Raw genomic sequence first — 104,148 nt, 5'->3', positions numbered from 1 at the left:
GGTTCCAACAGTTTCAGGGAAACTTCCGGGCCCCCGCCGCTGCCTCCGTCTAACTTAGCCTCCGGCAGTTTTACCTTCACCGGTTCCGGTATAAACGCTTCGTTCAGGCGGGACGACAAAAGGTGGCGGGTCATCACGCTCCGCTGGGCCAGCGCCATGCTTTTCGGCGACGCGTTGGAAGAAATCGCGGAAAACGCTTTCTTTGTCTCCCCAGGCGTCAGGGTGAACAGGGGACGCATTTCATTGCGGCGGGCGTCGCCCTTCGCAGTCAGGTTGTTGTACATGGACATCATAGCGTCGTATGTTTCTGCCTGTACCGCATCGGTTTTTCCCAAATTGTTTGCCGCTTTACCGGTCACTACCGCCGTATTCCCTTCCACGGCGCCGGTTTCATCCAGCATACCGAACTTATACGGCGAGTCTTCCGTATTCGTTACGGAACCGCTGACAGAACCGGCCTGCAATACGGTAAATTTTTCATCCGGCAGCAAGTTTTTAGCGATGACCTGCGAACCGTCGATGCTGGCATCACCGCTTACCCTGACTGTTCCGGCGCTGCCGCCCGCCACGCCCTGCAAGATGCCGTCAGAGAGCAGATTGCCGGTGATATTCATTGCCGTGTCTGCGGATGCGGCGCCGACGGTACCGTTGTTTATGAAGTTACCCTTGTCGATATCTCCCAACCGCGACACTACGTCCGATGGCGTGTACATGGTCATGTCGTGAACCTTGTAACTGCCGCCAAGCAGGCTGGCATTTTCAGCAACCCGCACGCCCACTACGTCAGCCTTGCCTCCGTAGGTCAGCGTACCGCCTGCCACGTTCAGTTTCATATTGTCCGGGCCGTAGATGTTGCCATTATACGTCAGCGTCGCCGCAAAATTCAGGTTCGTCGCCAATTCGGGAATATAAGAGTCATACGTATAGTAGCTCCCGTTATATTGGAGACACAGCGGCTGACTGCTTTCCTCCCCCGGAACCTCATCATAGCTGCCGTCTGTGTTGAAATACCTCCAGTCAGAAGTAATATTGCCGCGAATGGAAGCACCATCCTTCACATTGATATTCTCTACAAAAGCGTTCCTGCCGATATAAATCGCGTTTTTAGCTCCAGACAGGGTTCCGGCCAGATTATATTCCTTAACCATCGGCCCGTCCAGTTCCGGAACTGTCTTATCTATCCTGTTATTGACGGAACTTGTTATACTTCCGTCTTTTGCATCCACATCACGGGTAAACCGGATAAACGACCCCCTGTATTCATTGTCTGCCCCCAGCATATTACTGCCAAAGTCAAACTGCACCCCGTTGCCGCCTTTTCCATCCGCCGTAATGGTCCCTTCCTGGTTTAACGTCTGGTTCCGGCCATAACTGATCAGGGCGCCGATCCCATTTGTGCCGTCTGCATGAACTTTATATTTCCGAGCAAGGGTAACAGTATTCTCCGAACCGTCAATACGTATGCCTGCAGCGCCAAACCCTTTTGTCAGGATATCCGCTGCCTGGGTAACGTTATTCCGGGAACCGAACACATGAAGTCCTATACCGTAGGGAACTTCACTGTATTTTCCGGCAATGTAGGCAGTCCCTGCCGCGTTCCTGGCCGAATAGCCCCGGGTATTGGTAAGGGTCAGCCCGTCATTATAAACCGATCTTCCATAATAGGCCTTACGGTCAAACTGATAGCCTATATCCTGCATGGCCGCCAGTTCCACTTCGGTAAAAACTGTGTAGTTCCGGTAATCAGCGTGACTCATCAGCCCGCCGGTTTCCAGATGGGCCAGGTCCAGATTACTTCCTTCCCAGCCCGTGACAGGCAGGCCGTCCACACCGTCAAACCGTTTCCCGTCCAGCACCTCACTCACTTTATCGCCGACAAAGTAGGCTTTTGTGGATCGCGGCACGTCTGTTTTCTTCTTATCGATAATGAAAAAATCCGCTTCCGACAGGGACGCGTCCTTTTTCTTCCGTCTGGCAAATTCACGGGAAGAAATGATTAGTTTTTCTTTTGCCGCAGGATTCAGATTCTGATCCCGCAAATGATAAATCCAGGCATTTGGTTCAGTTAGGGAATCCGGGAATTTGAGAAGCGGAAGGCCATCCTTATCTTCCATTTCCTCCCCGCTGGCATCCAGAACCGCAATGGTTTGGCTCGTAAAGCCAAGTGCATGGGCCATTTCATGCCGCATGGTGGCTGTCAGGTTTGCTGCCTGCTCATTGTCCGCCAGCACATTCCCGGACTTAGTCCACCAGCCATCTGCAGCCCCACTGCGTTTCGCACCCATAAACTGTCCCGCTGTGATTATTGCATAGGCAGCATTATCCAGCTTTTTCCCTTTGTAAATGATAGATTCATCATCATCTGAACCTACAATCTTCAGTCTGGTAAAATCATCAATGCGGTCCACTTCTTTCCCCTGTTGCAGGGATGTACGCCAATACTGGGCCAGGCTTGGTTCCCCCCGGTCTACCGAGACAGAAGCGGCGTCCGCATTTTGATGCTGCGCCCGGCCTCTGACAAAAATACGCGCCGGCAGGGCATTTCTGGTTTTGGCGCCCAGAATATCCGCCCAGTACTGCACCCCTTTTAAAATACCGTCCTGTGTCTGTGACGGATGGTTGTAAGGTTTTGCTTTTTTTGCATCAGGATTCGCAAAATCCCAAAAAAGAACTCCGGCAGCCTCTTTATTTTTATCTGTGATTGTCAAATAACGTACCTCAAACACATCACGGCCGCCTCCGGACACAATGACCGGGGCCGCTTCCGCCGCGACTGTTGCAGAAGTACCGTACAGTCCAAGCAGGACTGCAGCCGTTAACGCGGTAAGTTTGTTTTTGGAAAACAGATTTCGTTTCACTCTTTTCATTATTACCCTTTAACGCTATTTTACATCTCCAGCCACTTTTTAATGTCTTCGTCAGTCATGGAGTCAAGCTTGTTGGCATCCAGGCAGTCCTTTACATCCGCCTTGGGGACGGTGCTGCGGATAGCGTCCGCGCTGCTTTTGGGACCGCTGGTCTTGCTGGTGCAGAAAGGATATACCTTCTTCCCTTCCAGATTCACTTTTTCCAGGAATGAATGAATAATGTTGGGGCAGCTGAACCACCAGATGGGGAAGCCGATGGCAATCTTCTCATAGCGGCTGCAGTCCGGCAGGGAGCCTTTCAGCTCCGGACGGGCGCCGGATGCTTTTTCCATGCCTGCCTTGGCCACGCACAGGCCGTACATGGACGGATAAGCTTTCACCGGCAGGATGCGGTAAGTATTGCCTTTCGCCACGGAAGCAATCTTCTGGGCCGCCTTTTCCGTTACGCCGGACCAGGAATAATACGCTACCAGCAGTCTGCCTGCCATCTGGGGCTTCCGGTTTTCAAAGCGCGCTCTGAAGGGACGGTTGCCCGGTCTGTTGCCGCCACGGTTTGCCGGAGCATCACCTTTGCCTTCCGGCCGGTTGCCCCGTGCCGCGTTGCTTTCCCGGTCAGCGTCCTTACCGCCTGCGTTATGTTCTTTATTGCCGTCCCAGTTGTTCTTCCGGAACTTACGGGGCGGTTTGCCGCCGGGCTTGCCTGCAGTTCCCTGACCTGGTTTGCCACCCTGGCCGCCATTGGGTTTTCCTTCATACTTCTTATTTACATTTTCCCCGCCGGCAGCAGCATTCTGTTCCGGCGCGTCCTGTCCTGCAGGCGCATTGGTGTTCTTTTTATAAAAGCGTTTTCCTTTAGCCATATCGTCACACTCTTTCCGTTAATTTTGAAAGGGCGTTTCAGCCCGTTTTGCGCTTACATCTGTCTTTGCGACAGCATCAAAGTCTTTTCGCCAGTTTCAGGAAGGCTTCATAGCCCCGTCTTGCTTCGTAAATATCTGCTTTGCTGGTTGCTTCCCAGGGAGCGTGCATGCTCAGTACCGGCACGCCGCTGTCGATGACGTTCATACCGTACAGCGCCATAATGTAGGCAATAGTACCGCCGCCGCCCAGGTCAACCTTGCCCAGCTCAGACATCTGGAAGTTGATCTTTTCTCTGGCAAAGATGCTGCGGATGTGAGCAATGTACTCCGCGTTGGCATCGTTGGAACCGGATTTTCCCCGGGCGCCTGTGAACTTATTCAGCACCAGGCCCTTGCCAAAGTATGCTACGTTCTTCTTGTCGAAGGCAGAGGCGTACAGCGGATCAAAGGCACTGCTCACGTCGCTGGACAGCATGGTGCTGTTAGCCAGCGTCCGCCGCAAAGCCAGGGTCGTACCCTCTCCCAGCAATTCCAGCAATTCCGCCACGGTGTTCTCAAAGAACAGACTCTGCATGCCGGTGGCGCCTACGCTGCCGATTTCTTCCTTGTCTACCAGCAGGCAGCAGGTGGTACGGCTCACGTCTGTCACATCCAGCATAGCCTTGTAGGAACCGTACGCGCAGACCCGGTCATCCTGCCCGTAGGAAAGCACCATGCTCCGGTCAAAGCCGGCTTCCCTCGCGCGGCCTGCAGGCACCACTTCCAGCTCCGCGGACAGGAAATCTTCTTCTTCCACGCCGAACTGCTTCTTCAGGATCGCCAGCACGCCTTTCTTCACGGCTTCCTTGCCGGCAGACTTTTTGTCCTCTTCCTTCGCGTTACGTCCCACCTTGATGGGCTGGTTGCCCACAATCACATCCAGGGCTTCCCCTTCCACTACCGTGGCCGCTTTTTTCGTCATCTGCTCCTGGGCCAGATGGATCAGCAGATCGGAAACGAAGAACACCGGATCTTCCGGCTTCTCGCCTACAGCCACCTTCACCACAGTACCGTCCTTTTTCACGATGACGCCGTGGATCGCCAGAGGGATCGTCACCCACTGGTACTTTTTGATGCCGCCGTAGTAATGGGTATCCAGCAGGGCGAAACCGCCGTCTTCATACAACGGGTTCTGCTTCACATCCATGCGGGGGGAATCGATGTGAGCCCCTAAAATATTCATGCCGTTCTCAATGGGCTCTTTGCCGATATTGAACATGGCGATGCCCTTTTTCATATTGATGCGGTACACCTTATCCCCGGCCTTCAGCTTTTTACCCTGGCCAATCAGCCCGTCCAGGTCTTTGTAACCGGCAGCTTTCATTTCATCAAGGATGATTTCCACACATTCCCGCTCGGTTTTGCCGTTGCTGAGGAAATCCAGATAACCCTTGCAGAATTCATGGCAGGCCTTAACCTGCGCGGCAGAATACTTTTCCCACGTGCTTTTGTTTTCCAATCTGTGTCGTCCTTTCTGTTTACTAGTTTTCTCTCTCAGCGCTTCCGTCTGAACTGCGGCTCATATCCCCGGCTTTGGATAAAGGCCAGGGTGTCCCCGGTAAAAATCAGCGGTACCTGCTGCAGTTCACGGACAGTACGGCTGCCCGTCAGCACCATGATGTCCTTCAGGTCGGCAATCACATCCTGCAGATATGCAACAGCTGCCTCTTCCCCCTGTTGCAGCAGCACAGCCAGGATGTTGCCACTCATGCCCACTGCGTCAGCGCCCAATGCAATAGCCTGCGCCGCCTGCCAGCCGCTGCGGATGCCGCCGGAAGCGATCACTGTGTCCCAGGGCCGCGCCGTATGGGCTGCATCGATGAGGCTCCAGGCCGTGGGGATCCCCCAGTCCGCAAACTTCTCATAGCGCTTTACTTTGCCCCGGGCTGCTTCAATCGCCGCGAAGCTGGTACCGCCGCAGCCCGCCACATTGAAACAGGTAAAGCCCCTTGCCTGCAGTTCCCGGATCTGTTCCGCCGCCATGCCGCAGCCGGTCTCCTTGATGATTACGGGAACCGGCACACAGTCCTGCAGACGGGACAGGTTCTCAAGAATCAGGGAAAAGGTTTTGTCCCCCTCGGGCATGATCAGCTCCTGGGCCACGTTCAGGTGGATCTCCAGCGCATCGGCGGCGATCATATCCACGGCGGCTCTGGCTTCATCCGGAGATACAAGGGCGCTCACATTGGCAAAAAAGATGCCCTCCGGATTCTCCTTCCGGATCACCCTGTAGGTGTCCGCGTGCTTCCCTTCTTTCACCGCGCCGTACTGGGAACCGACAGCCATGGCTGCACCGGCGTCTCTGGCCACCGCCGCCAGCCTGCGGTTAATTTCCTTTACCTCCGGGGCGCCGCCGGTAATGGCATCCATAAACACCGGCACCGGCAGTTTCAGGCTGCCAATCCTTGTGCTGATATCCACTTTGTCCGGATCCACAGGGGTCAGACAATTATGCAGGAACTGGATATCTTCCAGCCCGGTTCGCCGGTTCCCGTCGCCTGATTCCATTGCGTAACGGATATGATCTAACTTACGTTGCTCCCGTGTCATACAAGATCCTCTGAACAAATAAAACTACTGCAGCTTTTCGCAATTCATCAACAAATACACTATCAATCGCAAATCATTTAAAACCGTGCTGCAGCCACGGTTTTAAACAACATGCCACAAAACCAAAAAAGAGGACGGAATAAACTCCGTCCTCTGTAATGCGGTATTATTTCTTGAGACCTTCCAGCTGTTCAGCCATAGCATTATTGGAGAAGTTATCTTCAGTATTGCCATCCATATAAGCTTTCATTTCCGCTTTTTCTTCGTCTTTCTTAGCGCGGGTCAGGGACAGGCCGATCTTGCGTTTTGCCTGGTCGATCTTAATGATCATCGGGGTAACGACCTGACCGATCTTCAGCACGTCTTCCGGTTTTTCCACGCGGGTGTCAGCCAGTTCGGAAACATGGATCATGCCTTCTACTTTATCATTCAGGCGTACCAGCGCGCCAAAGGGCAGGAAACGTTCTACGGTGCCTTCTACCGTGTCGCCTACCTGGAATCCGGCAGCAGCAGCAACCCACGGATCTTCCTGGGTAGCTTTGATGGACAGGGAAACGCGGTGGTTTTCTTTGTCAACTTTCTTGACAAATACTTTTACCATGTCGCCTTCCTTGGCAACGTCTTCCGCTTTCACGCTGCGGTCATAGGACAATTCGGTGTTGTGGACCAGGCCTACCAGACCTTCAATTACTTCTACGAACAGACCGAATTCGGCAACTTTTACAACCTTGCCTTCGTAAGTCTCGCCTTCCACGATTTCTTCGTAAGCAGCAGCTTCGCGGGCAGCGCGGGCTTCACGGGCAGCGGCGATACGGGCTTCCCGGTTCGCCAGCCATTCCTGATGCTTCTGGGCTTTTTCAGCCTTCAGCAGGTCGCGGCGGGAAACGACGATGCGTTTCTTTTCCGCGTTTACTTCGATGATTTCAGCTTCCAGTTCTTTACCAACATACGGGGTAAAGTCGTCAATGTGACGCAGTTCTACGTGGGAAGCAGGCATAAAGCCTTCCACGCCTTCCACCGCAACGGCCAGACCTACGACCTGTTTCGGTTTATCGGAATCTTTGTCGCGGCCGCGGGCTTTAATCACGCGCAGCACCGTAACGGTAGCCGGGCGTTTTTCGCCTTCCGCCAGCGGTTCAACAGTCTTCCAGGCAGCTTCTTTTTCCGCGCGGATCTTGGACAGGCGGATAAAATCTTCGGAAGTGGAGCCCGGTACTACGACCGCTTCCACTTCATCCCCAACTTTAACGGTGTTAACCAGTTCGTCCGGGTTAGCGTCCGCGGCCCAGTCAGCCCAGGCGATCAACCCTTCACGTCTATAGCCAAAAGAAATATAAACGCCTTCTTTATCTACCTGAATTACTTTGCCGGTAACGAGTTTGCCAGGGTGTACACCGTAGCCTTCCATGCTTTCATCGAGCATGGCCTCAAATTCGTTACCCTCTACTTTGTTGATTTCCATGTTTTCCATCGCTTTGACAGCCTCCTTAATTATACGTTCCGGAGTGGATGCTCCGGCCGAGATACCTGCTTTTCTGCACCCCTGGAACATTTCCGGGGAAAGTTCTCCGGCGGTTTCAATCTGGAAGCACCGGGGGCAGAGGGCGCTTACCAGCTCGGTCAGGTGCCTGGTGTTGGCACTGTTCCTGCCGCCTATTACGATAAAGGCATCTACCTCGACAGCCAGCTTTGCCGCGGCTTCCTGCCGCTGTCTGGTGGCCAGGCAGATCGTCCGCTCCACCCGGTATTCGCCGGGCCTTGCAGCCTGCAGCGCCTGCAGTATTTCCTCAAATTTCGCCAGTTCAAATGTAGTCTGGATAATGACGCAATATTTGGAAACAAAAGGCACTTCGCCAATATCTTCTTTGCGTTCAATTATTATAGCATTATTTCCTGCAAATGCCAATATGCTTTTTACTTCCGGATGATTTTTTTCTCCCACGATAATCGGCAGGTAACCATCCTCAAATGCCTGCCGTGCCTTGCGTTGACTGGTTTTTACATTAGGACAGGTGGCATCTAAAATTTTCAATTTTTTTTCAATTGCCTGCTCATATATTTCCGGACCCACCCCGTGGGAACGGAAAATGACCGTTTCACCCGGCGCAAAATCGTCCAGGGAGTCTTTACAGCCTACCCCTTTGGCCGCCAGTTCTTCCGTAAACTGGGGATTGTGGATCAGGGGTCCCAGGGTTGCGGCAGGCAGGCTGTTCACAGCGCCCTCCGCGATCTCCACGGCCCGTTTTACGCCGTAGCAGAAACCGCAGGGATCAGCTACTATGACTTTCATCTTCCAACGCCACCGCCTTCCTTAAAATCAATACTTCTTCCCGCCAGCGGGCGCCCAGTTCGTCCAGACTTTCCCGCCCGGTCCCCATATTGGGATCGTATTCCATGGGTTTGCCGAAGATGACCCGCACTTTGGGCCAGCCCTTATGCCTGCTGAAGTCTGTACCGTATATATAAGCGGGAACGATCTGCGCCTTCCGTTTGATGCCCATCATGAAAGCGCCGCCGCCGGCCCGGCCCAGCTCCCCGGTTTTGCTGCGGGTGCCTTCCGGGAATACGGCCAGCACTTTATTTTCTTTCAGAAGCGTCAGCCCGGTCTTGATGGCTTCCCGGTCCATCTCGCCCCGTTTTACGGGAAAGGCCCCCAGTTTGCGGATCAGGGCGCCGAACCAGGCCGGTTTGAACAGCTCTGATTTCGCCATGAAATGCACTTTCCGGGTAGCCGACGCGCCCAGTACGGGCGGGTCCAGCAGGCTCAGATGGTTGCTGGCGATGACCACGGGGCCTTCTTCCGGTATGTTTTCCCTGCCGTAGATTTCCAGGCGGAGAAAGAGTTTGAAGAGCGGAGGCCAGGTCAGATAACAGAAGTCGTATAAGGTCATTGTTAAAATCCTTTATGAAACAATGCTGTCAGGAAAAGACTTCGCATTATTACCATTAATTAATATTACTGCTTTTCTTTTACCAATTCTAATACTTTATCTGTCACCTGTTCGATGTTCATGGCAGATGTGTCCAGATAAATGGCGTCTTCCGCCTGGCGCAGGGGGGATACTTCCCGCTCGCTGTCCTGTTTGTCGCGGAAGGCGATGTCTTCCTGCAGTTTTTTGTAGTCTACTTTCTCCCCTTTGGCTTCCAGCTCGAGTCCGCGGCGGCGGGCCCGTTCTTCTACGGTTGCGGTAAGGAAGATTTTGCACTGGGCATCGGGGAATACGACGGTGCCGATGTCACGGCCGTCCATGACGATGCCCCCTTCGGCGCCCATGCGGCGCTGCTGGTCTACCATGGCGGTACGGACTTCCGGCACGGCGGCTACTTTGGAAACCAGTCCGGTCACTTCGGCGGTGCGGATGGCGTCCGTTACTTCCGTTCCGTCTACGAAGACGCGGTTGATGGCATTCTCCGGACGGAAGGTGATGCGGATCTCATTGGCCAGTTTGCCGGCCAGTTCCGGGGAAAAGGGTTCTCCTGTCTGCAGGAGTTTCCAGGTTACCGCGCGGTACATGGCGCCTGTATCAATGTAGGCAAAACCGAGTTTGCCGGCTGCCAGTTTGGCGATGGTGCTTTTGCCTGCGCCTGCAGGGCCGTCGATGGCGAGTACAAATCCTTTTTTCATAGTAAATCACCTTTTTGATATATTAATTGTAAGTAAAAGGATTCGCAAAACCGTTCCTCTTTGCTATTTCATGGACTCATGTGCCTGTGGCTTCGAAACTCGGGCTTCGCCCTCAGACAGTCTCGCCACAACGGCACATTTCATCTCATGAAATTACGCAAAGACTCACGATGTTTTGCTCATTCCTTTCCCTTACCAATTGTTATAATAAAAACTTATTTATTATTCAAAACCATTTGCGACGCATGTAGTCCTGCAACATAGCCGCTGCTGAAGGCGGCCTGCAGGTTGAAGCCGCCGGTGTAACCGTCTACGTCCATGACTTCGCCGGCAAACCAGAGTCCGCCAATGCGTTTGGCTTTCATGGTTTTGGGATCAATCTCTTTCAGCGCGATGCCGCCGGCTGTGACGATGGCTTCCCGCAAGGGTCTTGTTCCCACAATGGGAATGGTAAAATGCTTCACGGCCTGTACGAGGGCCAGGCGTTCCTCTTTGGAAATCTGGATTACCGGTTTGCTGCCGTCGAGAAACGCCGCATCCAGAACCGGCGCTACCAGAGGCTGGGGCAGCAGCTTGCGCAGGACTTCGGCCAGCCGCAGTTTGCTGAATTCCTGAAAGTCCCGCATGAGCCTGGCGTCCAGCTTGTCTTCGGACAAAGCCGGTTTCAGGTCGATGGAAAGTTCCAGTTCCGGCTGGTTGTAGTGTTCCAGCCGCGCTACTTTCCGGCTCATGGTGAGGCAGATGGGTCCGGCGATGCCGCCCCGTATAAACTGCAGCTCGCCGAATTCTTTTGCAGCGACCTTGCCGTCCGCCAGCACGGAAGCTTCTACATTCTTAAGGGAAAGTCCTTCCAGGTCTTCGATAAAACCTTCTTCCGGTTCCAGCGGAACCAGCGCCGGAAGCAGGGGTTCCACGGATATTCCCAGTTTCTCCAGCACCGGCACGAAGTTTCCGTCCGAGCCGGTTCCGGGATAGGAGGCTCCCCCGGTGCAGACGATCACCGCCCCTGCGTCCAGGGTGTGTTCCGGTCCCAGCTTCACCTTCCCTTTGGTATTGCTGCGAAAGTCCTGCCCTTCCCTGCGCCCGTCGTTTTCCACATTACGGTAGCGGACACCGGTCACCTGGCCGGGCTTTACGACAAAGCCGGAAACCTGCACGCCGGTCACCAGACGGCCGCCTGCCTGTTGCAGCGCAGCCGTCAGGACTTCGATCACATCTTTCGCTTTCCCGGAAGCGGGAAAAACACGGCCGCCCCGTTCCGCAACGGTCTCCAGACCGCGCTCGTGAAAGAAACGCAGCAAATCTTCATTGGAAAACTGCTGCAGCGCGCTGAAAAGGAACTTGCCGTTGCCCGGCAGGTTGGGAATGAATTCCTCCACCGGACAGGCATTGGTGAAGTTACACCGGCCCTTGCCTGTGATCATCATCTTTTTGCCCGGCTCTTTCATGCGCTCCAGCACTACGACGGAAGCGCCCTGCTGCGCGGCAGTGATGCCTGCCATGAGGCCGGCCGCCCCGCCGCCGATTACAACAATATCTGGCATATTATACCTTCTTTATACGTTTCGGCTTACCGCTTTGCTCTCGTTTAACCGGTTTTTCTTCCGATTTAATACGTGGCCTTGCGGGCTTTCGCCCTTCCGGTTTCGCTTCTGCTGCCGGTTTGACTTTCTTTTCCGGATCCCGTTTCAAACCGCAGGCCGCCCGCAGTTCTTCAATTTCTTCATTGAACAGCTCGCGGCAGTCGCCCCGCCGCAGCCCGGTCAGGGTCAAAGGACCCATCATCACGCGCCGCAGATACCGCACCGGGAAGCCGATGTAATCACACATCCGGCGCACCTGGCGGTTGCGTCCCTCATGGATCGTCACCGTAAAACGGGTCAGGTTCTTATCATAATCATAGCCCATCAGGTTTACCAGGGCAGGGGCGGTCATGCCGTCTTCCAGCTTCACGCCGATGCGCAGCAGGTCCAGCTTGTCCTGGGGCACGATGCCGGGCACCGTCACTTCATAGGTCTTATTCACCTCATGGCTGGGATGGGTCATGGCTTGGGCCAGCTCTCCGTCGTTGGTGAGAAGCAGCAGGCCTTCCGTATTGTAATCCAGCCGCCCTACCGGATATACGCGCTGGGGAATATCCTTGACAAAATCCGCAATGGATTTGCGGCCTTCCGGGTCTTTCATGGTAGTCACCACGCCCCGGGGCTTGTAAAACAGCAAGTACGTCTTGCGTTCCCGGTGCACGGGATGCCCGTCTACCGTGATGAACGCGTTGGGCCCAACCTTGGTGCCCAGTTCTTTCACTACCTTGCCGTTCACCTTTACGCGCCCGGCCGTAATATATTCTTCCGCTTCCCGGCGGGAAGCCACGCCGGCCGCAGCCAGCACTTTCTGTAATCTCTCTTCCATGGGTTATTTATCCTCTTTTATATTCTCTTCGCTCAACAGTGAATTTTAATCCGCACTGGGCGTATCGGTCTCAGCAGCGGGAACCGCATCGGTCTCCGCATCAGTTTCCGCGCCGGGCATTGAGCCGGCATTTCCTGCCTCATCCATTTCCAGCAGCGACAACTGCTGGGGATGTTTCGCCGCGTCCTCCGCCAGGATGTCCGGCATGGCAGGCAGGTCTTTCAACGCCTTCAGGCCGAACACCTCCAGAAACCGGTCGGTGGTTTTGTACAAAATCGGACGGCCCGCCGTGTCCTTGCGCCCGGCCTCCGCGATCAGTTCCCATTCCAGCAGCGTGTTTACCACGCCGTCCACACTGACCCCGCGGATCGCTTCCATTTCGGTCCGTGTCACAGGCTGGCGGTACGCGATGATCGCCAGGGTCTCCATAGCCGCGTTGGACAGCTTCAGTTCCTGGGTGCCGGCCAGCTGCAGGATCATCTCGTGATGGCAGGCCTTGGTGCAAAGCTGCCAGCCTTCCGCCACTTCCCGCAGTTCCAGTCCCCGTTTTTCCGATTTATATTCTTCCTGAAGCAGGCCCAGAAGCTCCCAGGTCTGCGGTTTGTTCAATCCCAAAAGTTCCGCCAGCTGCGGCACGCCGAGAGGTTCCCCCGCCGCAAAGAGCAGCGCTTCCAGCCGGCCCATATTATCCTGCTGCATCCGGTTCCCCTCCTATCAGTACCGGCTCGTGGACGGTACGTAAAAATATGTAGATCGGCGCAAAGGCCATGCTCTGGCTGATGCGCACCACCTGTAACCGAAGCAGTTCAAGCACTGCCAGAAACGACGCCACCATCTCGCCGGAACTGCCCGATTTAACAAAGGCCTTCTCGAACTCGATGCCTTCGGGATAATTTTCCAGCAGCTTCACAATCTCCTGCATCTTGGCGCCTACGTCATATTCCTGCCGGTCCACCACCGCAATCTGCCGCCGCAGCGAACCGGACAGGCCTGCCAGGGCCAGCAACAGCTCGCTCACCGGATAATAATGCAGGTTCCGCAGTTTGCTGTCGGCAAAATACGGCCTGCGGGTATGCTGCCGGGCCGCCGTCTGTTTCATCGTCTCCAGCTGTTTGGCCACCGCCTTGATGCAGCGGTATTCCAACAGCATCTGTACCAGCATATCCCGGGGGTCCGCTTCATCCTCGTCCTCCAGCTCTGTCTTAGGCAGCAGCATGCGGGACTTGATCTGCAGCAGCAGGGAGGCCATCACCAGAAACTGGCTGGCCGCTTCCAGATCCGTTTCCGTAAAGGAATGCAGATAGGAAATGTATTGGTCAGTGATGGAAACTATAGGGATATCGTAGATATCCATCTTATTCTTTTCAATTAAATGTATCAACAGGTCCAGAGGCCCTTCAAAATCCAGGACCCGGACCACCGGATCAGCCATAGGGGGATCTCCTAAAACAGTATGCTCGCAATCCCGTAACAGATCTTCAGGTACCAGGACGCCAGGGGTCCGATAATCATATTGGAGATACCGCTGTACACGATGAGGACCAGGACGATAAAACCGTACTGCCCTACAAAGCGTTCAAATTTGTACGCTGTTTCGTAGTCCATAAAGGTCTCCAGAATCTTGGAACCGTCCAGCGGCGGGATTGGGATCAGGTTGAAGAACGCAAACCAGACATTATACAGCATGAGCCAGTACAGGAACTGATTCACCATGTTGCTGGACATGCCCAGACTGCCCCGGGCCGTCATAATCAGAACCGCCACGAAGCACAGGAACAAGTTGGCCAGCGGACCGGCAGCGGAAACCTTCAGCTGTCCGGAACGGTAATCCTTATAATACCGGGGATCGATCTCCACCGGTTTTGCCCAGCCGAAGCCGCACAGCACCAGCATCAGGGTACCCACGATATCCAGATGGGCCAGCGGGTTCAGGGTCAGCCTTCCCTGCAGGCCGGGAGTGGGATCCCCCAGGCTGTCGGAAACGCAGGCATGGGCGTATTCGTGAATAGTCAGCGCGATCAAAAGCGCCGGAGCACGGAACATTAACGTTGAAAAATCTAACACAGGCGTGTCCTCCGTTTTTTTATCAATAATATAATGAAGAAAATTTTGTACACATATAACCAATTTATTATAGCGCAAAAGCAGGATGTTGTCTATGAATTAAGTGTAAATCGACATTATACACTGTGCTGCAGCATGGCTATTCTAATCAACCGGTCCAGTTCATCAGCCATAAACAGCGGAATATTTAAAATTTTTCCATCATAATTCAGGTTTCTCATGGAAAGCCGGACCATCAACGGCGTTTGTTCCCCATAATTCTTTGCATACCGTTTCAGACTCGTCGACGTCACACTCTCACCGGCTTTTGCCTCAACCGGGATGATATCACTCTCACGTTGTACGATAAAATCAACTTCATGTGATGCGTCCGTCCAATAACGGGGCGCGACCTCAAAACCGCGCTTCAGTGACTGATGTACATAGTTCTCAGTCAATGCGCCTTTAAATTCCGTAAACAGGCGGTTATTCTCTGCAAACGCAGTGACAGGCAGATACGAAAGGCGGCGGAGAATGCCTACATCAACTGCATAAACTTTAAATGCGTTCAGATCATCATAAGCCGAAAGAGGCAGACCGGGTTTGCTGATACGGAAGACTTTGCTTACTACATCTGCGTCCCGTAGCCAGTTTAATGCATTCTCATACTCCCGCGCCCGGGCGCCCGGTTTTACAACGCTATACAGAAACTTTTTGTTTTCCCTTGCCAGCTGGGAAGGAAGTGATTGCCAGATATAACGGATCTTCGGCACGTCTTCCGCTGGCGCGTGTTTGCCAAAATCACTTTCATATGAAGAGATGATACCGGAAAGTACGTTGTCAACTTCTCTCGGGTCTTTGTCCTCAGTCCAGGCCAACACAGATTCCGGCATGCCGCCCGTTACAAAATAATGTTTCAGCATTTCTGTCAGCGGTGTAAAAAAAGCATCCGGTACCGGCACAAATTCGTTTACAGAAGCAAGATACTCCGCAAAATTCTCCGCCCCGTCGGCAAGGAGAAATTCCGTAAACGTCATCGGTCCCATTGAAAGAAAATCAACCTGACCCACGGGAAATCCGCCGCTCAGCTGTAAGCCCAACAGGGACCCGGCACTTGCAATATAATACTCCGGCGCGTCTTCCTTAAAATACTTCAGACTGTTCAGCGCTTCCTCACATGCCTGAATCTCATCAAAAATGATAAGAGTATCCTTTGTAATCCTCTGTCCGCTTGCCATGGCAAGGTTTTGCAGAATGCGCCTTACATCTTTTGTGGTTTGAAAAAAATGCGCAAATTCCGGGTTCTTATCAAAATTAAACCGCACAAATCCGTCTTTGAATGTTCTTCCGAACTCTTCCAGCACCCAAGTCTTTCCCACCTGTCTTGCACCGCGCAGCACTAACGGCTTTCTGCGTTTGGAAATTTTCCAGTCAAGTAACGCCTTCATGATTGTGCGCTTCATTTTGATACGCCTCCTACCCCGCAAATTCGATACTTTATATCATAATTATAGTGCCCGTGATGAAGAGAATCAAGTAAAATCACATAATTTTTGATAAAAACGTGATTATAATCACATAATTCGCAATTTTTATGTGTTCTACGAAGGCGCTCCGGTTATATTTTCACCAAACAACAAAACAGCCGCAGACAAACCTGCGGCTGTTGTAAAAACGGGATTACTTATACAATTTCAAACACGACAGGCAGACGCCTTATTTCCCGATCTTCGCTTCCAGACGGGAAAGAGCTTCTTTCAATGCGGCAATCTCAGCTGCCTGCCGCGCGTTTTGCCCTTCTAACGATGTGATCTTTTCGTCCTGGGCCGCTATCTTCCTGGCCATGGCGGCCTTACTGGTGGAAACGCCCTTATCCAGCGCGAAGCTCACGCCTACATTCAGCAGGTTTTCTCCGTTACCCATGCTGCCGCCCATGCTGAACATCACCTGGTCGGTAGGACGGTAGAACAGTCCTAACGCCATAGCGTTGGCATCCCGGTAATTACCGAAGCCCGCCGCCATGCTGAACTTGCCGTCCGTGTCCATCGGATGGAGCGCTGCCAGTGCCGCCGCGCCGGCGCCCACTTTGTTGATCTTGCTGTCCACATTGTCGATACGGTGGCTGACCTCATCCAGGCCTGCGCCGGTTCTAACCGTCAGTGCAGCCAGTTCCGTATCCAGCGCGCTCAGGTTATCACCTACGCTGTTAGAAGCTTTCACATAATTACCGTCCGCAGCAACCCGGGTTTCGTTGTACACCGTGTCGCCGGTTACGATGCCTGTGTCTCCGGATTCCACTTTGCCGTCTGTCTTTACCGAAACAGTATATGTATCGACGCCGTCCACATCGGATTTCGCAACGCTTATCGGATCATCACCGACAACATTGATGGCGCCTTTTGCAAGGTCTTTTACTACTGTCTTTCCTGTTGCAGTCAGGTTATCCATGTCCGTGTTGGCTTTAGTGTCCACTAAATTGTCAATCGCTTTTTCTGCGTCAGTAACACGTCCATCAAGCCCAGCTATCTTACCGTTTTCTGCAGTTTCAAGATCCGTAATTGTTTTGTAAACATTTGGTATTGTTACTTCAATATTACTCCGAATCGCACTTTCGGCAGCATCCATTTGGAGGTCCAGCGAACCAATCGCACCATATACATCTGTTGCAACATCCGCAACTGTTTTGGCCGTGTTATCAATCGTTTGTTTTACCGTTTTACCACCCCAGTCCCCGGCAAGTATGTCTTCCGTAACTTTTATACGACCTTCCAATTCCCCTTTAACTGCAGTTAAAGAGGTTTCCGTTACGCCGCCTCCCCCAGCCAAAATATCAGTAGCTTTAATAGTACCGTCGGAACCAGGTGTTAATATGTTTCCTGAATCACAATATATACCTTCTACCGGAGCCGCAAACCCTGTAGCCATCACGCGCAGGAAAGCAGGCCGGCCATAACCGCAGTTGCAAGAGCTTTTCTGGTTGTTTTGAATGTTTTTCTCATAGTAATGTCACCCCCGTAAACTAAATGGCATTATGGTTAGAAATTACATTATTTTGTAACATCTCTGGTTAAATTATACTAAAAATTCATACAACATGCAAATCTTATATAGTTATCTTACCTACTGCCCGCTCCTCCGTAAAAACATGCCGGTGCCTTTTTCCGAGCGGAAAATATTATAATCGTAATCATTTACGCAGAACCATCCCTCGCCTTTCGTTCCTTTTACACGGATCCAGGTGGCATCCCCTTTTCCGCCGGCAGCTGTTGTTTCATACGCCTTTTTCCAGCCGGGCATATACTCATCAGCCATTTTAATTCCCTTTTCGTTAAATGTAAGACAGGTAACGGTTCCGTCCGCAAAATACAGGAAAAACTCTCCCACTTCGGGCGTCAGGACATACACGGTTTTTCCCTGCCAGTTAACTGTTCCCTTCGGCCTGACCACTCTTTTATGCTCTATGACCTGCGCCCTTTCTCCCGCTTTGACCTTTCCGGTTACCTTCGCGTTATCTCTCCATGTGGCAAGCAAGGGCAGATCTTTCTTCGGGCAGATATCATACTTTTCAGCATACGCCGGGCGCGGCTGATAGATAACCGCATCCGGCCGGTATTTGTCCTTACCGTAAACGATCTCGGCAAGATACTTGTTGTTCACCCACACCTTCTGCCGGTCTTCCTTTTCAACTTCTGTCCAGCCCCCCTTCGGCTGGATCACGCGCACCTTCTCGCCAAAGGTAAACAAACCCTGCGAGTCGAACTCTTTTCCCGGCCCCTTCCGCATCTCCGCTTTCTCAACCGTAATAACGCCGCTGCGTTCGGTTTCCTGTTTAGCCGCGCTGTCTGTGGCGGAAGCAGGCTTTTGGGAAGAATCGGAACAGCCCGAAACCAAAACAGCCAATAAAACCGCAAAAAGAACAAATAACACTTTCTTCATTATCTTTCACTCCTGACTTTCCGGGACTACACCCGGCGCCGCGGTTTTCCTGTCTCAAATAACAGAGTAAACCCCTGCGCATATATATTCTAACAGATGGGGACTAAATAGGCTATGAATTTTTAACGACAACATAAACTACAAAACAGCTACGGAAAAGATATAAGCAAAACATCGGAAATGATTGCGGTAATTTATTGAGCGTTGGCCGGGCAACCCGTGAGGGTCCCAGTCTGACGACATCGAGCAACGCGAACAGAGTGAGCGTGCGCAGTGAGGAAGTGGGAGACGGGTTGCCCGGCAACGCGACTCTTATTTCATCTCATATGCATTTTATTTATCTTCAAACTTATGATATAATAAACATGAGCAAACACTAGTCACCATGAAATTTTTACAATGAAGGAGCGTGTTACCCATGCCATCACGTTACGACATAAATCATTTCAGCAACCACCTCTGGCGCGATATGAACATCCGCGTTTACGGTACGAAAGGCTGGCCGCTGCTGGTGTTCCCCACCCAGGACGCCATGTGCGACAACTATGAGAACTTCGGGATGATCGACGAACTGTCCGAATTCATTGACAACGGCCAGTTCCAGCTGTTCTGCGTAGATACGGTAGATCAGGAAAGCTGGTCCGACAATTACGGCGACAAGTTTCTCCGGGCCGAGCGGCAGGAAAACTATTACCGCTACATCACCGAGGAAGTGGTTCCCCTGATCCACGAACACAATCACAGCGACTGGCGGCCTCTCACCACAGGCTGCAGCATGGGTGCCACCCACGCTGCCATCGTGTTCCTGCGCCGCCCCGACCTGTTCGAAGGAGTGATCGGTTTCTCCGGCTGCTACGACGCCCATTATTTCTTCGGGGCCTGGATGAACAACACCCTGTACGATAACTCCCCCGCCACCTTTATGCCGAACCTGGCACCGGACCACCCCTACATCAGGCTGTTCAACCAGCGGTGCATAGTTTTCTGCGTAGGCCAGGGCGCCTGGGAAGACGAAGGCATCCGCACGCAGCGTATCCTGGACGAATCCTTCCGTGCCAAAGGCATCGCCGCCTGGTGCGATTTCTGGGGCTTCGACGTGAACCACGACTGGCCCTGGTGGAAGAAGATGTACCAGTATTTCCTGCCCCACGTGCTGAACCACTGCAGGGTACACGGACTGGAAGCCTGAAGATACTGCGCAACATGATTAAATATCGCGCTGCACAACTACCCACTGCGCAACACAGCTGAATATACAACGGCTTTACAGGAAACCGTGAAACCCGCGGTTTCCTTTACTACAATTGGCGGAGCTGAACGCGCCGCCGGGAAGGAAGATTTCTCACATGAACTTCGTTTTTATCTCTCCCCAATTCCCCCGCACCTACTGGAACTGGTGCGACCGGCTGAAAAAGAACGGCGCCAACGTGCTGGGCATCGGTGACACGCCTTATGACCAGCTGGACGACGCGTTGAAAAACGTGCTGACAGAATATTACAAAGTAGGCACCCTGGAAGATTACGACCAGGTGTTCCGGGCTGTTGCGTTCTTCAGCTTCAAATATGGCAAGATCCACTGGCTGGAATCCAACAACGAATACTGGTTGGAGCATGACGCCATGCTGCGGACCGATTTCAATATCCTCTCCGGACCGGACGTAGACGAGATTCAGGCCTACCGCAGCAAAGCCGCCATGAAGCCCTACTATAAAAAAGCCGGCGTGCCTACTGCCAGACAGGCGGTTGTCACCACCCTGGAAGAAGCAAAAGACTTCATCAAACGGGTTGGCTACCCCGTCATCGTAAAACCGGAATACGGCGTGGGGGCCGCGGCCACCTACCGGCTGGAAAACCGGCATGAGCTGGAAGAATTCTTCTCTGACCTGCCGGAAGACTCCTATGTCATGGAAGAATTCGTGCCGGGCTGGATCTGCTCTTACGACGCCATCGTGGACTCCCACAGCGATGTGCTGTTTGAATCCATGAGCATCTCCCCGCCCATCATGGACATCGTGAACAACCAGACGGAACTGGTCTTCTATGTGCCGCCTTCCGTGGAACCCCAGCTGCAGAAACGGGGCCGCGCCACCGTCAAGGCCTTCGGCGTGAAGAGCCGCTTCGTGCATATGGAATTCTTCAAACTCACCAAAGCCAAAAAAGGCCTGGGCAAAGAAGGCGACTTCGTAGGACTGGAAGTCAACATGCGTCCGGGCGGCGGCTATATGCCCGACATGATGGACTTCGCCCACTCCACCGACGTGTACCAGCTCTGGGCAGACATGATCTGCTTTGACGAGCGCCGCCTGCCGGATAATCCGGACCAGCAGTACTGCGTCTTCTTCGGTCAGCGGGACCACTTCCGTTATCTCCACAGCCAGCAGGATATCCTGGCAAAATACGGCAGCCGTATCAAAATGAACGAGCGCATGCCCGAAGTCCTGTCCACGGCCATGGGCAACCAGATGTACACCGCCCTGCTCCCCACGAAAGAAGACATGGACGAATTCGTGCGATACGTAGGTGAAAAAGTAGAAGACAAACCGGCCGCCGGGGACGGTATCGATTACAACGGCGCCTATGAGCAGGAAGAATGCCACCAGGCGGACTGAACCTGCTGACAGATAGCATCAAGATTATAATACCAATACATGAAAAAAAGCGACGGAGTTACTCCGTCGCTTTTTTTCGCCAGCTAAACAGAATTCATAGGTATCTGTTATATTCTCAATTTTATACCTTCCGCTCTGCAGTCTTATCCCGGCCCATCAGACGGGCCACTTCGGTTCGGGGGTCTGCATTATGATTTACAATGGCATCCACCGCCCGGACAATTGGCATATCTACACCATATTTATCTGCAAAAGCAATTGCCGCAGGTATGGCATTGATTCCTTCCACTACCATGCCTACCCGTTTCACTGCATCAGCCGTCTCATACCCCTGACCGATAAGATACCCGCAGCGGTTGTTTCGGCTGTGCATACTGGTAGCCGTGACGATGAGGTCCCCCATGCCCGCCAGTCCGGCAAAGGTATCCCGGGCACAGCCCAGCATCTCACCCAATCGGCTAATCTCCGCTAGGCCCCGGGTGATGAGGGCTGCCTTAGCGTTGTCTCCGTACCCCAGCCCCGCAGACATACCTGCAGCCAGAGCGATAATGTTCTTCAGTGCACCGCAAAGTTCCACGCCTTTTATATCCGTATTGGTATACACTCGCAGGCAGGAATTCATGAACACATCCTGCACTTTTTCCGCAACGGTGATATCCTCGCAGGCTGAAACTACAGCAGAGGGCAAATCCTTTGCCACCTCTTCCGCATGGGTCGGGCCGGAAAGAGCCACCACCTTCACGTTCGCCTTTACCTCGTCACGAATCACTTCGGAAAGGGTCATCAGCGTTTCCGCTTCAATACCCTTGGACACATCCACGATAATCTGCCCTGTATGAACGAAAGGATTTGCCTGTCTGGCTGCTGACCGGACATATATGGAAGGAACAGCAAAGAGCAACATATCCTTGTCCTTACAAACTTCTTCCATTTCTTTCGTAAACCGCACCGCTTCCGGAATAATCAAATCCGGCATGTTCTTCTGGGTACGTGTGCCAGCAAGCCGGTCAACAGTCTCTGGATGGGGTGACCAAACCTGTACCCTGTGGCCGCTGTTTGAAAGCATCCTAGCCAGGGCTATGCCCCATGTCCCAGCCCCAATAATACCAATACGCATCGTTATAATCTCCTGAAATGTCATATATTTTCTTAATATTATATCATGGTATCATAAGGAAAATTATTATCAGAAAAAACAAAAAGGAAAAACCGCGCCCCTAGTTTTCAGGAGTACGGTTACACGTTACAATTTTAGTTTGGTCACCACGTCAGAAATATCTGGTGCTCCTAGTATGGCACTGACAACAGCTATCCCGTTTGCACCGGTGTCCAATACCAACCGATAGTTGTCTAACGTTATGCCGGCAATGCCGGCGATGGGAATGCGGACTGCCTGCCGAATCGCTTGTAATCCGTCCAGTCCTAACGGTACCGTATCTTTCTTTGTATGGGTGGCAAACACTGCCCCGCAGCCCAGGTAGTCTGCGCCGGCCGCTTCCGCCGCCAGGGCTTCCTGTACATTATGGGCCGTGGCCCCGATGAGGAAGTCCTCACCCGCCAGACGCCGTGCTTCCGCAACCGGGATGTCATCCTGGCCTAAATGCACACCGTCTGCGCCGGATAAGAGCGCAACGTCCAAACGGTCATTCACAATGAGAGACACGTTGTAACTGTGGCACAACTCGATGAGCCTGCGGGCCTTTTCCAGCATACCTTTCCCCGGCCCGTTCTTTTCCCGGTACTGCACCAGGGTCACACCCGCCTGCAATGCCTCTTCCACCGCGTCAAATAAGTTGCGGCCGGGCGGCAGGCAATGTTCATCTGTTACTAAGTATAAACGTAGATTCAATGTTTTCATAGGCAATGGTTTAAAAACGTAATGCGTACAGGAACCGTTGGCATCCCGGAAGGGTTCCCAGTCTGACGACACCAAGCAACGCGAACAGCGTGAGCGTGCGCAGTGAGGAAGTGGGAGGCGGGCTGCCAACAGTTCCTCACACTATTTGTTGCTTAAAACGCGGCCTTCACCATTGCAGCTACGTTCACGCCGGTCATCCCGTAATGTTCCGCCACTACGCCGCCCGGCGCCGAAGCCCCGAACGTATCGATGCCCAGCACACGGTCTTCCCGTTTGGTGTAACGGGTCCAGCCTAAGGTCACGCCGGCTTCCACAGCAAAGGTGGGTACATACTTGGGCAGTACGCTTTCTTTATATTCCGCGCTCTGCTCTTCAAACACTTCCATGGAGGGCATGGATACCACAGCCACGTCGATGCCGTCTTCCGCCAGAATCTTCTGCGCTTCTAACGCGATCTTTACTTCCGAACCGGTGGCGATGATCACGGCCTTGGCCATGTCTTTCGCCGGGCTCAGCACATAACCGCCTTTCAGGGCGCCTTCATGCACAGCTTCCGCCTGTTCATGCAGCACCGGCAGGTTCTGCCGGCTCAGGCACAGGGTTACGGGACCGGTCTTGTGCTCGATGGCATACTTCCAGGCCGCCGCCGTTTCCAGCGCGTCCGCCGGACGCCATACCACAGAGTTGGGAATCAGCCGCAGGCTCATCACCTGCTCGATGGGCTGATGGGTAGGCCCGTCTTCCCCTACCGCGATGCTGTCGTGGGTCATGACGAAGATGGACTGGGTTTCCATGAGGGCCGCGATGCGCACCGCGGGCCGCAGGAAATCGGAGAACACCAGGAATGTGGCGCCGAAGGGAATCACGCCCCCGTGGACGCTCATGCCGTTGATGATGCAGCCCATGGCATGTTCCCGCACGCCGAAGTGGATGTTCCGGCCGGCGGGTTCAGCTTTGCTGTAATAGCCGGCCGCTTTCATGACGGTTTTGTTGGAGGGGCCCAGGTCGGCGCTGCCGCCCACCAGTTCCGGCACCAGTTCCGCCAGTTTCTGCAAAATATCCCCGGAGGCTGCCCGGGTGGCTACGGATTCTTTGCCTTCAAAGAGTTTTTCCAGGGTCGCCAGGTCTACGGTGCGGTTGCCGGATAAGGAGGCTAACAGTTCCCCTGTCAGTTCCGGATATTTAGTTCCGTATTCTTTCAGCAGTTCGTTCCAGTCTGCTTCCGCTTTGGCGCAGGCTTCTAATTTATCATTGAAATGCGCTTTTACTTCGTCCGGTACCACGAAGCTCTGTTCCGGATCCCAGCCCGCCGCTTCTTTGGTTTTCTTTAACGCTTCCGCGCCTAAGGGTTCCCCGTGGCAGGACGGGCTGTCCTGTTTGGGGCTGCCGAAGCCGATATGGGTCCGCACGATGATGATGCTGGGATGCTCTTTGTCCGCCCGGGCTTCTTTCACCGCTGCTTCCAGAGCTTCCAGATCCTCGGAGCTTTCCACCCGCAGCACCTGCCATCCGTAGGCTTTAAAGCGGGTCTCCACACATTCCGTAAAGGCGATGTCCGTGCTGCCTTCGATGGTGATCTTGTTGTCGTCATACAGGTAGATCAGCTTACCCAGGCCCAGGGTGCCTGCCAGGGAGGCGGCTTCGGAGGCTACGCCTTCCATCAGGTCCCCGTCGGAGACCAGACCGTAGGTGTAGTGGTCGATCACCGGGAAGTCCGGTTTGTTGTATTTGGCTGCCAGCATGCTTTCAGCCAGGGCAAAACCAACGCCCATGGATAAGCCGTGGCCCAGGGGGCCGGTGGACACATCCACGCCCGCGGTGACGCCGTATTCCGGATGGCCCGGGGTCTTGCTGCCCCACTGCCGGAAGTTCTTCAGATCGTCAATAGTCAGATCGTAACCCGCCAGGTGCAGCATGGCGTACAACAGCGCCGAGCCGTGGCCCGGGGACAGGATGAAACGGTCCCGGTTGAACCATTTCGGTTCCGCCGGATTGTACTTCATAAACTTATCCCACACGGTATACATCAAAGGCGCCGTGCCCAGAGGGAACCCCGGATGCCCGGACTTCGCCTTCTCTACTTCGTCCGCCGCGAGGAACCGCAGGGTTTGTACGCATTGTTCATGAATGGTAGCCATGGTAAGCCTCCTGATTTCATTTTATTTTCTGACAATATATTATACCATTTGTAGAAGAATAATTCTATAGTAAATTGCCGACGAATCCGGAGACCCATTTCATAGCACAGATGCACCTGTGCGTCTGCCTTACGAAAATGGTATCCGCGCCTGCCAATAAACTTATTTACGTATTCCACATTTTATTGTATAATATATGCATGCATAATTAAACTCAAAGGGGGATTAACTCATGAAAGCTTATACAGGCGACAAAATCAGAAACGTGGCCATTGTAGGTCATGGTGGGGCCGGAACCACATCCGTTACGGAAGCCCTGCTCTATCGCGCAGGCGCCATCGACCGTATGTGCAAGGTCGAGGATGGGGCCACCACCACGGACTATGAACCGGAAGAAATCAAACGCGGCGTATCCGTTAACGCCACCCTGGCGCCGGTAGAATGGCGCGACAGCAAGATCAACTTCATCGACACCCCGGGCTTCGCCGACTTCGTAGCCGAAGTGAAAGGCGCTTTCCGGGCTGTAGACAGCGCCCTGATCGTAATCAACGCCACCGCAGGCGTACAGGTGGGTACCGAGCAGTGCTGGAAGCTGGCGGAAGAAGCCGGTCTGCCCCGCATCCTGCTAGTAAACAAGATGGACCGTGAAAACGCTGACTTCGACAGCATCCTGGAGAACCTGCGCCATAAATTCGGCAAGAAAGTACTGCCCCTGGAACTTCCTCTGGGCAAAGAAGATAAATTCGAAGGCGTCATCGACTGCGTAAAGATGAAAGCCTACCGCAAGAACGGCAACGGCTCCGACGAGATCGAGATTCCGGACGACCTGAAAGCCTATGCGGAAGATATGCATGAAAAGATGGTGGAAGCCGCTGTGGAAGCCGACGACGAGTGCATGATGCGCTATCTGGAAGGCGAAACTATTTCCGATGAGGAAATCAAGAAATGCCTGATCATGGGTATCCGTCAGGCCCACATCTTCCCCATGATCTGCTGCAGCGCCACCAAGAACATCGGCCTGGGCCGGACCATGAACGCCATCATCGACTACACCTACCCTGCCATCCTGAACGATTACAAGGTAAAAGACATTGCCACCGGTGAAGAAGTGACCCGTGACGCAGGCGCTCCCATGGCTGCCCTGGTGTTCAAGACCACCTCTGACCCGTTCGTAGGCCGTCTGAGCTTTATCCGCGTGTTCTCCGGCTCCATCAAAGCCGACAGCGTGGTTTACAACTCCAGCCGTGAAAAAGACGAACGCATTGCCAACGTATTCACCATGCGCGGCAAGAGCCAGATCGCGATGAAAGAAATCACCGCCGGCGATATCGGCGTAACCTCTAAATTACAGTTCACGGTGACCGGCGATACCCTCAGCGATAAGGCCAACCCGGTTCTCTTCGCTCCCATCGCCTTCCCGCTGCCCATGTACACCCGTGCGATCTTTGCCAAGAAGAAAGGCGAAGAAGACAAGATTTCCAACGCCCTGACCCGTCTCATGGACGAAGATCCCACCATTATCATGAGCCGCAACCCGGTGACCAAGGAAATGCTGGTAAGCGGTATGGGCGACCAGCACATCGAAATCATCATGGAGCGCATGAAACGGAAATTCGGCGTGGAAGCCGACCTGCGCGCGCCTCAGGTTGAATACCGCGAAACCATCCGCGGCAAAGCCCATGTACAGGGCAAACATAAGAAACAGTCCGGCGGCCACGGCCAGTACGGCGACGTTGTGATCGATATGGAACCCCTGCCGCCGGGAAGCGGTTTCGAGTTCGTAGATAAGATCTTCGGCGGCGCGGTACCCCGTCAGTACATCCCCGCTGTGGAAAAAGGCATGCAGGAATGCATGCAGCACGGCATCCTGGCCGGTTACCCGGTTGTGGACGTGCGCATCACCCTGGTGGACGGTTCCTACCATCCGGTTGACTCTTCGGAAATGGCTTTCAAGACCGCTTCCAGTATCGCCTTCAAGAAAGCGATGGAAGAATCCAAGCCCGTTCTGATGGAACCCTACTACAACCTGTATGTTCTCTGCGCCGAGAGCATGATGGGCGACGTCATCGGTGACCTGAACTCCAAGCGCGGCCGTATCCTCGGCATGCAGAGCGTGGAAGAAGGCATCAGCCGTGTAGAAGCACAGGTTCCTTATGCGGAAATCATGGAATACGCCGTTGACCTGCGGGCTCTGACCCAGGGCATGGGCACCTTCGAAATGAAGTTTGACCATTACGAAGACGTGCCGGCCAAGATGGCGGAAAAGATTATCGAAGAGAGAAAGAAAGAAGCGGAATAAACTCTGCTTACTGATTCCTGAATGATAATCCCTGAAAAAAATAGTCCTGAAATGTAAAACTGCCGTGCAATTATGCACGGCAGTTTTTTTGTTGGGGATTAGCGCCAACAAAACAGCCGCAGAAATACTCTGCGGCTGTTAAGGAAAATATGAACTTGTAATAGCGCGACCAGAGAAAGAATCAGTTTTGGGGCATCCGCAACGCGCAGCCATCCGTATAACAAATATCCCGTCCACCGGCCACGTTCTTCAGCCTTTCGTCGTCCAGCTCCAGATCTTTCATCTCCGCCAGATATGCTTCGGCTTCTTCTTTTGTAATCTCGCAGCCTGCGGTCTTAGCCAACTCGATCAGTTCGTCGGCAGTTTTGCACTGCATGGCTTTTTCCAGCATTTCTTTTGTGATTTCGTTTTTGTTGATTGACATTTTCAGGGCCTCCTTAAGATATTTTCAATGCCTTTTACTATTATATCCTCTTTTTTATAAAAAGCTATAATTTAGAGCGAAAAATAAAGCATAGTGTACCGAACACTGCAAGAACAATTCCAATGATTCCAAAAGTAATCATTCTTTGATGCAGACGGCTGTATAGCTCCGCAGAACCGTCAAGTGCATGATAGTATACGAACAGATTCAAAGCTGCATACAGCAGGGACAGCACACAGGCAATGATCAGTATGATACCCACTATTACTAACATTTTTTTCATACTTTTAACTTTGTTATGTTCCTTTTACTTACACCGGTTCCATTCAATCTTAAACTGTTTCTGATCCACCGTAAGGCGGATCTTTTCACCCACGAGGAGCGGATAATTGGTCTCGCCGTGACCGGCAGGGAAGCGCGGACGGGGTTATCACCGCGATCCGGTTCCCTTCTTCAAGTTCACACTCTGATTCCCGCTTTATTCCACAATTCTACAAAATGATGCGTCGGCCCGTGGCCTTTCCCTAAGGCGATGCCATGCCGGATGGCAGTGGTTACATAGTCTTTGGCTGCTTTAACGGCTTCTGTCAGGTGCATGCCTTTTGCCAGGTTCGATGCTAAAGCGCTGGACAACGTGCAGCCGGTACCGTGGGTGTGCTGGGTTTGTATGCGTGTGCCGGGCAGCCAGGTTCCCTCTTTGCCATCGTACAGATAGTCGTCTGCCCTGCTGCCTTCCAGATGCCCGCCTTTCACCAGAACCGCTTTGGCGCCGAGGCTGATAATATGCGCCGCCGCTCTTTCCATATCCTGTTCGATTTTAATAGTAAAGCCGCAGATGGCTTCCGCTTCCGGCAGGTTGGGTGTAAGCAGTGTGGCCAGGGGCAGCAGTTCTTTAATCAATGCGTCGCAGGCTGACCGCTGCAGCAACGGGTATCCGCTCTTGGAAATCATGACAGGGTCCACGACGATAACAGGCGGTTTCCACTTTTTCAGCGCTTCCGCAATGGCGTGGATGCTTTCGGTTCTGGAAACCATGCCGATTTTCACGCCGTCTACCCGGATGTCACTGAACACCGCATCAATCTGCGCCGTAATGATGTCCGGTTCAATATCCTGCACGGCCGTCACCCCACAGGTGTTTTGCGCGGTAACTGCCGTAATCACGCTCATGCCGAACACGCCGTGAGCCGCAAAGGTTTTTAAATCCGCCTGAATGCCGGCGCCGCCGCTGCTGTCGCTGCCGGCAATGGTCAATAAATGCTTCATTGGTACCTCCAATGACTCTTAAAAGATATCGTTCCAGCCTGTTATAATTTGCCTTTCATGGAAAGAATTCCTAATGCCGCCAGCGATTTTGCGTCGTAAAGCAATCCTTCTTCTATCATTGGAAGAATCTTATCGCGGGGTATCGATTCCACCGTTATAAATTCATCCGGATCCGTGTGCTGCGCATGACGGTGCAGGCCGGTAGCCGCATACAGATAAATCACTTCATTGGTGAAACCGGGCGTGGTGGCAATAGCGCCCAGATATTCCCAGTTGTCCGCCTCGTAACCTGTCTCTTCGGAAAGTTCCCGCACGGCGCAGACATCCTTGTCTTCCCCCGGATCAATTTTCCCGGCGGGAAGTTCGTACATGACAGTGCCCATGGGATACCGGAACTGTTTTACAAAGATGATGCTGCCGTCGGGCAGGATAGGTACAACCGCAATGGCACCCTGATGGTCCGCCATCTCCCGTGTGGTGGTCCTGCCGTTGGGCAGGCGCACCTTATCTACATGTACGTGGAGCAGCCTGCCATCAAAGGCAGGTTTGCTGCTGACAAAAACCTCGTCTAAGGCGGGGTCGCTCATTTTCTTTAACATGTTCTGTCCTCTTTTCTAAAACAGCGGTTGCTTGCTGTTTTTAAACTCATTGGCAGCCCTGATCAGCGCCGCCGCGTTGTCCGCCGCGGCTTTGGTGGCGTGCTCGCCTGCGGTCATGCGCACCAGTTCTTCTACCCTGCCTTGTTTGTCCAACACGGTCAGGTCGGTGCGGGTGCGTCCTTCCGCGGTCTGTTTCTGTATCCGGATATGCCGGTCTCCGAAAGCTGCAATCTGGGCCAGGTGGGTGATGCAGATTACCTGTCCGCGCCGGGCGATGAGGGCCAGCTTTTCCGCCATTTTCTGGGCGGTGACGCCCCCTACCCCCGTGTCGATCTCATCGAAGACCATGGTGTTGACGCCGCTGATGCCGATGAGCACCGTCTTCAACGCCAGCGCCAGGCGGCTCAGTTCGCCGCCGGAGGCAACCCGTCCCAGAGGCTGCAACGGTTCCCCTGCGTTGGCGGAGAAAATCAGTTCCATCTGGTCTTTCCCGTCCGGGGTAAAGTCCGGTTTCTCCGCAAAGGTGATCTGTAACTTTCCGTCAGGCATGGCCAGGTCATGGATGTGGGTCTCCACTTCCCGGCAGAGTTTCTCCGCGTTTTGCTTGCGGAGATTTGTCAGCGCGTTGGCTTTGGCAGTTAACTCCGCTGTAATGTTTGCCAGTTCTTTCTGCGCCCTGGCGATCCGGTTGTCCAGGTTCTGCAGTTGTTCCTGCTGTTCCTTCGCCTGTTCCAGATAGGCCAGCACCGCTTCTTCCCCGTTGCCGTATTTGCGTTGCATCCGGTACAGCAGGTCCAACCTGTCCTGTACTTCGGTCATGCGGTTGGGATCGAAGTTCTGGCCGTCCACATAGTCCTGCAGCTGGCCCCGGGCATCGTCCGCGGCGATCCAGGCGCTGTCGATGCCGTCATACACCGCCTGCAAGCGGCTGTCGTAACGGACCGCGCTGCCGATCTGTTCCCTGATCTCCGCCAGCTGGCTCAGGGCGCCGTTGTCCTGTTCCAGCATGCCGTAGGCTTTTTGCAGGGCGTTCATGATCTTGCCGCTGTTCTGCAGCAGTTTGGCCTCGTCCTTCAGGGCTTCTTCTTCCCCGATCTTTATATTGGCTTCGCTGATCTCCTGAATCACCCAGGCCAGCCGGTCCAGCAGGCGTTCCCGCTGGCTTCCCTGCTCTTCCAGCTGCTCCAGGTCCGCTTTGGCTTTTTCATATGTTTCGTATTGTAACCGATAGGCTTCCAGCACCTGTTCCGCCGCTTCGCCCCCGAACGCGTCCGTAAAGAACCGGGGCGCTTTGGGCTGCAGCAGCAGCTGGTTCTCGTGCTGGCCGTGGATGTCCACCAGCAATTCCGCGAATTGTTTCAACACTGCCAAAGGCACCGGGATGCCGTTGACACTGCTCTGGCTTTTTCCCGCAGCGGTCACTCTGCGTTTTAAAAATAAAAAATCATCGGCTTCGATGCCCTGTTCCTGCAGCAGGCTGTGTATCTTCTCATCCTGCCCGTCGAAGACAGCCTGCACCCAGAAGGCGTCGGCGCCGGTCCGTACCATGCCGGCGGCGGCCCGGCCTCCCAGGGCGATGCCAAAGGCGTCAATCAGAATGGATTTGCCGGCCCCGGTCTCCCCGGTGAACACCGTGAAGCCTCCGGAAAAATCCACTTTCGCGTCTTCTATTAAGGCAAAGTTATGCACGTGCAATGATTGCAGCATATTTACCGTTTCCCTTTCTTCGGAGGCTGGGCTTCTGCTTCCGCTTCGTCCCGGAACCGGAAGTAAGACGTGAGCTCCTCCGCAATCTCCGGCCGTTCGATAGCCACGAAGATGGTGTCGTCGCCTGCCACGGTACCCATGACCCCGATCCATTTCATGCTGTCAATGGCGAAGGCTACGCCCTGGGCCGTTCCCGGCAGGGTGTGGAGTACCACCAGGTTGCCCCCTGCCTGCACTGAAATCACGGAATTGCGGATCAGCCGTTCCAGCTGTTCGGAAGACATAATGTGGCTGCGTTCCCTTGGAAAGGCGTAGCGGTAGCCGCCCCGCATGTCGGAAACTTTTACAAGCATCAGTTCCTTTATATCACGGGACACCGTAGCCTGCGTCACCTGCATACCGCTTTCCTGCAGGGCCCTGGCCAGATCTTCCTGGGTCTCGATGTTGCGTGTCTCCACCAGATTCCGTATCATCTGGTGACGTTCCTGTTTGCTCATGAAATATCCTCCTCGTATGGAAGTTCAATAAATTACAGGTCGTGGATCAGTTTTTCCTGCCACGTCTCATAATAACTCTTGTCAGTCAGGCGCATCAGCCTTAAAAACTGCCGGTTCTTGGTGATCCGCACCACATCCTTCATGCCGATTTCGCAGACAGGTATCCCGTCGGCGGACAGCGCCATGGGGGCGGTGTTCCGGGGCAGCAGGCGGATCTCAACTTCTTCCGTGGCCGGGATGACCAGAGGCCGGGTTGCCAGGGAGTGGGCGCAGATGGGTGTGATGATCATCACGTCCATGCCCGGCTGTACCAGGGGTCCTCCCGCAGACAAGGAGTACGCGGTGGAGCCGGTGGCAGTGCCTACGATGAGCCCGTCCGCCGCGTAACGCGCGGATGGCTTGCCGTTGATATACAGTTCGATATGGTTCGTGGTAGAAAGGTTGCTGCGGGCGGCCACAAATTCGTTGATGGCCAGCTCGCTGTGGGGAACCTTTTTCCCTTCCGCAAAAGTCTGGGCCTGCAGCAGGCAGCGTTTTTCGATGGTGTATCTGCCGTCTGACAGCAGCTGGAATGCCTGCGTCAGGGTTTCGAATTCGATCTCGGCAAGGAAACCCAGATGACCGAAGTTCACGCCGAAGACCGGCACGTTGATCTTCACCATGTCCCGGGCCATGCGGAGGAAGGTACCGTCCCCGCCCAGGGAAACCGCCGCGGTCAGCTGGGAGTTGCGCCCGGCGAAGGTCTCCAGGTTATACATTTTCGCAATTGATTCCGGCGCCACCACCGTAAAATGGAACTGGCGGCACAGGTCCAGGATGGCTTCAAAGTGGATCCGTACTTTAACAATGCTCATGTTGGGAAAAATTCCCAGACGTACGTTATTCATTATTACTTCCTTTACTTATCAAGCTCCGCATGGGATGCCGCTACGACGGCATCGATGTCCGGAACTGTATTTTGCTGGGGGGCCGCAGTCAGGTACAGCAGGTACTCGATGTTCCCTTCCGGTCCTTTCACCGGAGAGAAGTCCAGACCGCCGATGCCGAAGCCTTCTTCTCCGGCCAGGCCTATGATGCGCCGGATGACTTCCTTGTGCACTTCCGGGTCCCGCACCACGCCTTTTTTGCCGATGTGTTCCTTGCCGGCTTCAAACTGGGGTTTGACGAGGGCAAGGACGAAGGCGCCGGGCGCCAGCAGTTTTTTCACCGCCGGCAGGATCTTGTCCAGCGAGATGAAAGCCACGTCAATGCTTGCGGCGTCGATTGGTTCCGGCAGGCTGTGTTCGTCCAGGGCGCGGGCGTTGGTCCGCTCCATGTTGATGACCCGGGGGTCGTTCCGCAGCTTCCAGGCCAGCTGGCCGTAGCCTACATCGATAGCGTAGACTTTGCTGGCCCCGTTCTGCAGGGCGCAGTCCGTGAAGCCCCCGGTGGAAGCGCCGATGTCCGCCATCACCTTGCCGGCGACGGTTACGGGGAACACCTGCAGGGCTTTTTCCAGTTTCAGCCCGCCCCGGCTTACATATTTCAGCTGGTCCCCCAGAAGGCGTATTTTTGCTTCCGCTTTCACGGAGGTACCGGGTTTGTCTATTTTCTGTTCGTCCACCAGCACCTGTCCTGCCATGATGGCCGCCTGGGCCCGGGCCCGGCTTTCGAAGAGGCCCTGTTCTACGAGATAGGTGTCGAGACGGATCTTTTTTGCTTTTTCCATATGTTTCTTTCTTGTTGCTGTATTTGTATTCAGAGATGCAAGCGCTTTACGTCTTCAAACCGCTTTGTATGCGGTGATCGCTTCTACATCCAATGGGAGATTTTCTCCGCCATCTGCTCCGGTGTCAGTCCGATGTCATGCATCAACAGCTTTTTATCACCCTGGGAGATGAACTCATCCGGAATGCCAAAGGGCAGCACGGCGGTCATATGCATCTGACCATACCGGTTCAGGGTTTCCATCACCGCGTCCCCGACACCGCCTTTCAGCACGCCTTCTTCCATGGTGACGATGCGGTGGGTTTTGGCCGCGTTTTCACAAAGCAGGTCTTCATCCAGCGGTTTGGCGAAGCGCATGTTCACCACGCCGGCGCTGATGCCTTTTGCCTGCAGCAGGTCCGCGGTTTTTTCCGCTTCCGCCACCATGCTGCCGATGGCCCAGATGGTCAGGTCCCTCCCCTCCCGCAGGGTTTCCGCTTTGCCGATGGGCAGTGTGTGCAGCGGTTCGCTGAGATTCACGCCTACGCCGCTGCCTCTGGGGTAACGCAGAGAGATGGGTCCTGCGTTGTATTCCATGGCCGTAAGCAGCATGTGCCGCAGCTCGTTCTCATCTTTGGGAGCCATCACCGTCATGTTGGGCAGGGGAATCAGGTAGGCGTAATCGAAGACCCCGTGGTGGGTGTAGCCGTCGTCCCCTACCAGACCGGCCCGGTCCATGCACAGTTTCACCGGCAGATTCTGCATGCAGATGTCATGGACCACCTGGTCGTATGCCCGCTGCATGAAGGTGGAGTAAATTGCCGTGACCGGTTTTATGCCTTCCGTGGCCAGCCCCGCCGCGAAGGTCACCGCGTGCTGTTCCGCGATGCCCACGTCGAAGAAGCGGTCCGGGAAGCGTTGGGCAAACAGGTTGGTGCCGGTCCCTTCCGGCATGGCTGCCGTGATGGCCACGATAGATTTATCTTTCTCCGCCAGTTCCACCAGGGTTTTTCCGAAGACGCTGGTATAGGTAGGCGGCGCGCCGGGTTTGGTGATTTTCTTGCCGGTAGCAATATCGAAAGGTCCCGTTCCGTGGAATTCGTTGGGCCTCTCTTCCGCGGGAGTGTAGCCTTTGCCTTTTTTGGTGACCACATGGATCAGGACAGGGCCCTCTTCCCGTTTGGCTGCCGTCAGCATGGGCAGCAACGCTTCGATATCATGGCCGTCCACGGGGCCGAAGTATTTGATGCCCAGGTATTCGAATATGGAACCGGGGGATACCAGGTATTTCACCCCGCCTTTCACCCGGTCGATGACTTCCAGCACATCGTCGCCGTGCTTCATGTCGCCCAGCCAGTTTTCCAGATTGTGCTTCAGTTTGTTGTAGGTCTCGCCGGTACGCAGCTGGTACAGGTACTGTGACATGGCCCCCACGTTTTTGGAAATGGACATCTCGTTATCGTTAAGGATGATGATGATCCTTCGCCCGGTGTCCCCTATGTGGTTCAGGGCCTCAAAGGACATACCGCCGGTCATGGCGCCGTCCCCGATGATGGCTACCACATGGTAATTTTCCCCTTTCAGGTCCCGGGCGGCCGCGATGCCGTCCGCCGCGGAGACAGACGTGGAAGAATGGCCCACACCGAAGGCGTCGTGTTCGCTTTCCTGTCGTTTGGGAAAGCCTGACAGGCCTTTGTATGTGCGAAGGGTGGGAAATGCTTCCTTGCGTCCGGTTATGATTTTGTGGATGTAGGCCTGATGCCCTACATCAAAGATGAATTTGTCCCGGGGAGAGTCAAAGACCCGGTGGAGGGCGATGGTCAGTTCCACCACGCCCAGATTGGGAGCCAGGTGCCCGCCGTTTTTGGACACAACTTCGATGAGCAGCTGCCGGATTTCCTCCGCCAGCCTGTTCATTTCTTTCAGTGTGAGAGTTTTAAGGTCCAGCGGGCTGTTGACTCTGTCCAGAATTTTATTCTCAGACATTCCGTTTTGCCTTTCCGTGATTTCGTGTGTTGCGTTGTGAGAGTAATGTAAATGGGTGGGTGTTGCGTTTGCGTCCGCCTGCGGATTACACCGCATGTATGGTGGTGCTTGCAACGCGCGGTGAATGTAAAATGTTCGGCGCCGCAGTTACAGGCGCTTACGCGCGCTCAGTTTTTCCGGTTGGTCATGAGTCTGGCGATTTCCCGTAAAGGTTCCGCCTTTTCCCCGAAGCTGTCCAGACAGGCCAGGGCTTCCTTCGTGGTGTCGTCCGCCATCTTCCGGGCTGTTTCCAGTCCGAAGAGAGATACATAGGTGGACTTGTTGTTTTTCTCGTCGCTGCCGATGGGTTTTCCCAGTTCTTCCTCAGTGCTGGTTACGTCCAGGATGTCGTCTTCAATCTGGAAGGCCAGGCCGATCAGTTCCGCGAAATGCGTCAGAGCCAGCAGCTGTTCGTCAGTGGCTCCCGCCAGGTGGGCGCCGCCCCGCACGGCTGCGATGAACATGGCTCCGGTTTTGCCTTCGTGCAGCGTCTTTAATTCTTTGGCGCTGATCTGCCGGTTTTCTGCGTCCAGATCCAGGGCCTGTCCCCCTACCATGCCGAAGTTACCGGCGCACATGGCGGTTTCGTGAACCACTTCCACTAAGGTAGAAGGTTTCACGTTCCGCTGCTCCAGCATCACTTCAAAGGCCAGGGTAAGCAGACCGTCCCCTGCCAGTACGGCCATGGCCTCGCCGAAAACCTTGTGGTTGGTGAGGCGGCCCCTGCGGTAATCGTCGTTGTCCATGCAGGGCAGGTCGTCGTGGATCAGGGAATAGGTGTGGATCATCTCCAGTCCGCAGGCAGCGGGCAGGAAATCATAGCCGTTGGCTCCCACCGCTTCCGCCGTAGCCATCAGCATGATGGGGCGCAGGCGTTTGCCGCCTGCCAGCAGGCTGTATTTCATGGCATCGTCCACGTTGGAGATGCCCCGTTTTTCCATGCGTTTCTCTAAAAAGTTGTTAACTAATTTCTTTCTGCTTTCATAGTACTGTTGAAAGTCCATCTGTTCCTCCTGTGCGGATTTTACTTTATGTAGTATTGCCGGGGGATTTTTGCGAAGGACAAGGAAATGACTCGCAGATGTAGTGGTACTACGACGAGAGACATTGACGCGGTCATTCACAAAAAGCGCCGGCTATTCTTACTCTTCTTCCGAATCTTCCGGTTCTTCGAACTCTTCTGTATGAAAATCCTCGTCGTTGACGGGGTTCACTTCCAGTTTCTGCACGGCCGCCTTAGCTTTGTTCAGTTTTTCCAGGCAGATTTTGCTCAGCTCCGTGCCTTTCTGGAATTCCGCGATGGCTTCTTCCAGAGGCAGATCGCCGCTTTCCAGCTTTTCTACCGCCGCTTCCAATTCCGCCAGGGCTTCTTCAAACTTTATGTTCTTAGAGGTCTTTTTCGCTGCCATATTCTTCACGCCTTTCTTTACTACATATGCTGCATCTACTGGGCATTCTTATCGTCAAAATCGATCTGCTGGATTACGGAATACACTTCCCCATCACAGAGCCTCGTGCGGATTTCTTCGCCCCAATGTAAATCCTGTACAGATTTGATGATTTGTCTCTGCCCGTTGGCGGTGACGGAATATCCTCTGGAAAGGATTTTCAGGGGGCTTACCGCGTCCAGATGTCCGGTTGCCAGAGCCAGTCTCTGCTCATGGCTCACGGTCAGGTTTTTGGCCAGGGCGGTAAATCGGTTCCACGCGTTCTGATACCGGTTCTCGTAATGTTCCCAGAGTTTCTTTTGTTTGTGCAGGGCTTTCAGGGCTGCTTCCACCCGCTGTTCCGGTTTGATCAGCAGCCGTTCCGGATATTGCAGTGTCTTCATAGCCTGCTGCAGTCTGCGTTCCGGCTCAAGCAGAAGCTTTTCCGGATGCTGCAAAGCTTTCATAGCCTGCTGCAGGCGCAGTTCCCGGTTTTCCAGGCGCCGTGGCAGGGTCTGCTGCATGCGCATGAGAACCATGTCCAGCCGTTCCGCCGCCCTGTCCGTAATGCGGAGGGGGTCATGCAACATGCGGCTTTTCATCAGCCGCCGCAGGGTTTCTGTGCGCTGTTGCAGCATGTGGTTTATAGCTATTTCCAGCCGCGCCTGCCGGTCCAGCACCTGCCGCCGCAGCTGCCGGGTATCTTCCACGGCCAGCTCCGCTGCCTGGGACGGCGTGGCCGCCCGTTTGTCCGCGGCAAAGTCGCTTAAGGTAACGTCTGTTTCGTGACCGACGGCAGAGATGACGGGAATTTCCGAAGCCGCCACTGCCCGTACCACGATTTCTTCGTTAAATGCCCACAGGTCTTCCATGGAGCCGCCGCCGCGGCCGACGATGAGCACGTCCGCCAGCCGGTGTTTATTCATGAAACGTATGGCGTGGGCGATGTCCCCTGCCGCCGGTTTTCCCTGTACCTGAACCGGGTACAGCAGCAACTTCACCCCGGGATCCCGGCGCCGTGCCACTTTTATGACATCCCGCACCGCCGCTCCTGCCGGAGAGGTTATGATGCCCACGGTTTTCGGGTGGGCCGGGATTGGTTTCTTTCTTTCTTCCGCGAAGAGGCCCTCCTCTTCCAGTTTCTTCTTCAGTTTTTCATAAGCCAGCATCAGGCTGCCGATGCCTTCCTCAATCAGCATGTCCGCGTACAGCTGGTACACGCCGTTGGGTTCATAGACGCTGATGCTGCCGATGGCCACCACGGTGTCCCCGTTGTCGGGATAGCGCAGCAGCTGCCGGGCCTGACGCTGGAACATGACGCATTTCAGCACACTGCCTGCGTCTTTTAAGGAAAAGTAGCAGTGCCCGGAAGGATAGCGTTTGAAGTTGCTGATTTCGCCACGGACCTGCACATGGGCCACCTGGCCGCTGCCTTCGACCAGTTTTTTGATCAGGCGGTTCATTTCCGTGACGGTGTAGGTATGGACTTCAGCCATGATGCTCTCCTGAAGTGATGCGCGTTTTCATCGTGTTGCGTATGGCAGGGGCAGGCGCAGGGTTAAGCGCTTCTGTTTCCATCTCCGGTTATTCAGTGCTGCCCTTCGCCCTGCCGCTGCGCGTAGGCCGCGCAGCCTGACGCGTTGTCGCCGCTGTAGTGGTTGTCCGGCATCCACACCCGGATGCCCCGCTTCGCCAGCTTTTCAACGATATGGTTACGGATCCACCGGTTGGCGCAGACGCCCCCCGCAAGGATCACATGTTTTACGTGGTGTTCCGCCGCCCCATTCCGGATCATGCGGACAAAGGTTTCCGCCAGTCCCCACTGCACACCGGCAGCCAGGTTGGCGGCTGCGATCGGACTTTCTTCCGTTTCTGGTTTCGCTTTCTCTATTGCCCGCAGCACCCAGGTGCAGGGGCCGGAAAGACTGACTTTTGTTTTATGCACGGAAACCGGGATTTCCGGGATTTCCGTGTGCTGTTCCGCTAACTGTTCCAGGGCCGGTCCCGCCGGGAAACCCAGTCCCAGGGCTACTCCCACCCGGTCCACAAACTGGCCGGCATGGAGATCCAGGCTGCCGCCGATTTCCGTCAGTCTGTAGGCAGCGTTTTCCTTCTCCGCCAGTAACAGATCGGTGGTTCCTCCCGACGCGTGTAAAAAGAGAAAGCGGTCCGCATCGGGACCGTTGGCAGACCACAGTGCTGCTTCCAGGTGGTTCTCCTGATGACTGATCTGCCATAATGGGATGCCGTACAGCGCAGCCAGCGACCGGGCAAAGCCCAGCCCGGCCAGGAACGCCGGCATATAGGAGTCTTCCCGCGGGCGGGGACGGGCGGATACGCCGATGCCCCGTACGGTGAAACTGTGCCCCCGTGCGGCTTCTTCCATCAGCTCCGGCAGATTGCGGGTATGCTGGTAGAGCATCTCCGACTGCTGCAGCCCGCAGCCTCCCGGTTTCACTTTTAAGATTCGCCTGGTTTCCGCTGCCGCATGCCCCTCCCTGTCCATAAAAAACAGGGACGTGGTGTAGCAGCTGGTATCGATACCAAGATAAACTTCTTCTGTCATGCTGTGCTGCTTTCTCTATTTTTCTTCCCGCATCAATTTTCCCAGGACGCCGTTGATGAACCGGGCCGACTTTTCGGTGCCGAACTGTTTGGCCAGTTCCACCGCTTCGTTGACGGCCACATTCACGGGCACTTTTTCTTCCCCGAAGCGCATTTCATAAATGGCCATGCGCAAAATGTTGCGGTCAATGCCGGGCATGCGCTTCACTTCCCAGTTGATGGCGTATTTGCCGATCAGCGCGTCGATTTCCGGCAGTTTTTCCGCGGTGCCTTTTAAAACCTTTTCCGCGTATGCTACGGCCTTTTCAGCCTCTTCACTCTTTTCCTCATCCTGCTGGACTTCCAGCGCGATGGCCAGCGCTTCCGCCGGTTCCGCCTGGGTGAAATCCATCTGGAACAAACTCTGCAACACCATTTCCCTGGCGACTCTGCGAATCATGTGATCGTATCCTCCGTTCAGTACCGACAGCCTGTCCTTCCTCCGACAGTCTGTTGTGTTTTGCTTTTTCCGCTCATGCGGGCCTGCTATTTATGATAGCCCGGCGGCAGCAGCCGGTCCAGCCACTCTGCCAGGTCTTCTTTTTTATCAAGCTTGTAGCCGATAAAAAAGCCTCCGCCGGTGAACAGCAGCAAGAACAGCGTCCGCCAGAAACCGATGGTGAGAAACAGCGAGGCGATCAGCACCCCGGTCAGTGAGCATAAGAAGCGGCCGCGATAATTAAGCCAGATGTCTGTGAATATGTCTTTAAACATCGCTGTCCCCCCTTATCAGACTTTTTCCTTGCCGTTGCTCTTGATCTTCTTAAACTTCATTTCAATGTTTTTCACTTCCAGACCCACCACTTTTTTGATGGTCTCTTTCACGTTGTCTTTAACTTCTTCCGTGATTTCAAACACGTTGACGCCGGGTTCCAGGGAGGCTTTGATACGGGCGTCGATGGTATCCTTGTCTTCCATGGTCACCGCCACTTTCACGCCGTAAATTCCGTAAACTTCCTGGGCAATATCGGCGATATAATCTTCAAGCGCCCGTTTGGAAACGACGGTCTTCCCCGTATCCGCATCGGCCAGGGTCAGGGTGCTGTCGTCGCCCAGCAGGCCGATGCCCGCCATCAGCAGCCGTACGCTGATCAGCAAAATGACTGCGCCGCCTGCGGCATACTCCCAGTTTCCCGGCAGCGCGGCAATCTCCGAAATAAAATAGTCCACGGGAAGGATCCCTAACGTGATCAGAATCAGGACGACGGCAATGGCCGCCATGACGATTGTGTATAAAGTTAGTATAACTCGGTCTGTTATGCCCATATGTTCCACTCCTTATAACATGATATGCCTTGGCGGATCCACCAGTCCCAGCCGCAGCTGCCCTGGGAATCCGGACGTCTGCTTTGCCCATCCTTTACCGGGACGTGTCTAGAAAATTGTTCCCGCCCGGTTTTCATCCGGGTTATTGAAGCTGATTTCCAGCTCGCTTTTTTCTCTGCGTTTCACACCTTCGATGTGTACATCCACAAACTCAGCCGTATATTCCGTCATTTCATCTACCGCGCTTTTTACTTTTTTCTGGAGCTTCATGGCCACTTCCGGTATGACGCAGCCGTATTCTACCGTGACGTAGACGGCGATGCGGCAGCTGCGTCCTGTAACTTTCACGCGGACGCCTTTGGCCAGGCTTTTTTTCCCCAGGAAGTTACTGATCCCTTCCCGGAAGCCCGTGCTCATGCTGACCACGCCCGGAACGTCCAGTGCGGCCAGACTGGCTACGATAGCGATTACTTCGTCCGCCAGTTCCACATAGCCCAGATCTTCTTCTTCTTCAGCAGCGGAAGGATCGTTTTCTGGCTGGTTAGGATATTTTTTTATGTCTTGTTCCGCCATCTGTACCTCCCCGCGAAGCCGCGAAAATACAAACAAATTCCCATTTTCAGATTATGTATTATTATACCATACCTTGCATAAAAATTAAAGAAAACAGCGTAAAATCCCAATAAGAAAAGGACTTCCGTGACAGAAGTCCTTTTCTGTATTCGTTTGTGGCGTGATACAGGCACGGCCGGCTGCGCCGTAACGCGCGGCAGTGCGCTGCGGTAAGACAGGTCTTGCCCCCAGGTGAGACGGGTCTTACCCTTCATCTAACCTTTATGCTCTCTGGATGTAGTCGCCGCTGCGGGTATCGATCAGCAGATGATCCCCTTCGTTGATGAACAGAGGCACTTTTACGATGTAGCCGGTATCCATGGTAGCGGGTTTGCTTCCGCCGGTAGCGGTATCGCCGCGGATGCCCGGTTCGGTCTTAACAACTACCAGCTCTACGGTGTTGGGCAGTTCCACGCCCAGGATGCGGTTCTGGTAGGAAATAACTTTGACATCCATGTTCTCTTTCAGGAAGTTGATGCCGTTGCCGATCTGTTCTTTGGTAAGCTCGGTCTGTTCGTAGGTGTCGTTGTCCATGAACACGAAGCTGCCGTCGCTTTCGTACAGGTACTGCATAATGCGGCGTTCAATGTTGGCTTTGGGCAGGCGTTCACCTGCATTGAAGGTGCGCTCTACTACAGCGCCGGTGGACAGGTTGCGCATTTTGGCCCGTACGAAGGCGGCGCCTTTGCCGGGTTTAACATGCTGGAATTCCACTACCTGCCAGGGGTCATTGTCGATGGTGACAGTCAGACCGGTTTTGAATTCGTTGGTAGATACCATAAATACATCCTCCTGTGTCTCTGATAAAATCAGTTTATCAAAATAATTATTTAAAAATTAATCATGTACTATCTTAACTTTTTACACAATTTCCGTCAAGGTTTTCTTGAGGGCTGTGAGACTGCGGGCTCCTTCCCGGGTCAGCACCACGGTGTCTTCGATGCGCACGCCGCCCCGGCCCTGGATGTAAATGCCGGGCTCGATGCTGAACACCATGCCTTCCTGCAGCTTGATGTCGCCCCGCTTGTTGATGTTGGGCAGCTCATGGATCTCAAGGCCTACGCCGTGTCCCAGCCCGTGGGTAAAGTACCGGCCGTAGCCCCGTGATTCGATATATTCGCGAATCTCTGCGTCCAGTTCTTTGCCGGTGATTCCCGGCCTGGCAGCTTTCATGCCCCGGTACTGGGCTTCCTGTACCACCGTGTAGATTTCCCGGTGCCAGGAATTGGCCATCCCCATCACGATGGTGCGGGTGGTGTCCGAATGGTAACCGTTGTACATGGCTCCGAAATCGAAGGTGACAAAGTCCCCTACTTCAATGGACTTGTCCGTGGGCGCCCCGTGGGGCAGCGCGCTGCGATGGCCCGAAGCCACGATGGTGTCGAAGGAAACACCTTCCGAACCCAGGCTGCGCATGTAGTATTCCAGGCGGGCTGCCAGTTCCTTTTCCGTCATGCCCGATTTGATCTCTTTTAACAGCCGTTCAAAAGCGGCGTCCGCAATCTTGTGAGCCTGCCAGAGACTTTCCAGTTCCCGCTCGTCTTTCACCAGACGCAGACCCCGCAGATTCACACTGATCATTTCCACGGTTTGCGGCAGCTGTTCCCGCAAGACTCTGGCATCTTCATACGAAAACACATTCCCGTCAAAGCCCATCTTCAGATGAGAGCTTGCCAATCCGGCCACTGCTTCCCAGATACTGTTATTATGGTCCGCTTTGTATTCCAACACCCGGCAGTATTTGAGTTCCGAGCGGGCCTGCTCGGTATAGCGGCCGTCCGTGATTAGCACAGCAATCCGGTCATCCGCGTAGAGTAAGCTGGAATCACCCGTAAAACCGGTAAGGTAACGAATTGTATAGACGTCCTTGATGACGATGCATTCAAGGGCGTTTTCTTTCATGAATTTGAAAATCCTGCCGATTCGTTCCATAACCTTTCATACCTTCTTTTACGATATAGCTTTTACGTTAATGATAGATAATTTTACCATATTATCGGCATTTGCGCCACCCTAAATTTAGGGCATTCGGCGGTGGAAAAAGCCTGACTTGCAATGCGGTAATCCTATGGCTCGGCATCCCGTAATTCCGTCAGTACATCCTTCGGCGCAGTATCGCATTGACCGGAATTTCTTCTTCCGCTTTGCAGGTGAAGACCATCTGCGGGTGCGGCACCACCGTAATGGCATCCCCTTCTTCGTTTCGCATTTCCTCCAGCACCAGCGTGCCCAGGCTGCCGTCCGGGCGGAACACTTCCAGCGTCTCCCCGGCTTTCATGTTGTTGCGTTGTTCTACGGTGAGCCTGCCCTGCTGCCAGCTGCGTACCAGCCCCGTGAATTCGTGGCTCTGCAGGTAGGCGGATGTGGTATAATTCTGGGCGGTTTCATCCGGTTTGCCCAGGGCGAAACCGGTGGTGTAAGGCCGGTGGGAAACTTTTTCCAATTCGTCCAGCCATTCCTGTTTCACAGTGTAATGTTCCGGATCAGACCAACAGGCGTCCACGGCCCTCCGGTATACGCTGACCACGCTGGCGGCGTAGTGGGCGCTTTTCATCCGCCCTTCGATCTTAAAGCTGCCGATGCCCGCCTGCATCAGTTCCGGCAGATAGGCCAGCAGGCATAAATCTTTGGAGTTCATGATGTAGGTACCCCGTTCGTCCCCGGCCACGTCGTAGACTTCTCCGGGCCGGTTCTTCTCCCTCAGGCCAAACTCCCAGCGGCAGACCTGAGCGCAGGCGCCCCGGTTCCCGTCCCTGCCGGTCAGGTAACTGCTGAGCCAGCACCGCCCCGAATAGGAGATGCACATGGCTCCGTGCACGAAGGCTTCCAGTTCCACGTCTGTTTTGCTGCCAATCTCTTTCATTTCCGCAAGAGAAAGCTCCCTGGCCAGCACCACACGGCTGGCGCCCAGATTTTCCCAGGCTTTCACGGCCGCCCAGTTGCTGGTGTTCGCCTGGGTGCTCACGTGCAGCGGCATGCCGGGTAGAACTTCCCGGGCCACGGACCAGACCCCCAGATCCGATATCAAGAGGGCATCCGCCCCCGTATCCTGCAGGCTGCGCAGGTAATCCGGCAGCGCGTTGATATCTTCGTTATGGGCAAAAATATTTACGGTAACATAAACTTTTTTCTGTAAACTGTGGGCAAAACGGATGGCTTCCTTCATCTCTTCCGCCGAAAAGTTGCTGGCAAAAGCACGGAGCCCGAAAAGTTTGCCCCCCAGATACACCGCGTCAGCCCCATATAACAGGGCCATGCGGAGTTTTTCCATGTTTCCTGCCGGAGCTAACAGCTCCGGCTTCTGAAACTTTCTCATGTCGTTCCTTCTTACTTATTGTCGTCTTTGTGTATGTCTTCGATGGCCTTCAGGTGTTCCCCGTAGGTTTTGGTGAAACGGTGATGGCCGTCTTTCTCCGCCACAAAATACAGATAGTCCGTTGCTTCCGGATTCAGGCAGGCCTTAATGGCGCTCATGCCCGGCGAGGCGATGGGCCCCGGGGGCAGTCCGGGATTCTGGTAGGTATTGTAGGGACTTTTGATTTTGGTATCCGCTATGGTTACTTCTTCTTTCTGAGAGCCCAGCAGATACTGGATTGTCGTGTCCGACTGTATGGGCATGTAGATGTGCAGACGCTTCAGGAACACACCGGCGATGCGGGACTGCTCCTCCGGAAATACCGCTTCCAGTTCCACCATGGCCGCCAGATTCACTAGGTCACGCAGCCCCATGTTCTTTTCCCGGGCCTGGGCGGGAATGTTTTCTTTGTTCATTTCCGCGTTAAAGGTCCTCACCATGAGGGCCAGGATGTCCTTTTCCGACATGTCCGGATCTAAGTGGTAGGTTGTGGGGTAAATAAAACCTTCTGCCTTGAAGATCACGTCCGGGTTATTCGTCTCCATGTAAGGATAGGGCGTATAATTCCGGGCCGCTTCCTCAAACTTCTTGGCGTCTCCCAGGCCTTCCGCTTCCAGCTTGCGCCCGGTCTTCACTACATTGAACCCTTCCGGCACCGAAAATTTGACGCTGTAGGTCTGTCCTTTGGAGAGGATATCTACGATCTCGCTGTTGGACATACCGCCGATAATTTCATACCGGCCGGCTTCCAGCTTTCCGGCCAGACCACGCAGCCGCGCTTCCATGCGAAAGGCTTCCGGCGTCTTCACCAGATGTTTCTTGTGCAGCAGGTCGGCAATATCCGCGGTGGTCATTCCGGGTTTAATGGTAACCAGGTAGCGGTGCCCCCTGGCGAACTCCGTGTTGTTGCCGGTATAATACAGCAGCCAGTAGGCTCCCAGTCCCAGCATTAAGGTAAAGGCGAGCAATAATGGAATCAGTCGTTTAAACAAATCCATTACCTCCGTTGGTGTTTCAATTGTTATCTATGCCTTCGGAGCATAACGTGATGCCTGCCTCAGGCATCTCCTGCTCCGCAACATATGGCGTCAACACTAAATCAGGCGTCTAAAGCTTCGTAGGCAATCCTTGCTTTTTCAAACTCTTCATCGGTGGGAACCTGGATATCCACATCCCCGTTTGCATCTGTCACGATTTTCGCCAGGATGATGTTGGGTTCTTCGTCCTCGTCCTCTTCTTCATGGTCGTGTCCGCAGCCGCACTCTTCGTCATGGACGTGTGCATGGGCATGGTCATGACCGCAGCCGCACTCTTCTTCCTCTTCGGAGAAAATGGCCGGATCCACTTCCAGCAGGGCGACAAAGTCGTCCTTGCCGACTTTGAACTTGCTTTCTACCACAAAGCAATGATCCTGCCCGTCATCATCCGTAAATTCGTAGGTTTCAATGGTTTCTTCTTCCATTACTTCCGCTACATCTTTTTCTGTCATGATCGTACTCCTTATCTTTCACACTTCTTAATACTAAATTATGGATTTATGATTCATGCGGAATTAACCCGCCTTAAAACAAAGAAGAAGACAGTTTTTTCCCAATCCGGATCTCCGCTGCGTCTTTATCTCCCGCGGCCACCGCAATGCTGTATTTGTTGCGCCCCAGTTTCATCACCGCGTCTTTTGTGCCAAACTGCCCGTTCAGGATGACGATATTGCCTTCCATGTAACGCACTTCTTCGCTCCGCAAGTTGCCTTCCGTGTGGTAATACCGTCCGTTTTCCAACGCGAACGCTCCGTTGCCTGCAGCGGAATCCGCCCTGTCGGTGCCGGCAACCCTGGCCTTCATCCGCAACACCCCGGTGATCCGGTTATCTGTCATCTGGGCCGCGTCCAGATTGTTTCCCACCAGAGAGAACTGATAGTCCCCTGCTGCAGGAATTAGAAAACCATCCAGGGTAACTTTTGCCCCGGCGCTCATGGCCTCGGCTTTATGCAGCACCAGTTTGCCGGCATTCCAGACATAATTCCCGTGGAGACTGTTCATTTGCAGCGGAGCCGCGTACAGATAATTGCAGCTGAAGGTTCCTTCAATTTTCGGTTCCACGGCGGTGCCGGTCACCTTACCGGAGAATACGACGCTTGCATCGTCCAGGTACAATCCTTTGCTTAACGCTTGTGTTTTGAAATTGTTTGCCGAGAAAGAAAGGTCGAACACAGGGGGAAGCGGCGTTCCCCTGCCGCTTTTGATGGTGCCCTGCAGGGTCACAGGCATGCCTTTTACATTAGCCTGGACCGTCTGCAGTTCAGCCATGTCCCTGTCGGCGGTAAAGGTTCCTTCCCCATCGGTAAAAGGCAGACCGAAGAACTCGCCGGCCATGTTGCGGGGTTTCCCGTCAAGACGGATATGCCACCCGCCCCGGTCTTTGGAAGCCGCGATTTTTACCGTAGGAACGACACCGTCAGTGACCTTGATATGTTTCATGTCCGGATACATGGCCAGCACATCCGGTACCGGCGCGTTTTTAGCTTCCCCGGTCACCCGGGCGGAACCGTTTTCATAATCCATGTTCAGGACCAGGTCGCATTTTTCTTTGTTGCCCGTGGCACTGGCCCGCAGCAGCGGATACTGTTTAAAGGCCATCTGGGAATTGATCTTGTCCAGGCGGACTTTCTTACCGTTGGATACCAGATCCAGCTCGCCGTCTTTTACTTCGATCAGGCCCCGGAAACCGGTGGGGTTATCCGGTTGTTCCGGTTTTTTCCCCACTTCCTGTGCATTTTCCTGGCCCGCAAGCTTCAGCAGGTTTAACAGATCCAGCCCCTGGCCTTCTTCATAGACCCCGTAAAACTTCGGCCTGTTAAAGACGATGTTGGTCACGGCGCCAACGCCGGCGCCCTTGCGCAGCGCATCAAAAAAATTAACGGAAGCCGTGGCCAATGGCATCTCCATCTTCACGTCACCGTTAGGCGCTTTCCAAACAAGGTTCCGGATTTCCACATCGCCGGCAAAACCGGCATTGATTTTTTCATAGGTCAGCGTACCCGCTACTACGTTCTGCCGGGCCAACATCTGCTCGGCCATGCGTGAAGCCGCACCGCCGCCTGATTTAATAACAAGGGCAATGGCAATTAGTACTGCCAGAGCCCCCATCATGATAATTCTTTTCTTTGAAGAAATTCTTTCCACGTTTCTTCACCTTGTTTTATTGAGAGAACTTTTGGCTGCGCAGGTTTTTGCCGTCCAGATAGTTCTGGAGGATGACCACCGCGGCCATCATATCGATGACTTTGCGCCGTTTTTTCCGCTGCAGGTCCGCATCGATGAGTACGCGTTCCGCCGCTACCGTAGAAAGCCGTTCATCCCATAATACAACAGCAACACCGGCAAAGTGGCTGCGCAGCTCTTCCGCAAAGGCTTCAGAGAGCTTCGCCCGTTCGCCGATAGTCCCGTTCATGTTTTTCGGGTAGCCCAGCACGATTTCCCCGACTTCCCATTCGGCGATAAGCTCACCGATCCTGGAAAAATCCCGTTCCGGAGATGTCCTGCGTATGGTTTCCACCCCGTTGGCAATCAGGCCGGTCAGGTCGCTGACTGCCACGCCGATGGTACGGCTGCCCAGATCCAGAGACATACTTCTCATCTATTCACCGGCCTGTTATCGAATGGAAGCCAGATAACTTTCCAGCAAGGCTTCTACCAGTTCATATCTTTCATACTGGCGCAGCTTGTTGCGGGCATCTTTATGGCTTGTAATGTACGTGGGATCGCCGGACAGCAGATAGCCTACCAGCTGGTCTTTCGGGTTGTAGCCTTTTTCTTCCAGCGCCACGCAGACTTCACGGATTGTCTGTTCAACCGGTGCCTTTTCACGGTTTCTCTTAAACATCATGGTTTCCTGAGATACGTTAGCCATATTGATCACTCCTGTCTTTTCACTTATCGTATTTGTATTTTCGTGCTTTCACTTATCGTGATTGCACGAGTTGTGTCCGCTTTGTTTTTGCCTTTGATATGGTATCCAACCATATATATAGTCTTACACATATATATTGTACCACATTTTATATGGTATAAGGCGTTTTTCTTAAAGTTTTAACAAAAAATTTCCAAACTGTATAAAAACGGTTCCCTTATCAGTGTCCGCCAGGTCCGTTTTCAGCTAAACTTGTTCGTAAACGGTTCAGACGTCCTTTTTACACATGTAGGCAAAGGGGCACAGGAAACAGTTCTCCGTCTTAATGGCGAAATCTTTTTCCGTTTTCTTCTCCGCGATATCCCTGCAGACCTTCAGAATCTCCTGCCGGTAGTCTTTACCGGGCAGCGTCCATTCGCTCCGGTCCCGCAAATAGTGCAGCGAGGCTTTCGTAACGTTAAGATGCAGCGAGGCTTTCGTAACGTTAGAAGAAGGTTTGTGAATGATTTCGGACGAAGATTCCTCACCGGTTACGGAGTCTGCCTTCTCCCTGATCCGCAGCGTGTGTTCCAGCGCCATTTTGTACAGCGCCAGCTGCCAGGCGTATCCCCGGGAGACAATCTCTCCCTCAGCAGTTTTCTGAGGCGGTTTCCCCGACTTGTAATCGATGATTTCCAGGTTTCCGTTTTCCCGCTCCGCTACGGCGTCGATAATCCCGGTGACCGTATAGGTATACCTGTCATCCTGCAGCAGGGGCAGCCGGAATCTGTATTCCGCAAACCGCTGCTGCCGGGCAAAGGACTGATATAACCCGGAATGCAGATAAGCCTCCAGCATGGCTTCTGCCTCCGCTGCCAGATCAAAACGGCCGCCGGCGATTTCCCGGACTGCGTTTTCGTACAGATCATGCCATACCTGTCCGTCGTCAGCGTACTGATTTTGCATTCGCCATCTTGCGTATTTTTCCAATACTTTGTGGACCAGGGTTCCCAGCACATCCGCCGGTAACACTTTCCCCGCCTGTTGGCGGTTTGTTGACGGCAGTTCTGCCGGAGTCTGTTTTTCCCCCGCAAGTCTTTCATCGGTTATTCGTTCCGGCAAAGCGTCCGGAACCTGCTCTTCCGAAGGCGGTATATTTTCGATGACTCCGTAATAGTAACGGCGGGGACAGAGATCGTATTCTCTCAGGGAAGTAGCGGAAAACTCTGTCATGGTTTTGCCGCCGAATGAGTCCAGGGCTGCCGCCTTTTCCAACAGTCCTGACAGCTCCCCGTCCGAAATGCGTTCCGGCGGGGCAGATGCCGCCTGTTGTTCCACAGAAACCGTGGCACTCACCTTATTATCAGTGCGATTCAGTCCGGTATAATCTTTCGGCAGGCCCAGGTTCAGCCAGTTCAGCCAGTTCTTTGCGTCTGATTTCTCCTTCTTGATTTCTTTAAGACTTCCCGTCAGGATCAGCCGGTCTTTGGCCCGGGTCATGGCCACGTACAGCAGACGTTTTTTCTCTTCCAGATTATTCTCTGCGTTCGCGTCTTTAATCTTGTTCAGCAGGGGTCCCGCTGTGACGGATCCTTCCGGATTCCGCACGGAAATGCCCAGTCCCAGAGCCGGATGCCAGACCGCACGCGACTTATCTGCCCGGGATGAAATGTCCAGAAACGGCACGGCCACCACCGGGAACTCCAGGCCTTTGGATTTATGTACGGTCATCAGCTGGATTGCGCCCTCTGACACTACCGTAGCGGCTGCCTCCCGGTCCTTTGCTTCCGCCAGTTGCTGAAGCCGCGCGGCAAAATCCTGCACGGTACCCTGTTTCTGCGCCGCAAAATCGTGTGCCATCCGGTAAAACTTGCGCAGGTTCGCCAGCTGCTCTTCCCCGTTATCCTGTAAGGCCAGTATCGCTTCCGGATGCAGCAACCCGCGAATCTCCCGGCAGAAACCGGGCAGGTTCATGACAGCGGCAGACGCAGGCAGGGGGCGCAGCAGCGCCACCGCTCTGGCCAGCGTTGTATCTTCCCCGTTCCTGCCTTGTTCCTGTAGCAGGAAATCCCACAGAGATACGGCCGCCACGTTTTTCGCGGCCTTATCTATATTAAGTTCCGCCAGAGCGATGTGCAAACGGGTCAGCAGCGTATCGCTAATGCCCATGTAAACAGACCGGAGCACAGCGGACAGGTTCAGGTCGTCATGGGGGTTGACGGCAAAACGGAACAGGTTCAGCAGATCCCGGATCTCCGTCCTTTCAAAGAAGCCCCTGCCGTCTGTCACGGCATAGGGAACCGCCCGTTTCTGCAGCGCTTCGGTAACAGCGGCAATATGGGTCATGTTCTGTAACAGGACGGCCATGTCGGCGTAGGCGATCCCGTCCCGGTGCAGTTCGGCCAGCCGGTTTGCCAGCCAGGCGGTTTCCGACTGCCGGGCTTCCGCCAAGCCGGCTTTCGGCGCAGAATTGTCCTCTTTATAATGCTGCACAAACAGTTCCGGTATGCAGTCACTGTGACGGACAGCTTTTAACGCCTCGTAATATACGTCCTTTTCTTCATCGATGCCCATGAGGCCGGGGAACAGGTCGTTGCAAAGTTGAAGGACCGGCTCCACGGTGCGGAAATTATCGTTTAGGCGGATCAGTTCCCCGCCATTCTTCACGATTTCGTTGCGCACTCTGGCAAAGACGCCCACGTCGGCTCCGCGAAACCGATAGATGGACTGTTTGGCGTCCCCCACTACAAAGAGGCGGCGGTCTTTCAGCTCATCTTTGTTCCCGCCACACAAAAGGTAAACCAGCTGGCGCTGCCGCTCATTGGTATCCTGGAATTCATCCACCATGATGTACCGGAACTGCCTTCTGCACTTCGCCAGCACATCAGGATGGTGTTCAAGAAGTTCCAGGGCCTTCTCTTCCAGATCGTCAAACGAAAGCAGGCCGGCTTCCCGGAGTTTCTTGTCCAGATATCCCCGCATCTCCAGGAGATATTCTTCCCAGGACGGCGCCAGTGACCGGGATCTTACGCAGAGAGGATACGCGATGATACGTTCCAGAGCGGTTTTTAAGGCGGCAATTTCCTCTTTATTCGTGCCTCTTTTGCTTAGTCCCTGGCATAACGACTGCAGAAAATCCAGGTTTTCCTGTTTTGTAAGATTCTCTAATGCATGCTGCAGATTATCTACATTATTTTCCAGTATTTTCCGGTTACCCGGTGTACATGCTGTCAGAAACTCCGGAGTTACAACATGACGGAGACGGCCGGCTTCCTGCACTATCTTTGCCAGTTCCTCGTCGTATTTTGCAGTCAGTCCGCCTCTGGCAAAGAAGAATCCTTTCTGCAAAAGACTGAGGGTCTGTTCCTGCAGGCTGCGGCTTCCGTATTCGTCACAGAGAAGCGCCGCCGCCTGATTCTGTTCATGCAGCAGACGACGAAGATGGTTTCTGACTTCCGTTACCAGAAAATCGTTATGATCCCGTTCTTCCAGCACCGTAAATGCAGGATCCAGGTCGCTTTCCACCGGGTTGGCCCGCAGGAGACTGCTGCACAGGCCGTGTATCGTGCCAATCTGGGCATGGGTCAGGTCTTTCAGCTGTCGCTTCCAGTAGATCCGTTGCGTCTCCTCCTGACAATCTTTGCAGATTATTTCTATTTCGTCACGTATCCTGTCGCGCATTTCAGCGGCAGCCTTCCGGGTAAAGGTTACGGCCAGGATCTCCCGGGGCAGCACCGTGTCTGCCGGCGGCCGGAGCCCCAGACCGAGGATGTAGAGAAAGCGCTGCACCAGCACCCTTGTTTTACCGCTGCCGGCGCCTGCCGACACCGCCACATTGGTATCGATGCAGTGAATCGCCCTGTCCTGAGACGGTGTTAATGAAAACTCAGCCATTGGGGTCCTCCTCTTCCCGGTTCCGTGTCAGTACACGAAATCGGCAAATCTCCGCCGCAGGGCAGTTTCTCTCGCAGTCTTTCGACGGGGTCGGACTGAAATCGCCTTCCCTCATGTGGTCCAGCATGTCTCCCAGTACGCGCTGCAGTGTTGCCTGCAGGTCTTCCATATCCGTAACGGCTGTTGCAGTGCCGTTTTCGTCTTTTGCTTCCGAAAAGGTTTTCCAGGGAACCGTATCCGCCGCTGCCGGAAACATAAAGCTTTCTTTGCGTTCCGCGTCTTTCAGGCTGTAATAGCCGCCGCCGGCAACGTTGCCTCCGTTTTGCATTGCTGCTGCAAGGAGATACAGGGGCAGCTGCAGGTCCGTATCCGCAAACGCTTTTTTGTTCGGCGTGTCGCCGCTCTTGTAGTCCGTAATGAAATAAGCGTCCCCGGCCCTGTCGATGCGGTCGATCTTCCCGTTCAGATAAATGCGGCGGCCGTTAATATCCAGCGTGAACTCTTCCTTACCCTTTTTGCCGAAGGACTGTTCCGTGGAGACCGGGCGCCATTCCCCCTGCTCACTGTAGGCAATTTCGCTGCGCAGCCACCGCTGCAGCAGAATCCGCTGCTGTTCCTTATCATGCTGCCAGAAATCGCCCGGATAGAGCCAGCCTTTATCCGCGTATTCCTGACAGACTGTATCAAAAATTTCATCCAGTTCCTGTTGCAGTTCCGCATGCTGTGCCTGCAGCAGTTTTTCTCCCAGATGCCGTCCGATAAATTTTTCCAATACCCTGTGCAGCAGACTGCCCCGCTGCATGGGATCCATATCTTCTCCCGCTGCCTCCGCTGCTTTCTGCTGCCAGACATAGGTAACCAGAAATTGGAAGGGACAGCTGCGGTAGGTTTCCAGTTTGGATGCGCTGAAGCGGTCGCCAATCTGACGGCTTATCCGCTGCAAAAGCGTTGCGTCGTCCGGGTTGCCGTTCCAGCCCGCTGCCTTTTGCAGGCGTTTCCGGTCACTGCCGGCACTCTCTGCCAGTCCCGGTTCCAGCTTCTTAAGGGCCTCTGTCTGTCCATCCCTGGCCAGCGCTAGTTCCAGTTCCTCCCGGGACAGGCTGTCCGCCGCCGCAGTTTCCGTTGTTTTCACCTGCACTTTAAGGTCGGTAAAAAGAGACAGTATCTCCGCGATATAAGGCGACGCGTTATGCTCTTCATCCGCGTAAAAGGTCAGAACCAGCCGTTCTGTGGCTGCGGCGCAGGCGTTCATAAAGAAATGGATGTCCTCGCCGTATCCATCCGCCGAAGAAGGCAGCGTAATTCCCAGTACCGCAAGGTCAGTGCGTTCCCTGTCATCGTAAATCCAGTTTTCATCTTTATAAAAAGGAAATTCATTTTCCCGGAGTCCCAGGACATATATCTGTTTAAAGACCGCGTCCTCCAGATTGACCGCGGACAGGAAGGCGATGCCTTCCCTGTTTTCCGGCTGCAGCGAAAAGGACATCTTGCCGGCCGCATCCGCCAGCGCTTCAGCAAAGCCCGCACAGTCTGTCGTTTGCCTGGCGGACCGGCAGAACCGGTAATCCTGTGGCATTTTCTGCAGAAGGGAAAAGATCTCCCTGCAGGCGCAGACCATGTTTTTAAAGCCGGCCAGCGTTATCTGCCCTTCCCGGTACAGGCGTCCCGCTTTTTCCGGTATTTCTGTCAGGGACAGGAGACGGCCGGTGATGTCGCAGTAATCCTGTATGGTGGTTTCCGCCGGGATGGCCTCGATTTCCTGCCACAGCTGCCGCAGTCCTTCGCGGCCTGTTTTCTCTAGTACATCTGCCAGGAATTTTCTGTAATCTGTATAATAGTTAGTTTCGGCAAGCTGTATCACTGTTTCCGTAGACAGTTCCAGAACGATTTTTTGCAGGGGCTGGGTCAGAAAACCAATCCAGCTTTCGGCTTTTTCCCTTCCGTACAGGGAGGCGGTTTCCAATATGGCCGCAACAAAACGAAAAACAGGGCTCGCCGCCAGGGCTGCACTGTCTTCTGCCTGTATCGGGATCCCGTATTCATCACATAAGTCCCGTATTCCGCTGTATTCTTCCATGCGGCGCACTACCACAGCAATTTCGGAAGGTTTTATTGTTTGGCCGCGAAGCTGCTGCTTGATCTCCCGCAGCACCGCCCGCATTTCTTCGTTTTCATCGGGCAGCTGCCAGATTTCGATGCCCGGATCCGCAGGAGCCGGCTTCATCCCCGGGTTCCGCAGGTTCCGTACGATATGACGCAGTGAAGCAGCCCGGCCGGATACCGGAACAGCAGGCAGCCGTTCCTGTTTGGCATACTGCATCAGGTCGCCGTAGGTGAACTCCACCGCCCCGTACAGTTCCGGCCGACCGGATTCATAGGGCAGCGCGATCCATACGTCGCAGGTCTGGCTGAGCAGGCGGATGATCGTCAGCTGCAACGCGTCAAACCGGTAAAAGCCTGTAAAGTAAAGGGTTTTCCATGTTACGGCGCCGCCGGCTTTCCGCAGTGCGGCCAGTTCTTCCGCTGCCACCCGGTAAAGTCCCGCCATGTCATAGATATTGTTCTGAATGAGGTAAGCAAGATATTCCCTGTAAATCTCTGCGATTTCCCGGTCTTTCTGCCGGTACGCCGGGGAGCGACCGTCCCAGTGGGCGAAGGCGGTGTCGATTTCTTCCGCCGTTGCGCCGCAGCTGCCGATTTGTTCCATCATAGAGGCCACCGACTGGACGAAGCCCTTTTTGCCGGCCAGCCTGCCAAAATACGGAAGCCGGCCTTTCTCCAGCAACCGGTCCAGTATATCCTGCAGGATCAGTTCCTGTGCTTTGCGGCTGATTCTCCGTACGACGAGCCTGTCGCGCAACTGCGCGCTGCACTGCTCCGCAACCGCGTTGGCCAGGGCGTCGAATGTTACTGCCCGGATGCCCTGCATACGGGTTTTCCCTACCAGCGCTTCCGAGGAGGCAACCAGCACCGTTTCTTCAAATTTCTGCTGCAGCGCCTTCTGATAAAAAACATCTGTAACGGTGCAGCCTGAAGGCACACAGAGTAAATGTAACATATTCCACCTGCCAGTAACTCAGGTTTTCCTTTTCAACTATCTGCTTCTTTAGCTGTCGGTTTTCTCAGCTTGCTGTTTTCTTACCTTTCGGTTTGCTTAGCTCGAGGCTCTCCTGGCTTTCGGTTTGCCCTTTGCCTTTTTTGGTTTATCCCGCTTCTCTTCCGGATTATAATGCTGATCTTGCGGTTTAACCTTATCTTCTTCCCGGATCGTAACATTTTTACCGGTATCCTGATCCGTCAAAATGATCTTCCCCAGATGCAGCTTACTGTTTACGATACTGAACGCATCCGTGCTGACTCTGCCGAAGGGCGTGTCGATGACTGCGTTATAAATGTGCAATTCTCTGAAGCGGTTGGTAAAACGGCCCTCCAGGCTGTTAAAAGGAAGGAGGCTGTAATGTCCTTTCCCGGATTTAAAGTCACCGTAGGCCAGTATATTTCTGGGATTCCCGTTGCACATCAGCATCAGGTTCAGGTCCACCAGGCAGGAGAAGCTCAGATCGTTTAACGCGCGCATACTCTGCAGTTTCGTTCCCTTGCCATATATATGGTATACGCGGCTATCGATATGATAATCTCCCCGGGCCTTCAGGTTCCCGCCGAAGACCTTCGCATTCACGTCGGTAAAGCGGAACAGACCGTTGGCATAGTTCACATCACCGATTACATCTGTAAAATTCAGCGCCGGAATATGCAGCTCTTTCATTTTGACAGTACCCCGGCCCGTTGGTCCGGTAACAGGGCCTTCCATTCTGGCCACTACCGTCATATTATCATGGACATTCATGCCAAAGCCCAGGGAGGAAGGATCCACATCCCGCAGCGAAACATCGATATCCAGTTCGGGATCCGCCGGTTTAAAATTAATGATGCCGTAGATGGACATGCCGCCACCCTGCATGGTTCCGCCGAATTTGCCGGTAGACAGGTCAATATGGGACATCCCTGTCGTATCTAATCCCAGTTTCATGTTAACATTATTCAATACATAATGACGTTTCAGGTAACGGGCTTCCAGCCGGCAGTCCTCTAACACGATTACTGTCCGCAGCCTGCGGCTGCCCAAATCAAAATTGATGCCGTCTTCATCATAAACATAGTCGTGGTCCTCGATCCATTCCAGTCCCGGATTCAGTTCCGAATCCTGCTTTGTATCCTGTTTTGTATTCTGTTCTGTCTTCTTTTCCTTATCTTGTTTTGTTTTCTTTTCCGTATCCTGCTTTATTTCCGGTTTTTCTTTGGACTGCGCAACAGTCTGTTCTTTCTGATCCAGAAAATCCACCTGCATATTCTCGTTAAAGCGTACGGAAATTACGGCGTTTTTCAATGTCAGCTGCTGAATGGAGGTTGCTTTAAAATTACGGGTGATAACGTCCCAGAGACGCACTTGAAAGCTGCCTTCGGGAATCTGCAGGATCAGGTCACCGTCAGGTTCTTTCCATACTAAATTTTCAAAATTAACATCCCCGGTGATATGGGCCAAGAGGGATTCCACAGTTATAGTTCCCCGCAGCATGGTCTGCTTTTCCATTTCCCGGTTAAAGATGAAAGCTGCCCCACGTCTGGCAACCTGCACCAGGCCCAGCATAACAATAAGACAGACAATGACGAATGCGGCAGCCGCCGCAATACTGATTTTGTGCTGTTTTAAGAAGCGTTTCCCCGGAAATTCCATAATACTATATGTTCCCCTCTGATCAAATTTTCGCCCCGTGCTGCCGTTTCCACTCTTTGATCTGCCGCAGCCGTTCTTTGTACCGGGCCTCGAAGCCTTCTTCCGTGGGCTGATAGTAGGTCTTCCCCAGCAGGGTGTCCGGCAGGCACTGCATATTGGTCAGTTTATCCTCTGTATCGTGGGCGTACTGATAGCCTTTGCCATAGTTCAGGTTCTTCATCAGTTTTGTCGGCGCGTTGCGGATTACCAGGGGCACCGGCTCCGCAATCATGTTCAGGGCGTCCACCCGCGCTGTGTTATAGGCCACTTCCATGGCGTTGGACTTTGGCGCCAGGGACATGTACACCACGGCTTCCGTCAGGTGCACCGTGCATTCCGGCATGCCGATAAAGTGACAGGCCTGATAGGCGGCCACGGCGATTTCCAGAGCTTTGGGATCCGCCATGCCCACGTCCTCGCTGGCGAACCGTGTCACCCGGCGCGCCACATACAGGGGATCCTCCCCTGCTTCCAGCATCCGGGCCAGCCAGTACACCGCCGCGTCCGGATCGGAGTTGCGCATGCTTTTGTGCAGCGCGGAGATCAAATTGTAATGCTCTTCCCCGTTTTTATCGTAAAGCAGCGATTTTTTGGAAATGCACTGCTCCAGTATCTCTTTGGTTACAACGACTGTATCACCCTGCATGTCCCCGTTCAGTATCACCATCTCCAGGGTGGAAAGGGCTGACCGGGCGTCACCGTTGGCAAAATTGGCGATTAAGTTCAGCAGATCATCCGAAATTTCGATTTTCTGCCCACCGAAGCCTTTGGGGCTTTGCAGGGCGTGCTTCAGCATCTTCAGCAGATCATCCGCCGACAGGGGCTGCAGCACGAACACGCGGCAGCGTGACAGCAACGCGCCGTTGACTTCAAAGGACGGGTTTTCGGTAGTTGCGCCGATAAGGATAATACTGCCTTTCTCCACAAAGGGAAGAAACGCGTCCTGCTGGGCTTTATTGAAACGGTGGATCTCGTCCACAAACACGATGGTACGCTGGCCAATCTGCCGGTTCTTTTCCGCTTTTTCCATGACGATACGGATTTCTTTGATACCGCTGGTTACGGCAGAAAAATTAATGAACACCGACCGGGTCATCCGCGCGATGATCTGGGCCAGCGTAGTCTTCCCCACACCGGGCGGGCCCCAGAAAATCATGGAGGAGATCCGGTCCTGCTCGATCATGCGGCGCAGCACCCTGCCCCTGCCCAACAGATGCTCCTGCCCAACGTATTCATCTATTGTTTCCGGCCGCATACGGGCGGCCAGGGGCTGGCTCACAAGGTCGTCAAAAATGCCTGCCTGTTCCATAGTCGTCGCCTCATTATCTTACAAATCATCAAAACAACTGTTCGCATTTCATTTTATCATATTCATAAAAAAAAGTAAAGGAAGTGCTGAACGATCAGCACTTCCTTTTAATGTCTGTTATCAGAACGCAGGAACGACCGCGCCTTTGTATTTGTCTTCAATGAATTTCTTCACTTCGGGGGTCTTCAGGGCCTTGGCCAGTTTCACCAGTTCAGGGCGTTTCTCGTCGCCGGTGCGTACCGCGATAACGTTCGCGTACGGGGAATCCTTTTCAATGAACAGGGAATCTTTCACCGGGTTCAGCTTAGCTTCCATGGCAAAGTTGGAGTTGATGACCGCCAGGTCGGTGTCGTCCAGGGCACGGGGCAGCGTAGCGCTTTCCACTTCAATGATCTTCAGGTTTTTGGGGTTCGCTGCCAGATCGTTAGGCGTTGCGGTAATGCCCTTTCCGTCTTTCAGTTTCAGCAGGCCTGCTGCTTCCAGAAGCATCAGGCTGCGGCCGCCGTTGGTCGGATCGTTGGGGATTGCCACTTTGGCACCGTTGGGCAGGGATTTGATGTCTTTGAACTTCTTGGAATAGCAGCCCATGGGTTCGATATGGACCTTATCCAGCACCGTCAGTTTCAGGTTGCGTTCCTGGCAGGTTTTCTCCAGGAACGGAACATGCTGGAAGAAGTTGGCGTCCAGTTCCTTATCCGAAAGGGACAGGTTGGGTTTTACATAATCCGTAAACTCGATGACCTGCAGGTCTACCCCTTCCTTGGCCAGCTGCGGTTTTACGAAATTCAGCAGTTCCGCATGGGGCACCGGGGTCGCCCCGACTTTTACAACGACTTTTTTGCCGCCGTCTTTGGGAGCATCCGTTGCAGCCTTTTTTCCGCCGTCACCGCCGCAACCCAGCATCAGCATGGATGCCATTGCTACAGACAGAATACCGTAAATAAATTTTTTCATGTTTCCCACTCCTTCACAAAATAAATCTGTCGTATGTGGTTCAGGGAAGCGCCTGTAAAAACGTCACCGGGACAAGCTTTTCAGCACTTTCCTAAATTATACCCATCCGATAGGAATATATTAAAATCCTTTTCATTTTTTGTCAAGTTAGAGAGATGACGATGCTAAGGTCAGGTGGATCTGGACCGGTCAGAACCGATACAGCCGTCATTTCCAGTCCAGAATAGTACGGACCTTTTCCAGAAGAAACCGGGCCATCTTTTCATGCCCGCTGCCCAGGGGATGCACCCCGTCCAGGAAGTCTGACTGGTCCAGCAACTGCCCCTGTTCGTTCAGGTCAATGAAATACACTTTTGTGTCTCCCTCAGCACGCAGTTCAGACACAGCGCCGCTCATCCCCGGAACCGCCTGACGACTGGTAACAATGTTGGCAGGTGTCATACAGAAGATGACGGAATCAGGCCTGAACTTCCGCAATTTCAGAATCAGTTTTTTATACTGCTCTTTGAAATAGCTGTCAGACGGGCGGTGCGCGGTATCATTGAAATCATTTTCCCCATATGCCAGGATCACAAGGTCCGGATCGTCCATCCCGCTGTTCCAGCGCGGTTCTTTCTGTGTGTAGAAAGCCCGTTCGATCTGCTCATCCGCGTGTTTTGCGTTATAGGGGGCTTTCTCTTCGTTATTGCGCACGGCGCCTTCCCCGGAAGATGCCACACAGCTCCAGTCCGCGTTCAGCATCCGCGCCAGGCGGGGACCGAAGGCCATATAACCGCTTTCCCTCTGGAAATAGTCTCCTTCAGGATAGATGAACGCTCCGGCCGCTACGGAATCCCCGATGATTTCAATACACCTCCGGCGGGGAACCTGCAGGACCGGGGAATCTTCCGGTCCGTCTTTTACTTTTTTGCTGACGATCGCGTTCTTATTTTCAGAATTACGTTTTTTGATTTGCTTCTTTTCGGCTTTGCCTGTTCCATTACTGCCCTTTTCAACGTTACTTTTACCAGCGTTGCTTATTTCCGCGCAGTCCTTTTCAACGTTCGTCTTTTCGGCATCAACCGTTACGGCAGCCTGGTCACCGGCAGCCCCCTCACCGCTGTCCGCGGTTTCTTTTTCATCCGTAAAATAAAAACCGCGCAGTATGGTGACGCCGCGCATGCCTTCCGTTTCCCGGATGATGGTCAGCGTATGCTTCCCATACGGAAGATCCGCGTACAGATCATTGATGCCCATTTGGGATTTGAAACGGAGCAGCGGCCCGTCATCCAGTTTCTTAAGCCACCATACATCACCCCGTGAATCGCTGAACATCTGCGCCTGAACGCCGGTTCCTTCAAATTCCACAGAAGCAATTACCGCGCCCCTGCCTGCATGCAGGCATCCGTTATCAGCCGGGATCCAGCGGCCCATGGTCTTTACCCTGGGACTGGTGGCCCGCACCAGGTTCGCCGCGACGGCAGTACCACAAAAAACCAGCCCTGCAGCAAGCAGGGCCAGCAGCATATACATTGCGATTCTGTTCTTCATACTTCCCATTAATTATATGTTTCAAAAACGTGCAACAGCCCGTCAGGCAATTGTTCCCATATAAAAACAGTTTATGCAGGCAGCATCAGTCCAGCTGGCTGGTGCAGTGCGGGCAGCGGGTAGCGTCGTCCGCGATCTCGCTCTTGCAGTACGGGCAGGTACGGGCCGGAGCCGGTTCTTCCGCCGGTTTGCGCATCCGGTTGATCTGTTTGATGACGATGAAAACCGCCAGCGCAACCAACAGGAAATCGATGACCGTATTAATGAAGGAACCGTAGGCGATAACAGCCGCGCCAGCCTTTTTGGCTTCTGCCAGGTTCGCAAACTGTTTGTCTGTCAGGTTGATGTACAGGTTGGAGAAATCCACATCACCGACCAGCTTGCCTAACGGGGGCATCACGATGTCGTTCACAAAAGAAGTAACGATTTTGCCGAAGGCGCCGCCGATAACAACGCCAACTGCCATATCCACTACATTACCGCGTACCGCAAATTCCTTAAATTCACTGCAAAAACCCATTTTAATTCCTCCTTGAATTACAAATAACCAGTTTTAAAAAACACTGTTTATTTCTTCTGCCGTCCCCATGAAGCTAGAAATCATCACAAAAACGCAGAAATTTATCTATAGATAATTAAACCACAACAATGTGCATTAGTCAATTCAAGATAGTATTTACTTTTTTCCCTGCAACTTGCTATAATTATAAAAAATAGTATAATACGGATAACACAGTAACAGCGTCACAGTTACGGAGTCTCGGGAGGTATCATCATGGAACGCGGAACTTTTTCAACCCGTCTTGGTTTTATACTTGTATCGGCAGGCTGCGCCATCGGTTTGGGCAACGTCTGGCGGTTTCCTTTCATCACCGGCAAATACGGAGGCGCGTCCTTCGTACTGATATACTTATTCTTCCTGGCGATCCTGGGCCTTCCCATCATGGTGGCAGAGTTCGCCGTGGGCCGGGCCAGCAAGCGCAGCGCCTCGCTGTCTTTTGACATACTGGAACCCAAAGGCACGAAATGGCATCTGTACAAGTACGGATGCATCCTTGGCAACGCCATGCTGATGATGTTCTACACCACCATCACCGGCTGGATGTTCTATTATCTGTATAAAATGGCCACCGGAGGCTTCGCGGGTCTGGCCGCCAAAGATATCGGCGGAGTATTGGGCGGTCTTGTGACAGATCCCGTTACCATGACCGGTTACATGATCCTGACAGTCGTCCTCGGTTTCGGCGTCTGCTATCTGGGCGTGGAAGCCGGCGTGGAACGGATTACCAAATTCATGATGACCTGCCTGCTCTTCTTAATGATCGCCCTGGCAGTCCATTCCGTGACGCTGCCCGGTGGGAAAAGCGGTCTTGCCTACTTCCTGCAGCCTGACTTCAGCCGCCTGGCCAAATACGGCGCCAACGAAGTCATCTTCGCCGCTATGGGGCAGGCGTTCTTTACCCTGAGCCTGGGCATCGGCGCCCTGGCTATCTTCGGCAGCTACATCGGCAAGGAAAAACGCCTCACCGGCGAAGCCATATACGTCATCCTGCTGGATACTTTTGTGGCCATCATGAGCGGCCTGATCATCTTCCCGGCCTGCTCCGCGTTTAATGTGGATCCGGGTGCAGGTCCTAACCTGCTGTTCATCACCCTGCCCAACGTATTCAACCACATGGCGGGCGGGCAATTCTGGGGCACCCTGTTTTTCCTGTTCATGACTTTCGCCGCCATGTCCACTGTCATCGCTGTGTTTGAAAACCTGGTAGCCTGCATTTGCGACCTGACCGGCTGGGAGCGTAAGAGCGTCATCAAGCTGGGAACAGTCGCCATCATCGTATTGTCCCTGCCCTGCATTTTCGGTTTCAATATCTGGAGCAGCTTCCAGCCTCTGGGCAAAGGCACCGGCGTGCTGGATCTGGAAGATTTCATTGTCAGCAACAACCTGCTGCCTCTGGGCAGTCTGATTTACCTCGCTTTTTGCACCAGCCGCTACGGCTGGGGCTGGGACAACTTCATCAAAGAAGCGGATACCGGCAAAGGCGTAGCCTTCCCCAAATGGCTGCGGTTCTATCTGACCTATCTGCTGCCCCTGATCGTATTGTACATTTTCGTACAGGGCTATATCGCGATTTTCGGGCATTGATTATTGATTAAAAAGAAATAAAAACTGGAAGAAAACACGGTTTTGCGCTGTCTGTTTTCTTCCAATTTTTCTTTATTTCAGATTGTTGAAAAAGTGCGGTGAATCGCCCCACTGCCCCCAGCCTACCGTGTCGCCTACGGAAGCGACCCTCGCGCTGAGGCAGTTACGGCACTGCTCCTGTCCGTCTTCCAGACAGGGTTTGTTATCGTACAGCTGGTACTGATTGCGGAATTGCGGCAGTGTCACCAGAGGCATTAAAATATTGGCTCCGGCTTTCAGCGCCATCTCCCTTCCCAGGGGATGCAATGTCTGCATCGCAGTTGTAGCCGCGATATTTACATCCTTTAAGAACAGGCGCGTTACCGCCACCATGTTAATGCTCAGGCGCAAACGGCGCGCCCTTTCTTCCGGCGAGTCCAGCCCGGCTTCGCTGACTTTTTTCCCCAGCGGCGTGTTGTGATGCACCACATAAGGCCCCATGCCGATCATGGCAATATTCTGGTTTCTATAGAACAAAATATCGTCCGCCAGATCTTCCAGCGTCTGCCCGGGGAGACCGATCATGACGCCGGTACCTACCTGGTAACCGATTGCCGCCAATGCGTCCAGACAGGCTTTCCGTACTTCCCACTTGTGATGGCCGTCCTGCGGATGCAGCGTTTTGTACAGTTTCGGATTGCTGCTTTCGATCCGCAGCAGGTAACGGTGTGCCCCTGCGTCGTACCAGCGCTGATAGGTTTCTTTGGTCTGTTCCCCCACGCAAAGGGTGATGCCCAGCGCTCCGTTTCCAATCGATTTTATCTCCCGCAACAGGTCCTCTACGTAGTCGATGAAGGCCTCGTCCTGCCGTTCCCCGGATTGCAGCGTAATGGAACCGTACTGCTGCTCATAGCACCAAAGGGCCATGGCCAGGATATCTTCCTTCGGCGTGTCAAACCGTCCCACCTGCCGGTTGCCTCTGCGGATACCGCAATAGCAGCAATTCTTGATGCAGCGGTTGGAAAACTCCAGCAGGCCCCGGTAGTAATCGACATTGCCGACCCATTCCTTTTTCATTTCACGGGCCGCGCAGTAAAGCTGATCAAGTTCCTCCGGTTCTGTACGGCCGAGAAGGAAAACAAGGTCATCCCTGTTCAATTCTTTTTTATGTAAATAATAAGAAATGTTCATTTTGGTTCATTGTAAATAAACTTTACCGGAAAAGCGAAGGCGCGCAAAGATTAAGCCCAACACGTACGGTTTTGCGAAATCTTGCACGCCTGAATCTTTTACGGAATAAATTTTATTTTCCTGTAAACTTCGCTTTGCGTTTCTCCAGGAATGCAGTAATGCCTTCACGGAAATCGGCGCTGTTGGCGCATTCGTTCTGCAGGGCTACTTCCGCTTTGATAAATTCTTCAAAGCCCTGGTACATGCTGACAAACATCATCTTCTTCATATTGGCATAGGCCAAAGTGGGTTCGGCCGCCAGTTTTTTAGCGAAAGCCATGGCTTTCGGCATCAGTTCTTCCACCGTGGTCACTTCTTTTACCAGGCCCAGTTCGAAGCATTCCTGCGCGGAAACCGGACGGCCTGTTACAAACATGTCCATGGCGCGATGGGTTCCGATCGCTCTCGGTAACATATAACCGCCGCTGGTATCCGGAATCAGGGCGATGCCTACAAAAGCCTGCAGGAACTTGGCATTGTCCGCCGCAAATACAAAATCACAGCCCAGGGCCAGATTGCAGCCGCCGCCTGCAGCCGCACCTGCTACGGCACAGATGACCAGTTTCTTCATCTTTTTGATGTACAACACGATCTCCGACAGCTTGCCGGCCAGCGGTCCCATGGAAGTATCCGCGAAATCCGGCTCTTCGCAATGGGCTTTCATGAAGCGGATATCCCCGCCGCCGCAGAACGCCCGGCCTGCACCCGTCAGTACCACAACTTTGACAGCGTCATCTTCTTCTGCCTGTTTCAGTGCAGCTTCCAGTTCCAGCGCCAGGTTCATGTCCAGTGCATTCAGGGTCGGCGCATAATCCAGCGTGATAACCGCTACCGCATCTTCCACAACAAAACGCAACATTTTAAATTCCATGGCAATGCCTCCTGTAATATAATTGTGAGAGTTAATTGCATCAGATTAATTATAACATATATTTGTTCAAAAGCAGAAATGCTTGACAGAAGTTCATGCAGGGATTATGGCCTTTCCCCCAGTACTCTTAACACCAGCTCATGCAAGACCTTCACCGCACCCTCCAGAGCGTAACGGTCATAGGTCATGGCAGGATCATGCAGGCATGGGGTTAAGCCGCAGCCTACACCCATGTCCACGGTTTTCATGTGGGGGCGTTCCTGTTTGAAGAAATTGAAGTCTTCCCCAACCGTGATGGACTTCACCGGCAGCAGAGCTTTATGCCCCAGAACACTGACAATAACTTCCTGTGTCAGGGGCAGAAGGGCTGCATCTGCTTCCGCGGCGGGACAGGTACCAACGATATGGCTGTCGGCTTCCGCACCGTAAACCTTTGCGGTGTTGGCGATGAGGTCCCTCACCTTCTGCCGCAGTTCCAGCATCTCGGTGTTAGAGGTACTGCGCAGGTCAAAGCCCAGGTTCACTTTGTCACATATGGCGTTTAACGAACCGCTGCCTCCCTGGAAGCGAGTCGTTTTTACATTGCCGCCCAGCAGCGGGTTGGAATGCAGCGCGTTCACTGCGTTAACGATGGCCGCACCAGCATCAATGGCGTTTACGCCCAGATGAGGCTGGGAACCGTGGGCCGCTTTGCCCCGGACTTCCGCTTCAATTAAAGTGCAGGCAGTCCAACTGATCTGGGGAATGATCTCCCCGCTCCGGGCCATATCGTCCGGCATCACATGGAGGCCGAACAGGTAATCCACATCATCTACGGCCCCGGCGTCTATCATTGCCAGGGCGCCTTTGCCAATTTCTTCCGCTGGCTGGAAGATGATTTTCACCTTACCACAGGGCAGGTCTTCCAACGCCAGCCATTCCGCCACCGCGAGGACCGTTGTCATATGCCCGTCATGACCACAGGCGTGCACAGCCTTTTCCGTTCCGTCTTCCTGCTTGAAAAGCAGGCAGTCCATATCGCTGCGCACTGCCGCCACCGGTCCGGGCCTGCCGCTGTCCAACAGGCCCACAACTCCGGTGGTACCTCCTACCTTTTCCTGCACCTCATACCCTGCTTTACGCAAAACCTCCGCAACAAAGGCGGAGGTTTTGATTTCGCGGAAGGCAGGTTCGGGAATTGCGTGCAGGTACGACCAGAACACATCAATTCGTTTCCTGATATCCATTGTATTCGTTTATCCTTTCAATACCGGACACTTCACTGTAAACCCTGTTGCCACTGGGATAAAAACAGTAACCGCATTTTTATTCCTTCCATCCCAGATATACGGATCCCGGGAACTTTGTTTTGATGAAGTCACCGTTTTCTTTGGACTGGTAGGCTTCCTGGAATACTTTCAGCCGCGGGTCTTTCAGGTCTTTCTCCTGTACTGCCACGATGTTAACGTACAGGGAGTCAGCCGTTTCTTTTACGATAGGATCCTTGGCCGGGTTCAGGCCGGCATTCAGGGCGTAGGTCGTATTAATAGCCGCGCAGGTCAGGTCATCCAGACTGCGGGGGATTGCCGCCGCTTCCAGTTCCACAATCTGGAATTTATGAGGATTATCCGTAATATCCTGTACCGTCGTAGTGATATCCTTCGGATTCTTAACCTTGATCAGGTTGTTGGCCGCCAGCAGCAGCAGGCTGCGACCGCCGTTAGTAGGATCATTGGGGATGCCGATCTTGGCGCCGTCGGGAATCTTGTCGCCGGGTTTCAGCTTTTTGGAGTAAATATTGATGGGGAACAGCGCAGTGTTGAAAGCTTTCGCCAGTTTGAATTTCGGTTCTTTCTTCATGGTGGCTTTCAGGAAAGGTTCATGCTGATAGCTGTTAGCCCAAATCTCGCCGGCAGCCAGCGCCGCATTAGGGGTCACGAAATCACTGAACTCTTTGATTTCAATCTTCAGCCCTTTCTTTTCCGCGATTTTCTTTACATTTTCCATGATGATAGCATGGGGTCCCGGGTTTACACCTACGATGACCGGCTTGGATGTATCCGGTTTCGCGTTCTCTGCCTTTTTATCTCCGCCGCCGCAACCGGCTAATGCCAATGTCAGTACACCTAAAGCGCCTGCGATGACTAATTTTTTTAACTGTTTCATAACAAATGCTCCCTTCGAATTCTGCCGCAGGATTATCCGTTCCTGCAAATGTTACACTCCTGAAAGAATCATTCAACCGTTCCTTCTATACGGGCATAAGCGCCGAACACCCAGCCTACCGAACCGTCTTCCATGATGATGTAAATCCAGGAATCCGTTCCATTCTTATCTTCTACTTTGTTCATAAATTTGCAGACAGTGCCTTTATTAAGCTTTTTAATAATATAGCCATCCAAATCGGGATGTGTCCGCACCCGCAACTGGTCACCGGTAATCACAACATCGGCAATCGTCGGATCCGCAAAAATGTCTTTCGTTGAACGTTCTTCCGCGGCAAAGCAGGATGCAGCAACGCACAGCAGCATTGCCAGCATAACCAGTATCTTTTTCATAAAACGTCTCCTTCCTTCCAAAACGGGCTATTCTTATCTGACAGTTTTCTGTCATAAAGTCCCATGGAAACAGGACTTCGCGTTTCTGTACAAAACGGCAGATCAACGCGTATTCCAATTATTACTTTACAGTTTATTATAGCACAGATATGCACGAAAAAAAAGATAATCCACTATATATAGTGGATTAATTTACAAGATCTTTCACTACTTCACCCGCAATAATCAGCCCCACGACAGAAGGAACAAAGGCGATGCTGCCGGGAATGATGCGGCGCGGAGATGACTGCAGGCTTTCTTCTCCGTTCTGCACCGCCACCGGCTGTTCTTTGGAATACACGACCTTTAGCTTTTTCACGCCCCGTTTCTTCAGTTCCCTGCGCATCACTTTCGCCAGGGGGCAGACGCTTGTCTGATAGATATCCGCCACATGGAAGGCAGTGGGATCCAGTTTGTTTCCCGCTCCCATGCTGCTGATGACGGGTGTCCCGCTTTCCTCCGCCTGCAACACCAGCGCGATTTTCCCGGCAACCGTATCGATGGCATCCACCACATAATCAAAGTATGTGAAATCAAACTGCGCCCGGGTTTCAGGCAGGTAGAAGCACTTATGCACGGTCACTTCCGCATCCGGATTAATGGACAGGATCCGTTCCTTCATCACGTCCACTTTATACCGCCCCAGCGTCTCGTGGGTGGCAATAATCTGCCGGTTAAGGTTTGAAAGGCAGACCACGTCGTCATCCACCAGTTCCAGATGCCCGACGCCGCTGCGGGCCAGGGCTTCCGCAACATAGCCCCCCACGCCTCCGATACCGAATATGCATACGCGGGCAACTGCCAGTTTTTCCATATTCTCTTTTCCCAATAACCGTTCCGTACGGGAGAATTGGTTTTTCATAATAAAACCGCCTTCTTTTAATTTGTTTTACTCATGATAATTGTAAAAAATGCAGCCGACTTTTTCAATAGATTTTATAACAAAAACCTTCACAACAAACAAATTTATGATATAATTAGTTTATTATCCAATTCAACTATTCAGCCTGTTCCGCGTAAATACATATTGCGCCATATCTTTTAGACCCGGAGACCTTTTATGAAAAACCAGTCCATTAAAATTATCTGTTTTGCAATAACCTTATTCTCTTTCCTTATGATTACGATCTTTCCCAATACTGTCTGCCTGGCAAAGGCAAGTAATGTGGAGATTCAGGCAGAATACCTGAGACATCATCAATTTGGCCGGCGGTTTATCGATGACTACAATGTTCATGTTTTCCAGAAAGCCCATGAACACGCAGGTCTGACCTTTCACCGGGGCCTTACCTTTACCCGCGCCCACGGCTACACGACAGATGATGATATTCGGCGGAAAAGTAATGCAGTGGGACTGGGACCTGCCGTCATGATACGCTGGGAGCGCCCGATAAGCGGTAAGCTTTACGGCGATTTGGAATTTTCCGGTTCTTTCCTGATTTACAACAAATCCTTTCCCGCCCAGGGGCGTCCATGGGGATTTTTGTGGCGTATTGGGCCACGGTTTACGTGGAAATACACAAAAAGTAATTCTATCAGCCTGGGCTATATGTTCAGCCACAGTTCCAACGGTATGCAGACAAAGAATCCGGGGCACAACTCTTTCGGGTTCTCGTTAGGCTTTAACCACAGTTTTTAATTTATCTGGATGCCTTGGAAACGCACAAACATCTTTAATCAGCCTTTCACAAAAAACAGGGAAACGTTTTAATAACGTCTCCCTGTTTTTTTACTGAAAATCCAAACTTTTTTCACGTCCGGGCATGTCGCTCCCTTATCCCGGAAAGCCAAGATCCAGCCGTGCGCTGACGCCTACACCCTGAACACGGTGCACGTTTTCCAAGCTGGTGGGTCTGGCCGTATCAATCGGCACCAAGTACTGAACCCGAACCGTTCCGGATGCCAGCTGCCCTTCCACCGTCAGCGCTGCCTTGCATTTGTCCAGCTGCTCTTTCGGGCCGCAGATCTGGGCTGCCCCGATATATCCTTTACTGCCGACGGTAACAACGGGAACGATTTTCGTTTCGTATCCCTCTTCGATTTTGAAAGGCGCGTTTTCGTTCACATAGTCATTTATCTTTCCGGAAAAATGGTCCAACGCCAGGGTCATGCCCTTTTCCTTCAGCATGTCGCTCAGTTCATTCAGTTTTTCGATACCCCTGTCTACATATTCCTGCCAGTTTTCCAGATACTGCAGGCTTTCCCGTAGGGAGTCTTTGTTTCCCAGTTTTTCCTGCAGGGCAGAAATTGAAGGAAATCTTTCCGCCACCATGTCTCCCAGTGTTCCTGCCGATGCGGCGGGCATTGCCAGTGTATTCATCAGAAGGCAGAGAGAAAGAACCGCCCCCGTCAGCCATTTCTTTATTTTCATACCACACCTCCCGTTTACCTAGCTTTCATTACGTCCATTTATTCTGTCATGACGATCCGCTTTTGAAATAACCAGATTCCTGCTTTCGATGTCTGTTACATTTTCCATTCATATTTTTATTTTCCATCCCGGTTTCCCATTCTCATTTTCTGTTTATGAAAAGTATGGCAGGCAAAGACGTTTTTTTTGCGTCAAACCTTTGACAAAACTATGGCATAAGAATACCCCCAGTGAAATACAGTCTTCTTTTGCGCTGTCTCTCGCAGGGGGATTTTCACTGTTGACAATGCCTGACTGACAGGATAGTGTTTTTCAAAATAACGAATTATGATATATCAACACAAACAGAACCCTGTTTTATCAGAACTCACTGAACACCAGGGAACCATCCATACCGCTTTCGCTGATGGAATAGTACCGGGTTTTGCCGTTGCCATCGGTATAAGAGATGCCGTTGTTGGGAATGCTGCCGATGAACGAGAATCTCACCAGCAGCTGGCGGTCTGGACGAAAGACGTCTTTTGTGTACAGTTCTTTCACCAGAAAGACCGGTTTGCCGTCGCTGAAATCCTTTAAGTGCAGGGACAGCACTTTGAAATTTTTAATGGGGTTATTGACAGAAAATACTATGCCCGCCAGGGGTTCTGTCTGCCCGGCCGTAAACACATCATGGGGTCCCAGCTGCTTTACGTCTCTGGCCCACTCTCCTTCAATATCCGGCACAGCGTTGTTGTAAGGATTAATGGCTGCAAACGCCGTCCTTTCGCCGCCGGCAGCTCCGGGGACAAATTCACATACGCCGTCCTTGCAGTTGATCCCGGAATTTTCTGCCGCCAGCCCGTTATTCTGCGCGCTGCACACAGAAACGCCCAATGCAAGCGCCAACGCCGCAACCATTACTGTCATTTTTTTCATAGCTGTACCTCCATTCTTTCGTAAAAAAACTGTGTATATAATGTTACGCTGTCAATATAATTCTGATTCATTCGTATGTATGCTGATTTTACGAAACACTGTCCTGCAACAGTACCAGTCCCCCCTTACGGTTATAACCCGTGTTCCAGAGTTTGGCAAAATCCAGCCATTCAAACGAACCGTAGGTCACGGCTTTCACCATAAAACGCCCATCCGGTTTTTCCTCGTAGCCGGTAAGCAGGAACCAGTGCCATTCGTAGTTTTCAAAGGCGGGGTTCTGGTGATGCAGCAGCAGGTATGGGATCAGGAAGCCCCGGTCTATCTGCCGCTTGATGGTGTCGACTGTGTTCTTCTCCGTATTGTTGCCGGACCAGGGAAGCACTTCCAGAGCCGTCTGTCCATGCTCCTTCAGGAACCTTTTGAACCCATCCACAAAGATTTCCAGCCTGTTTACCCCTCCGAAACGGGGACGGAGGTAGGGCTTTACCGTTTTGAAGAAGTTCACATAGTCCCTGCCCCGCAGCTCGTCTGTAGAAAAGGGGCAAAGATCTTTTTTGTTTTTATACAGCGTCATATAGATCAGGCTGTCGCAGGCCGTAACGGCGGCGCACCCCGCAAATCGCATGATAAAATCCGGCAGCAGGCTCTGCCTTCCTCCGTATTCTTTGCCTACCCAGAAATAATCCAGTTCTTTACGCATAATTGTTTCCATCCTGCTTACAGGATTCATTCTTTATTTTTGCATATCCGTGTGATAATATTATGTAAAAAGAAATCACCGGCTGATACATATGTACGTGTCCGGCGCTCCGGCAGCCGGTTCGTCAATGTTTTTCATCATTAAGGAAATACTGATCAAAATTCTTAGAGAAATCAGGTGTCTGTTATGATATTTGTTGCCCTGCTGATCCTCGGCGCGCTGCTGGGATGCGTAGGAGCAGGCGGCGCAGGCCTTACCATCACAATGCTGACCGTCGGATTCGCGGTACCGATCCATACCGCTATCGCTGTTTCCCTGTCCTGCATGACCTTTACCGTATTATCCGGAGCCATCAGCCATTACCGCGAAGGAGAAGTTCTTTTAAAACTGGGAGCGGCAACCGGCGCGGCCGGAATCGCAGGCGCGCTGGCCGGAACCCGTTTTGCTTTTCTGATCCCTGCCAAATGGCTGTCTCCTGCTACTGCCATCATGCTTTTACTGACGACAGTCTTACTGTATCTGCAGCTTTTCCGTTCCCATCTGATCGCCGACTACGTAGCCAGAAACAAACGCACGGCTGCCGGCAGCGTGTTTTATATCCGCAGCTGCGCGATCGGACTGTTCACCGGGTTCCTTTCCGGCGCTTTCGGTATAGGAGCCACTGCGTTCATCCAAATCTGCCTGATGCTGTTTTTCGGCATCTCCCTGTATCACGCCATCGGCACGACCATGATGATCATTGTCCCCATCGCCGCGGCAGGCGGCCTGAGTTATCTCGCCGGCGGTATGATGGATACAGGCGTCTTTGTCCAGACCCTGGCGGGCCTGACCCTTGGCTCTTTCATCGGCGCCAAGTTCACCCATCTGATACCGAAGCATATTCTGCGTTATCTGATGATTTCCATGCCTCTGATTGGCGGGCTCCTCCTGCTGACGCACTGATTACTTTTTGGCAGCCTCTTTAAACTGCACCGTCAGCGCCGGGTTTTCCTCTGCCGCGTCCCGGAAGACCCGCAGCATGGTCTGCCCGTATTCGCCCAGATATTCCTTGTTTTGGATAATCTTAGGCACCACGATAACCGTTTCTTCCATGATTTCCCCCAGACAATCGTACAAAGCGTCCAGGTTTCTTCCGTAATAGTCCGGTAAATTCAGTTTTTCTTTTAAATAGGCATGGGCTCTTGACCGGCCCTTAAATCTTTTTTCATCCAATACGATTTCCATATGCTGAACCTCCTTGGCTGACATCAGTACAATCTGACGAAATCACGGTAATGGGACGCTGAGTAATAGATCAGTCCGTCGTTGGAGAAGCAGATCCGTTTCGCGTTCCGGTTCCCCTTTACGTAATCGATGTCGCATTCTTTCCAGGTCCGTCCCTGTTTATCCGGCAGTTTCTTTTCATAGTTGTTGTAACGGTCTCCGCCGATGCTTTTGCCGGGAGCGACTTTATCCAGCGTGCCTTCGTTCTTCCAGCCCAGTTTGGCGGCCTGCCCTTTGGTAATGTAGTTGGGAGGCAGGGTCTTGTAAACATGGATATAAGCGGCTACATGGTCCTTATCGGTATAGGCTTTGCCCTCCTCAACTTTTACTTTGGCCCCGGATGCAGCTGCGCTGTCAGCCGGGTCATTTGTTTTTGAAGAGGTTTGTTTCTGCTGTTTGTCGTCTTTTTGTTTTGTTTTTTCCGAAGCAGCATAATTTTTCTCTTTGTTCTGGCTCTCCGTGATCTTCGTCTGGGACGGTGAAGGCTGTGCCGCTTTTTTGCCGCCGCAGCCCAGGACCACGCTCAGCATCATGATAACCGCTAACGCAATCGCAAATACTTTTTTCATTGATACAGAGTCCTCCTTTGCTTTAGCCTATATCTTCAGGTTTTCCAGCACATGTGTGATCACCGGCCGGATGGCTTTTTCCTGTTCCGGTTTGAATACAAAGCCCAGTTCATATACCCTTCCGTCTTTGACGAAGGTGTAACTCTCATTGTTACTGCCGCTGACTTCATAGGTCGCTTTCACACAACTGTGTCCGCTGACCGTAACGAACTCGCCCTTATAGCCCGCTGCCGTGCCTTTCGTGTCGGCAGCGAGTTTTTGTTTCAGTCCTTCCAGCACCGCAGCTTTTTCAGTCTGCTGCAGGTTGCCAAGCGCCGGTGGCATGAACGTAAACTGCCCGGCGGGATAAGACACCAGTCCCACCATGATGCTTTCGTTTCCGTAAACTTCCATGGTCATGCTGACTTCCGAAGGATCCTTCAGACTGATACAGGAGGCAGGCACCTCCGTTGCAAGGGACGTCCCTTCCACATTGATCTTCTTCCAGACCTGGGATATCTCCACGCTCTCCATCCATTCCGGGATCCGTTCCTGATATTCCGGATAGCGTTTCTCGTCCATTATGTACATCACCACGAACATGCGGTTCTGGGTGACAAAGACATATTCGTCACGCAGCAGCCTGCGCTTTCCGTCTGTAGTCAGATTCGTGGATACCACATGGACCGCTTTCTGTCCTGCCAGTTCCACTTCCCCGCTGCTCAGTATCTTTTTGCCGTTAGCACTGTCTTTCACACTGTTTTTTACAAGGCGGAGGAAATCCTCCCGGAACGCCTCTACCTGGAACGGCATCAGCGGGCCTTTGCTGTCGACGGCTGAAACATCGATGGCCAGGCGCAGGCCTTTTTCCTTGTTCTCCCCCCGCAGCACTGCAACCGGGTTGACCCCTAAAGGATACAGTTCCAGCTCTGCCGGGATATTCACGCGGAAGCCGTTGCCGGCATCGATAAAGGCCACTACGTCATTCCTGCCTGCTACAGGTTCCGTCACGGGATACTTCTTTTCTGCTTCCGCCGTTTGGGTTTCTTCAGCCTGCGTATCGGCGGTTTTATTCTCTGACTGCACAGTAGCCGCAGTCTGCGTATCGTCAGCTTTACTGTCTGACTGCACAGCTGCCGCCCCCTGCTGTGCCTGTACTGTATTTCCCGAAACCACAGCCGGGACCAGCATAAGCCAGAACGAAGCTATGATTGTCATTACGGTTTTCAGCAACGTGTCACCTGCTTTCCTGATAATCATCTTCTCCGATGATCTATAAACATATATAAAACAAATCTGTTATAAAAGTGTGTCTTTTTGCAAAAATTATTCTTTGGCAGCGGCTTTCTCCGTTTCTTCCAGCGTGAACAAAATACTCTGGCCGTGCTGCTTCCAGTATGGAGCCAGCACGTTTGACATAACAGATGTGACCGTGCTCTGGTCCATGGGTTCAAACACGCCTTCAAAGATCAGGTTGAAGCGGTCCAGCAACAACTGCACGGTCAGCGTGTTATATACGATGCCCATGACCTTTTCATCCACATACAGCGGCAGATATCCGTTCTGCTGAAACGCTTCCCGGGCCGCATTTTCATCGGTACGCTGTTCGATCTGGTCGGCAATGTGCTGGGGCAGCAGCGTTTCCGTAATCTCCAGCTGCCTGTGCTGAACGATACCGACCCTCGTCCGCATCTCTTCTTTCTGTTCAGGGGTCATGGGGTCGTCCCCTTTCCGGTCCTCCATATCTTCCTTCAGCATGGCTTCCATGGCGTCCAGTTCTTCTTTCAGATACTGGTACAGCATGAGGGAGCCGGAAGGTACCATGAAGCCTTTGATAGCGATGGGCTGCAGCAGCGACATGTTTTCCGTAAACTGTTTCAGCATTTTCGCCACGTCTTTGATGGCCTGTCTGTCCTTACCCTGCTTTAAAAAATCCTGCATATAGGAAGGCTGTACGATCTGTTCTACGATTCGCTTTACATACTTTTCCGCCTGATGCAAGCAGCACACCCCCAACTGTTCTGTCAAGGACCGTTCAGAAGCAGTCAGCCTGCGCCTGTTCTTTTTTCCGGTCCCTGCATTGATTTATACAGTTATTGTAACATAAAAGAATGCCTCTGTCATTGCGAAAAACGCAGGACAGAGGCAGATTGATTTTATTGGATTTTCATATTCAGACGAATACTATACGCAGGCTTTTATTTCAGCAATTCCGCGTACCTGGCAATTTCCAGCTTGTACACGTCGTTGCCTTCAATGTCGATACCCACGATGGCGGGGAAATCCACCACCTCGTAATGACGGATAGCTTCCGGCCCCAGATCTTCAAAGGCAACCATTTCTTCGCTGCGGATAGACTGGGAAATGACCGCCGCCGCTCCGCCGATGGCTACAAAATAAACTGCATGATGCTTTTTGCAGGCTTCTACCACCGCATCATTGCGGAAGCCTTTGCCGATCATGCCTTTCATGCCCTGCTCGATCATGGCAGGAGTGTATTTGTCCATGCGGCCGCTGGTGGTCGGGCCGGCGCTTCCCACCACTTCACCCGGTTTGGTGGGCGAAGGGCCTACATAATAAATCACGTTGCCTTTTACATCGAAAGGCAGCGCTTCGCCCCGGCCCAGCGCTTCGTACATACGCTTGTGGGCTGCGTCCCGGGCGGTATAGATAGGACCTGTGATCCGGACAAAATCACCGGCGTGCAGATCCTTTACGGTTTCTTCCGTCAACGGCGTGGTAATGTATTTGATTTCACTCATGATGGTACCTCCTCAAATGGTCGCTTCGGAACGGCGGGCCGCATGGCAGTTAAAAATTACTGCGCAGGGCATGCCTCCGATATGAGTGGGAGCGTATTCCACGTTCACAGCCAGCGCCGTAGTCTTGCCGCCCAAGCCGGCAGGGCCTACGCCGGTCTTGTTCACCAGCGCCAGCAGGTCGTCTTCCAGTTTCGCATACTCGGGGTTGGCGTTATGTTCGCCAATCTTGCGGGCCAGCGCGAATTTTGCCAGTTCCGTGGCTTTTTCCGCGTTGCCGCCCACACCTACGCCAACCGTTACCGGCGGACAGGGGTTGGGTCCTGCGGTCCGGACTGCTTCAAGCACAAAGTTGATGATGCCTTCCAGTCCGTCAGCAGGCTTCAGCATGCGCAGCTGGGACATGTTCTCGCTGCCGCAGCCTTTGGGCAAAATAATGAGATGCACTTTATCTCCCGGCACAATTCGGCAGTGGATAATGGCAGGGGTATTGTCCTGCGTGTTTTTGCGCAGGAAAACGGGATCGTCTACGGAAGACTTACGCAGATAGCCTTCGGTGTAGCCTTTGGCCACGCCGGCATGAATGGCTTCCCACAGGTCGCCGCCGGTAAAATGCACTTCCTGCCCGATATCGATGTAGACAACGGTCAGACCCGTGTCCTGGCACAGGGGCACTTGTTTTTTGTTAGCCAGTTTCGCGTTTTCGATGATGGTGTCAAGGACCTGGCAGCCTAACGGGGAAATCTCTTCTTTCCGGGCAGCTTCCAGTTTTTTCAGCACACCTTCCGGCAGATTGTTGCAGGAATCGATGCAGCATTCCGCTACGGCCCGGGTCACTTCTTTCACGTCGATGTCTCTCATGTGGATGATCCCTCCTTATACAATTATTACACTTCTATAAACTCTACCGCGGGCATCTGCCCTCTGTTTACCGTTAAGACGGCAAAGCTTCCCCGGTTCTTCCCTCTGGGACGGGACGGGCTGCCTGGATTCAGCAGCCAGATGCCGTTCACCTGTTTAAATACGGAAACATGGGTATGCCCGAAGATCACGATGTCCTGTTCCAGGTTCTGTCCCCACCAGGCCAGTTCGTTGATTTCCCTGGTTTCCCCCATGTAGAGATGGCCGTGGGTGACCCAGATTTTGTATCCTTCCATATTCAGAAAGCAATCCGGGTTCACTTCTACCGGACCCCGCATCACATCGCAGTTCCCGGATACCGCATATACTTTCTGGTTTATCATATTGTGCAGCGCGTTGGCATCCATGGAATAATCGCCGCAATGGATCCAGCATTCCACCGGCGGCGCTGTGGCCAGCACTTTCCGTATGGATGCCATGCTGCCATGAGTATCGCTTAAGATTCCTATTTTCATATTTTTATATAAAACCCTTTGTCGTATCCTGTCGTCTATTACTTGATTTACGTTCCAAAACGCATCCTCTTTTACAGGCTTGCGTTTCCATGTTACTGGTTTGCTTTCGCTTCCGGCATTGGTTCCACCGGTACTTTCGCTTCAGACTTTGGTTCCGGCTGCTGTTTCGTTTCCGGTTTAGGCTTCCCGTTTTGCTGTTCAGCTTTGCCGTTCGCCTGCTGCTCCTGCTGTGCCTTCCGTCCCTGTCTGTCCGGACGTTTGCCACCGTTCTTGTTATTGGCCGTCTTCTTCCACATGGCAATCAGCTTACTCACAGCCTTGCCCCTGTGGCTGATCTTGTTTTTCTCTTCCGGTGTGGCTTCCCCCATACCTTTATGCAGTTCCGTAGACCAGAAGAGCGGATCGTAACCGAAACCGTTCTCTCCCAGCGGTTCGTGCAGCAACATGCCTTCGCAGCTTCCATCCGTCTCCGCCACGATCCGGCCGGTGGGATTAGCTACTGCCAGCGCGCAACGGAACCGGCAGGTACGGGTGATCTGGAATTTCATCTGCTGCAAAAGCAGGTCATTGTTCTGCTTGTCCGTCGCGTCGTCGCCGGCAAAACGCGCGCTGCGCACACCGGGGGCGCCTTCCAGGGCCTTCACTTCCAGACCGCTGTCATCCGCCAGGCAGAATTCTTTTAAATTCTTCGCATAGTAGGCAGCCTTGATTTTGGCATTTGCCGCAAAGGTCCTGCCGTTTTCGTTAGGCGGCGGCAGCGGCGGATAATCAGCCAGACATTTCAGTTCAACAGGCAGTTCTTTAAACATTTCTTTAAATTCATCCAGCTTCCCCAGATTGGAAGTGGCGATTACCAGTGTTCCCATGCGTTCCTCCTGCATGTGCGTTATTTCAGAAGTTTCTGTAATTCTTCTCTCGTCAATAAGATATTCTCTTTGTTATGGAACAGTTCCATCCTTCCTCGGCGTTCTACATACAGGGCGAATTCCACATCCGGTATCCCCAGCAGCGCTTCTTCGGCAGTCTTTTTGCTGTTGCGCGGCGTCACCTCAAAGGTCACGGTGAGATTGCCTTTTTCTCCCGGCGGCACCAGGCGCGCTTCAAAGTAATCGTCGGTACGGGGCGCGGCCGGGTGGTTCACCCTGCCCCGCATCAAGGCGCCGTTGTATTGCTCGTCAGGCAGATAGATGCGGACAAATGCGTCCAGAAAGATCCCTTCATCGCGGCTTTTGTTATCATACGGTACATCTATGCTGAATTCGATTTTATCTTCTGTTTTGGAAATCAGCTTTGCCTGCGTGCGTTTTTCTTTATAAAACACCAGCAGTTTATCGGCCGCGGCATGTTTGGAGATCAGCTGCAGCGTAAACAGGATCACCAGTATGATCAGTACCAGAATAATGCCTACTACTATCATGTTCTGTCCCCCTTACGCCCTGCGGTAATTTTTGATGATACAGATCGGCGTTTTCTGGCTGGCGTTGCCAAAGGGATTGTCAATCAGGATTTTGGATACCTTGTCCGGATTCACCCCATCAGTCCAGCCGATGATGGCCGCCCGCTTCAGATCGTTCACGTCGGCGATGACCGCGCCGTAGACACCACAGGCCTCTTTCATTTCCTTCACAACTTTGAAAGGTTCCTTCGGACCGTACACGATATGCTTGTCATACGGCGGCATGGTTCCCGTCACGTCGTCGATAAGCCGTGCCTGATAGCCTGCCATCTGGTAGAACACGCCTTTTTTTCCCAGCAGCTTGGTTACCGCACCCACAATAAAGGCCCACAGCACCTTTGCGTTGCTTTCCGTATCGATGAGCGCCTGCATACAGTACCAGCCGCTGATGCTCCCGTAAGATGGAAAGAAATGGCACAGAGTCTTGGCCAGAAAGCCCGGTTTGAATTCCTCGCAGCGCATGGCCATCCCCTGGGTGATCGCCACCACGCTTTCCGCCGCGCAGATTACGTCGTCCGGTCCGTATTTGCCTTTGCCGTATTCCTTCACCGCTTCCACGATATCATCCCTGGAAGTCAGGATACGTGTGGGCACCGGTATAATTTCATATTCCATGAATACACACACCTCTTGCATTAATTGATTATTATCAGATTTCTCCGGCTTTTTCCTTCAGATAGAGCGCGTTGATCCTGTCAAACCATTCTGCCGGCAGGCGGACTATTTTCCCCTTTTTGTCTGTAAAGACATTGGTTGTCGTGCCTTCCACAAAAACCGTGCCGTTGTTCGCGTCAATCACTTTATAAGCAAACACCATCTTGGCCCGGTTAAATTCCAGCATGGTCGTCTGCACTTCGTATTCGTCGTCAAAGCGGGAAGAATGCTTGTACTTCACATTGAGCTCCCGGATGGGAAACACAATGCCGTCATCCATCATCCGGTTCAGGTCCACGCCGCAGGCACGCAGCCAGGCCACTCTTCCCATCTCCATCCAGGGAAGGTAATTGGCGTGGTAAACCACCGCCATCAGGTCCGTTTCCCCAAACCGGACCCGGTCACGAATCGCAATCATAAAAGCCTCCGGAAACTGTCAGGGAATCACACAAACTCATTTAATCCGTGTTTCTTAACGTTGTGCTTCCCTGAAAAATCACCATTATTATTCTTCAAAATTACCATAATATTATATCAAAGATTCCTGTGTTTGTACACATATTCTGTTATTCTATGCGCACCACTGTCAATATGCCGTCCTGTATTCTGAATTTGATTTCCTTGCCCGCAAAACCGAAACCGTATATCCTTTCCGGGTCATTCTGATAATGCGGCGCCGGGTTTTCTTCCAACACGCCCAGCAGTGCTTCTCTTTTTTCCACCGGAATCATCGCCAGTAATTCTTTCGGAAAAACCACTTGAACCTTTTGGTAAACTACCTGGCCGGCAAAACCGTCCACCGCATCCGGGTGCGAATCCGCAAAGGCCAGATAGGGTTTGATATCCAGAATCGGTGTGCCGTCCATCAGATCCGCGCCTGATACATAAATCACCGGACCCTTCGGCGTATCCAGTTTAATCTTTTTTATTCTTACAGAAGAAAGACCTATGGCGTTGGGACGGAAGGGGGAACGGGTCGCGAACACCCCCACCCGCTTATTGCCTCCCAGCCGGGGTGGCCGTACTGTCGCAGACCAGTTGCTCCGCACCGCCTCGGAGAACTGCCAGATGATCCATAAATGGGAAAACCCTTCCAGACCGCGAAACGCTTCCGGCTGGGCAAATTCCTTTTCAAACTCAATGCAGGCTTCCAGCGTGTCCACGATGCCGCTCTGCCGCGGCACACCGAACTTGCTGGTAAAATCCGTGCGGATGTGTCCTATGATTTTTACCGGGAATAACTCTGCTGCCATGTTTCTGTCCTTTCAAAATATGCCGGGGTATGCAGGGATTGAGCAAAAAATTGTACTTAAGTAAAAGCAGCCTGCCGTTTGGCAAGCTGCTCATACATTCCTTATTCAACTTATGCGAAAGACAGCAAACCCGGTATCGCGCTCACTGCGCTTTTCACCTTGTCAACCAGACCGTTCCAGCCTCTGCCGATGCTTTGTCCGGCATTGCCAAAGAAGTCCGAAATGCTGCTGCCCCAGGATTTGATCGTGCTGCCGGCGCTGCTGCCCCAGTCTTTCACAGAGCTTTTGGCACTGCTGCCCCAGGACTTCATGGTGCTTCCGGCACTGTTGCCCCAGTCTTTCACGGTCTCACCGACACTGGTCCCGAAGGAAACAGCTCCGTCTTTTGCCCTGGTCACGGCTTTGGCCGCTTCTTCCGTCAGTTTAATATCACTTTCTTTTTCCATGCTGTCCAGGGCTTTCTGTACATCATGGATGTTCAGCACGGTAGCCACCGTTCCGCCCAGGAAGCTTTCAAATTCCGTAATGATCCGGACTTTCAGTTTTTCGTCCATGGTGGCATTGATGGATTCGCCGATGCGGCTTCCGATCTTCTCACCGAAATAGGCCCCCAGCAAAGCGCCGTTGATGGTGATAGATCCCAGGCTGATGCCACCGGTGGCGCCTTCCAGTGCGCCGCCTGCCGCGGTTCCTGCAGCCGTTCCGGCCAGGAAACCGATCTGTTTGTAGTCAAAACCGGCCAGCATGCCGATCAGGGAGGTCATGGCCGTATCCGTCAGCTTGTCCACGCCTTCCTTGCCGGTAATGATACCCTTTTTCACTTTTAAAACCGTCTTGGCTTCTTCCACTGCATTGATGGCGATCATGGTGAGCTGCCGGGGCGCCGCCTGGTTCATGATGGATACCCGGCCGCTGTCCGCAGCCAGCACCAATCCCACCGCCACAGCGGTTTTAATGCCGCTGTCCCGGTCCTGTTCCAGATCGTCGCGCATGAGGCGGGCTTCCCTGTCGCTCAGCGCCTGGCCTTTCCAGTTTTTGCCCGCAATGGTAAAACCGTTGTTGCGGCCGTTACTGGTCACTTTCGGCGCGTCGCCGGTCAGTTCAACTGCTTTGGTAATATATTTCTTCAACTGTCCGTCCATCCAGCTCTTCTTGCTTTCACCGTTTTTCACGGCCTCAGCCAGCGAACGGTTCTGTTCTTCCGTTTCCCGGATAGCGTCCTGGATCTCCAGGGAAATTTCCGTCACACGGCTCTTGGAAGCGTTCTCCATTTTTTCCTGCAGAACCTTTTCTGACCATGCTTCCACGGACAGAGCCGCATCCTTTTCCGCAAAGCTCACCAATGCATCGGAAACCGCTTTCTGGATCCGGTCAGCATCCTGGGGTGTCAGTACATCCTCCAGGGAACTCATGGTCTTCCTTTCCGGCAAAGAACCCAGATTCAGTGAACCCTGCTTGTTTTCACCTGTATTCGTATTATCAGCAGGAGTTTCTCCCTCGGCAAAGGCGATGCCGCAGAACAGGCAGAACGAAAGAATCAACGCAAATAACTTTTTCATCGGCGTCCTCCTTTCTGTCAAATGAACTGTACTTATTATGAACTGTACTTATTATATCATATTTTAAAAACAATTAGCATTATTTCTGTTTTTCCGCCTGCATACTAAAATAAAAATATGTTTTTTACATGGCAGAATGAATCATAAAAAAACTTGAAAAAGATTTTATCTCGCAGAATCGTTTCAGAATAAAAAACCTGCAGCCGGTCAAAGTTGCCTTTGCCTTCTGCAGGTTCTGTTTTCAGTCGTCTCTGTCAACTTTATATCTCCGTTCCAGTTCTTTGTAATGGTCCAGACCTACAAAGTGATTGAAACGGCCAAACTCTACCATATTGGCAGCTGCCGCTTCGGTCGTGCCATTTTGCTGCAGGCCGCTGAACAAATCGTACAGCGCTTTGGAAACCGTATACACCGCGCTGCAAGCCCAGAACACAACGGAATAGCCCATCTGCTCCAGTTCTTTGGCCGGAATGATCGGCGTTTTGCCCCCTTCGATCATATTGGCGTCCAGATACGCGCCTGAGCCTTTCAGTTCTTTCGCAAACCGTTCGATTTCTTCCCTGGTGCAGAGGCCGTCGGCAAACAGCATTTCCGCCCCGGCGTCCGCATACCGTTTGCAGCGTTCAATAGCATCCTCAATGCCATACACCGCCCGGCTGTCCGTACGCGCCATAATCATAGTCTCTTTATCTACCCGGGCCTCCACTGCGGCGCGGATCTTCTGTACATGCTCGTCCGCCGTGATCACCTGTTTCCCGTCCATGTGTCCGCAGCGTTTCGGCCAGACCTGGTCTTCAAAAAAGATGCAGGCTGCCCCGGCTTTTTCAAATTCAGATTCCGTGCGGATCACGTTCAGGGCATTGCCATAGCCGTTATCACCGTCCGCAATGACAGGGATATCCGTCGCGTCACAGATTTCTTTTAAGGCGGTTGCCATTTCCGACATGGAAAGGAGTCCTACGTCCGGCTGGGCCAGATGAACGGCCGTCACGCTGTAGCCACCCATAGCCAGGCACTGAATTCCCGCCATCTGGGCGATTTTAGCCGTCAGCGCATCGCCCACCCCCGGTACACAGAGTATGTTGCCGGCTGAAAGCATTGCGCGTAAATCTTTCCGTTTTTGTGTTGCCGTTTTCATAAGAGCCCCTCCTCTTCACACATATTAAAAAAGCGTCCCCCGGGCGAGAGACGCGAATTATCTGGCGGAGCGGGTGGGATTCGAACCCACGTGCCGCGGACGGCTAACGGATTTCGAGTCCGCCTCGTTATGACCACTTCGATACCGCTCCAAAAATGCTCGCTATATATTTTACCACAATAATGCAAATCTTGCACGCACTTTATTTTTCTTCTGCCCTGCAGGAAGCAAAAAACTTCTTCACCACAGCGGCGCATTTGTCTTCCAGGATCCCGCCGATGACCTGGGGCTGATGGTTCAGCAACGGATGGGACAGCACGTTAAATAACGATTCAACGGCTCCCGCCCGGTTATCCCTGCAGCCAAAGATCACCGTGTCCAAGCGGCTGTTATAAATGGCGCCGGCGCACATGGGACAGGGTTCCACCGTAACATACAGGGTGCAGCCGGACAGCCGCCAGTTCCGCAGCTTTTCGCAGGCTTCCCGTATGGCTATGACTTCCGCATGGGCCGTGGCGTCCAGCCACTGTTCCCGCATATTGTGGGCTTTGGCTATTACCTGACCGTCTTTTACAATCACAGCCCCGATGGGAACCTCTCCCAGCCCTGCCGCTTTTTCCGCTTCCTTCAGGGCCAGTTCCATATATTGCTCGTGTGTCATTTCCATGTTACTGCTCTTCCTGCTCCAGCATATCCTGTTCTTCCAACAGTTCTTCCCATTTCTGTACCAGTTCGTCTATGGTTTTTACATATTCTTCCCGCTCGGCGGCCATGGCTTTGCTCTTCTCCAGATCCAGATGATTCTCCGGAATGGAGATCTGTTTGTCCAGCCAGCCTAACATGGCTTCCTGTTCCCGCAGCCGCAGTTCCACTTTGGCTATCAGTTCCTCCAGCTGGGCGGGGCTGTGCCTGCGGGCTTTTTTGTTTTCCTTATTTTTAACTTTTCCGTCCCAGGGTTTACCAGTATCACGGACGATTACAGCAGCATCCCCGGCCTCTTCCGTCGCCGCAATGGTTGTTCCTGCCTGTTGCTCAACCGCCGCGGCAGCGTCTTCCCGTTTCTCCGATGTGTTCTTTTCTTCTGCCTTCTGCGTCTTCCCACCGCCGGATACGGATACAGCTTCTTTTATCTTACTGTTCTTAGCTTTTTCTTCCAGATAGAACCCGTAATTCCCTTTATAATCCAGAACCGTATGATCCTCAATCTCCCAGATTCGGTCACATACTTCATTGATTAGGTAGCGGTCATGACTGACCACCAGTACGGTTCCGTCAAAGACTTCCAGCGCCGCTTCCACCGTTTCTTTTGCCAGGATATCCAGATGGTTGGTCGGCTCGTCCAGTATTAACAGATTGGCGCCGTCCAGCACCAGTTTCAGTAAAACCAGCCGGGCTTTCTGCCCGCCTGACAGGGTACCGATTTCCTTGAACACGTCATCGCCGTGGAACAGCATGCCGCCCAGCAGGGAGCGTGTCTGTTCTTCGGTCATGCCATACTCTGTCAGGAAATTGTCCAATAAAGTTTGATTTGGATTCAGCCGTTCATAACTCTGGGAGAAATAACCGATTTTAACCCGATTGCCGATCTTCGCTTCGCCGCCCAGAGCCGGCACTTCCCCCAAAAGCGTGCGCAGCAGCGTCGTCTTGCCACAGCCGTTGGGCCCGATCAGTCCCGTCTTTTCGCCCCGGCGCAGGATCAGGTCCGCATCCCGCACCAGCACATTGTCACCGTAACCGGCGTTTAAATGTTCCAGAATCAGCACCCGTTCCGCGGATTCCGGCGCTTTGGGCAGGCGAAGGGAAAAGGTTTCATTTTCCACAGGAGCCTCCAGGCGTTCCAGCCTGTCCAGCCGCGACTGCCGCCCCCGGGCCATCTTGCTCTTGATCCCGGCTTTGAAACGGCGTATATAGGCTTCCTGTTCCGCAATATAATCCTGCTGGGCCTCGTAGGCAGCTTTTTCCGTTCGCGTCAGGATGTCCTTCTGAGCCAGATACTTTGAATAATTGCCCGTAAAGGAACGCAGCCGTCCCCCCTCCATTTCCAGGATCCGGGTGGCGACATGGTCCAGAAAGGCCCGGTCGTGGCTGACTACCAGTACGCCGCCTTTAAAATCACGCAGGTACCCTTCCAGCCACTCCATCATGCGGATGTCCAGATGGTTCGTGGGTTCGTCCAACAACATAAAATCCGGTGAGGAAACCAGCGCCGCAGCCAGCAGAAGCCGTGTCTTCTGTCCCCCGGAAAGAGAAGCTGCCTGCATCCCCCACATCCATTCAGGAAATGCAAGCCCGAATAAAACCATTTTTAATTTTGCTTCATAATTGTAACCGTCCAGAAATTCATAGCGCTGGGTGGCGCGGCCGTAGCTGTCCAGTACCTCCCGGTCACCGGACGCGGAAGCCTGCTCCAGTTCTGCCAGTTTCCGCCGCAAAGACAGGATTTCAGGATTGGCTTTCAGCATAAAATCCCAGACGGATTCGTTGCCGATACTGCCAAAGCCCTGCTCCACATAGCCAACGTTAATGCCCGGCTCAAAACTGACCGTGCCCCGGTCCGCGTATTCCGGCTGCAAAAGACATTTCACCAGCGTGGACTTGCCGCTGCCGTTAACGCCGACCAGGCCGATCTTCTCGCCTTTGGCGATCATAAAACTGACATCTTTGAATATTTCATGGACGCCAAAAGACTTTTCCAGTTTATCGACTGTTAATTGCATAGATGTTTCCCATTATGTTTTAACGCAATGACTGTAATTCAACGTATAAAATTTCTTTAAATCCCAAATCCGTAAGGGTGTTCTTTATGCCAGTTCCAGGCAGTCTTGATGATTTCTTCCGTATTGCTATGCTGCGGTTTCCATCCCAGTACCTTTTTACATTTGGTGCTGGAAGCAATCAGCACCGCCGGATCCCCTGCCCGCCGGGCTTCTTCCTCAACCTTAAAATCAATTCCCGTAATCTTTTTGGCTTTTTCAATAATCTCCCGTACACTGAAACCGGCTTCGCTGCCCAGATTGAACACGATGCTTTCCCCGCCGTCCACCAGATACTGCATGGCCAGCACATGGGCGTCCGCCAGGTCCAGTACATGAATGTAGTCCCGCAGGCAGGTGCCGTCCGGTGTCGGATAATCGGTGCCAAAAATCGAAATATGGTCCCGCACTCCCTGGGCGGTTTTTAAAATCAGCGGGATCAGGTGGGTTTCCGGGTTATGATCTTCCCCTATGGAGCCGTCCTGTATGGCCCCGGCCGCATTAAAATACCGCAGTGCCACGTAGTCCATGCCGTATGCCATGGTAAAATCCTTCATCATGTTTTCAATCATCAGCTTGGTCCGACCATACACATTAGTAGGAACGGTCGGGAAATCTTCCTCGATCGGTGTTTTTTGCGGTTCGCCGTATACAGCCGCAGTGGAAGAGAAAACAATATGATCCACGCCCGTTTCATGCATGGCAATCAGCAGATGGAGCGTGCCCTCGACGTTATTAAAATAATACTTTGCCGGATCCGTCATGGATTCGCCTACCAGGGACGACGCCGCGAAGTGGATTACTCCGTCAATCTCGTGCTCCGCCAGAATGTGTTTTAAGAACGGCACATCGTGGATGTCACCGGTAATCAGCTGAACATTATCCGGTACAGAAGCCTCATGGCCGGTGGACAGATTGTCATATACCACCGGAGTAAAATCTTTAGACGCCGCCAGCGCCCGAACGGTGTGGGAACCGATGTAACCGGCTCCGCCTGTAACTAAAATATTCATTCCTTAATCCTCATTTCCTTCCGTTAACGATTCCCATCAAATATTTCAAAAATCCGTCATGGAGTTCCGGACGGCGCAGGGCATATTCAACTGTCGCTTCCAGAAAGCCCAGTTTATCGCCCACATCATAACGGCGCCCCTCAAAATTATAGGCATAGACGGGCTGTATCTTCAGCAGGGAACGCAGACCGTCCGTAAGCTGGATCTCCCCGCCCGCGCCCGGGTCGGTATGTTCGAGAAGTTCAAAAATCTCAGGCGTAATGACATAGCGTCCCAGCACCGCCATGTTGGAAGGAGCCTCGTCCACGGGCGGCTTCTCTACCATGTCCGCTACCGCAAAAGTCCGGGGATCGCTGGTTCCCCTCGCCGCCACAATGCCGTATGAAGAAACCTTTTCATGAGGTACTTCCTGTACGCCTAATACGGAAGCCCCTGTTTTTTCATACACGTCGATGAGCTGCCGCAAGGCAGGCTTTTTATCGTTATAAACCACATCGTCGCCTAACAGCACCGCAAAAGGCTCGTTTCCGATAAACTGTTTGGCGCATAAAATCGCATGCCCCAGTCCCCGGGGTTCCTTCTGCCGTATATAATGGATACGGATATCAGAAATGCTCCGCACCATTTCCAACCATTCATTCTTACCTTTTTCCGCAAGGTTCAACTCCAGTTCGATGCTCCGGTCGAAATGGTCTTCAATGGCCCGTTTGCTGCGTCCGGTTATAATCAGGATATCTTCAATACCGCTGGCCAGCGCTTCCTCCACAATGTACTGGATCGTAGGTTTGTCTACGATGGGAAGCATCTCCTTAGGTGTCGCCTTGGTCGCCGGCAGAAAACGGGTGCCTAACCCCGCCGCCGGAATTACTGCTCTTGTAATAGTTTTAAAACGTGCGCTCATGCCGGTTCACCGCCAATTTCTTCCAATAATTCCTGCACTTTGTTTTGTAATAATCGTTTATCCCCTCTGGTTTCCACATTCAGCCGGATCACCGGTTCCGTATTGGACGCCCGCAGGTTAAAGCGCCAGTCCGGATATTCGATGCTCAGTCCATCCAATGTATCCGCTTTTCCGTCTTTATATTTCTTCTTTAGTCTTGCCAGCACGGCCTTGCTGTCCGTAACTTTCCGGTTGATTTCCCCGCTGCAGGGGAACGCCTCTTCCATTCCCCCGATCAGTTCCGAAAGCGTTTTGCCGCAGGTACACAACATTTCGGAAACGATCAGCGCCGTGATCATGCCGCTGTCGCAATACGCGAAATCCCGGAAGTAGTGATGACTGGACATTTCCCCGCCGTAAATCACGCCGTTCTCCCGCATGCATTGCTTCATAAAAGCATGCCCGCTCTTACTCGGCACCGGTATGCCTCCGTGGTTTTTAATGATCGCTTCCGTATTCCAGGTCAGGCGCGCATCATACATAATCTTGCAGCCCGGATACTTATGCAGGAAGTTTTCCGCCAACAGGCCTACCAGATAATAGCCTTCCACGAACTTTCCTTTTTCATCGCAGAAGAAACAACGGTCAAAGTCGCCGTCCCAGGCAATGCCGAAGTCCGCATGATGCTGCAGCACCGCGTCAACCGTGTATTTACGGTTTTCCTCCAGCATGGGGTTGGGCACGCCATTGGGGAAGGTTCCGTCCGGATCGTAGTTTATCTTTATGAAACGGAACGGCAGATAGTTTTCCAGTTCGTCCAGCACTGTGCCGGCCCCGCCGTTACCGGGGTTCACTACAACTTTAACCGGTTTCAGTTTCGATCTGTCGATGTATTTCAGAATATGCTCCACATAAGGCTTCAGAACATTCTGCCTGGTCAGAAAGCCTCTGGCTTTGCCGGCCATGAGATGATGCGGGAATTCATCCCCCCTTACCATCTCTTCGATCTCCTTCAGGCCCGAATCCACGCCCACCGGTCTCGCGTCCCGCCGTACCAGCTTCAACCCGTTATACTCCGCCGGATTATGACTGGCCGTGACCATGATGCCTCCGTCCGCATTCAGGTATGCGGTGGCAAAATATATCATTTCTGTGCCGCACTGACCGATATCGATTACGTTGGCACCGCCATCACGCAGCCCGTCACACAGGGCCTGAAGCAGCTTCGGGCCGGTCAGGCGGATATCACAGCCCACAACCACCGTTTCTGCCCCGAATAAAGCGCAAAAGACTTTTCCCACCCGGTACGCCAGTTCTTCGTTGACCTCCTTCGGGTAGATTCCGCGTATGTCGTATGCCTTGAACGCCTTTGTATTAATCACTGTGCTCCCTCGTTCCACTGTTCTTCTGTTAGCAGTACAAACATATCCTTAAACGCTCATCAGCTTGCCTGCTTCCTTTTACCACATACTTTTTCCTTTCTCATCGTTAAAATAATATATTCTACTAAAATTAAAAAATTCCTGCAAAAAATCAGGGGCGCAGTTAATTCGTATACAGTTAAAAAGCTGCAACAAAATGGCAACCCGCCCATTTTTGTTACAGCTTTTAATCAAATTATATACTCCCGTTCCCGCAGCAGATTTTCCGCCGCTTCACCCAGGAACCAACGCATGGTAGTAAAAAAAGCAAGATAATTATTATCTGAATTCGGTATCAGTAACTCCCGGGCCAGCTGGTCCATCGCCTCTTCAATAGGAACGCCCTGCCCCGTCAGTTCCGTCACCTGTTCCTGCATTACTTCGATCACTGCCTTTCGCAGCCGTTTCAGGCGGGGCGCGTTCAGGTTCAGTTCAACAATCGTATTGCAGGCCTTTTTACGCAGCATCTCCGGACAACGCTCTTCGTCTACAGACATGGCTCCGGAAAAAGAATCAAAGCAAAACAGCATTTCCTTCGCAGGTATCTGCAACGGGTTCAGGATTTCCGCATTAATGGATTTCCCGCCCTTGGGCACATCGCAGCTCCGGTCCTCCTTGGCTTTGGAAAAGCGGTACCCCGCTTCCGCTACCCGGGGCTGGCTGCCTCCGTGGCAGACGCCCAGCATATTCTTCCATTCCAGATGGTAATTGCGTTCTTCGTTTTCCGTTCCCACTTTGGGATGGAAGTGTTCCACCCGGAAATCATCTACCTGCTCCTCTTCGTCAGTCAGCTTGATATTGATCTCACAATAGGCACACAGTCCGTGCTGATCTTGAAGTATCTGCCGTTTGACCTGCCGGTAACCGTCCCTGCTCCGGTGGTGGAATTTGTCCCAGGTGTCGCGGGGATAACGCTGCCTGTAGCGAGTCAGTAATTCCGGTTCTTCCGGACTTTTTTGCACCCGTTTCATACGTTGCGCCGCCCTTTCCCTGAAAATACAAAATCTCATTTCTTCCTGCGGTAATTGCGCACCCGGATATCCATATCCGCCCGCAGGAGCGCAGGTTCTCTCCCCTGGGACCACTCGTCCAGCGTCTTGCGTAATTCCAGCGCTTCTTCGCTGTCCCACTTATCCTCGCTGACCAGCTGCAGATAGCGCTGGAGCGTCTTTACAATCGGCAGAGATCCCGGACGGGTTTCCACATGCTGGATATCCCGCAGCAGCTGGCTGCTTTCCGCGCCAAGGGAGAATGACGGCTCTTCAATATCCACCATGTCGTCATCCCAATGCAGGATACGGATGCTTTCCGCAGGCACACTGGTCAGTACCTGGGGGCTGTGGGTCGTCATAATGAACTGTACTTTCGGAAAGGCCCTGACCATGTCGTTGACCACGGTCTGCTGCCAGGAAGGATGCAGGTGCATATCCACCTCGTCGATCAGAATCACGCCGGACGTTTTCAATGTGACGTCTTCCCCCATGTCCGGATTGAGACGGGCCATACGGTAGGCAATATCCGCTGCCATGCTGATGACACTGCGGGCCCCGTCGCTCATGGCTTCCAGAGGCAGTTCCCCCATCTTGGGGTGACAGATCAGCAGATTCTGTGCCGCAAAGCTGTATTTCAGATCCGTCCAGCCCATACTGCTGATACAGGTGACAATCGCCTTTTTGATGGCATTTAAAAGTTGCTGATAAGGATTTTTGGTTTTTAAATTCTTTTCCGCAATAATGCGGTCATATTCCAGTGCGCTTTCCGTAGCATAACGGAACCATTGGGCAAAGGTGTTGTAGGAACCGCTGGGTTCCAGGCATTCCGTATAACCGCTGCTGCGGGACAGATCCACGTTCTTGCGTTTCAGCAGAGAACTGTCATTCCACATGCGGCTGGTTCCGTAATACCCTATTACCGGGAGGATAATCTCCTGGTCTCCAGGCTGGTTCAGGGCGTCCGCGATCCTTTTCCCGTAATCAGAAACAAATTTGGCTGAAGCGGAAGAGGTTTTCCCTTTTACGGTTTTTAATTCCCGTTTCCAGGAATACGCTTTCCCATCGTCTGCCTTCACTTCCGTTTCCAATACAACAGGAAGCAGGTATTTCATCCGTTGGATTTTCAACTCTTCCTTTCCTGACGGGATATCCATTACCATACGGACATCGTTGGGCTGGAAATTGCGCCCCTTGATTCCCGGAAAAGCGGCCAGATAGGGTGCCATGTTGATTGCCAGACCGTCCAGGATTGCCGTCTTACCTTTTCCGTTTTCCGCTACGATTACCGTCACCCCGGGACTGAAGTGCATGGTGAAGTCCGTATAGCAGCGGAAGTTCTGCATTCTGATCTTAGATACGTACATAGGATGCCGGTGCCTCCTTTATCAAGTAACCGCTGAATACTACGTCTGTGCGCTTTCCGTTGGCAATCGCGCGAACTCTTTTATCAGCGTTTCCTAAAAAAACCGGACAGGCTGCCCTGTCCGGTTACGTGTTATGTTATTTCTTTTCTGCCTGGTTGGCTGCCGGAGCCTGGGCATTCGGGTCGAGAACGCGGAAATCCATCATGAGCAGTTTGCCGCCGACATTTTTAAATACGGCATCAATTTCCATCTGGGATGCTTTTTCGAATTTAGCCGCATAACGGAGGATATGTCCGTCGGGGAACACCTGATAAACACGCAGATCTTTCTGCACCAGTTTTCCCAGATCTTTCTCCATGGAGGCAAACATTTCCTTATATTTGTCTGCCGTAAGATTCTTGGCCAGATCCGCATCCATAACCGCTGCCGCTTTTTTATAATCGGTACCGGCAAAGAACTGGTCTACCGCCTTTGCTTCCGCGTCCAGGTCCGTGCCATAGCTGGCAAAACATACCGCGGAAAAGCTCAGCATAACCGTCATCAAAAACATAACAAATTTCTTTTTCATCTTTTTCCCTCCTGAATAATTAAAAACCAAATTATTTTTTTATTCAATAAGGCGCTTACTTAAAACACTTCATAACAGTACCTTATTCATAACCAGATTATACACCTTTTATCCAAGGCTTTTGTGACAAAGTTGCGACATTTTGGAAAAATCACAATTCACAATCCGGAATCTCAATTTCTCCCGTAAACACTTCTACCGCCGGCCCCTGCAGGTAAATGTGATCGTTTTCACTGCAGTAGGTAACTTTCAGCAAACCGCCCCGGGCATGAACATTTAGCGGTTTATTCATGGAGCCGGCCTTCTTCAGCTTCATGCAGGCATAAGTTACAGCGCAGGCGCCGGTACCGCAGGCCAGGGTCTCGCCGCTACCCCGTTCCCAGACCCTGAACTTCACGGTATTCTCATCAAGCACCTGGGCAAACTCGGTGTTTACGCCTTCCGGGAATAATTTATGATGCTCAAACTGCGGTCCCAGGTCTTCCAGGTCCAGCGCATCCACATCCGGGACAAACACGATAAAATGCGGGTTGCCCATGGAAACTGCCGTGCCGTTAAAGAAAAACTTTTCCTTATAGGTCTTATTGTCCGTGCCAACTATTGAAGTTTCCCTGAGGACCAGAGACTGGTCCACAAAGATATAATGGTCGGTGATCATGGGAATCATGCGGGGACGTGTTTCCGGCTTACCCATATCCACCCGGGCCTCCGTAACCTTTCCGTTTTCGACCGTCAGCTCAATTTCCTTAGTGCCGGCCAGGGTTTCAATGGAAACCGGGTTCTTATCTGTCAGGCCATGGTCGTACACATATTTCGCCACGCAGCGGATCCCGTTACCGCACATCTTGCCTTCCGAGCCGTCCGCATTGAACATGCGCATTTTAAAATCCGCTGTTTCAGAGGGACAAATCAGAATCAGCCCGTCGCTTCCGATACCGTAATGATACCTGCTAACATATTTAGCCACCGCCTCAGGATTGGACATTTCCTGCTGCGTGCAGTCTGCGTAAACATAATCGTTTCCGCAGCCGTGCATTTTGGAAAACTTGAATTTCATTGTTTTCTCCTCTTGCTCCTGTTTCCTTGTTTCCGTCTATTTGCGTATTATTCTATACTTGTGAGTTATTGTATCATTATATCTCAACCGGCAATAAAAAACAATATGGTATTTCTTTCTGCTTTAAACGATTCCTGTTCTTTCCAAACATATACCAAAACAAACGCTCATATTCGGTTTTCTTTTTTCTGCCTATATCAGTATCGGTTCTTCCGTTGTTTAATAGATCCCAAGAGTTTTTAATACCGGCAACATCTTTTCTATAAACACTTTGCCCTGTTCCTTAAGTTCCGCCAGATTATCCTTATCCGTTTCCAGCCTCTTCCCGTCCCTGATAAGGCTCCGGTTCTGGGACTTCAGTATGTTCCACACCTCCTTGTACAAAGTGCTTTCTTTTTTACCTTCCCACAAAAAATGCAGAAACATCTGTGGAACCCGTCCTATGTTAAAACCGTAACCGGTCAACGGAGAGGCCAGCACTGAAACATCTTCGGAATAAAGCGCCCGACGGCATAAATAGCTGTTCAGCCGGCGGCAGTATGGAGCAACCGCAAGAACTGCTTCCTCGGGTTGGCAGGGCGCAATAATATTCTGTTCCGCCATGACCAGCAAAAGACTGTAAAGAACGATGGGGGTAATCTCCGGATGAACACTGGTGAAGGCAGTAAAGCTTCTTGGTTTGGAACGGCTTGCCTTCAGCCAGCTGAAAATGGGCGAGATCAGTTCTGACTTAAAATCAACCGTGCGGTAATAGCCGCTGCATTGCAGTTTTTCTGCGTCCGATGCAACAATAACATATTTTGTTTCCAACAGGGAATCAATCCTCTGCTGAGGAGTCAGTTTTATTCCGCCTTTCACATACAAGTCTTCGCGGAACTGGCGGTTGATGTAATAGTCGCGCATTTCCTCTCGCAGCAATGGATGGCTTATACCGGCCAGAAACGCCAGCGCCTCTTCCGGCATATTCATGCTTTCCAGATTGTCCAGCGAATCTAAAAGCCTTGCGGTGCAGGCGTATTCCAGTTTTGCTTCCTTCAACATTTCCGCTACTTCAGTAAAATACATAACATTCCAGTCCCGGTTCAGGTATTCATGGGCCAGATAACTGGGATTCTGTTTTTTCAATTCCTGAAGACTATTGATCAACAGTTTATGTTGTTCCGCATACTGGGAATTTGCTTTGACGGCTTTTTCCGCAAACGCCAGCGCGTTGGTGATTCGTTCCGCAGCATTGTTTCCGCTGCGGGCGTAGATATCCGGCATGGTCAGTAATTCCCTGATTGGATGATTCTGCGCCCAGCCCGGAAAGCAATTGTAACTGTTGTAGAACACGCCGCCCGGTTTCAGATAGCGGCGTACAAATTCCACTATTTTCTTCTGATTATCCTGACTGATCCAGGTCCAGACGCCGTGCATACCGATACTGTCAAATTGAGGCATATCCTTACTTTCCAGCATTTCCGCAAAGCTGAGGTCTCTGAGGTCTGCTTTTGCGCCTGACGCATTATTCAGCAGGTTTGCATGCCGTGCGTGGGAGGGATTGAAATCGGTACCTGTATACCTTCCCGGTACTGCTGCGGCGTGGACGTTGATGGATACGCCCTGACCGAAGCCCAACTCGCAGTGTACGGAGTCCGGTCCCGGTTCCGAAATTTCATAACCGTTGGCCAGCAGGCAGAAACGTTGCCAGGCAGGGCTCAGTTCGCGGTAATAGCCATAAGTATACGTACCTTCAGTAAAATATCCTTCGTTCCACATATTTATACCTCTTTTCAATAACAGCCTTCGGCCTTTTCAAAGATGTAAGAAGAGATTCCCTGTTTAATGAGGGAATCTCTCTTTTCTTAATCATTTCTCTTAATTTTATACAGTTTTTACTTGGCAACTGCCTTTTCCGGAACCGCCGTCACGATCTTGCTGCCGTAGACGTCCCGGGTCTTCCCTTCCGGATACTTCGAATCCGAATTGTTCACGCGTACCCGCTCAACCTTCTTGCGGTCGTTGTCCTGGCCGGAGATGCGTTCTACATAGATACGTCCCAGCTCCGGCTCGAACTCCTTGGCAACCCTGGAATCCAGCGTTACGCCGCTGCGGACCAGACGGTCCAGCATCGCAGCGAACTCATAACGGGTCATCGCGCGGTCGCCCTTGAACAGACCGTCCGGATATCCCTTCAGAGCTCCGCGTTTCTGCAGGTCTTCCACATATTCATACGCCCAATGGTTTTCCGGCACATCCGGGAACATAGCCGTTTCGATATTGGCGCCTTCCAGACGGTCCATCCGGGCCGCCATCTGGGTCACCAGGCTGCGCAGGTCCTGGATCTCGCGGGCCATGGCGGTGCGGCTCCGGGTAATCCGGTTCCGGGTGCCGTCCAGGCCGAAGGTGATGCCGGCGTTGATCATGTTGTCACCGTTGCCGATGACGCCGCCGATGCTGAACATCACGCTTTCATCCGGCCGGTAGAATGCGCCGATAGCCGCCGCGTTCTCTCCGCGATAATGACCGATACCTGCAGAGAACTGCATCTTGTCGTCCGGATTAAAGTCCATCGGATGCAGGGCCGCCAGGGCTGCTGCACCGGCCAGACCTTTCCTTGTACGGTCGTCCAAGCGATTCAGCTCATTGTAAATATTACCGGATGCTTCTTTCAACTGACTATAGTTCACTGCATCAGTATCTGCCGTACCACGCTCTACGTTCGTAATTTTCTTCTTCCCGGCATCGATCCCGTCTTTCGTTACGGACGGCCCGTTGCCGTCGTCAGTAGTCAGTCCATTGTCATCAACGGTCGTGCCACCGGCCTTAACTGTATCGGCGTTAACGGTCTTTGTAGTAATCGTATCGCCTTCAATGGTGGTGTTGTCACCCACCTTAATGTTCTTGTTGACCGTTATGCTGTCCACATCCTTGATGTCTTTGGCCAGTTTGATTTCCAGCTTCGCATTCTCACCATCCCGCGATGCTGCAACACCGATGTTTCCGTCAGTCAGTTCCGTTGCGCCGCCAGTTACACTAACTGTATTGTTTAATTTAACAGTTGCGCTGCCGGTGTCTCCTTCATAGGTCATCCCGTCGTCCAACGTAGCAAGATCATTTACAACAAATTCTGTTCCATCGTTTCGACCAAGGGTCAGCGTATGATCCTTCATTTCAGCGTTTGCCAGATATGTATTCTTTGTTGCCAGCTCGAAACTCTTGCCGTCGTTCCGGGACAACTCGATGGTAACATCATCGCTTGTATCGGTCGCCTGCTGGGTTACCTCTGCTTTGGCTACGTAGGTGTTGTTTAAATCCAGGTCAAAGGACTTCCCGTCATTTCTTGTCAGCTGAACTTTAACTTTATCGCTTTCGTCAGTTGCAGCCTGGGTCACTTCCGCTTTGGCTACGTAGGTGTTGTTCATTGCAAGATCAAAGGATTCCCCGTCATTTCTCGTCAACTGAACCTTAACTTCATCGCTTTCGTCGGTTGCCTTCTGTGTAACCTCTGCCTTGGATACATATCTGTCTTTCAAGTCCAGATTAAAGGATTCACCGTCATTTCTCGTCAATTTAACCTTTACGTCGGCGTTGTCATCCGTGGCTTCCTGGGTCACTTCTGCTTTGGACACATATCTGTCTTTCAAGTCCAAATCAAAGGATTTCCCATCGTTTCTTGTCAATTTAACCTTTACGTCGGCGTTGTCATCCGTGGCTTCCTGGGTTACTTCTGCTTTGGACACATACGTGTTGTTGCTATCTACATCGAACGTGGTTCCGTAATTATGGGTAAATGTTGTTACCACCTTATCGCTATCGTCCGTAGCAGCTTGCGTTACTTCGCCCTTTTCTACATATGTATCTTTCGCATCCACAGTATAAACCGTTGTATGTTCATTGGGTTTATCCTCACCCGGAGCCAGGGGACCAATCGGTTTTTCTGACGGCGTCGGTTCCGGCATTGTTGCTGTAGTGCCTCCGGTTGTTCCGTCTCCCGCTCCGTTGCCGGCGGTTGTACCAGCACCGTCGGAAGTCAGGTCAGTCGTTACGCCATTGGTTTTTCCATCACCAACCTCGTCAGTAACTGTAACATTCCCGCTCGGGCCGGCCTGGACCATCGCGTTCAGCGAATGAATCGTATACACCGTGTGTCCAGTATCATCGGTATTTTTGATCACCTCCACATTGTCCCCTGCCACAATGTCGAACTGCATGGCATCAAGTGCATAATACAACTGACTGCCGTTGATGGCATCTGTTGATGTGGCGCTGATTTCACCGGCGCCTACATAGGTCAGCGTACGGGTCTTAACATTCTCTTCTGCATTATCAGTTGCTGCGCGGGATTTCTGCTTCTGTTCCGGAACATACCCGATACTGACCGTTCCGACCACATTATCGCCCGTTCCCGCAAACTTACTTGAACTGAGTTTCAGGGTTCCAATCTCAACATCATCGTCGCCGGTAGTCTCATAACCTCCCAGCTTATCTGCTTTGGAATAACTGCCCAGAGCTACGGATTCCTTGTCCTCTAATGTAACATTTGCCTCTGTACCGATTACAACAGAGTTATCCACCGATGTAGCCAGTTCACTGGCAGCAGAACCAATCACAATAACTCCATCCACATCGGAAATAGTGCGGTTCGTTCCGATGATACTGTTGTTACTGCCGTTTGCAATTGTATTGCCATAACCGATTGTACTGTTAAATTCTGCTTCCGCTCCTTCGCTCCCGGTAATACTGTTCTTGACGCCAATCATTGAGGATTTTAACGCATAGTCTGCCGTATTGGCGCCGCCAATCGCTAATACATCACCGCCGTCTTCCGGAGCAGATTTTGCAAAGGTCTTCATTGCATCCTGCAAATCAGAATATGCGCCGTTTACAGCCTCCAGATTTTCATCCGAAGGATCCGCATTATACATAGCCTGTGCTGCTGAATAAGCGGCATAGGCTTCCGATACGGCATCATAACCTGTCAGATTACCGACCGAATTGGTAATTTCGTTGCCGGTGCCAATAATCACAGTACCATTAGCATTGCTGGTCGAATTAGCCAGACCGACAAGACTGTTGCCAATTCCATCATGGGCGTCTGTTTCCTCGCTTGCGTCAATAGTATTGAAGATGCCAAAAGCAGAAGCGCCGGTTCCCTGAAGACCAGATGCATTTGCCATGGATGAATAAGACCCCGTTACTGCCGAGAAATTCGCCGCCGTTCCGACTGCTATGCCTGCGGCTACAGAGTCAATCCCTGTTGCCCCGCTGTTGTCATAATTCTCTTTTGGTATCCCAGTGTCGTTTACGCCATAATAATGTGTTTCAGCGCTTTTCAGCTGCGCTACGTTAACAGCGTCAGTATCTGCAGAACCTGCTGCTACATATTTCATCTGGCGTGTTACAGAACTGCTTCCGACTGATACCGGTCCTGTAGTTGCAGTCCATGTTTGGGTTCCGTCCGTATAAGCAGTTTCTCCTGTAAGCGGATTATAACCGCCGACAGTAGGCGCATCCACTTTAAGAACCTTGGAATTTTGCCCTAATGCTACACTTCCGCTAGTGTCCTCAATTATTGCATTTTTACCCAGTGCCACACCACCTACTACTACCGATTTATTGTCTGTTGACGTAATCGACGCGTTGCTGCCAAGGATAAACGAATCATTTGCTTTCACAATTGTACTGGTATCATTTTCTTTAATCTCTTTCCCTATAGAATTATTATTACCTATAGCGTAAGAGCCGTCACCTAAAATGGTACTTGGATCGCCAAACGCGCCGGAATTATTTCCGGATACCGTATGACCTTTACCAATCGCAATACTGTTCGTACCGGTTACTGTATTACCCGCGCCTATCCCTATACTGTTTGCTGCGGTCAGTTTTGTATTGTAGCCAACAGATACAATGTTTCCTGCTCCTGATGCGCCAACTGCATCAGTCACCGTACCAATTACAATATCGTTGTTACTGCCGGCCGTAATCGTGTTACTGTCACCGAGGACGATGGCTTTGCTTGTTGCTCTGCTTGTTGTACCAATTGTGTTACTATTGCCTACAATAGCAGCATAATCGGTTCTATAAGCCTTATTACCATAACCGTTTAAAATAGTGTACGTTGCAGGCGTTACCGTTGCACTGAAAAGACCACTGCTACTATACCCGTATAATTCGTTATTCGTACCAATGAGTGTAGAATAACTAGCTCCAGTAGCTTCATTGCCATAACCATTTAGTATCGTGTAAGTAGCGGGCTTTACCGTTGTACTTAATAAGGAACTGGCACTGAGTCCATGTAGTTGATTATTCGTACCGATAAGCTGTGACAGCACGGCATTTTCAATCTCATTACTCGTACCAATGGCTATAATCCGCCCACCTTTGCCTTCATAATTACTATCTTTATCATTATTTATATAACCCTGAAGGAGGGACTTAATTTGATCAACATTTCCTGTCTTAATGGCGTCCTTTAACGAATCAATATTACTAAAGTCTAATTCTTCAAGTAGTGCTTGTAGGTCAGCAACGCTAGCAGATGAGTTTTGGACTTTCGAAGCTAATAACTCTCCGTCAAAAGCCGGATCCAAAACCTCATAAGCGTTTTTAACTGTATTGCCCGTTCCATAAATGACTGCAGCATTTGCTTTCGCTGTTTCATTCATAGTTCCTACAACCGTATTAGCAATGCCATCAAATAAATCAGCATTATTTAAAAAATCTTTTAAAGCAGGTAACGTGTAACGGGCAGCAGAGTATGCGTATAATGTATCATGCAAATTATTGATAGAAGCAACTACCTCGTCCCTGTTTTTTACAGAGTTCATGCTTCCTATAACGGTTGATCCGACCCCCATAACACTGGGTACATCTTCGATATAAGGCCCTATCGTCCTAAAAACCTGATTTCCGATACCGCTACCAGCGCCTTCAGCATGAACTATTGTTTCTTTGATTGTACCGAGGTAATCAACTATCGTATCCTGAGAATAGTTCCCCGCTCCCACTACCGTAGAAAGCAGACCTTCCGCTTTGGCATCCGGTCCGGCAGCCAGGCTGAACTTGCCTTTCGCCCCTTCATTATTATAGTTGCCCATCGGCGTCCCGTTGTCATTCACGCTGTAATAATGCGTCTGACTTGCTTTCAGCTGGGCAACGTTCACTGCATCGGTATCATTAAAACCTGCGGCCACGTTGGTAATCTGGCGGGTAATTCCGCTGCCAGGTTTGGCAACGTAAAGGGTTTCAGCTTGTACCGGTTTAGTTTCCGACTCTTGTGTTTGATGAGCTACATTATCAACTAAAAGTTGCATCTGTTCCTCATTTAAACTGTCCAGCAAATCAGCGGGAGCAAGTGTTGTGTCTACGCCTAAGGCTTCCAGCTGGGATTTGTATTTATTGATATTAGCCTGTATCGTATTTTCATCAAACCCATACCAGGTTTTCTTTAAATCATTACCTACAGAAACAGCAGCAGCAGTTGCTTTCCATGTTTTAGAAGTCAGTTCAGAAGCCGTTCCCGTTGCAGGATCAAACCCCTGAACACCTTTATCAGTATTTGCAAGGGAACTGTATCCCAAGGCAACACCTTCACTGATTTTTGCATTGGCTAAATGACCAACCATGACTGTATTAGATATATTTTCTTCATGTTTTGTTTCTTCTGAAGCTTCGAATGATAATATCATTTTCCCTGTTTCAGAATCTACATATTTAAAACTACCAGCAGCAGAACCAATAATTACGTTGTTACCGCCTACTTTATTTCCATTCTCATCTTCAGCTCCACCTTTTAACTGATGATAATCACCAAAAATTATATTGCCATTACTCTTTTCAACCGTGTTTCCCGTACCAATAATACTGACGTGTTCGCTTTCCGTTACTTTATTTTCAAAGCCGTCAAGCAAATCATACTGTGTTTTATATTCATAATACGTTTGGCCAGCAACAGTGATAGAAGTTGGTCCATCTTCGCCGCCTTCTAGAACGTTACCCACGCCAACTAACTGTGATCTATAGGCATTGGTTGCCGTATTAGAACCGCCCATAGTCATAACCTGCCCGCCACTGACTTTGACCATTTTTTGAAGTTTTGCGGTTATTTCTGCCATAGCGGAACGGTCTCCGTTTTTGACGGCAGCCTTATATTGAGTACGCAAGTCATCAATTGACGTCTCTGCTTCATCAAATATGACACTCTGATAGGAATCAGTAATACTGTTTCCGGCACCAAAAATCAACGCTCCGTTGGAATCCGTAGCGGTATTCACCGTGCCGATAATACTGCTGGCAACACTTATAAACGCTTTATCTTTGTTCTTGTCCGTCGCTGTTTCGTCAACAATAGTAGTTCGCGATGAATTCAGCGAGCCAAGCACCGTTGTTCCAAAACCCTGCAAAAGATCTTTATCATTATCGGATACATTTGGATCCAGGGGATATTTCACAGCAGGATTTATCGAAACATCCGAATAAGCGCCCATCACAGTTGAATACATGCCTTCTGCTCGTGAACCTGCACCAACTCCGATTGCATGGCTAGCGGTCATGGTTGCATCTTTACCCAAAGCCAAGCCGTTTATTCCTGTAGCTGTAGCCCCAAAACCGACACCTACCGAAAAATCAGCTACATCATTTGCATCTCCGCTAACATTTGTATTTACGCCTATAGCAATGGCAAAATTTCCCCCTGTAATACTGGCCGGATTTACTGTAATACCGTCAGGCAGTTCGCCAGTCATACCAATTTTGATATATGTATCATCAACCTGTGCTGCCAAAGCACTACCCGCAAACCCAAAGCTCATAGCACCGACAAGCGCCAGGGCTGCTATCTTATTGACAACCCCACTCTGCGGCGCTTTCGTATGGCGTTTGGCAAGCTCCGAAGCAACCACATAGCAATTTTTAGTTTTACTCCAAATAACTCTGTAAATTTTATTCATGTAGACGACTCTCCTTTCGCTCCACAATTTAAAACTTAATAAACAACAAAAAAGTCAGAACATGAAAAATACAAACACTTATCAAATTTTAACACAAATAATTATAACTTTTTTTCAACTTTTCGTCAACTCTAATCTAATATATCCTTATAGAGAATCTCCAAAAACGATTCCCAGTCTTTGAATAGATATTCCGAGCAAAAAAATGCTTATCTATATAATTATTTACGTTTTGACTAAGCATATCCCCTCCGCTAAACTCCGATTTTAGGCAGTTTCACACTGCATATCTTTTACAATCATTTCTTTTGAGAGTTCTTTTTTGTTAATCGGCACGGCAGAATCCTCCTTAATAACATAGTTTATTTAAATTCCTTTTATTTATATATACAAAACAGGTTCGTCGAAGTTGACGCTGATAGAAATATTTTTTTCATACCCATCTTTGCTGAGCAAAACTGCAATTTGTATCACTGCAATCATTATAATAAATATCCACCGGCATAGCCGGTAGTTTTTCCTTTTCTGGCATAGCCCTAATGCTACCGGCAATACACAAGTGTATCATTAATTGGCCTGTCAGCCATGCACGGGATTACTTGCTCCCCGTAAACGGATCGCGAGGATCAAACAAACTTAATTGGTCGTCTTTCTTATCTCGTTCTAACTGTTTGCTATGTACTGCTGTATCGTTTTCGTATTTTTACCTACCGTATTTACATAGTATCCCCTACACCAAAATTCGCGGTTTCGGTACACAAACTTTATATTCCCAAATCTCAGGAATATTATCATGCTGCTCTTTTCTTTCAGAAATCCCATGAAACGCGAAAGGTTCATTTTGGGTGGGATACTTACCAACAAATGGATATGATCCGGACAAATTTCTTCTTCGATTATTTCTACACCTTTCCATTGACACAACATGCGCAATATTTCTCGAATAGTCTCACGTTTTTCAAGATAAAATACTTTTCTCCGATATTTGGGCGCAAATACAATATGGTACTTACAATTCCACTTCGTATGTGCTAAACTATGTGTGGCCTTATCTTGTTCTTTCGACATCTTAATGTCCTCCTAACGTGTTCGTCATGACTGGCAGATCATCGACATACTAACACGTTAGGATCTTTTTTTATTATTTCATACTATACTCACCGCTAAAGCTCCACGAACCCTCGCCACTATGGCGAGGGTTTCATATATACAAGAAAAAGCCCCCGCACGCAATGTGCGGGGGCTTCTGTCTAACCGGCAACAATCTATCCTCCCGGGCCGCTTCCAGCCAAGTACTTTCGACGCGTGAGAGCTTAACTGCTGTGT

Annotated in this window: 89 protein-coding genes, 1 tRNA gene and 1 pseudogene; 6 read left to right on the top strand and 85 right to left on the bottom strand. The window is 52.2% G+C overall.

Features of this window, described 5'->3' with window-relative positions; all coding sequences use genetic code 11:
- The 15 genes from BM159_RS07670 to BM159_RS07600 form a co-directional block, all read right to left on the bottom strand.
- Positions 1-2,858, bottom strand: a 2,858-nt coding sequence (locus BM159_RS07670) for an autotransporter outer membrane beta-barrel domain-containing protein (protein WP_177205960.1), incomplete at its 3' end; no start/stop codon positions are given.
- Between the two features lie 29 nt (positions 2,859-2,887).
- Positions 2,888-3,727, bottom strand: a complete 840-nt coding sequence (locus BM159_RS07665) for a flavodoxin (RefSeq protein WP_093913664.1) — start codon at positions 3,725-3,727, stop codon at positions 2,888-2,890.
- Positions 3,728-3,803: 76 nt separating this feature from the next.
- Positions 3,804-5,225: an aminopeptidase gene (locus BM159_RS07660; protein WP_093913663.1), complete on the bottom strand. Its 1,422-nt coding sequence runs from the start codon at positions 5,223-5,225 to the stop codon at positions 3,804-3,806.
- A gap of 35 nt (positions 5,226-5,260) precedes the next feature.
- The gene (gene fni, locus BM159_RS07655) at positions 5,261-6,316 is read right to left on the bottom strand and encodes a type 2 isopentenyl-diphosphate Delta-isomerase (RefSeq protein WP_093913662.1); all 1,056 of its coding nucleotides are present in this window, start codon (positions 6,314-6,316) and stop codon (positions 5,261-5,263) included.
- A gap of 166 nt (positions 6,317-6,482) precedes the next feature.
- Positions 6,483-8,606 carry a 4-hydroxy-3-methylbut-2-enyl diphosphate reductase gene (ispH, locus tag BM159_RS07650; protein ID WP_093913661.1) on the bottom strand — a complete coding sequence of 708 codons (2,124 nt, stop codon included), beginning with the start codon at positions 8,604-8,606 and terminating at the stop codon, positions 6,483-6,485.
- Positions 8,587-9,207, bottom strand: coding sequence for a lysophospholipid acyltransferase family protein (locus BM159_RS07645; RefSeq protein ID WP_093913660.1), 621 nt, complete (start codon positions 9,205-9,207; stop codon positions 8,587-8,589). The genes ispH and BM159_RS07645 overlap by 20 nt, the downstream gene beginning before the upstream one ends.
- Positions 9,208-9,272: 65 nt before the next feature.
- On the bottom strand, positions 9,273-9,941 hold the full coding sequence (gene cmk / locus BM159_RS07640; RefSeq protein WP_093913659.1) for a (d)CMP kinase: 669 nt from the start codon (positions 9,939-9,941) through the stop codon (positions 9,273-9,275).
- A 215-nt stretch (positions 9,942-10,156) separates the two neighbouring features.
- The gene (locus tag BM159_RS07635; RefSeq protein ID WP_093913658.1) at positions 10,157-11,485 is read right to left on the bottom strand and encodes a BaiN/RdsA family NAD(P)/FAD-dependent oxidoreductase; all 1,329 of its coding nucleotides are present in this window, start codon (positions 11,483-11,485) and stop codon (positions 10,157-10,159) included.
- A 1-nt stretch (position 11,486) separates the two neighbouring features.
- Complete coding sequence (locus BM159_RS07630; protein ID WP_093913657.1) at positions 11,487-12,350, bottom strand: pseudouridine synthase; 864 nt, start codon at positions 12,348-12,350, stop codon at positions 11,487-11,489.
- 45 nt (positions 12,351-12,395) lie between these two features.
- Positions 12,396-13,049, bottom strand: a complete 654-nt coding sequence (gene scpB, locus BM159_RS07625) for an SMC-Scp complex subunit ScpB (protein ID WP_093913656.1) — start codon at positions 13,047-13,049, stop codon at positions 12,396-12,398.
- Entirely contained in the window at positions 13,036-13,782 is a 747-nt protein-coding gene (locus BM159_RS07620) for a segregation and condensation protein A (protein WP_093913655.1), read from the bottom strand. Before BM159_RS07620 ends, scpB begins: the two co-directional genes overlap by 14 nt.
- Positions 13,783-13,793: 11 nt before the next feature.
- Positions 13,794-14,414, bottom strand: a complete 621-nt coding sequence (locus tag BM159_RS07615) for a site-2 protease family protein (RefSeq protein ID WP_245763675.1) — start codon at positions 14,412-14,414, stop codon at positions 13,794-13,796.
- Between the two features lie 116 nt (positions 14,415-14,530).
- Positions 14,531-15,856 (bottom strand): ATP-binding protein, encoded by a 1,326-nt coding sequence (locus tag BM159_RS07610; protein WP_093913653.1) that lies wholly within the window; start codon positions 15,854-15,856, stop codon positions 14,531-14,533.
- Between the two features lie 253 nt (positions 15,857-16,109).
- Complete coding sequence (locus BM159_RS07605; RefSeq protein ID WP_093913652.1) at positions 16,110-17,318, bottom strand: YadA C-terminal domain-containing protein; 1,209 nt, start codon at positions 17,316-17,318, stop codon at positions 16,110-16,112.
- 195 nt (positions 17,319-17,513) lie between these two features.
- A complete protein-coding gene (locus BM159_RS07600; RefSeq protein WP_093913651.1) occupies positions 17,514-18,329 on the bottom strand; it encodes an SH3 domain-containing protein in 816 nt (271 codons plus the stop codon).
- Between the two features lie 418 nt (positions 18,330-18,747).
- Between BM159_RS07600 and BM159_RS07595 the strand changes: the two genes are divergently transcribed.
- Positions 18,748-19,518 (top strand): esterase family protein, encoded by a 771-nt coding sequence (locus BM159_RS07595; protein WP_093913650.1) that lies wholly within the window; start codon positions 18,748-18,750, stop codon positions 19,516-19,518.
- 157 nt (positions 19,519-19,675) lie between these two features.
- Positions 19,676-20,938 (top strand): ATP-grasp domain-containing protein, encoded by a 1,263-nt coding sequence (locus tag BM159_RS07590; protein WP_093913649.1) that lies wholly within the window; start codon positions 19,676-19,678, stop codon positions 20,936-20,938.
- 121 nt (positions 20,939-21,059) lie between these two features.
- Here the strand turns inward: BM159_RS07590 and BM159_RS07585 are convergent, their stop codons facing one another.
- The 3 genes from BM159_RS07585 to tkt all read right to left on the bottom strand — a co-directional run bounded on the left by BM159_RS07585 (position 21,060) and on the right by tkt (position 24,934).
- On the bottom strand, positions 21,060-22,055 hold the full coding sequence (locus tag BM159_RS07585) for an NAD(P)H-dependent glycerol-3-phosphate dehydrogenase (protein ID WP_093913648.1): 996 nt from the start codon (positions 22,053-22,055) through the stop codon (positions 21,060-21,062).
- 126 nt (positions 22,056-22,181) lie between these two features.
- Positions 22,182-22,796, bottom strand: a complete 615-nt coding sequence (gene thiE / locus BM159_RS07580) for a thiamine phosphate synthase (RefSeq protein WP_093913647.1) — start codon at positions 22,794-22,796, stop codon at positions 22,182-22,184.
- Between the two features lie 152 nt (positions 22,797-22,948).
- The gene (gene tkt, locus BM159_RS07575; RefSeq protein WP_093913646.1) at positions 22,949-24,934 is read right to left on the bottom strand and encodes a transketolase; all 1,986 of its coding nucleotides are present in this window, start codon (positions 24,932-24,934) and stop codon (positions 22,949-22,951) included.
- A 232-nt stretch (positions 24,935-25,166) separates the two neighbouring features.
- Between tkt and fusA the strand changes: the two genes are divergently transcribed.
- Positions 25,167-27,233, top strand: a complete 2,067-nt coding sequence (gene fusA / locus BM159_RS07570) for an elongation factor G (protein ID WP_093913645.1) — start codon at positions 25,167-25,169, stop codon at positions 27,231-27,233.
- 181 nt (positions 27,234-27,414) lie between these two features.
- Here fusA and BM159_RS07565 read toward each other — a convergent pair whose 3' ends face one another.
- From BM159_RS07565 to mscL, 31 genes are all read right to left on the bottom strand, one after another.
- On the bottom strand, positions 27,415-27,657 hold the full coding sequence (locus BM159_RS07565; protein WP_093913644.1) for a Nif11-like leader peptide family RiPP precursor: 243 nt from the start codon (positions 27,655-27,657) through the stop codon (positions 27,415-27,417).
- 459 nt (positions 27,658-28,116) lie between these two features.
- Positions 28,117-28,923: a bifunctional hydroxymethylpyrimidine kinase/phosphomethylpyrimidine kinase gene (gene thiD, locus BM159_RS07560; RefSeq protein WP_093913643.1), complete on the bottom strand. Its 807-nt coding sequence runs from the start codon at positions 28,921-28,923 to the stop codon at positions 28,117-28,119.
- 41 nt (positions 28,924-28,964) lie between these two features.
- A complete protein-coding gene (locus BM159_RS07555; RefSeq protein WP_093913642.1) occupies positions 28,965-29,522 on the bottom strand; it encodes an NUDIX domain-containing protein in 558 nt (185 codons plus the stop codon).
- A gap of 15 nt (positions 29,523-29,537) precedes the next feature.
- Complete coding sequence (gene recN, locus BM159_RS07550) at positions 29,538-31,229, bottom strand: DNA repair protein RecN (RefSeq protein ID WP_177205959.1); 1,692 nt, start codon at positions 31,227-31,229, stop codon at positions 29,538-29,540.
- A gap of 2 nt (positions 31,230-31,231) precedes the next feature.
- The gene (argR, locus tag BM159_RS07545) at positions 31,232-31,726 is read right to left on the bottom strand and encodes an arginine repressor (RefSeq protein ID WP_093913640.1); all 495 of its coding nucleotides are present in this window, start codon (positions 31,724-31,726) and stop codon (positions 31,232-31,234) included.
- 32 nt (positions 31,727-31,758) lie between these two features.
- On the bottom strand, positions 31,759-32,613 hold the full coding sequence (locus BM159_RS07540; RefSeq protein WP_093913639.1) for an NAD(+)/NADH kinase: 855 nt from the start codon (positions 32,611-32,613) through the stop codon (positions 31,759-31,761).
- Positions 32,614-32,624: 11 nt separating this feature from the next.
- Positions 32,625-33,434, bottom strand: coding sequence for a TlyA family RNA methyltransferase (locus BM159_RS07535; protein WP_093913638.1), 810 nt, complete (start codon positions 33,432-33,434; stop codon positions 32,625-32,627).
- 83 nt (positions 33,435-33,517) lie between these two features.
- Positions 33,518-35,398, bottom strand: coding sequence for a 1-deoxy-D-xylulose-5-phosphate synthase (gene dxs, locus BM159_RS07530; RefSeq protein WP_093913637.1), 1,881 nt, complete (start codon positions 35,396-35,398; stop codon positions 33,518-33,520).
- A gap of 167 nt (positions 35,399-35,565) precedes the next feature.
- Positions 35,566-36,441 (bottom strand): polyprenyl synthetase family protein, encoded by an 876-nt coding sequence (locus BM159_RS07525; RefSeq protein WP_093913636.1) that lies wholly within the window; start codon positions 36,439-36,441, stop codon positions 35,566-35,568.
- Positions 36,442-36,579: 138 nt separating this feature from the next.
- On the bottom strand, positions 36,580-36,846 hold the full coding sequence (xseB, locus tag BM159_RS07520; protein WP_093913635.1) for an exodeoxyribonuclease VII small subunit: 267 nt from the start codon (positions 36,844-36,846) through the stop codon (positions 36,580-36,582).
- A 35-nt stretch (positions 36,847-36,881) separates the two neighbouring features.
- Entirely contained in the window at positions 36,882-38,360 is a 1,479-nt protein-coding gene (gene xseA, locus BM159_RS07515) for an exodeoxyribonuclease VII large subunit (protein ID WP_093913634.1), read from the bottom strand.
- A gap of 92 nt (positions 38,361-38,452) precedes the next feature.
- Entirely contained in the window at positions 38,453-39,430 is a 978-nt protein-coding gene (locus BM159_RS07510; protein ID WP_093913633.1) for a Kae1-like domain-containing protein, read from the bottom strand.
- A 15-nt stretch (positions 39,431-39,445) separates the two neighbouring features.
- Complete coding sequence (gene nusB, locus BM159_RS07505) at positions 39,446-39,868, bottom strand: transcription antitermination factor NusB (protein WP_093913632.1); 423 nt, start codon at positions 39,866-39,868, stop codon at positions 39,446-39,448.
- An 86-nt stretch (positions 39,869-39,954) separates the two neighbouring features.
- A complete protein-coding gene (locus BM159_RS07500; protein WP_093913631.1) occupies positions 39,955-40,182 on the bottom strand; it encodes a DUF2273 domain-containing protein in 228 nt (75 codons plus the stop codon).
- A gap of 15 nt (positions 40,183-40,197) precedes the next feature.
- Positions 40,198-40,734: an alkaline shock response membrane anchor protein AmaP gene (amaP, locus tag BM159_RS07495; RefSeq protein WP_094030719.1), complete on the bottom strand. Its 537-nt coding sequence runs from the start codon at positions 40,732-40,734 to the stop codon at positions 40,198-40,200.
- A 108-nt stretch (positions 40,735-40,842) separates the two neighbouring features.
- Positions 40,843-41,307: an Asp23/Gls24 family envelope stress response protein gene (locus BM159_RS07490; RefSeq protein WP_093913629.1), complete on the bottom strand. Its 465-nt coding sequence runs from the start codon at positions 41,305-41,307 to the stop codon at positions 40,843-40,845.
- A 261-nt stretch (positions 41,308-41,568) separates the two neighbouring features.
- Entirely contained in the window at positions 41,569-42,126 is a 558-nt protein-coding gene (gene efp, locus BM159_RS07485) for an elongation factor P (RefSeq protein WP_093913628.1), read from the bottom strand.
- Positions 42,127-42,207: 81 nt separating this feature from the next.
- Entirely contained in the window at positions 42,208-43,278 is a 1,071-nt protein-coding gene (locus tag BM159_RS07480; RefSeq protein ID WP_093913627.1) for a M24 family metallopeptidase, read from the bottom strand.
- A gap of 160 nt (positions 43,279-43,438) precedes the next feature.
- Positions 43,439-44,662, bottom strand: coding sequence for a peptidase U32 family protein (locus BM159_RS07475; protein WP_093913626.1), 1,224 nt, complete (start codon positions 44,660-44,662; stop codon positions 43,439-43,441).
- Positions 44,663-44,673: 11 nt separating this feature from the next.
- Positions 44,674-45,693, bottom strand: a complete 1,020-nt coding sequence (gene mltG / locus BM159_RS07470; RefSeq protein WP_245763674.1) for an endolytic transglycosylase MltG — start codon at positions 45,691-45,693, stop codon at positions 44,674-44,676.
- 107 nt (positions 45,694-45,800) lie between these two features.
- Positions 45,801-46,190 carry a DUF1292 domain-containing protein gene (locus BM159_RS07465; RefSeq protein WP_177205958.1) on the bottom strand — a complete coding sequence of 130 codons (390 nt, stop codon included), beginning with the start codon at positions 46,188-46,190 and terminating at the stop codon, positions 45,801-45,803.
- 73 nt (positions 46,191-46,263) lie between these two features.
- Positions 46,264-47,883, bottom strand: coding sequence for an AsmA family protein (locus BM159_RS07460; RefSeq protein WP_143089409.1), 1,620 nt, complete (start codon positions 47,881-47,883; stop codon positions 46,264-46,266).
- 16 nt (positions 47,884-47,899) lie between these two features.
- On the bottom strand, positions 47,900-48,337 hold the full coding sequence (gene ruvX, locus BM159_RS07455) for a Holliday junction resolvase RuvX (RefSeq protein ID WP_093913623.1): 438 nt from the start codon (positions 48,335-48,337) through the stop codon (positions 47,900-47,902).
- 15 nt (positions 48,338-48,352) lie between these two features.
- The gene (locus BM159_RS07450; RefSeq protein ID WP_093913622.1) at positions 48,353-48,610 is read right to left on the bottom strand and encodes an IreB family regulatory phosphoprotein; all 258 of its coding nucleotides are present in this window, start codon (positions 48,608-48,610) and stop codon (positions 48,353-48,355) included.
- 267 nt (positions 48,611-48,877) lie between these two features.
- Entirely contained in the window at positions 48,878-52,483 is a 3,606-nt protein-coding gene (locus BM159_RS07445; RefSeq protein ID WP_093913621.1) for a UvrD-helicase domain-containing protein, read from the bottom strand.
- Positions 52,476-55,541: a PD-(D/E)XK nuclease family protein gene (locus BM159_RS07440; protein ID WP_093913620.1), complete on the bottom strand. Its 3,066-nt coding sequence runs from the start codon at positions 55,539-55,541 to the stop codon at positions 52,476-52,478. The genes BM159_RS07445 and BM159_RS07440 overlap by 8 nt, the downstream gene beginning before the upstream one ends.
- A 96-nt stretch (positions 55,542-55,637) precedes the next feature.
- On the bottom strand, positions 55,638-57,218 hold the full coding sequence (locus tag BM159_RS07435) for an AsmA family protein (RefSeq protein ID WP_093913619.1): 1,581 nt from the start codon (positions 57,216-57,218) through the stop codon (positions 55,638-55,640).
- Positions 57,219-57,240: 22 nt separating this feature from the next.
- Complete coding sequence (locus BM159_RS07430) at positions 57,241-58,566, bottom strand: replication-associated recombination protein A (RefSeq protein WP_093913618.1); 1,326 nt, start codon at positions 58,564-58,566, stop codon at positions 57,241-57,243.
- A gap of 120 nt (positions 58,567-58,686) precedes the next feature.
- Entirely contained in the window at positions 58,687-59,520 is an 834-nt protein-coding gene (locus BM159_RS07425; protein WP_093913617.1) for a MetQ/NlpA family ABC transporter substrate-binding protein, read from the bottom strand.
- A gap of 207 nt (positions 59,521-59,727) precedes the next feature.
- The gene (locus BM159_RS07420; RefSeq protein ID WP_177205957.1) at positions 59,728-61,050 is read right to left on the bottom strand and encodes a GDSL-type esterase/lipase family protein; all 1,323 of its coding nucleotides are present in this window, start codon (positions 61,048-61,050) and stop codon (positions 59,728-59,730) included.
- Positions 61,051-61,135: 85 nt separating this feature from the next.
- Positions 61,136-61,570, bottom strand: a complete 435-nt coding sequence (gene mscL / locus BM159_RS07415; protein ID WP_093913615.1) for a large conductance mechanosensitive channel protein MscL — start codon at positions 61,568-61,570, stop codon at positions 61,136-61,138.
- Positions 61,571-61,825: 255 nt separating this feature from the next.
- Here mscL and BM159_RS07410 point away from each other — a divergent pair, with 255 nt between their 5' ends.
- Positions 61,826-63,196, top strand: a complete 1,371-nt coding sequence (locus BM159_RS07410) for a sodium-dependent transporter (protein WP_093913614.1) — start codon at positions 61,826-61,828, stop codon at positions 63,194-63,196.
- Positions 63,197-63,268: 72 nt separating this feature from the next.
- On the opposite strand, the gene hydE is transcribed toward BM159_RS07410, so the two are convergent.
- The 6 genes from hydE to BM159_RS07380 form a co-directional block, all read right to left on the bottom strand.
- Positions 63,269-64,366, bottom strand: coding sequence for a [FeFe] hydrogenase H-cluster radical SAM maturase HydE (gene hydE, locus BM159_RS07405; protein ID WP_093913613.1), 1,098 nt, complete (start codon positions 64,364-64,366; stop codon positions 63,269-63,271).
- 112 nt (positions 64,367-64,478) lie between these two features.
- Positions 64,479-65,276, bottom strand: coding sequence for an enoyl-CoA hydratase/isomerase family protein (locus tag BM159_RS07400; RefSeq protein WP_093913612.1), 798 nt, complete (start codon positions 65,274-65,276; stop codon positions 64,479-64,481).
- A gap of 104 nt (positions 65,277-65,380) precedes the next feature.
- On the bottom strand, positions 65,381-66,502 hold the full coding sequence (locus BM159_RS07395) for an amidohydrolase (protein ID WP_093913611.1): 1,122 nt from the start codon (positions 66,500-66,502) through the stop codon (positions 65,381-65,383).
- A 79-nt stretch (positions 66,503-66,581) separates the two neighbouring features.
- A complete protein-coding gene (locus BM159_RS07390) occupies positions 66,582-67,421 on the bottom strand; it encodes a MetQ/NlpA family ABC transporter substrate-binding protein (RefSeq protein WP_093913667.1) in 840 nt (279 codons plus the stop codon).
- A gap of 68 nt (positions 67,422-67,489) precedes the next feature.
- A complete protein-coding gene (locus BM159_RS07385) occupies positions 67,490-67,813 on the bottom strand; it encodes an SH3 domain-containing protein (RefSeq protein ID WP_093913610.1) in 324 nt (107 codons plus the stop codon).
- Between the two features lie 187 nt (positions 67,814-68,000).
- Complete coding sequence (locus tag BM159_RS07380; RefSeq protein ID WP_093913609.1) at positions 68,001-68,714, bottom strand: tRNA threonylcarbamoyladenosine dehydratase; 714 nt, start codon at positions 68,712-68,714, stop codon at positions 68,001-68,003.
- Between the two features lie 255 nt (positions 68,715-68,969).
- Here BM159_RS07380 and BM159_RS07375 point away from each other — a divergent pair, with 255 nt between their 5' ends.
- A complete protein-coding gene (locus BM159_RS07375) occupies positions 68,970-69,491 on the top strand; it encodes an acyloxyacyl hydrolase (RefSeq protein ID WP_177205956.1) in 522 nt (173 codons plus the stop codon).
- Positions 69,492-69,626: 135 nt separating this feature from the next.
- Here the strand turns inward: BM159_RS07375 and BM159_RS07370 are convergent, their stop codons facing one another.
- The 3 genes from BM159_RS07370 to BM159_RS07360 all read right to left on the bottom strand — a co-directional run bounded on the left by BM159_RS07370 (position 69,627) and on the right by BM159_RS07360 (position 71,850).
- Complete coding sequence (locus BM159_RS07370) at positions 69,627-70,223, bottom strand: hypothetical protein (protein WP_093913607.1); 597 nt, start codon at positions 70,221-70,223, stop codon at positions 69,627-69,629.
- A 360-nt stretch (positions 70,224-70,583) separates the two neighbouring features.
- The gene (locus BM159_RS07365; RefSeq protein WP_093913606.1) at positions 70,584-71,138 is read right to left on the bottom strand and encodes a hypothetical protein; all 555 of its coding nucleotides are present in this window, start codon (positions 71,136-71,138) and stop codon (positions 70,584-70,586) included.
- Between the two features lie 88 nt (positions 71,139-71,226).
- A complete protein-coding gene (locus BM159_RS07360; RefSeq protein WP_218149546.1) occupies positions 71,227-71,850 on the bottom strand; it encodes a hypothetical protein in 624 nt (207 codons plus the stop codon).
- A 174-nt stretch (positions 71,851-72,024) separates the two neighbouring features.
- On the opposite strand from BM159_RS07360, the gene BM159_RS07355 reads away from it, so the two are divergent.
- Complete coding sequence (locus BM159_RS07355) at positions 72,025-72,780, top strand: sulfite exporter TauE/SafE family protein (RefSeq protein WP_093913604.1); 756 nt, start codon at positions 72,025-72,027, stop codon at positions 72,778-72,780.
- Here BM159_RS07355 and BM159_RS07350 read toward each other — a convergent pair whose 3' ends face one another.
- From BM159_RS07350 to tnpA, 27 genes and pseudogenes are all read right to left on the bottom strand, one after another.
- A complete protein-coding gene (locus tag BM159_RS07350) occupies positions 72,781-73,062 on the bottom strand; it encodes a barstar family protein (protein WP_093913603.1) in 282 nt (93 codons plus the stop codon). It abuts the gene before it with no gap.
- Between the two features lie 23 nt (positions 73,063-73,085).
- Positions 73,086-73,670, bottom strand: a complete 585-nt coding sequence (locus BM159_RS07345; RefSeq protein ID WP_093913602.1) for a ribonuclease domain-containing protein — start codon at positions 73,668-73,670, stop codon at positions 73,086-73,088.
- 27 nt (positions 73,671-73,697) lie between these two features.
- Positions 73,698-74,909, bottom strand: a complete 1,212-nt coding sequence (locus tag BM159_RS07340) for a hypothetical protein (protein ID WP_093913601.1) — start codon at positions 74,907-74,909, stop codon at positions 73,698-73,700.
- A gap of 66 nt (positions 74,910-74,975) precedes the next feature.
- Complete coding sequence (locus BM159_RS07335; RefSeq protein ID WP_093913600.1) at positions 74,976-75,650, bottom strand: hypothetical protein; 675 nt, start codon at positions 75,648-75,650, stop codon at positions 74,976-74,978.
- A gap of 197 nt (positions 75,651-75,847) precedes the next feature.
- On the bottom strand, positions 75,848-76,411 hold the full coding sequence (locus tag BM159_RS07330; RefSeq protein ID WP_093913599.1) for a Fe-S-containing hydro-lyase: 564 nt from the start codon (positions 76,409-76,411) through the stop codon (positions 75,848-75,850).
- A gap of 12 nt (positions 76,412-76,423) precedes the next feature.
- On the bottom strand, positions 76,424-77,269 hold the full coding sequence (locus BM159_RS07325) for a fumarate hydratase (RefSeq protein ID WP_093913598.1): 846 nt from the start codon (positions 77,267-77,269) through the stop codon (positions 76,424-76,426).
- Between the two features lie 26 nt (positions 77,270-77,295).
- Positions 77,296-77,784: a metallophosphoesterase gene (locus tag BM159_RS07320; RefSeq protein ID WP_093913597.1), complete on the bottom strand. Its 489-nt coding sequence runs from the start codon at positions 77,782-77,784 to the stop codon at positions 77,296-77,298.
- 92 nt (positions 77,785-77,876) lie between these two features.
- Positions 77,877-78,650 (bottom strand): RdgB/HAM1 family non-canonical purine NTP pyrophosphatase, encoded by a 774-nt coding sequence (rdgB, locus tag BM159_RS07315; protein ID WP_093913596.1) that lies wholly within the window; start codon positions 78,648-78,650, stop codon positions 77,877-77,879.
- Positions 78,651-78,670: 20 nt separating this feature from the next.
- On the bottom strand, positions 78,671-79,201 hold the full coding sequence (locus BM159_RS07310) for a hypothetical protein (RefSeq protein WP_093913595.1): 531 nt from the start codon (positions 79,199-79,201) through the stop codon (positions 78,671-78,673).
- 12 nt (positions 79,202-79,213) lie between these two features.
- Positions 79,214-79,855 carry a coenzyme F420-0:L-glutamate ligase gene (locus BM159_RS07305; protein ID WP_093913594.1) on the bottom strand — a complete coding sequence of 214 codons (642 nt, stop codon included), beginning with the start codon at positions 79,853-79,855 and terminating at the stop codon, positions 79,214-79,216.
- 34 nt (positions 79,856-79,889) lie between these two features.
- Entirely contained in the window at positions 79,890-80,312 is a 423-nt protein-coding gene (locus tag BM159_RS07300; RefSeq protein WP_093913593.1) for an acyl-CoA thioesterase, read from the bottom strand.
- A gap of 148 nt (positions 80,313-80,460) precedes the next feature.
- Positions 80,461-81,147, bottom strand: coding sequence for a tRNA (N6-threonylcarbamoyladenosine(37)-N6)-methyltransferase TrmO (tsaA, locus tag BM159_RS07295; protein WP_093913592.1), 687 nt, complete (start codon positions 81,145-81,147; stop codon positions 80,461-80,463).
- Between the two features lie 110 nt (positions 81,148-81,257).
- Complete coding sequence (locus BM159_RS07290) at positions 81,258-82,706, bottom strand: hypothetical protein (RefSeq protein WP_093913591.1); 1,449 nt, start codon at positions 82,704-82,706, stop codon at positions 81,258-81,260.
- Positions 82,707-82,947: 241 nt separating this feature from the next.
- On the bottom strand, positions 82,948-83,844 hold the full coding sequence (locus BM159_RS07285) for an isocitrate lyase/PEP mutase family protein (RefSeq protein WP_093913590.1): 897 nt from the start codon (positions 83,842-83,844) through the stop codon (positions 82,948-82,950).
- A gap of 62 nt (positions 83,845-83,906) precedes the next feature.
- Positions 83,907-83,995: transfer RNA gene (locus BM159_RS07280), tRNA-Ser, on the bottom strand.
- Positions 83,996-84,046: 51 nt separating this feature from the next.
- Positions 84,047-84,505 (bottom strand): tRNA adenosine(34) deaminase TadA, encoded by a 459-nt coding sequence (gene tadA / locus BM159_RS07275; RefSeq protein ID WP_093913666.1) that lies wholly within the window; start codon positions 84,503-84,505, stop codon positions 84,047-84,049.
- 7 nt (positions 84,506-84,512) lie between these two features.
- Positions 84,513-86,561, bottom strand: a complete 2,049-nt coding sequence (locus BM159_RS07270) for an ABC-F family ATP-binding cassette domain-containing protein (protein ID WP_093913589.1) — start codon at positions 86,559-86,561, stop codon at positions 84,513-84,515.
- Positions 86,562-86,617: 56 nt separating this feature from the next.
- Positions 86,618-87,610 carry a UDP-glucose 4-epimerase GalE gene (gene galE, locus BM159_RS07265; protein WP_093913588.1) on the bottom strand — a complete coding sequence of 331 codons (993 nt, stop codon included), beginning with the start codon at positions 87,608-87,610 and terminating at the stop codon, positions 86,618-86,620.
- Between the two features lie 10 nt (positions 87,611-87,620).
- Positions 87,621-88,511, bottom strand: coding sequence for a UTP--glucose-1-phosphate uridylyltransferase GalU (gene galU / locus BM159_RS07260; protein WP_093913587.1), 891 nt, complete (start codon positions 88,509-88,511; stop codon positions 87,621-87,623).
- On the bottom strand, positions 88,508-89,872 hold the full coding sequence (locus BM159_RS07255; protein ID WP_093913586.1) for a phosphohexomutase domain-containing protein: 1,365 nt from the start codon (positions 89,870-89,872) through the stop codon (positions 88,508-88,510). Before BM159_RS07255 ends, galU begins: the two co-directional genes overlap by 4 nt.
- Positions 89,873-90,102: 230 nt before the next feature.
- On the bottom strand, positions 90,103-90,882 hold the full coding sequence (locus BM159_RS07250) for a retron system putative HNH endonuclease (protein WP_177205955.1): 780 nt from the start codon (positions 90,880-90,882) through the stop codon (positions 90,103-90,105).
- A gap of 35 nt (positions 90,883-90,917) precedes the next feature.
- Positions 90,918-92,267, bottom strand: coding sequence for an AAA family ATPase (locus BM159_RS07245; protein ID WP_093913584.1), 1,350 nt, complete (start codon positions 92,265-92,267; stop codon positions 90,918-90,920).
- A gap of 136 nt (positions 92,268-92,403) precedes the next feature.
- On the bottom strand, positions 92,404-92,835 hold the full coding sequence (locus BM159_RS07240) for a hypothetical protein (protein ID WP_093913583.1): 432 nt from the start codon (positions 92,833-92,835) through the stop codon (positions 92,404-92,406).
- Between the two features lie 151 nt (positions 92,836-92,986).
- Positions 92,987-93,892, bottom strand: coding sequence for a diaminopimelate epimerase (gene dapF / locus BM159_RS07235; protein WP_093913582.1), 906 nt, complete (start codon positions 93,890-93,892; stop codon positions 92,987-92,989).
- A 219-nt stretch (positions 93,893-94,111) separates the two neighbouring features.
- Positions 94,112-95,650 (bottom strand): class I SAM-dependent methyltransferase, encoded by a 1,539-nt coding sequence (locus tag BM159_RS07230; protein WP_093913581.1) that lies wholly within the window; start codon positions 95,648-95,650, stop codon positions 94,112-94,114.
- Between the two features lie 116 nt (positions 95,651-95,766).
- Entirely contained in the window at positions 95,767-102,822 is a 7,056-nt protein-coding gene (locus BM159_RS07225) for an ESPR-type extended signal peptide-containing protein (RefSeq protein ID WP_093913580.1), read from the bottom strand.
- Between the two features lie 595 nt (positions 102,823-103,417).
- Positions 103,418-103,890 (bottom strand): annotated as a pseudogene (tnpA, locus tag BM159_RS07220) (IS200/IS605 family transposase).
- Positions 103,891-104,148 lie beyond the last annotated feature (258 nt).

It is taken from the genome of Succiniclasticum ruminis DSM 9236 (assembly GCF_900112895.1).
GTDB lineage: Bacteria > Bacillota > Negativicutes > Acidaminococcales > Acidaminococcaceae > Succiniclasticum > Succiniclasticum ruminis.
Note: the sequence above shows the minus strand (reverse complement) of the source record. Positions and strands in the feature narration are given on the sequence as shown.

Excerpts from the sequence above, each read along its gene's own strand:
- BM159_RS07665 (WP_093913664.1), bottom strand. The coding sequence starts at position 3,727 with ATGGCTAAAGGAAAACGCTTTTATAAAAAGAACACCAATGCGCCTGCA.
- fni (WP_093913662.1), bottom strand. The coding sequence starts at position 6,316 with ATGACACGGGAGCAACGTAAGTTAGATCATATCCGTTACGCAATGGAA.
- ispH (WP_093913661.1), bottom strand. The coding sequence starts at position 8,606 with ATGAAAGTCATAGTAGCTGATCCCTGCGGTTTCTGCTACGGCGTAAAA.
- BM159_RS07645 (WP_093913660.1), bottom strand. The coding sequence starts at position 9,207 with ATGACCTTATACGACTTCTGTTATCTGACCTGGCCTCCGCTCTTCAAA.
- cmk (WP_093913659.1), bottom strand. The coding sequence starts at position 9,941 with ATGAAAAAAGGATTTGTACTCGCCATCGACGGCCCTGCAGGCGCAGGC.
- BM159_RS07635 (WP_093913658.1), bottom strand. The coding sequence starts at position 11,485 with ATGCCAGATATTGTTGTAATCGGCGGCGGGGCGGCCGGCCTCATGGCA.
- BM159_RS07630 (WP_093913657.1), bottom strand. The coding sequence starts at position 12,350 with ATGGAAGAGAGATTACAGAAAGTGCTGGCTGCGGCCGGCGTGGCTTCC.
- scpB (WP_093913656.1), bottom strand. The coding sequence starts at position 13,049 with ATGCAGCAGGATAATATGGGCCGGCTGGAAGCGCTGCTCTTTGCGGCG.
- BM159_RS07620 (WP_093913655.1), bottom strand. The coding sequence starts at position 13,782 with ATGGCTGATCCGGTGGTCCGGGTCCTGGATTTTGAAGGGCCTCTGGAC.
- BM159_RS07610 (WP_093913653.1), bottom strand. The coding sequence starts at position 15,856 with ATGAAGCGCACAATCATGAAGGCGTTACTTGACTGGAAAATTTCCAAA.
- BM159_RS07605 (WP_093913652.1), bottom strand. The coding sequence starts at position 17,318 with ATGGCTACAGGGTTTGCGGCTCCGGTAGAAGGTATATATTGTGATTCA.
- BM159_RS07600 (WP_093913651.1), bottom strand. The coding sequence starts at position 18,329 with ATGAAGAAAGTGTTATTTGTTCTTTTTGCGGTTTTATTGGCTGTTTTG.
- BM159_RS07595 (WP_093913650.1), top strand. The coding sequence starts at position 18,748 with ATGCCATCACGTTACGACATAAATCATTTCAGCAACCACCTCTGGCGC.
- BM159_RS07590 (WP_093913649.1), top strand. The coding sequence starts at position 19,676 with ATGAACTTCGTTTTTATCTCTCCCCAATTCCCCCGCACCTACTGGAAC.
- BM159_RS07585 (WP_093913648.1), bottom strand. The coding sequence starts at position 22,055 with ATGCGTATTGGTATTATTGGGGCTGGGACATGGGGCATAGCCCTGGCT.
- thiE (WP_093913647.1), bottom strand. The coding sequence starts at position 22,796 with ATGAAAACATTGAATCTACGTTTATACTTAGTAACAGATGAACATTGC.
- tkt (WP_093913646.1), bottom strand. The coding sequence starts at position 24,934 with ATGGCTACCATTCATGAACAATGCGTACAAACCCTGCGGTTCCTCGCG.
- fusA (WP_093913645.1), top strand. The coding sequence starts at position 25,167 with ATGAAAGCTTATACAGGCGACAAAATCAGAAACGTGGCCATTGTAGGT.
- BM159_RS07565 (WP_093913644.1), bottom strand. The coding sequence starts at position 27,657 with ATGTCAATCAACAAAAACGAAATCACAAAAGAAATGCTGGAAAAAGCC.
- thiD (WP_093913643.1), bottom strand. The coding sequence starts at position 28,923 with ATGAAGCATTTATTGACCATTGCCGGCAGCGACAGCAGCGGCGGCGCC.
- BM159_RS07555 (WP_093913642.1), bottom strand. The coding sequence starts at position 29,522 with ATGTTAAAGAAAATGAGCGACCCCGCCTTAGACGAGGTTTTTGTCAGC.
- recN (WP_177205959.1), bottom strand. The coding sequence starts at position 31,229 with ATGCTGCAATCATTGCACGTGCATAACTTTGCCTTAATAGAAGACGCG.
- argR (WP_093913640.1), bottom strand. The coding sequence starts at position 31,726 with ATGAGCAAACAGGAACGTCACCAGATGATACGGAATCTGGTGGAGACA.
- BM159_RS07540 (WP_093913639.1), bottom strand. The coding sequence starts at position 32,613 with ATGAATAACGTACGTCTGGGAATTTTTCCCAACATGAGCATTGTTAAA.
- BM159_RS07535 (WP_093913638.1), bottom strand. The coding sequence starts at position 33,434 with ATGGAAAAAGCAAAAAAGATCCGTCTCGACACCTATCTCGTAGAACAG.
- dxs (WP_093913637.1), bottom strand. The coding sequence starts at position 35,398 with ATGTCTGAGAATAAAATTCTGGACAGAGTCAACAGCCCGCTGGACCTT.
- BM159_RS07525 (WP_093913636.1), bottom strand. The coding sequence starts at position 36,441 with ATGGACTTTCAACAGTACTATGAAAGCAGAAAGAAATTAGTTAACAAC.
- xseB (WP_093913635.1), bottom strand. The coding sequence starts at position 36,846 with ATGGCAGCGAAAAAGACCTCTAAGAACATAAAGTTTGAAGAAGCCCTG.
- xseA (WP_093913634.1), bottom strand. The coding sequence starts at position 38,360 with ATGGCTGAAGTCCATACCTACACCGTCACGGAAATGAACCGCCTGATC.
- BM159_RS07510 (WP_093913633.1), bottom strand. The coding sequence starts at position 39,430 with ATGACAGAAGAAGTTTATCTTGGTATCGATACCAGCTGCTACACCACG.
- nusB (WP_093913632.1), bottom strand. The coding sequence starts at position 39,868 with ATGATTCGCAGAGTCGCCAGGGAAATGGTGTTGCAGAGTTTGTTCCAG.
- BM159_RS07500 (WP_093913631.1), bottom strand. The coding sequence starts at position 40,182 with ATGTTTAAAGACATATTCACAGACATCTGGCTTAATTATCGCGGCCGC.
- amaP (WP_094030719.1), bottom strand. The coding sequence starts at position 40,734 with ATGGGCATAACAGACCGAGTTATACTAACTTTATACACAATCGTCATG.
- BM159_RS07490 (WP_093913629.1), bottom strand. The coding sequence starts at position 41,307 with ATGGCGGAACAAGACATAAAAAAATATCCTAACCAGCCAGAAAACGAT.
- efp (WP_093913628.1), bottom strand. The coding sequence starts at position 42,126 with ATGGTATCTACCAACGAATTCAAAACCGGTCTGACTGTCACCATCGAC.
- BM159_RS07480 (WP_093913627.1), bottom strand. The coding sequence starts at position 43,278 with ATGGAACGAATCGGCAGGATTTTCAAATTCATGAAAGAAAACGCCCTT.
- BM159_RS07475 (WP_093913626.1), bottom strand. The coding sequence starts at position 44,662 with ATGAGAAAGTTTCAGAAGCCGGAGCTGTTAGCTCCGGCAGGAAACATG.
- BM159_RS07465 (WP_177205958.1), bottom strand. The coding sequence starts at position 46,190 with ATGACAGAAAAAGATGTAGCGGAAGTAATGGAAGAAGAAACCATTGAA.
- ruvX (WP_093913623.1), bottom strand. The coding sequence starts at position 48,337 with ATGAGAAGTATGTCTCTGGATCTGGGCAGCCGTACCATCGGCGTGGCA.
- BM159_RS07450 (WP_093913622.1), bottom strand. The coding sequence starts at position 48,610 with ATGGCTAACGTATCTCAGGAAACCATGATGTTTAAGAGAAACCGTGAA.
- BM159_RS07445 (WP_093913621.1), bottom strand. The coding sequence starts at position 52,483 with ATGGCTGAGTTTTCATTAACACCGTCTCAGGACAGGGCGATTCACTGC.
- BM159_RS07440 (WP_093913620.1), bottom strand. The coding sequence starts at position 55,541 with ATGTTACATTTACTCTGTGTGCCTTCAGGCTGCACCGTTACAGATGTT.
- BM159_RS07435 (WP_093913619.1), bottom strand. The coding sequence starts at position 57,218 with ATGGAATTTCCGGGGAAACGCTTCTTAAAACAGCACAAAATCAGTATT.
- BM159_RS07430 (WP_093913618.1), bottom strand. The coding sequence starts at position 58,566 with ATGGAACAGGCAGGCATTTTTGACGACCTTGTGAGCCAGCCCCTGGCC.
- BM159_RS07425 (WP_093913617.1), bottom strand. The coding sequence starts at position 59,520 with ATGAAAAAATTTATTTACGGTATTCTGTCTGTAGCAATGGCATCCATG.
- BM159_RS07420 (WP_177205957.1), bottom strand. The coding sequence starts at position 61,050 with ATGAAGAACAGAATCGCAATGTATATGCTGCTGGCCCTGCTTGCTGCA.
- mscL (WP_093913615.1), bottom strand. The coding sequence starts at position 61,570 with ATGGGTTTTTGCAGTGAATTTAAGGAATTTGCGGTACGCGGTAATGTA.
- BM159_RS07410 (WP_093913614.1), top strand. The coding sequence starts at position 61,826 with ATGGAACGCGGAACTTTTTCAACCCGTCTTGGTTTTATACTTGTATCG.
- hydE (WP_093913613.1), bottom strand. The coding sequence starts at position 64,366 with ATGAACATTTCTTATTATTTACATAAAAAAGAATTGAACAGGGATGAC.
- BM159_RS07400 (WP_093913612.1), bottom strand. The coding sequence starts at position 65,276 with ATGGAATTTAAAATGTTGCGTTTTGTTGTGGAAGATGCGGTAGCGGTT.
- BM159_RS07395 (WP_093913611.1), bottom strand. The coding sequence starts at position 66,502 with ATGGATATCAGGAAACGAATTGATGTGTTCTGGTCGTACCTGCACGCA.
- BM159_RS07390 (WP_093913667.1), bottom strand. The coding sequence starts at position 67,421 with ATGAAACAGTTAAAAAAATTAGTCATCGCAGGCGCTTTAGGTGTACTG.
- BM159_RS07385 (WP_093913610.1), bottom strand. The coding sequence starts at position 67,813 with ATGAAAAAGATACTGGTTATGCTGGCAATGCTGCTGTGCGTTGCTGCA.
- BM159_RS07380 (WP_093913609.1), bottom strand. The coding sequence starts at position 68,714 with ATGAAAAACCAATTCTCCCGTACGGAACGGTTATTGGGAAAAGAGAAT.
- BM159_RS07375 (WP_177205956.1), top strand. The coding sequence starts at position 68,970 with ATGATTACGATCTTTCCCAATACTGTCTGCCTGGCAAAGGCAAGTAAT.
- BM159_RS07370 (WP_093913607.1), bottom strand. The coding sequence starts at position 70,223 with ATGAAAATAAAGAAATGGCTGACGGGGGCGGTTCTTTCTCTCTGCCTT.
- BM159_RS07365 (WP_093913606.1), bottom strand. The coding sequence starts at position 71,138 with ATGAAAAAAATGACAGTAATGGTTGCGGCGTTGGCGCTTGCATTGGGC.
- BM159_RS07360 (WP_218149546.1), bottom strand. The coding sequence starts at position 71,850 with ATGGAAACAATTATGCGTAAAGAACTGGATTATTTCTGGGTAGGCAAA.
- BM159_RS07355 (WP_093913604.1), top strand. The coding sequence starts at position 72,025 with ATGATATTTGTTGCCCTGCTGATCCTCGGCGCGCTGCTGGGATGCGTA.
- BM159_RS07350 (WP_093913603.1), bottom strand. The coding sequence starts at position 73,062 with ATGGAAATCGTATTGGATGAAAAAAGATTTAAGGGCCGGTCAAGAGCC.
- BM159_RS07345 (WP_093913602.1), bottom strand. The coding sequence starts at position 73,670 with ATGAAAAAAGTATTTGCGATTGCGTTAGCGGTTATCATGATGCTGAGC.
- BM159_RS07340 (WP_093913601.1), bottom strand. The coding sequence starts at position 74,909 with ATGATTATCAGGAAAGCAGGTGACACGTTGCTGAAAACCGTAATGACA.
- BM159_RS07330 (WP_093913599.1), bottom strand. The coding sequence starts at position 76,411 with ATGAGTGAAATCAAATACATTACCACGCCGTTGACGGAAGAAACCGTA.
- BM159_RS07325 (WP_093913598.1), bottom strand. The coding sequence starts at position 77,269 with ATGAGAGACATCGACGTGAAAGAAGTGACCCGGGCCGTAGCGGAATGC.
- BM159_RS07320 (WP_093913597.1), bottom strand. The coding sequence starts at position 77,784 with ATGAAAATAGGAATCTTAAGCGATACTCATGGCAGCATGGCATCCATA.
- rdgB (WP_093913596.1), bottom strand. The coding sequence starts at position 78,650 with ATGGGAACACTGGTAATCGCCACTTCCAATCTGGGGAAGCTGGATGAA.
- BM159_RS07310 (WP_093913595.1), bottom strand. The coding sequence starts at position 79,201 with ATGATAGTAGTAGGCATTATTCTGGTACTGATCATACTGGTGATCCTG.
- BM159_RS07305 (WP_093913594.1), bottom strand. The coding sequence starts at position 79,855 with ATGGAATATGAAATTATACCGGTGCCCACACGTATCCTGACTTCCAGG.
- BM159_RS07300 (WP_093913593.1), bottom strand. The coding sequence starts at position 80,312 with ATGATTGCGATTCGTGACCGGGTCCGGTTTGGGGAAACGGACCTGATG.
- tsaA (WP_093913592.1), bottom strand. The coding sequence starts at position 81,147 with ATGGCAGCAGAGTTATTCCCGGTAAAAATCATAGGACACATCCGCACG.
- BM159_RS07290 (WP_093913591.1), bottom strand. The coding sequence starts at position 82,706 with ATGAAAAAGTTATTTGCGTTGATTCTTTCGTTCTGCCTGTTCTGCGGC.
- BM159_RS07285 (WP_093913590.1), bottom strand. The coding sequence starts at position 83,844 with ATGAAAACGGCAACACAAAAACGGAAAGATTTACGCGCAATGCTTTCA.
- tadA (WP_093913666.1), bottom strand. The coding sequence starts at position 84,505 with ATGACACACGAGCAATATATGGAACTGGCCCTGAAGGAAGCGGAAAAA.
- BM159_RS07270 (WP_093913589.1), bottom strand. The coding sequence starts at position 86,561 with ATGCAATTAACAGTCGATAAACTGGAAAAGTCTTTTGGCGTCCATGAA.
- galE (WP_093913588.1), bottom strand. The coding sequence starts at position 87,610 with ATGAATATTTTAGTTACAGGCGGAGCCGGTTACATCGGTTCCCACACC.
- galU (WP_093913587.1), bottom strand. The coding sequence starts at position 88,511 with ATGAGCGCACGTTTTAAAACTATTACAAGAGCAGTAATTCCGGCGGCG.
- BM159_RS07250 (WP_177205955.1), bottom strand. The coding sequence starts at position 90,882 with ATGAAACGGGTGCAAAAAAGTCCGGAAGAACCGGAATTACTGACTCGC.
- BM159_RS07245 (WP_093913584.1), bottom strand. The coding sequence starts at position 92,267 with ATGTACGTATCTAAGATCAGAATGCAGAACTTCCGCTGCTATACGGAC.
- BM159_RS07240 (WP_093913583.1), bottom strand. The coding sequence starts at position 92,835 with ATGAAAAAGAAATTTGTTATGTTTTTGATGACGGTTATGCTGAGCTTT.
- dapF (WP_093913582.1), bottom strand. The coding sequence starts at position 93,892 with ATGAAATTCAAGTTTTCCAAAATGCACGGCTGCGGAAACGATTATGTT.
- BM159_RS07230 (WP_093913581.1), bottom strand. The coding sequence starts at position 95,650 with ATGTGGAACGAAGGATATTTTACTGAAGGTACGTATACTTATGGCTAT.
- BM159_RS07225 (WP_093913580.1), bottom strand. The coding sequence starts at position 102,822 with ATGAATAAAATTTACAGAGTTATTTGGAGTAAAACTAAAAATTGCTAT.